This window comes from Marinomonas pontica (assembly GCF_026191375.1).
Lineage (GTDB): Bacteria > Pseudomonadota > Gammaproteobacteria > Pseudomonadales > Marinomonadaceae > Marinomonas > Marinomonas pontica.
This window is the reverse complement of the sequence record NZ_JAODTL010000033.1, coordinates 1-115,343: the sequence shown is the minus strand read 5'-3', so window position 1 is coordinate 115,343 and position 115,343 is coordinate 1. Positions and strand designations below refer to the sequence as shown.

At 44.6% G+C, this 115,343-nt stretch carries 109 protein-coding genes and 9 pseudogenes; 82 read left to right on the top strand and 36 right to left on the bottom strand.

Features of this window, described 5'->3' with window-relative positions; translation table 11 throughout:
* Nucleotides 1-92 precede the first annotated feature (92 nt).
* Entirely contained in the window at nucleotides 93-677 is a 585-nt protein-coding gene (locus N5P32_RS07915; protein WP_265728553.1) for a hypothetical protein, read from the top strand.
* A 78-nt stretch (nucleotides 678-755) separates the two neighbouring features.
* Here the strand turns inward: N5P32_RS07915 and N5P32_RS07910 are convergent, their stop codons facing one another.
* Entirely contained in the window at nucleotides 756-1,967 is a 1,212-nt protein-coding gene (locus N5P32_RS07910; protein WP_265728552.1) for a ribose-phosphate diphosphokinase, read from the bottom strand.
* A 300-nt stretch (nucleotides 1,968-2,267) separates the two neighbouring features.
* Nucleotides 2,268-3,794, bottom strand: coding sequence for a DUF3612 domain-containing protein (locus N5P32_RS07905; RefSeq protein WP_265728551.1), 1,527 nt, complete (start codon nucleotides 3,792-3,794; stop codon nucleotides 2,268-2,270).
* A 142-nt stretch (nucleotides 3,795-3,936) separates the two neighbouring features.
* On the opposite strand from N5P32_RS07905, the gene N5P32_RS07900 reads away from it, so the two are divergent.
* From N5P32_RS07900 to N5P32_RS07885, 4 genes are all read left to right on the top strand, one after another.
* Nucleotides 3,937-6,111 (top strand): malate synthase G, encoded by a 2,175-nt coding sequence (locus N5P32_RS07900; protein ID WP_265728550.1) that lies wholly within the window; start codon nucleotides 3,937-3,939, stop codon nucleotides 6,109-6,111.
* 59 nt (nucleotides 6,112-6,170) lie between these two features.
* On the top strand, nucleotides 6,171-7,772 hold the full coding sequence (locus N5P32_RS07895; protein ID WP_265728549.1) for an isocitrate lyase: 1,602 nt from the start codon (nucleotides 6,171-6,173) through the stop codon (nucleotides 7,770-7,772).
* Between the two features lie 279 nt (nucleotides 7,773-8,051).
* Entirely contained in the window at nucleotides 8,052-8,195 is a 144-nt protein-coding gene (locus tag N5P32_RS07890) for a hypothetical protein (protein WP_265728548.1), read from the top strand.
* A 101-nt stretch (nucleotides 8,196-8,296) separates the two neighbouring features.
* Complete coding sequence (locus N5P32_RS07885) at nucleotides 8,297-8,776, top strand: MgtC/SapB family protein (RefSeq protein ID WP_265728547.1); 480 nt, start codon at nucleotides 8,297-8,299, stop codon at nucleotides 8,774-8,776.
* Nucleotides 8,777-8,790: 14 nt separating this feature from the next.
* Here the strand turns inward: N5P32_RS07885 and N5P32_RS07880 are convergent, their stop codons facing one another.
* Nucleotides 8,791-9,828 (bottom strand): GGDEF domain-containing protein, encoded by a 1,038-nt coding sequence (locus tag N5P32_RS07880; protein ID WP_265728546.1) that lies wholly within the window; start codon nucleotides 9,826-9,828, stop codon nucleotides 8,791-8,793.
* A 267-nt stretch (nucleotides 9,829-10,095) separates the two neighbouring features.
* Here N5P32_RS07880 and N5P32_RS07875 point away from each other — a divergent pair, with 267 nt between their 5' ends.
* Nucleotides 10,096-10,824: a YccT family protein gene (locus N5P32_RS07875; RefSeq protein WP_265728545.1), complete on the top strand. Its 729-nt coding sequence runs from the start codon at nucleotides 10,096-10,098 to the stop codon at nucleotides 10,822-10,824.
* Nucleotides 10,825-10,914: 90 nt separating this feature from the next.
* Here N5P32_RS07875 and N5P32_RS07870 read toward each other — a convergent pair whose 3' ends face one another.
* Nucleotides 10,915-11,790, bottom strand: coding sequence for a carboxylate/amino acid/amine transporter (locus N5P32_RS07870; RefSeq protein WP_265728544.1), 876 nt, complete (start codon nucleotides 11,788-11,790; stop codon nucleotides 10,915-10,917).
* Nucleotides 11,791-12,061: 271 nt separating this feature from the next.
* Between N5P32_RS07870 and N5P32_RS07865 the strand changes: the two genes are divergently transcribed.
* A complete protein-coding gene (locus tag N5P32_RS07865) occupies nucleotides 12,062-12,697 on the top strand; it encodes an HD domain-containing protein (RefSeq protein WP_265728543.1) in 636 nt (211 codons plus the stop codon).
* A gap of 11 nt (nucleotides 12,698-12,708) precedes the next feature.
* Here N5P32_RS07865 and N5P32_RS07860 read toward each other — a convergent pair whose 3' ends face one another.
* Nucleotides 12,709-13,155, bottom strand: a complete 447-nt coding sequence (locus N5P32_RS07860; protein WP_265728542.1) for a MarR family winged helix-turn-helix transcriptional regulator — start codon at nucleotides 13,153-13,155, stop codon at nucleotides 12,709-12,711.
* A 103-nt stretch (nucleotides 13,156-13,258) separates the two neighbouring features.
* Here N5P32_RS07860 and N5P32_RS07855 point away from each other — a divergent pair, with 103 nt between their 5' ends.
* Nucleotides 13,259-13,711 carry a DUF2798 domain-containing protein gene (locus N5P32_RS07855; RefSeq protein WP_265728541.1) on the top strand — a complete coding sequence of 151 codons (453 nt, stop codon included), beginning with the start codon at nucleotides 13,259-13,261 and terminating at the stop codon, nucleotides 13,709-13,711.
* Nucleotides 13,712-13,775: 64 nt separating this feature from the next.
* Here the strand turns inward: N5P32_RS07855 and modC are convergent, their stop codons facing one another.
* Genes modC through N5P32_RS07835 form a run of 4 tightly spaced genes read right to left on the bottom strand, consistent with a single transcriptional unit; the run spans nucleotide 13,776 to nucleotide 16,691 of the window.
* Nucleotides 13,776-14,834 carry a molybdenum ABC transporter ATP-binding protein gene (gene modC / locus N5P32_RS07850; protein WP_265728540.1) on the bottom strand — a complete coding sequence of 353 codons (1,059 nt, stop codon included), beginning with the start codon at nucleotides 14,832-14,834 and terminating at the stop codon, nucleotides 13,776-13,778.
* Nucleotides 14,831-15,529, bottom strand: coding sequence for a molybdate ABC transporter permease subunit (gene modB, locus N5P32_RS07845; RefSeq protein WP_265728539.1), 699 nt, complete (start codon nucleotides 15,527-15,529; stop codon nucleotides 14,831-14,833). The genes modC and modB overlap by 4 nt, the downstream gene beginning before the upstream one ends.
* Before the next feature lie 11 nt (nucleotides 15,530-15,540).
* Entirely contained in the window at nucleotides 15,541-16,332 is a 792-nt protein-coding gene (modA, locus tag N5P32_RS07840; RefSeq protein WP_265728538.1) for a molybdate ABC transporter substrate-binding protein, read from the bottom strand.
* Nucleotides 16,333-16,334: 2 nt separating this feature from the next.
* Nucleotides 16,335-16,691 carry a Rieske (2Fe-2S) protein gene (locus N5P32_RS07835; RefSeq protein WP_265728537.1) on the bottom strand — a complete coding sequence of 119 codons (357 nt, stop codon included), beginning with the start codon at nucleotides 16,689-16,691 and terminating at the stop codon, nucleotides 16,335-16,337.
* Nucleotides 16,692-17,147: 456 nt separating this feature from the next.
* Here N5P32_RS07835 and N5P32_RS07830 point away from each other — a divergent pair, with 456 nt between their 5' ends.
* Nucleotides 17,148-19,106 carry a transglycosylase domain-containing protein gene (locus tag N5P32_RS07830; protein WP_265728536.1) on the top strand — a complete coding sequence of 653 codons (1,959 nt, stop codon included), beginning with the start codon at nucleotides 17,148-17,150 and terminating at the stop codon, nucleotides 19,104-19,106.
* 423 nt (nucleotides 19,107-19,529) lie between these two features.
* A complete protein-coding gene (locus N5P32_RS07825) occupies nucleotides 19,530-20,354 on the top strand; it encodes a substrate-binding periplasmic protein (RefSeq protein ID WP_265728535.1) in 825 nt (274 codons plus the stop codon).
* A gap of 31 nt (nucleotides 20,355-20,385) precedes the next feature.
* Here the strand turns inward: N5P32_RS07825 and N5P32_RS07820 are convergent, their stop codons facing one another.
* Complete coding sequence (locus N5P32_RS07820) at nucleotides 20,386-20,892, bottom strand: glycogen synthase (RefSeq protein ID WP_265728534.1); 507 nt, start codon at nucleotides 20,890-20,892, stop codon at nucleotides 20,386-20,388.
* Nucleotides 20,856-21,820, bottom strand: a pseudogene (locus tag N5P32_RS07815) (glycogen synthase). The gene N5P32_RS07820 and the pseudogene N5P32_RS07815 overlap by 37 nt, the downstream one beginning before the upstream one ends.
* A 93-nt stretch (nucleotides 21,821-21,913) precedes the next feature.
* On the opposite strand from N5P32_RS07815, the gene glgC reads away from it, so the two are divergent.
* The 9 genes and pseudogenes from glgC (at nucleotide 21,914) to acpS (ending at nucleotide 29,849) form a co-directional block, all read left to right on the top strand.
* The gene (gene glgC / locus N5P32_RS07810) at nucleotides 21,914-23,170 is read left to right on the top strand and encodes a glucose-1-phosphate adenylyltransferase (protein WP_265728533.1); all 1,257 of its coding nucleotides are present in this window, start codon (nucleotides 21,914-21,916) and stop codon (nucleotides 23,168-23,170) included.
* Between the two features lie 371 nt (nucleotides 23,171-23,541).
* Nucleotides 23,542-24,174, top strand: a complete 633-nt coding sequence (locus N5P32_RS07805) for a riboflavin synthase subunit alpha (RefSeq protein WP_265728532.1) — start codon at nucleotides 23,542-23,544, stop codon at nucleotides 24,172-24,174.
* Nucleotides 24,175-24,415: 241 nt separating this feature from the next.
* Entirely contained in the window at nucleotides 24,416-26,221 is a 1,806-nt protein-coding gene (lepA, locus tag N5P32_RS07800) for a translation elongation factor 4 (RefSeq protein ID WP_265728531.1), read from the top strand.
* Between the two features lie 50 nt (nucleotides 26,222-26,271).
* The gene (gene lepB / locus N5P32_RS07795) at nucleotides 26,272-27,096 is read left to right on the top strand and encodes a signal peptidase I (protein ID WP_265728530.1); all 825 of its coding nucleotides are present in this window, start codon (nucleotides 26,272-26,274) and stop codon (nucleotides 27,094-27,096) included.
* A gap of 18 nt (nucleotides 27,097-27,114) precedes the next feature.
* Nucleotides 27,115-27,798, top strand: a pseudogene (gene rnc, locus N5P32_RS07790) (ribonuclease III).
* Nucleotides 27,791-28,693, top strand: a complete 903-nt coding sequence (era, locus tag N5P32_RS07785) for a GTPase Era (protein WP_265728529.1) — start codon at nucleotides 27,791-27,793, stop codon at nucleotides 28,691-28,693. Before rnc ends, era begins: the two are co-directional and overlap by 8 nt.
* Before the next feature lie 5 nt (nucleotides 28,694-28,698).
* Complete coding sequence (gene recO / locus N5P32_RS07780) at nucleotides 28,699-29,442, top strand: DNA repair protein RecO (protein ID WP_265728528.1); 744 nt, start codon at nucleotides 28,699-28,701, stop codon at nucleotides 29,440-29,442.
* Between the two features lie 21 nt (nucleotides 29,443-29,463).
* Complete coding sequence (locus N5P32_RS07775) at nucleotides 29,464-29,652, top strand: holo-ACP synthase (protein WP_265728527.1); 189 nt, start codon at nucleotides 29,464-29,466, stop codon at nucleotides 29,650-29,652.
* A complete protein-coding gene (gene acpS, locus N5P32_RS07770; RefSeq protein ID WP_265728594.1) occupies nucleotides 29,586-29,849 on the top strand; it encodes a holo-ACP synthase in 264 nt (87 codons plus the stop codon). Before N5P32_RS07775 ends, acpS begins: the two co-directional genes overlap by 67 nt.
* On the opposite strand, the gene N5P32_RS07765 is transcribed toward acpS, so the two are convergent.
* Both N5P32_RS07765 and N5P32_RS07760 read right to left on the bottom strand, forming a co-directional pair.
* Nucleotides 29,816-32,605, bottom strand: a complete 2,790-nt coding sequence (locus N5P32_RS07765) for a response regulator (protein WP_265728526.1) — start codon at nucleotides 32,603-32,605, stop codon at nucleotides 29,816-29,818. The genes acpS and N5P32_RS07765 overlap by 34 nt on opposite strands.
* A gap of 39 nt (nucleotides 32,606-32,644) precedes the next feature.
* Nucleotides 32,645-32,869 carry a hypothetical protein gene (locus N5P32_RS07760; protein WP_265728525.1) on the bottom strand — a complete coding sequence of 75 codons (225 nt, stop codon included), beginning with the start codon at nucleotides 32,867-32,869 and terminating at the stop codon, nucleotides 32,645-32,647.
* A gap of 200 nt (nucleotides 32,870-33,069) precedes the next feature.
* On the opposite strand from N5P32_RS07760, the gene cysM reads away from it, so the two are divergent.
* The 8 genes and pseudogenes from cysM to N5P32_RS07720 all read left to right on the top strand — a co-directional run bounded on the left by cysM (nucleotide 33,070) and on the right by N5P32_RS07720 (nucleotide 44,079).
* On the top strand, nucleotides 33,070-33,963 hold the full coding sequence (cysM, locus tag N5P32_RS07755; protein WP_265728524.1) for a cysteine synthase CysM: 894 nt from the start codon (nucleotides 33,070-33,072) through the stop codon (nucleotides 33,961-33,963).
* 179 nt (nucleotides 33,964-34,142) lie between these two features.
* Nucleotides 34,143-35,459, top strand: a complete 1,317-nt coding sequence (gene rlmD / locus N5P32_RS07750; protein WP_265728523.1) for a 23S rRNA (uracil(1939)-C(5))-methyltransferase RlmD — start codon at nucleotides 34,143-34,145, stop codon at nucleotides 35,457-35,459.
* A 16-nt stretch (nucleotides 35,460-35,475) separates the two neighbouring features.
* Nucleotides 35,476-37,726 (top strand): annotated as a pseudogene (gene relA, locus N5P32_RS07745) (GTP diphosphokinase).
* Nucleotides 37,723-38,526, top strand: a complete 804-nt coding sequence (mazG, locus tag N5P32_RS07740) for a nucleoside triphosphate pyrophosphohydrolase (protein WP_265728522.1) — start codon at nucleotides 37,723-37,725, stop codon at nucleotides 38,524-38,526. Before relA ends, mazG begins: the two are co-directional and overlap by 4 nt.
* 69 nt (nucleotides 38,527-38,595) lie before the next feature.
* Nucleotides 38,596-41,226 carry a phosphoenolpyruvate carboxylase gene (gene ppc, locus N5P32_RS07735; protein ID WP_265728521.1) on the top strand — a complete coding sequence of 877 codons (2,631 nt, stop codon included), beginning with the start codon at nucleotides 38,596-38,598 and terminating at the stop codon, nucleotides 41,224-41,226.
* A 224-nt stretch (nucleotides 41,227-41,450) separates the two neighbouring features.
* Complete coding sequence (gene adk, locus N5P32_RS07730; protein ID WP_265728520.1) at nucleotides 41,451-42,107, top strand: adenylate kinase; 657 nt, start codon at nucleotides 41,451-41,453, stop codon at nucleotides 42,105-42,107.
* Between the two features lie 7 nt (nucleotides 42,108-42,114).
* Nucleotides 42,115-42,822, top strand: coding sequence for a tRNA (adenosine(37)-N6)-threonylcarbamoyltransferase complex dimerization subunit type 1 TsaB (gene tsaB / locus N5P32_RS07725; RefSeq protein WP_265728519.1), 708 nt, complete (start codon nucleotides 42,115-42,117; stop codon nucleotides 42,820-42,822).
* Between the two features lie 462 nt (nucleotides 42,823-43,284).
* Nucleotides 43,285-44,079 (top strand): class I SAM-dependent methyltransferase, encoded by a 795-nt coding sequence (locus N5P32_RS07720; RefSeq protein WP_265728518.1) that lies wholly within the window; start codon nucleotides 43,285-43,287, stop codon nucleotides 44,077-44,079.
* Between the two features lie 10 nt (nucleotides 44,080-44,089).
* On the opposite strand, the gene N5P32_RS07715 is transcribed toward N5P32_RS07720, so the two are convergent.
* Nucleotides 44,090-44,302 carry a SlyX family protein gene (locus N5P32_RS07715; protein WP_265728517.1) on the bottom strand — a complete coding sequence of 71 codons (213 nt, stop codon included), beginning with the start codon at nucleotides 44,300-44,302 and terminating at the stop codon, nucleotides 44,090-44,092.
* 288 nt (nucleotides 44,303-44,590) lie between these two features.
* Between N5P32_RS07715 and N5P32_RS17975 the strand changes: the two genes are divergently transcribed.
* Nucleotides 44,591-45,061 carry a cold-shock protein gene (locus N5P32_RS17975; RefSeq protein ID WP_322783840.1) on the top strand — a complete coding sequence of 157 codons (471 nt, stop codon included), beginning with the start codon at nucleotides 44,591-44,593 and terminating at the stop codon, nucleotides 45,059-45,061.
* A gap of 26 nt (nucleotides 45,062-45,087) precedes the next feature.
* On the top strand, nucleotides 45,088-45,585 hold the full coding sequence (gene tpx, locus N5P32_RS07705) for a thiol peroxidase (protein WP_265728516.1): 498 nt from the start codon (nucleotides 45,088-45,090) through the stop codon (nucleotides 45,583-45,585).
* Nucleotides 45,586-45,679: 94 nt separating this feature from the next.
* Here tpx and panD read toward each other — a convergent pair whose 3' ends face one another.
* The 4 genes and pseudogenes from panD to dapE form a co-directional block, all read right to left on the bottom strand.
* Entirely contained in the window at nucleotides 45,680-46,060 is a 381-nt protein-coding gene (gene panD, locus N5P32_RS07700; RefSeq protein WP_265728515.1) for an aspartate 1-decarboxylase, read from the bottom strand.
* A 52-nt stretch (nucleotides 46,061-46,112) separates the two neighbouring features.
* Entirely contained in the window at nucleotides 46,113-46,487 is a 375-nt protein-coding gene (locus N5P32_RS07695; RefSeq protein WP_265728514.1) for a hypothetical protein, read from the bottom strand.
* A 4-nt stretch (nucleotides 46,488-46,491) separates the two neighbouring features.
* Nucleotides 46,492-46,758 carry a hypothetical protein gene (locus N5P32_RS07690; protein ID WP_265728513.1) on the bottom strand — a complete coding sequence of 89 codons (267 nt, stop codon included), beginning with the start codon at nucleotides 46,756-46,758 and terminating at the stop codon, nucleotides 46,492-46,494.
* A 24-nt stretch (nucleotides 46,759-46,782) separates the two neighbouring features.
* Nucleotides 46,783-47,939, bottom strand: a pseudogene (gene dapE, locus N5P32_RS07685) (succinyl-diaminopimelate desuccinylase).
* Between the two features lie 79 nt (nucleotides 47,940-48,018).
* Between dapE and N5P32_RS07680 the strand changes: the two are divergent.
* Nucleotides 48,019-48,213, top strand: a complete 195-nt coding sequence (locus tag N5P32_RS07680; protein WP_265728512.1) for a hypothetical protein — start codon at nucleotides 48,019-48,021, stop codon at nucleotides 48,211-48,213.
* Nucleotides 48,214-48,222: 9 nt separating this feature from the next.
* On the opposite strand, the gene N5P32_RS07675 is transcribed toward N5P32_RS07680, so the two are convergent.
* The 5 genes and pseudogenes from N5P32_RS07675 to map all read right to left on the bottom strand — a co-directional run bounded on the left by N5P32_RS07675 (nucleotide 48,223) and on the right by map (nucleotide 54,542).
* Nucleotides 48,223-48,567, bottom strand: coding sequence for an ArsC family reductase (locus N5P32_RS07675; RefSeq protein WP_265728511.1), 345 nt, complete (start codon nucleotides 48,565-48,567; stop codon nucleotides 48,223-48,225).
* A gap of 67 nt (nucleotides 48,568-48,634) precedes the next feature.
* Nucleotides 48,635-49,672, bottom strand: coding sequence for a 2,3,4,5-tetrahydropyridine-2,6-dicarboxylate N-succinyltransferase (gene dapD, locus N5P32_RS07670; protein WP_265728510.1), 1,038 nt, complete (start codon nucleotides 49,670-49,672; stop codon nucleotides 48,635-48,637).
* A 40-nt stretch (nucleotides 49,673-49,712) separates the two neighbouring features.
* A pseudogene (gene dapC / locus N5P32_RS07665) lies at nucleotides 49,713-50,900 on the bottom strand (succinyldiaminopimelate transaminase).
* 6 nt (nucleotides 50,901-50,906) lie between these two features.
* Nucleotides 50,907-53,600, bottom strand: a complete 2,694-nt coding sequence (gene glnD, locus N5P32_RS07660) for a [protein-PII] uridylyltransferase (protein ID WP_265728509.1) — start codon at nucleotides 53,598-53,600, stop codon at nucleotides 50,907-50,909.
* Between the two features lie 84 nt (nucleotides 53,601-53,684).
* Nucleotides 53,685-54,542 (bottom strand): type I methionyl aminopeptidase, encoded by an 858-nt coding sequence (map, locus tag N5P32_RS07655; protein ID WP_265728508.1) that lies wholly within the window; start codon nucleotides 54,540-54,542, stop codon nucleotides 53,685-53,687.
* Nucleotides 54,543-54,873: 331 nt separating this feature from the next.
* Between map and rpsB the strand changes: the two genes are divergently transcribed.
* The 21 genes from rpsB to N5P32_RS07550 all read left to right on the top strand — a co-directional run bounded on the left by rpsB (nucleotide 54,874) and on the right by N5P32_RS07550 (nucleotide 78,233).
* Complete coding sequence (gene rpsB / locus N5P32_RS07650) at nucleotides 54,874-55,608, top strand: 30S ribosomal protein S2 (protein ID WP_012068986.1); 735 nt, start codon at nucleotides 54,874-54,876, stop codon at nucleotides 55,606-55,608.
* Between the two features lie 84 nt (nucleotides 55,609-55,692).
* Nucleotides 55,693-56,553, top strand: a complete 861-nt coding sequence (gene tsf / locus N5P32_RS07645) for a translation elongation factor Ts (protein ID WP_265728507.1) — start codon at nucleotides 55,693-55,695, stop codon at nucleotides 56,551-56,553.
* Between the two features lie 129 nt (nucleotides 56,554-56,682).
* Nucleotides 56,683-57,405, top strand: coding sequence for a UMP kinase (pyrH, locus tag N5P32_RS07640; protein ID WP_265728593.1), 723 nt, complete (start codon nucleotides 56,683-56,685; stop codon nucleotides 57,403-57,405).
* Between the two features lie 7 nt (nucleotides 57,406-57,412).
* Nucleotides 57,413-57,970 carry a ribosome recycling factor gene (gene frr, locus N5P32_RS07635; protein WP_265728506.1) on the top strand — a complete coding sequence of 186 codons (558 nt, stop codon included), beginning with the start codon at nucleotides 57,413-57,415 and terminating at the stop codon, nucleotides 57,968-57,970.
* A gap of 51 nt (nucleotides 57,971-58,021) precedes the next feature.
* Nucleotides 58,022-58,753, top strand: a complete 732-nt coding sequence (gene uppS, locus N5P32_RS07630; protein ID WP_265728505.1) for a polyprenyl diphosphate synthase — start codon at nucleotides 58,022-58,024, stop codon at nucleotides 58,751-58,753.
* 35 nt (nucleotides 58,754-58,788) lie between these two features.
* The gene (locus N5P32_RS07625; protein WP_457920481.1) at nucleotides 58,789-59,559 is read left to right on the top strand and encodes a phosphatidate cytidylyltransferase; all 771 of its coding nucleotides are present in this window, start codon (nucleotides 58,789-58,791) and stop codon (nucleotides 59,557-59,559) included.
* Nucleotides 59,559-60,734 (top strand): 1-deoxy-D-xylulose-5-phosphate reductoisomerase, encoded by a 1,176-nt coding sequence (gene ispC / locus N5P32_RS07620; RefSeq protein ID WP_265728503.1) that lies wholly within the window; start codon nucleotides 59,559-59,561, stop codon nucleotides 60,732-60,734. Before N5P32_RS07625 ends, ispC begins: the two co-directional genes overlap by 1 nt.
* On the top strand, nucleotides 60,731-62,077 hold the full coding sequence (gene rseP / locus N5P32_RS07615; RefSeq protein WP_265728502.1) for an RIP metalloprotease RseP: 1,347 nt from the start codon (nucleotides 60,731-60,733) through the stop codon (nucleotides 62,075-62,077). Before ispC ends, rseP begins: the two co-directional genes overlap by 4 nt.
* Before the next feature lie 10 nt (nucleotides 62,078-62,087).
* Nucleotides 62,088-64,403 (top strand): outer membrane protein assembly factor BamA, encoded by a 2,316-nt coding sequence (bamA, locus tag N5P32_RS07610; RefSeq protein ID WP_265728501.1) that lies wholly within the window; start codon nucleotides 62,088-62,090, stop codon nucleotides 64,401-64,403.
* Nucleotides 64,404-64,433: 30 nt separating this feature from the next.
* The gene (locus N5P32_RS07605; protein WP_265728500.1) at nucleotides 64,434-64,928 is read left to right on the top strand and encodes an OmpH/Skp family outer membrane protein; all 495 of its coding nucleotides are present in this window, start codon (nucleotides 64,434-64,436) and stop codon (nucleotides 64,926-64,928) included.
* 3 nt (nucleotides 64,929-64,931) lie between these two features.
* Nucleotides 64,932-65,972, top strand: coding sequence for a UDP-3-O-(3-hydroxymyristoyl)glucosamine N-acyltransferase (gene lpxD, locus N5P32_RS07600; RefSeq protein ID WP_265728499.1), 1,041 nt, complete (start codon nucleotides 64,932-64,934; stop codon nucleotides 65,970-65,972).
* Nucleotides 65,969-66,406: a 3-hydroxyacyl-ACP dehydratase FabZ gene (gene fabZ / locus N5P32_RS07595; protein ID WP_265728498.1), complete on the top strand. Its 438-nt coding sequence runs from the start codon at nucleotides 65,969-65,971 to the stop codon at nucleotides 66,404-66,406. Before lpxD ends, fabZ begins: the two co-directional genes overlap by 4 nt.
* Nucleotides 66,406-67,182: an acyl-ACP--UDP-N-acetylglucosamine O-acyltransferase gene (gene lpxA / locus N5P32_RS07590; RefSeq protein WP_265728497.1), complete on the top strand. Its 777-nt coding sequence runs from the start codon at nucleotides 66,406-66,408 to the stop codon at nucleotides 67,180-67,182. The genes fabZ and lpxA overlap by 1 nt, the downstream gene beginning before the upstream one ends.
* 66 nt (nucleotides 67,183-67,248) lie before the next feature.
* Nucleotides 67,249-68,406 (top strand): lipid-A-disaccharide synthase, encoded by a 1,158-nt coding sequence (gene lpxB, locus N5P32_RS07585; RefSeq protein WP_265728496.1) that lies wholly within the window; start codon nucleotides 67,249-67,251, stop codon nucleotides 68,404-68,406.
* A complete protein-coding gene (gene rnhB / locus N5P32_RS07580; protein ID WP_265728495.1) occupies nucleotides 68,406-69,047 on the top strand; it encodes a ribonuclease HII in 642 nt (213 codons plus the stop codon). Before lpxB ends, rnhB begins: the two co-directional genes overlap by 1 nt.
* Entirely contained in the window at nucleotides 69,010-72,486 is a 3,477-nt protein-coding gene (gene dnaE, locus N5P32_RS07575; RefSeq protein ID WP_265728494.1) for a DNA polymerase III subunit alpha, read from the top strand. Before rnhB ends, dnaE begins: the two co-directional genes overlap by 38 nt.
* A gap of 121 nt (nucleotides 72,487-72,607) precedes the next feature.
* Nucleotides 72,608-73,555 (top strand): acetyl-CoA carboxylase carboxyl transferase subunit alpha, encoded by a 948-nt coding sequence (gene accA / locus N5P32_RS07570; protein ID WP_265728493.1) that lies wholly within the window; start codon nucleotides 72,608-72,610, stop codon nucleotides 73,553-73,555.
* 80 nt (nucleotides 73,556-73,635) lie between these two features.
* Complete coding sequence (gene tilS / locus N5P32_RS07565) at nucleotides 73,636-74,955, top strand: tRNA lysidine(34) synthetase TilS (RefSeq protein ID WP_265728492.1); 1,320 nt, start codon at nucleotides 73,636-73,638, stop codon at nucleotides 74,953-74,955.
* Between the two features lie 150 nt (nucleotides 74,956-75,105).
* Nucleotides 75,106-75,312, top strand: a complete 207-nt coding sequence (locus tag N5P32_RS07560) for a DUF1656 domain-containing protein (protein ID WP_265728491.1) — start codon at nucleotides 75,106-75,108, stop codon at nucleotides 75,310-75,312.
* A gap of 4 nt (nucleotides 75,313-75,316) precedes the next feature.
* A complete protein-coding gene (locus N5P32_RS07555) occupies nucleotides 75,317-76,174 on the top strand; it encodes an efflux RND transporter periplasmic adaptor subunit (RefSeq protein WP_265728490.1) in 858 nt (285 codons plus the stop codon).
* 13 nt (nucleotides 76,175-76,187) lie between these two features.
* Complete coding sequence (locus N5P32_RS07550) at nucleotides 76,188-78,233, top strand: FUSC family protein (RefSeq protein ID WP_265728489.1); 2,046 nt, start codon at nucleotides 76,188-76,190, stop codon at nucleotides 78,231-78,233.
* Between the two features lie 13 nt (nucleotides 78,234-78,246).
* On the opposite strand, the gene N5P32_RS07545 is transcribed toward N5P32_RS07550, so the two are convergent.
* Complete coding sequence (locus tag N5P32_RS07545) at nucleotides 78,247-78,912, bottom strand: nucleoside/nucleotide kinase family protein (RefSeq protein WP_265728488.1); 666 nt, start codon at nucleotides 78,910-78,912, stop codon at nucleotides 78,247-78,249.
* A 138-nt stretch (nucleotides 78,913-79,050) separates the two neighbouring features.
* On the opposite strand from N5P32_RS07545, the gene N5P32_RS07540 reads away from it, so the two are divergent.
* Nucleotides 79,051-79,347 (top strand): DUF6482 family protein, encoded by a 297-nt coding sequence (locus N5P32_RS07540; protein WP_265728487.1) that lies wholly within the window; start codon nucleotides 79,051-79,053, stop codon nucleotides 79,345-79,347.
* Here the strand turns inward: N5P32_RS07540 and N5P32_RS07535 are convergent.
* Nucleotides 79,344-80,069 carry a GntR family transcriptional regulator gene (locus N5P32_RS07535; RefSeq protein ID WP_265728486.1) on the bottom strand — a complete coding sequence of 242 codons (726 nt, stop codon included), beginning with the start codon at nucleotides 80,067-80,069 and terminating at the stop codon, nucleotides 79,344-79,346. The two genes, N5P32_RS07540 and N5P32_RS07535, sit on opposite strands and share 4 nt — an antisense overlap.
* Before the next feature lie 251 nt (nucleotides 80,070-80,320).
* Between N5P32_RS07535 and N5P32_RS07530 the strand changes: the two genes are divergently transcribed.
* The 15 genes and pseudogenes from N5P32_RS07530 (at nucleotide 80,321) to rpoS (ending at nucleotide 92,550) form a co-directional block, all read left to right on the top strand.
* Nucleotides 80,321-81,412, top strand: a complete 1,092-nt coding sequence (locus N5P32_RS07530) for an aromatic ring-hydroxylating dioxygenase subunit alpha (RefSeq protein ID WP_265728485.1) — start codon at nucleotides 80,321-80,323, stop codon at nucleotides 81,410-81,412.
* A gap of 25 nt (nucleotides 81,413-81,437) precedes the next feature.
* Nucleotides 81,438-82,142: a ferredoxin reductase gene (locus N5P32_RS07525; RefSeq protein ID WP_265728484.1), complete on the top strand. Its 705-nt coding sequence runs from the start codon at nucleotides 81,438-81,440 to the stop codon at nucleotides 82,140-82,142.
* On the top strand, nucleotides 82,103-82,393 hold the full coding sequence (locus tag N5P32_RS07520; protein WP_265728483.1) for a 2Fe-2S iron-sulfur cluster-binding protein: 291 nt from the start codon (nucleotides 82,103-82,105) through the stop codon (nucleotides 82,391-82,393). The genes N5P32_RS07525 and N5P32_RS07520 overlap by 40 nt, the downstream gene beginning before the upstream one ends.
* 177 nt (nucleotides 82,394-82,570) lie before the next feature.
* Nucleotides 82,571-84,205, top strand: a complete 1,635-nt coding sequence (locus tag N5P32_RS07515) for a CTP synthase (protein WP_265728482.1) — start codon at nucleotides 82,571-82,573, stop codon at nucleotides 84,203-84,205.
* 51 nt (nucleotides 84,206-84,256) lie between these two features.
* A complete protein-coding gene (gene eno, locus N5P32_RS07510; RefSeq protein ID WP_265728481.1) occupies nucleotides 84,257-85,552 on the top strand; it encodes a phosphopyruvate hydratase in 1,296 nt (431 codons plus the stop codon).
* A gap of 134 nt (nucleotides 85,553-85,686) precedes the next feature.
* Complete coding sequence (locus N5P32_RS07505) at nucleotides 85,687-85,965, top strand: septum formation initiator family protein (protein WP_265728480.1); 279 nt, start codon at nucleotides 85,687-85,689, stop codon at nucleotides 85,963-85,965.
* Nucleotides 85,962-86,711, top strand: a complete 750-nt coding sequence (gene ispD, locus N5P32_RS07500) for a 2-C-methyl-D-erythritol 4-phosphate cytidylyltransferase (protein WP_265728479.1) — start codon at nucleotides 85,962-85,964, stop codon at nucleotides 86,709-86,711. Before N5P32_RS07505 ends, ispD begins: the two co-directional genes overlap by 4 nt.
* Before the next feature lie 16 nt (nucleotides 86,712-86,727).
* Nucleotides 86,728-87,249 carry a 2-C-methyl-D-erythritol 2,4-cyclodiphosphate synthase gene (gene ispF / locus N5P32_RS07495; protein WP_265728478.1) on the top strand — a complete coding sequence of 174 codons (522 nt, stop codon included), beginning with the start codon at nucleotides 86,728-86,730 and terminating at the stop codon, nucleotides 87,247-87,249.
* Entirely contained in the window at nucleotides 87,246-88,340 is a 1,095-nt protein-coding gene (gene truD, locus N5P32_RS07490) for a tRNA pseudouridine(13) synthase TruD (RefSeq protein ID WP_265728477.1), read from the top strand. Before ispF ends, truD begins: the two co-directional genes overlap by 4 nt.
* Nucleotides 88,318-89,064 (top strand): 5'/3'-nucleotidase SurE, encoded by a 747-nt coding sequence (surE, locus tag N5P32_RS07485; RefSeq protein ID WP_265728476.1) that lies wholly within the window; start codon nucleotides 88,318-88,320, stop codon nucleotides 89,062-89,064. Before truD ends, surE begins: the two co-directional genes overlap by 23 nt.
* A complete protein-coding gene (locus tag N5P32_RS07480) occupies nucleotides 89,061-89,726 on the top strand; it encodes a protein-L-isoaspartate(D-aspartate) O-methyltransferase (protein ID WP_265728475.1) in 666 nt (221 codons plus the stop codon). Before surE ends, N5P32_RS07480 begins: the two co-directional genes overlap by 4 nt.
* Nucleotides 89,719-90,648 carry a DUF368 domain-containing protein gene (locus N5P32_RS07475; RefSeq protein ID WP_265728474.1) on the top strand — a complete coding sequence of 310 codons (930 nt, stop codon included), beginning with the start codon at nucleotides 89,719-89,721 and terminating at the stop codon, nucleotides 90,646-90,648. Before N5P32_RS07480 ends, N5P32_RS07475 begins: the two co-directional genes overlap by 8 nt.
* Before the next feature lie 130 nt (nucleotides 90,649-90,778).
* Complete coding sequence (locus N5P32_RS07470; protein WP_265728473.1) at nucleotides 90,779-91,228, top strand: LysM peptidoglycan-binding domain-containing protein; 450 nt, start codon at nucleotides 90,779-90,781, stop codon at nucleotides 91,226-91,228.
* A 23-nt stretch (nucleotides 91,229-91,251) separates the two neighbouring features.
* Nucleotides 91,252-91,518 (top strand): murein hydrolase activator EnvC family protein, encoded by a 267-nt coding sequence (locus N5P32_RS07465; protein ID WP_265728472.1) that lies wholly within the window; start codon nucleotides 91,252-91,254, stop codon nucleotides 91,516-91,518.
* 31 nt (nucleotides 91,519-91,549) lie between these two features.
* Nucleotides 91,550-92,550 (top strand): annotated as a pseudogene (rpoS, locus tag N5P32_RS07460) (RNA polymerase sigma factor RpoS).
* 109 nt (nucleotides 92,551-92,659) lie between these two features.
* Here rpoS and N5P32_RS07455 read toward each other — a convergent pair.
* Nucleotides 92,660-93,274 carry a hypothetical protein gene (locus tag N5P32_RS07455; protein ID WP_265728471.1) on the bottom strand — a complete coding sequence of 205 codons (615 nt, stop codon included), beginning with the start codon at nucleotides 93,272-93,274 and terminating at the stop codon, nucleotides 92,660-92,662.
* 46 nt (nucleotides 93,275-93,320) lie between these two features.
* Complete coding sequence (locus N5P32_RS07450; protein ID WP_265728470.1) at nucleotides 93,321-94,100, bottom strand: YtjB family periplasmic protein; 780 nt, start codon at nucleotides 94,098-94,100, stop codon at nucleotides 93,321-93,323.
* 145 nt (nucleotides 94,101-94,245) lie between these two features.
* Between N5P32_RS07450 and serB the strand changes: the two genes are divergently transcribed.
* Both serB and N5P32_RS07440 read left to right on the top strand, forming a co-directional pair.
* On the top strand, nucleotides 94,246-95,157 hold the full coding sequence (gene serB / locus N5P32_RS07445) for a phosphoserine phosphatase SerB (protein ID WP_265728469.1): 912 nt from the start codon (nucleotides 94,246-94,248) through the stop codon (nucleotides 95,155-95,157).
* A 149-nt stretch (nucleotides 95,158-95,306) separates the two neighbouring features.
* Nucleotides 95,307-96,227, top strand: coding sequence for a LysR family transcriptional regulator (locus N5P32_RS07440; protein WP_265728468.1), 921 nt, complete (start codon nucleotides 95,307-95,309; stop codon nucleotides 96,225-96,227).
* A 20-nt stretch (nucleotides 96,228-96,247) separates the two neighbouring features.
* Here N5P32_RS07440 and N5P32_RS07435 read toward each other — a convergent pair whose 3' ends face one another.
* The 4 genes from N5P32_RS07435 to moaA form a co-directional block, all read right to left on the bottom strand.
* A complete protein-coding gene (locus N5P32_RS07435) occupies nucleotides 96,248-96,673 on the bottom strand; it encodes a HepT-like ribonuclease domain-containing protein (protein ID WP_265728467.1) in 426 nt (141 codons plus the stop codon).
* A gap of 90 nt (nucleotides 96,674-96,763) precedes the next feature.
* Nucleotides 96,764-97,957 carry a molybdopterin molybdotransferase MoeA gene (locus tag N5P32_RS07430; RefSeq protein WP_265728466.1) on the bottom strand — a complete coding sequence of 398 codons (1,194 nt, stop codon included), beginning with the start codon at nucleotides 97,955-97,957 and terminating at the stop codon, nucleotides 96,764-96,766.
* Between the two features lie 5 nt (nucleotides 97,958-97,962).
* Nucleotides 97,963-98,502, bottom strand: coding sequence for a molybdenum cofactor biosynthesis protein B (gene moaB, locus N5P32_RS07425; RefSeq protein WP_265728465.1), 540 nt, complete (start codon nucleotides 98,500-98,502; stop codon nucleotides 97,963-97,965).
* Between the two features lie 11 nt (nucleotides 98,503-98,513).
* Nucleotides 98,514-99,518, bottom strand: a complete 1,005-nt coding sequence (gene moaA / locus N5P32_RS07420; protein WP_265728464.1) for a GTP 3',8-cyclase MoaA — start codon at nucleotides 99,516-99,518, stop codon at nucleotides 98,514-98,516.
* Nucleotides 99,519-99,685: 167 nt separating this feature from the next.
* Here moaA and N5P32_RS18190 point away from each other — a divergent pair, with 167 nt between their 5' ends.
* Both N5P32_RS18190 and N5P32_RS07415 read left to right on the top strand, forming a co-directional pair.
* Complete coding sequence (locus N5P32_RS18190; protein WP_409371088.1) at nucleotides 99,686-99,907, top strand: acyl-CoA thioesterase; 222 nt, start codon at nucleotides 99,686-99,688, stop codon at nucleotides 99,905-99,907.
* A gap of 13 nt (nucleotides 99,908-99,920) precedes the next feature.
* Nucleotides 99,921-100,544, top strand: coding sequence for an acyl-CoA thioesterase II (locus N5P32_RS07415; RefSeq protein WP_409371087.1), 624 nt, complete (start codon nucleotides 99,921-99,923; stop codon nucleotides 100,542-100,544).
* 10 nt (nucleotides 100,545-100,554) lie between these two features.
* On the opposite strand, the pseudogene queG reads toward N5P32_RS07415, so the two are convergent.
* Together queG and N5P32_RS07405 are read right to left on the bottom strand one after the other, a co-directional pair.
* Nucleotides 100,555-101,639, bottom strand: a pseudogene (gene queG, locus N5P32_RS07410) (tRNA epoxyqueuosine(34) reductase QueG).
* 58 nt (nucleotides 101,640-101,697) lie between these two features.
* Nucleotides 101,698-101,958: a hypothetical protein gene (locus N5P32_RS07405; RefSeq protein WP_265728463.1), complete on the bottom strand. Its 261-nt coding sequence runs from the start codon at nucleotides 101,956-101,958 to the stop codon at nucleotides 101,698-101,700.
* Between the two features lie 448 nt (nucleotides 101,959-102,406).
* Here N5P32_RS07405 and N5P32_RS07400 point away from each other — a divergent pair.
* From N5P32_RS07400 to N5P32_RS07390, 3 genes and pseudogenes are all read left to right on the top strand, one after another.
* Nucleotides 102,407-104,118 (top strand): annotated as a pseudogene (locus N5P32_RS07400) (acetolactate synthase 3 large subunit).
* A gap of 1 nt (nucleotide 104,119) precedes the next feature.
* Nucleotides 104,120-104,611 carry an acetolactate synthase small subunit gene (gene ilvN, locus N5P32_RS07395; protein WP_012069034.1) on the top strand — a complete coding sequence of 164 codons (492 nt, stop codon included), beginning with the start codon at nucleotides 104,120-104,122 and terminating at the stop codon, nucleotides 104,609-104,611.
* A 100-nt stretch (nucleotides 104,612-104,711) separates the two neighbouring features.
* Complete coding sequence (locus tag N5P32_RS07390) at nucleotides 104,712-105,173, top strand: Lrp/AsnC family transcriptional regulator (RefSeq protein WP_265728462.1); 462 nt, start codon at nucleotides 104,712-104,714, stop codon at nucleotides 105,171-105,173.
* Here N5P32_RS07390 and N5P32_RS07385 read toward each other — a convergent pair.
* Nucleotides 105,170-106,051, bottom strand: coding sequence for a DMT family transporter (locus tag N5P32_RS07385; RefSeq protein WP_265728461.1), 882 nt, complete (start codon nucleotides 106,049-106,051; stop codon nucleotides 105,170-105,172). The two genes, N5P32_RS07390 and N5P32_RS07385, sit on opposite strands and share 4 nt — an antisense overlap.
* A 299-nt stretch (nucleotides 106,052-106,350) precedes the next feature.
* Here N5P32_RS07385 and N5P32_RS07380 point away from each other — a divergent pair, with 299 nt between their 5' ends.
* Entirely contained in the window at nucleotides 106,351-106,986 is a 636-nt protein-coding gene (locus N5P32_RS07380) for a LysE family translocator (protein ID WP_265728460.1), read from the top strand.
* A gap of 77 nt (nucleotides 106,987-107,063) precedes the next feature.
* Here the strand turns inward: N5P32_RS07380 and luxS are convergent, their stop codons facing one another.
* Together luxS and yjeH are read right to left on the bottom strand one after the other, a co-directional pair.
* The gene (gene luxS, locus N5P32_RS07375) at nucleotides 107,064-107,576 is read right to left on the bottom strand and encodes an S-ribosylhomocysteine lyase (RefSeq protein ID WP_265728459.1); all 513 of its coding nucleotides are present in this window, start codon (nucleotides 107,574-107,576) and stop codon (nucleotides 107,064-107,066) included.
* A gap of 63 nt (nucleotides 107,577-107,639) precedes the next feature.
* Nucleotides 107,640-108,917: an L-methionine/branched-chain amino acid transporter gene (gene yjeH / locus N5P32_RS07370; RefSeq protein WP_265728458.1), complete on the bottom strand. Its 1,278-nt coding sequence runs from the start codon at nucleotides 108,915-108,917 to the stop codon at nucleotides 107,640-107,642.
* A gap of 147 nt (nucleotides 108,918-109,064) precedes the next feature.
* Between yjeH and N5P32_RS07365 the strand changes: the two genes are divergently transcribed.
* The 7 genes and pseudogenes from N5P32_RS07365 to N5P32_RS07335 all read left to right on the top strand — a co-directional run bounded on the left by N5P32_RS07365 (nucleotide 109,065) and on the right by N5P32_RS07335 (nucleotide 115,229).
* Nucleotides 109,065-109,493 carry an Lrp/AsnC family transcriptional regulator gene (locus tag N5P32_RS07365; protein WP_265728457.1) on the top strand — a complete coding sequence of 143 codons (429 nt, stop codon included), beginning with the start codon at nucleotides 109,065-109,067 and terminating at the stop codon, nucleotides 109,491-109,493.
* A 95-nt stretch (nucleotides 109,494-109,588) separates the two neighbouring features.
* Entirely contained in the window at nucleotides 109,589-109,915 is a 327-nt protein-coding gene (locus tag N5P32_RS07360; RefSeq protein ID WP_265728456.1) for a hypothetical protein, read from the top strand.
* Nucleotides 109,807-111,341, top strand: a pseudogene (locus N5P32_RS07355) (chloride channel protein). Before N5P32_RS07360 ends, N5P32_RS07355 begins: the two are co-directional and overlap by 109 nt.
* A 111-nt stretch (nucleotides 111,342-111,452) precedes the next feature.
* Nucleotides 111,453-112,736, top strand: a complete 1,284-nt coding sequence (gene hemL / locus N5P32_RS07350; protein ID WP_265728455.1) for a glutamate-1-semialdehyde 2,1-aminomutase — start codon at nucleotides 111,453-111,455, stop codon at nucleotides 112,734-112,736.
* Between the two features lie 28 nt (nucleotides 112,737-112,764).
* Nucleotides 112,765-113,535 carry a CDP-diacylglycerol--serine O-phosphatidyltransferase gene (gene pssA / locus N5P32_RS07345; protein ID WP_265728454.1) on the top strand — a complete coding sequence of 257 codons (771 nt, stop codon included), beginning with the start codon at nucleotides 112,765-112,767 and terminating at the stop codon, nucleotides 113,533-113,535.
* Nucleotides 113,536-113,629: 94 nt separating this feature from the next.
* Nucleotides 113,630-114,622, top strand: coding sequence for a protein-methionine-sulfoxide reductase catalytic subunit MsrP (gene msrP, locus N5P32_RS07340; protein ID WP_265728453.1), 993 nt, complete (start codon nucleotides 113,630-113,632; stop codon nucleotides 114,620-114,622).
* 1 nt (nucleotide 114,623) lies between these two features.
* Complete coding sequence (locus N5P32_RS07335) at nucleotides 114,624-115,229, top strand: protein-methionine-sulfoxide reductase heme-binding subunit MsrQ (RefSeq protein ID WP_265728452.1); 606 nt, start codon at nucleotides 114,624-114,626, stop codon at nucleotides 115,227-115,229.
* Nucleotides 115,230-115,343: the final 114 nt, after the last annotated feature.

Here is a 115,343-nt window from a genome sequence, read left to right as displayed (position 1 = left end):
CCTGCAATATGGTAAGGTTTCGCCTATCTAAAAGGGCGTTTTGACAACGAATCTGATGCTCTGTTTCTTTCAGAATTAATAAGGATGAGGTTGTGGCCGACACTTACTCAACAGAAGTAAATAAATTAGAAAAATTACGCGCAGCTTGGCTTCCAGCAGTAGAGTTTCTTTTTGGCAAAGCGGTTGCTGACGCTAAGTTTGATGGCTTTGAGGTCAGTGATGGTATTGCCAAACCTGGTGCTGTATTTAAACACCCAGATGAGCCATATCGTTATAACATTCAAATGCCAGCCCGAGTATTCAGCAATGATGTCATGCTGTTGGCGGATGTTATTCAAGAGATGGTGCGCGGCCAATATCCAGTTGGCTTTGACGGCGCTACTACGCCAGCCTTGTGTGAAGGCGTTGCTGTTTTTGGAGCGATTACCGCCATCAAACAAGTATTCGGTGAGGAGTCTGTCGACTCGTATTTGAACGCGTTGCGTGAACAAGCTTTTCCTTATTACGACGCGTTCTCTTACGTCGCCGTATTGCTGGCGGAAGATCCTGAAGCGATCAAAAAGCTACGTGAGGTTCAGCCGTTTTTATACAACGTAGAGCGTGCCGATTTTGACACGGCTCAAATAAACATTGATCGGAAAATCAAAGACATTCTTTTATTGGCATTTCGTGCTTAACGAACGTTTTCAGCGATCAGACATAAAATGCCGCGTAATCGCGGCATTTTTGTTGGTTACTTTTTATTGAAATTGGTCTCAGCCTTTCAGCTCGGACAACTCTTCACTGAACCAAATTTTGCGTTTAAAACGTGGGTTTTTAGACGACATATCGATTTTGTAAGGGTTTGGCTCATGAGTTTGTGGCAGGTCAAGAATGTTGCAAAGCTCTTGAGCTAGCCATTTTTCTACTTTTAGCACGACCATTTTCTTACGTAAGCGACCTTGCTCATCACGGTTCAAAATCGTTGGTAAGGTGTTTAGGGTCAAAATTTCACCAATCGCTGGGTGCGCCATGCGCTCACGACCTTCATCGCTGGCATAAAAATGCGATACCGCAAACACCATACGTTCGGGATTGATTTGCTGCAAGAACTGGCAAGATTTCACCACGGTAGAGCCGGTACGAACCATATCATCGAACAACACAATGCTCGCGCCATCTAGACCGTCGAATGTGTGTTCGCTTTCTTTGTGTAGAGTGATTTCTACTTTGCGTTCAGCGGTGCGGTCTTTATCCAGCATGATGAATTTTGCTTTTTTCAGACCCAGTGTTTTGAACATTTCTTTAACGAAATCACGTGCGCCTTTGTCTGGTGCGCAAAGCACAAGCCCTTCACCGTCTTCACCGTAATTCAAAATGTTTGAATTTAGTAAATAGTGCGCGTAAATCTCATAAGGGATTAGGTTATGGAAATCACCACCAAACACTTCGGTAAACATTTTTTGAACAGAGTCTGAGTGGTTGTGAATGGTCATCACTGTATCCACACCAGACAGTTTTAATAGTTGAGCATAGAGTTTCGCCGTAAACGGCTGGCCGTCGAACTTTTTAACGTCTTGGATATCGCGTTCAAAGCTGGTTTCACCAAGGCTCTTATGAGGGCCACGATCTTGGGCGCTGTAAAATAGATCTGGCTCAACCAGAATGACGCGGTCGGCACCGTTTTCTTTTGCAGCACGAGCGATGATTAAGTTTGCCATTGCCAATTCTTGGCGACTTTTTACATGGCTTCCAGTGCTCACAATAATGACAGACTTGCCTTTTAATTTGCGGCCAATGTTATCGAAATCTGCTTCGTCAGAAATGAAACGCGGGCAAAATTCGGAGTTCATGAACTGCTTCATACTGATCAAATCAGCAATGTCTTCGTGTTGGCCCATTGCATAGGCGACATCAATAGCGAAAGGGTTATCGGAAGAGTTACTAACTACAACAACATTAGTTGACTGGCCGGTCGACAAAGTCATGGAAGATCCTTAACTAAGGGGTAGGGGAATTTGCGCTGATTTTAATACTTGTGGGCGTATTTCGATAGGGTTGATTACGGATAAATGGCATTTTTATGTCGAACTAGTAAGTTAGCGCGGTTTCTTGAATTTAAAATTGAATGACAAATTTTCTGTTTGGTGGCCGTTTGGCAGTGAGGGATTAATAGGAAAGGCCGTATTTTATTCATTGATATCAATAAGGTGTAGCCAGTTTAGGAGGAATTGATTTAGTGAGGTAAAGACGAAAAATTGCTATTTATTCGTCTTTACCGCCACTTTTCAGCGGTTACCGCATTGCTGATAACAGCTGGGTGATCTTGGGCAGACGGCGCCACGAGAGCAAATTAGTCGAGCGTCGTTGTCGATCCCCCGTTCCACCCAATTGATGTTGAGAATTTTCGCCACGCTCATGAGGTCCTTTTTAATGCTTTTGGGGATATGTGCGGAGCCTCCACCTTTGACGCACGTTTGTTTTAAATCATGGGCGATGGACAGCGCATCTTTGCCTTGGGCGTTGATCGCTGGGTTCAAATCGATGCCAGAACACAGTACGTGGCTATTCCCAGCTAGGTCTTCTACTTTGATGGACTCACAAGCGTAAATTCGCGGTTCGTCACCAACGTTAAGTATCGATATTTGCGCCGAGGTACCCGTGCTGGGTTCGCTGATTTTGCGAAACACAGACCAGTGTTGGCAAGGATCTTCCACTGTGCTCATGTTTCCCCATGGCAGTGGAATGCCATTCCCACGATACACGGCTTTAAGTTTACCCGGTGCGTAGGCATCAAAATAATGCCAATGTGGATAGGGAGACGTGGCGGTCATACGGCGCATAGCGACAGACTCTGACACGCCCGCCAATTTCGCCGTGTGAATTTCATATCCGTTGCGATCGAGCAGGTGTCGAAAAGGTACTTTGGGGCACAGTAACGCGCCAGCAAAGAAGCTGCACTCGAAGTCTCGCCATGCGTAAAGAATGTCTTGGGCGTCCATACCCGATGATTGTATTTTGGCCGTCTGCGCTTGCAGTGGTGAAATTTCGTTACGCCCAGTGACCAAGACATTTTTGAGGCCGTCTTTATCGTGTAATACGGTGTGACCTATGTGTACGGCCAGGTTGTACTTCAAGCGTTGTGGCTGTGACTTCATGATCTGATTGATGTAAATGGTGCTTGGCGGATCAAAAAAGGATGTGACCACGTGGCTTTCACTGATGCCCATTTCTTGTAATACCGCCAAAGGCGTTTTGCGGAACCACTTGATTTGCAGTCCCATTTGTTTGGTGATGTCGACAATCTCGTCAAGGCTCAATGGCAAGCGTTTGAGTCCGACTTCTTCTGCCGCGCGCTCTAAATCTGGGAAATGGTTTTGATGGTGTTCTTGGTGAGCGCGAATCAATAGATGCGCAAATTGGCGACCGCTGGTGCCCGTTTGGGAGAGCATCTCAGGAATGGCAATCTGCAAGATTTCTTTGGAGAATAAAAAGTTTGGTTCTAACGCCATGCCATCGATACCACCACCGGAGCCTTTTGATGGCGTAATGGCTTCTTCTTCGGGAATATCGTCTAAAAACCATTCAACATTTTTTTGAAAAACGCTGGCAATAACCTGTAAAACGTCTTCACTTGGAATGCGTTTCCCCCGTTCTATCATCGACAAATATGACACCGATGGCGCACATTCTGCGTCGATTTTTATACATCGTGCCGACAGGTCTTCCATCGTCAAACGGTTGCGTTTACGGAGGTTGCGGATCTTTGTGCCCAGAAAATGGGCTTTGCGGTTGAGGCTATTTTTATTTTTCATTTTTGTAAAATTTACACTGTGTAATTCTTATTGTGAAATTTTAGCTTAGTTGCGCATAGACTATAAATCAAGCAATCGTTAACGAGTTCAAACGCATTGCTAACCATACGAGCCAGATAAAAAAAGAAAAAGGAAAGTAACGATGAATATGCCTCAACCTAAAAATAACAGTGAAATTCATCCCGGGTTTTGTCGCTTCATCAATGAAGAAGTGCTGCCTCTTCACGCCATCGATCAGACAAGGTTTTGGCGAGACCTAGAACAGTTAATGATCGATTTGGCTCCCATAAATCGCCAATTGTTGGCGACTCGAGACGCGCTACAGCAACAGATTGACCAATGGCACCTTGCTCATAAAGGTCAAGCCATGGACATAAAAGCGTATGACTCTTTTTTGCGCGAGATTGGTTACATCGTCACAGAAGGTGAAGATTTCAGCATTACCACGACCAACGTGGACGCAGAAATTGCCAGTTTGGCTGGGCCTCAGCTAGTTGTACCGGTGAAGAACGCACGTTTTGCATTAAACGCTGCGAACGCTCGCTGGGGAAGCTTGTACGATGCCTTTTACGGAACGGATGTTATTCCTAAAACGGGCGAACTTGCGACGAGCAAAAGCTACAACTCAATCCGTGGCGATCAGGTTATCAGTAAAGCCAAGGCTTTCTTGGATGAAGTGTTTCCACTGGAAACGGGGTCACACAATGACGTGACGAGTTACGTTGTTTACTACCATCACTTGTTGGCCTTTTTCGATGATGGCAGTCAAAGCGGATTAAAACAGCCATGTCAGCTGGTGGCTGTGAACGGTCAACGCAGCGAACCAGAGGCCATTTTATTAAAGAACAACGGATTACACGTAGAGATTCAGTTTGATCGTAATGGCAAAAATGGGGCAAAAGACAAAGCCAATATCAATGACATCGTCATCGAATCGGCGCTGAGCACCATTATTGATTGTGAAGATTCTGTGGCTGCGGTGGACGCCGAAGACAAAATAGAAGTTTACCGCAATTGGTTAGGGCTGATGCAAGGCACGTTAGAGGCAAGCTTTGAAAAGGACGGTCAGCGCCAAACGCGTCGAATGAATCCTGACCGTATTTTCACCGATTTAGATAACCAAGAATACCGCGTACATGGTCGTTCGCTTTTATTAGTGCGCAATGTTGGGCACTTGATGGAATGCGATCTGATGCAAGACGCATTAGGTAACTTTGTTCCAGAAGGCATTATGGACGCGGTGGTCACAATATTGATTGGCGCGCTTGATCTACAGCGTACCGAAGGCATGCGCAACAGCCGAACAGGTAGCATATATGTGGTGAAACCTAAGATGCATGGCCCAGAGGAAGTGGCGTTCAGCTGTGAATTATTTCGCCGTGTGGAAGAGATGCTGGGCTTGCCAGAAAACACAGTGAAAATCGGCATCATGGATGAAGAACGTCGTACCACAGTGAATTTAAAAGAGTGTATCCGTCAGGCGAAATCTCGGGTGTTTTTTATCAATACCGGCTTTTTAGATCGTACCGGTGACGAAATTCACACCAGCATGCAGGCCGGTGCATTTTTGCCAAAAGATCAGATTAAGAACCAACCTTGGATTCAGGCGTATGAAAACCGCAATGTGGACATCGGCTTGCGCTGTGGCTTACCAGGCAAAGCGCAAATCGGCAAAGGCATGTGGGCCATGCCTGATGATATGGCGGCCATGATGACGGCTAAAATTGCGCACCCAAAAGCCGGAGCCAATACAGCGTGGGTGCCTTCGCCAACGGCGGCGACCTTACACGCACTGCACTATCACCAAGTGAATGTGTTTGAAGTGCAAGATCGGATTAAGACGCGAGAGCAAGCCAGTTTAACGGACTTGCTGACGATTCCGACGATCCCAAGCAATTTGACGTTGTCGAATCAAGTGATTGATCGAGAAATAGAGAACAACGTGCAGGGATTATTGGGTTACGTGGTGCGCTGGGTTGAGGCGGGCGTAGGTTGTTCGAAGGTGCCTGATATTAACAATATTGGATTAATGGAAGACCGTGCGACCTTGCGTATTTCCAGCCAGCATTTAGCGAATTGGTTGTTGCATGGTGTGTGCAGCAAAGAACAGATCGATGCAGTGATGCAGCGTATGGCGCACGTCGTGGATGAGCAAAATACAGCCACTGAAGGCTATCGTCCAATGGCGCCTAATACGCAAAACAGCTTTGCCTTTAAAGCGGCGCAAGATTTGATTTTTAAAGGTGTGATTCAAGCAAATGGCTACACCGAACCGTTATTGCACGCTTATCGACTACGTGTAAAAGAAGCGAATTGAGTTAAGTGATTTTTAATGTGAACAACCCCTTTATATCATCCAAATAGAGCGAGAATATTATGCAAACTTATAAAAATAAAATGCAGCAAGCGAATCAAACCATCACTCAACAAGGTGCGACTTGGGCGGCGATTAATCCAGAATCAGTAGCAAGAATGCAACTGCAAAACCGCTTTAATACCGGTTTAGACATTGCCAAATACACAGCAAAAATAATGCGTGAAGACATGGCAAGCTACGACAAAGATTCTGCGAATTACACTCAATCTTTGGGATGCTGGCATGGTTTTATTGGCCAGCAAAAAATGATTTCTATCAAGAAGCATTTTGGCACAACACGAAGCCGCTACTTGTACTTGTCTGGTTGGATGGTGGCGGCCATGCGCTCTGAGTTTGGCCCATTACCAGATCAATCTATGCATGAAAAAACGTCTGTGCCAGCGTTGATCGAAGAGCTTTATACCTTCTTGAAGCAAGCGGATGCTCGTGAGTTGCAACATTTGTTCAAAGAAGTAGACGATGCCAGAGAGGCAGGCGATCAGCTTCGTGAGCAAGCGGCGCAGCAAAAAATTGATAATTTTGAAACCCATGTAGTGCCTATTATCGCGGATATTGATGCGGGTTTTGGTAATGAAGAGGCCACGTATTTGTTGGCGAAGAAGATGATTGAAGCGGGCGCATGCTGCATTCAAATTGAGAACCAAGTGTCTGATGCGAAACAATGCGGCCATCAGGATGGCAAAGTAACTGTGCCGCACGAAGACTTTTTGGCAAAGATTAACGCGGTACGTTATGCCTTTTTAGAGTTGGGTGTGGACGATGGTGTCATTGTAGCGCGTACCGATTCTTTGGGTGCTGGTTTGACACAAAAAATTCCGGTGTCTCAAGCGGCGGGCGATTTAGCGGATCAGTATAATGCGTTTATTGACGGTGAAGAAGTGACGTCTTTAGAGCAAATGAAATCTGGTGACATGGCGATTAAGCAGGGGGATCGATTGATTAAGCCCACTCGTTTGGCCAACGGTTTGGTGCGTTTTAAAGCGAATACCGGTGAAGACCGTGTGGTACTGGATTGCATCACTTCTCTGCAAAATGGCGCGGATTTGTTGTGGATCGAGACAGAAAAACCTCATATCGGGCAAATTGCGAGCATTGTAAACCGCATTCGCGACGTGATGCCAAACGCGAAACTGGTGTACAACAACAGCCCGTCTTTCAACTGGACGTTGAACTTCCGTCAGCAAGTGTTTGATGCTTGGCAAGCAGAAGGTAAAGACGTGGCGGAGTACCGTCGTGATCAATTGATGTCTCAGGATTACGATAATACGCCATTGTCAGCCGAAGCAGACGAGCGCATTCGTGCTTTCCAAAGAGACGCGGCGGCACAAGCGGGAATCTTCCACCATTTGATTACCTTGCCGACGTACCACACAGCGGCGCTGTCTACTGACAATTTGGCGAAAGATTACTTTGGTGATCAAGGAATGCTGGGCTACGTTAAAGAAGTTCAACGCAAAGAAATTCGCCAAGGCTTGGCCTGTGTGAAGCATCAGGACATGTCAGGGTCGAACATTGGCGATGATCACAAGGAGTACTTCTCTGGTGCGCAAGCGTTAAAAGCGTCAGGGAAAGACAACACGATGAATCAATTTGCGATCTAATGTTGTTTGATCGGGTTTGTGGCAACACAAATCGCACACATTGATAGCCAAAGGCCAACAGTCTTCCCCCTGTTGGCTTTTTTTTGTCCTAAACCAAGCGAGCCAGTTTTATGTGCTGACTGAACGTGGACAAATGCCGATTACAGTGTCGAATAGGGTAAAGGAAAAGCGTTCCTATGGCCGCTTGTGCATCTTGAATCGGTCTATTTGAAGTGGCAGAAGATGGCTGGGAGGCGTTGACGGAAAAAGGCATTAAGCCAGTGAGTAAAGCATTGGTAGGTGATTGATAACACTCATCTGGGTATGTTGAACGATGACGACTTTGCTACTTGCTCAACCAAAGGGCAGTTAGAGCAAAAAAACCTTAATAGGAATGCCGTTTGGTGTTATTTTTTTATGGGCATTGTGCTTATTGGTGTCTAAACGGGTGTGAGATTAACCGCTGTACTAAGCGTAAAAATTCAGTACATTATAGTGTGATGTTACGTTTTTCTCATGATGGCGTTTGCCCTAAGACAGTGTGTATGACGATAGAATCAGTATTTTCCATTGCTCCCTATAGTTGGGGGTCGATTGTGACCGCGATTTTTTGCGGTGTTATTGTGGGATTAGAGCGGCAGTTGAGAGGCAAACCTGTCGGCATTAGAACCTCGGCACTGATTGTGTTGGGGACATATGTGTTTATTGCGTCTTCGATGTTTGTCGCGGCTGATACAACAGACCCTTCACGTATTATTGGTCAGGTGATCACGGGGATAGGTTTTCTTGGTGCCGGTGTGATGTTGTCTAAAGACGGAGCGGTGATTGGTGTGACATCGGCCGCGACGATTTGGACGTTAGCGGCCATTGGTGTGTGCATTGCCATTATTGGCTCTTATGTGGCGATTAAGCTGTCTTTCATCGTAGTCGCCATTTTGTATGGGGTGGATATATTAGAAGAATATTCGTCTGCTTTTACACGCGGAGTGCATTCTAAATACAGTCGCTGGCGCAAAAGAGATTAATTCGGGTTAACTGTTTATTCAGACACTTCGACACAATTTCGACCTTTATCTTTGCCTTTATAAAGGGCTTTGTCTGCGCGTTTTATCATTTTCAGAGCGTTGTCATTTTGCGGGTGTCGTTCGGTGATACCAATCGTTATTGTAAGGGGAAGGTTGAAGTCACTGAACTTGCCTTGAGCCACGATTCCTTTTAGGTATTCTGCCACTTTCACTGAATCCAGTTGGGTTGTGCCGGGCAGAAGAATAATAAACTCTTCTCCTCCAAATCGTGCAATGGTGTCGCTTTTTCTGATGTTGTCTGCCAGTAATTTTCCTACCTGAACTAAGCAAATGTCTCCCGTGTCATGCCCATACATATCGTTTACTTTTTTGAAGTAGTCGATGTCGATAAGCAGAACACTTAAAGGGGATGTTGATAGGCTGGCATTGTCTAATTCTCGGCTAAAGTTACGGTTTAGCCCTCGGCGATTAAGCAATCCAGTCAATGGGTCATGGATGTTTTCGTCTCTTAATTGGTCGGTAAATTCGGTGTATTTTTTCAGAAAAAAACGGCCAAAAACACCGCTAAAGATAATGGACATGGTTAACCAAAAACCGCGTACTACTGATTTTTCTCGCGAATAGTCTGCTTCCGATAAGTCCACAATATCGGTACTGAATATTGTCGCCAAAACCACACAAACCGTAAGAAATATGGTGACCAGTAAAGACTCTTTGTAGCCGCCAATTAATGCCGCGAAGACAGGGTACAGCGGTAGGATGCAAGCCACTTGACTGTTGACCCCGCCGGATAAAGCAAGCATGGGCATGATCAGTATAATCGCGATCACTAAAGATAAGATGCATTCCCATTTTGGGAAAAGATCCAAACGCACAAGGGTATAAAACACCAAAGCGAGCACCAAATTGGCCAAGTTTAATACTGTAAACAGGGTTGGCAAGGTCACAAATAATGGCCGAAGTACCAGTGTTATGGCCATTGTAATAATAGCCAGCTCAATCACTCTGAGAGTAAGGTTATGATTGAATTTTGCTTGGGTGTTGTTTGACATACCGCTGCGCAGTGATCCTGTTTAAAAATGAGAAAACGGCCTATTTAACACGATATAAACAAGCTTGAATTTACCCTATTCGTGCAACGTATCTAGGAAAAAGGATGTCATTGATACTTTACCGGTGCGAAATTGACGATTTTATCGCCTTTTTGGCAAAAAAGATAAAATCAAGTAAGTGTCTTTAAAGTACATCATATCGATCAAATAAAACAGAATGATATGTTAGATTCGTTTGAACTATTCTTATGTAAATGGGTGTTAATAATGACGTTTCCAAATCGTATGGTAGCCTATGGTCTACTGTTTTGTGGTTTTACTGCGTTGCCTGCTGTTGCCGTCACTTTCGAAGTCCCTCGCTCTTTTGAAATTATGTATGTTGACCTCGAAAGTGCTCATCAATTTGGTAATGATTTTAGGGTGGACGTTGACGAAGGCCCACATCAAATTGTTGTGCGCTTTAATAAAATGCTGCGCAGTGGTGGAGACACACAAACTTTTCAATCGGAACCCATTGTTCTGGATTTGCAGTTTGAAAAGAGCACCTATCTAACATTAAAAGCCCCTTACGTTTCTACGCTCAAACAAGCAGAAGCCAATGCGAAAGATCCACAATTTAGCATTTATGACGTTGTCAGTGGCCATACTGTGGATTATAAACAGCAAATTTTGGCAACGAAATCGGGATTGCAAAATTCGCGAGATTTTATTGATGAAATCGAGCGATTAACCGCGCCGGACTCACCCACGTATCGTTCTGATTCCGGCCCTGTCGCCGCCCCAATTCTGATGGAAGAGGATGTGGCGTTGCGAATGATGGAGTTTTGGTATAATCAATCCGATGATGCAACAAGAAAAGAAATACGAATTTGGTTGGCGGACGCGTTATACAAGCCTACGGTGTCGAATATCCAATTGGAAATGTCTCAATTTTGGTTCAATAAAGCAGATAAAGACTCACAGAAGGCGTTTCAAACATGGTTGGTCGCTGAATAAACGCACTATGTAAAAAAACACCCTGTAACATCATGCCGCTATTCATCGTGTGATGTTATAGGGCGCGATGTTACAAGGGCAGAGTATTGTCTAGTGCGCAGCGTGTGTTTTACTGATTTTTTGGTTGAATTTATCGTTTACCCAAAGTGCCAGTAAGATAATGGCGCCGCCAATACTCAAACGTAAAATGTCAGCGTCACGGTTCCAGAAAATAACGTTTACCAATATGCCTGCCGGAATCAATAAGTTATTTGCTACAGCCAGTGTTCCAATATTCACCATGGTGGCGCCTTTGTTCCAAGCAAAGTAACCAAGGCCAGAAGCAACAATCCCCAAGTAGACAAGAATAGACCACTGTAGCGTCGTTGTTGGTAACTTGTCTAAGTTGCCAAGGGCTAAGTAACAAGGGACAACAACCGCAAGTGCCCCGAGGAAGAACCAGCCAAATACGGTACGTTGTGGTAAATCTGGACGCTCTTTGGCAATCACGCGTTTGTAACCAACTTGTCCGGCCGCAAAGCAGATATTTGCGCCCTGGACGATAAGCAAACCTTTGATGAAACCTTCATCGACGCCCTGATAGCGGATTGCCACCGCGCCCAGAATGGCAAGTAAAGCACTGATTGCGAAGCCGATGTTAATTCGACGATCAAGCATGTCGTTTATCAGTGTGACATAAAGCGGTGTCATCACCGTAAAGAGCAAGACCTCAGGTACGGATAAATACAAGAAAGATTGATAGTAAAACCCGTACATGATGCCAAGTTGCAGAGCGCCACATACCATCAGTTTAAAGGCAATGCTGGCTTCGATTTGACGCAGCTTTAAGAACGGCAGGAAGACGGCGGTTGCTAGCGCAACGCGCATTAACACAGAGAACCAAGCGTCAACTTGGCCTGCTAGATAAACCCCAATCAAACTAAAGGAAAATGCCCAAAGTAGGGTGACGGCAATGAGTATTGGCATAGTGATCTAATTCCAGAAAAAATTTTGCAAAGTGTACCTATTTATTGAGGAATGGTAAAATAGTTTACCTGTTGGGTTTTTTTGGTTTACTAGTGAGTGAATAATTGACTTTTTTACCATAAAGACAGCGTGGAAAAAGCGCTTTGAAGAGGTGGCGTCAGGCAGGCTTTTTAGGTCTATTTTTAACACACTAATGATTGTAATCTTAATTTCTATGATTCAATTGTGATCATCCAGTTCGAATGATTTAGCCAACATAATGGGAGCTTTCTTGTTAAATTTCTGTCCTAATTTTGAGCGTGATTGCCGTGAGTTTTTGCTTACTCAGGGGCAATCAGACGCTGCTCACGACATTAGTCATCTTTCTCGCGTGGTCAAAACGGCTAAGCAATTAGCATTGGAGGAAGGGGCTGATCTCGCCGTTGTGGTACCCGCCGCCTGGCTTCATGACTGTGTTTCATTACCGAAAAATCACCCAGATCGATCCTCAGCTTCTACATTGGCAGCAGATAAAGCTGTTACATTCCTAACGTCGATCGGCTACCCCACTCAGTACATGAATGCGATCCACCATGCGATTTGTGCACACAGTTTTAGTGCCAATATTGAGCCAACTGCATTGGAGGCCAAAATAGTTCAAGACGCGGATCGGTTAGATGCGTTGGGCGCGGTGGGAATTGCGCGCTGCATGCAGGTAAGTGGGTCATTAAATAGAGCGTTATACAGTCTTGAAGACCCTTTCTGTTTAGAGCGGGAGCCCAATGACTCTTTGTACTCCATTGACCACTTTTACCGCAAGTTGTTTCGCATTTCTTCGCATTTACATACGCTTTCAGCCCAAAGGGAAGGCAAACGACGAGAAGACGTAATGCGTTCATTCTTGGCGCAATTGGCGTTAGAGGTGTGAAGGTTTTCTTCTTAGGGTTTGCCATTAATCTTATGTAGATTCTGTAGCATCTTGTTCCCTATTTCTAAGAATGTTGTTAACTCATCATCGCTTACGTTGGCTCGCATTTCTTTTAATACCGCTTGATCTGCAATGGCTAATTGTTCGAAGCAGCCCAGCCCAGACTCAGTTAGTTGTAAAAACTGACTGCGTTTATCGTGGGGGTTTGGCTGCTTTTGCACGAGTCCTTGCTGCATCATTTCTTTTACCAAACGGGTGATTTGCCCTTTGTCTCTTTCTGTTGCATCAGCAAGGTAATTTGCGGTGCAATTTTCCGTATCGTGGATGGTTTTTAGCAGCATAAAGTACAAAGGCGATAAGCTCAGTGCTTTGTCTTTCATGATGTTTTTCATCGATATTTTTAAGCCAGTGATGGTATGCATAAAAAGGGCTTGAAGTTCTGATTCGGGAATAGCCATTACAATTCACTCATATAGTTGACTTTATCAATTAAATTAAATATGGTTGACTAAGTCAATATTATTTTTGGTTTTAACCTTATCATTCATAGAGAGAAGACGTATGTCAAAAAAAGTTCAGAAAATCGGCATTATTGCTAGTATCGTTATCGTTTTTGGCGGTTTTTTAACCTTTTTAATGACCTGGAGGAACATCGGCTTTTCCGATGGTTTTATGGGGGCTTGGTTATCCTCTTTTGCGTTGTGTATTTTGTGTATTGCACCGATTGGTGGGGTTATTGCATTTTTGGTGCATCGTGTAGTAAAAAGTGTGCTTCCTAATGTCTCAGCCCTGCAACAGAATTTGGTTTTTGGTTTGATTATGGCGGTGATCATGGAATCCATTATGGCGTTGGTGACGACCATTAATTTACATGGGTTAGTGGTGTTAAAAGCGTTTTTTGAGCTTTGGCTGGCGACGTTTGTTTCGGCATTGCCGGCAGGTTTGGTGATTTCCATCTTGATGTCGTTGGTGATCAAACCGAAATTAGCGGCTTTTTGGGCGAAGCCTGCTTAACACTAGTAGGGAGGGATGCTTGATTAGGCTAACACTGCTGTCGATTTGATTTGAGCGATGACGGTTAGGCCTTTTTCAAGGCCAGCCGATGAGCTGATAATGCGGTCACTTTCGCTAGAATCGGTGTGTTTCCTGCTAACAGCCGAACCCGGATTGTGCTTGGGTCTTGTGGGTCTCTTTCTGTTTCATCCACAATGGCTTCAATGTGATTTAAAATACTAGAATGATTGTCTTTGCTGAGCGTTATGCTGACATCTTTCGATTGGATTCGCAGTCTGATCGTGTCATTTATGCTTTCGTTGCCTTGTTTGAAGGCGATGGTTTGGTTATCAAATTCAAGCCATGACAACCCCCATTGTTTTTCTTGTTTGGTCACCACACCGGATATGACCACACTGGCGTCCTGATATCGTGAAAACGAAGTCCCCAACTTTCCTAGAAGTGAATGGACTGCTCCTTGTTCAGTGACTTTGCCTTTCTCCAGAACCACCATGTGGTCTGCGAGCCTAATGACTTCATCCAATGAATGACTGACATACAAAATGGGGATATTCGCACGATGACAGAGGGCTTCTAAATACGGAAGAATATCTTGCTTCAAGGTTTCATCCAGTGCCGCTAGCGGTTCGTCCATAAGTAGCAGCTGAGGTTGTATTAACAGTGCTCTGGCGATGGCAACACGCTGACGCTCACCGCCAGACAGCTGGGCAGGAAATTGCGTCAGGATACCCCTAATATTCATCAGCTCAATCACTTCATCGAATGCAATGATTGATGACCCTGTGTTCGCTCGCTTCATCGCAAAGCGTAAGTTTCCTTCTGCGGTGAGGTGCTCAAAAAGGTTGCCTTCTTGAAACACAAAGCCAATGGGGCGTTTATGAGGTGGTACTGAACCCCCAGCACTTTGCCAAATATTGTTGTTTAGACTGACATGGCTGTGTTGGCTAATGTTTAGTCCGGCTATGTGGCGTAATATCGTGGTTTTACCTGAGCCCGATGCCCCAAATAGGGCGGTTACTCCAGTACTTGGTAACAATAGGTCAACATCAAGCGAGAAACTCGACTGTGATGTGGCCGGTTGTTTTATCTGCACACATAACATGTTGTCCGTTGGTAAATTCATAGTACGCCACCAGCAACGACATGGTGTTTCTGACGTTTTTGGTTGCCATATAAAAAGGCAAGCACGATAAAGGCAAAGGCCATCATTAATAAAGAGAGTGTGTGAGCTTGGCCGTATTCTAACGCTTCGACATGATCGTATATTTGTATGGAAATAACTCGGGTTTCATAGGGAATATTTCCGCCAATCATCAGCACAACGCCAAATTCTCCAACAGTATGTGCAAACCCCAAAATAGCCGCGCTTATGTAGCCTGGCTTTGCTAAGGGAAGAGCAACATATAAAAAACGATCCCACGGTGAGGAGCGAAGGGTTGCAGCGGCTTCGAGGGGCTTAGTGCCAATTGCTATAAAGGCATTTTGAATGGGTTGTACCACGAAAGGAAGAGAATACAACATGGACGCGACAACCAAACCTGCAAAGCTAAAGGGCAAAGCAGAAAAACCAATCTGACCTAAGAATGCTCCGACGCTACCTTGAGGGCCCAAAAGCAGCAATAAATAAAATCCCAGCACCGTTGGTGGCAGCACCAAAGGCATCGCTACAATGGCATTGATTGGGCCTTTTAGCCAAGATTGAGTTCTGGCTAGCCACCATGCAAGAGGGGTACATAAAACAATCAGTAAGAGTGTGACTAGGCTAGCGAGCTTTAATGTTAACCAAATGGCGCCAAGGTCTTCGGGGCTTAGAAGCATGATTCGATAACCTAGTCTGCTGCGGTGGAATAGCCAAATCGTGCGATTTTAGTCTGTATGTCTGGTCGCATTAAAAAGGCCATGAATTGCTTTGCTAGTTCTTTGTTCTTGGATTGAGATACCACAACGGCCGCTTGGTTTATTTTGCTATGACGTTGACTGGGTATCGCAATGATATCGCCCTTGATGTCGCCAGCTAAGACTTGTGAGTAGGCAACAAAACCAATGTCTGCATTTTGGGAATAAACAAATTGGTATGTTTGACCTATGTTTTCGCCTTGAACGATTTTAGTTTTGACTGTATCCCACTGGGATAAAGACATGAGACTTTCTTTTGCTGCTTTTCCGTATGGTGCTAATTTAGGGTTAGCGATGGCAATGCGATGAGCGCGTTGCAGTACATCTTCTAGGCTGCCTGTCATCGGATGTACTGACCACAATGCTAATTTGCCCTTGGCGTAAATAACCAGACTGTTAGGTTCTGCAAGACGGTTTTTTATCAAGGCTTCAGGTTTCGCCACATCGGCAGAGAGGAAAATATCAAACGGGGCGCCATGCTGGATTTGTGCAAAGAGTTTGCCGGAAGACCCAAATGATAAGGTGATGTCGTTTCCAGTTTCTTGTTGAAATTCCATTGCCAATTGCTTAATGGGGGCTATGAAATTAGAGGCGACAGCCAAATGAAGCGCTCTGGCTTGAGAAGTCACCGACAGACTTAAACAAGTCAAAGTCATGAATAACAAGACGACGGGGCGACGATAGAAAATACAATGCAATTTAGTGAGCGTCGTCTTGTTGATCATGGTTATCCAAACAGATAAAAATTTACAGCCTTAGGCAAACAGCAAGTAGCAATTACCCTGCTCAATACCAACGGTTGCTTTTTTAGGTGGCTTCCCTGACAAGGCCCTGTGATACAAGATCCATCGGCTGGAGAGAAAAGCGCGCCGTGATGGTGGCATTTTAAATAGTCCCCGTCGTCATCCAGTGCAGGATTCGAAGACCACGTTAACGGCTTTTTCTGGTGAGGACACAGGTTTTCATAGGCAATAATTTGGCCTTTTTGTTTGGTCACCAAAAAGCTGCATTTTTCAATGTTGATGTTAAGAGCTTGCCCTTCAGGAAGGTTTTGCGCATTAGGTATAAGATGCTTATTAAACACGTGATTACCGCACTTTTTTATAATGAATATTGCTTATTTTAAGAGAATCAATGCTTCTTCAATGAAGCTCGCCTAACTGTCAATTAGGGAATCCTAGTGACGTTTTATTTCAATTCTACGGTCGACTAAGTGAATAAAGTTCAGAAAAATGTCAGTTAATTCAATTTTTCGTGAGCAAAGACTCTAAAACTCTATGGCATACGAGTCAATATGTAAGAATTGAGTTAGTTGGTTTTGGGTCGTTGATTGCGTTCAGTAAGCTCCTTATACTTGCGCGCTATGGCCAAAAAAACTCCCGTAAAATCTAGGCGCAAATCGCCGACATCATCTAAAAAAGCCCCTAAATCTTCATTCTTGAAGAGGTCCTTTCGTTTCTGTTTCAAATGGGGGTTGATCCTTTCCTTGTTGGGCAGCATTCCGTTTTCTATTTGGGTTTGGTGGTTGAATGGACAAGTTGTGTCTCGTTTTGAGGGACAAAAATGGCAAGTACCTTCTGAAGTCTACAGTGCGCCGATTGTTTTAGTGAATGGCGCCCCTTGGAAAAAGCAAGATCTTGAGAACTTATTGGAAGAAACCGGTTATCGATTTGGCCGCAACAGTCAAAAAGTTGGGTGGGCGGCACGAAGCCAGACCAAGGTGAGTGCGCATTTGCGTTCCTATGTCGATCATTTAGGGTTTCATGAAAGCGAAAGGCGTATTTTTTCCTTTGAACAAGGACGTTTGGTGATTCAGGCACTAAACGGGGATGAGGTCAGCGAGGCTAGAATCGAACCGCAGCGTATCGGTTACTTATACGGCGGTAACACTGAAAGTCGTGAAATCCTAAGCTATAACGAGATACCCAAGCCGCTGCTTGATATTTTGGTGGCGGTGGAAGATCAGGATTTTTACCAGCATTGGGGGATCTCTCTTACTGGAATCGCGCGAGCGATTGTGGTGAATTTGACTCAAGGGGCGAGGCGCCAAGGTGGTTCTACCTTGACTCAACAGTTGGTGAAAAACATGTATTTGAGTTCGGAGCGAACCTATACGCGTAAACTGACGGAAGTCGTGATGAGTGTCTTGCTTGAATACCATTATTCAAAACAAGCCATTATCACAGCGTACATGAACGAGGTGTACCTTGCTCAGTTAGGCAGCAGTGCATTGCATGGTTTTGCTGCCGCGAGCCAGCACTTTTTTGGTCGGCCTTTAAATGAATTAAACATCGATGAGTTCGCCTTGTTGGTGGGAATGGTCAAAGGGCCTTCTTTGTACAATCCAGAGCGCTCTCCAAACCGAGCGAAAGCACGTCGCAATACGGTATTGGCGGTATTAAAAGAGCAGGGCCGATTATCCGATAAAGATTACAACTATTTGATAAAACAACCTATTCGCTTGGCCAGTAAACAAAAAGAGCGCTCAGTGTATGGCGATTATCTGGACTTGGTGGCCATGCAACTGTCCCGAGACTTCGATGAGACGACATTAGCGACAAAAAATTTACGCATTTATACGGGTGTTGATATACGAGCACAACGAGCGGCGAGTGTGGCCATGCAGCGTCAGGTGGCGAGTCTAGAAAAACGAGATGCTCGACTGAAGGGCCTACAGGGTGCGATGGTTGTGACTGATCGCGTTACTGGCCAAGTGCGTGCGATTGTTGGTTCCAGTGGCGCGTATTACACTGGTTTTAACCGAGCGTTAGGTGCTGTTAGACCGATAGGTTCATTAGTAAAACCGCCATTGTATTTATCTGCATTGGCAACGGGGCGTTATACTTGGTGGTCCAACATTGAAGATAAACGCATGCGTTTTAATGTTGGCGGGCAAATTTGGGAGCCTGAAAATTACGACCGAGAAACACATGGTGTTGTTCATCTTTTTGAAGCCATGGCGAAATCCTACAATTTGGCGACTGTGTCATTAGCGCAACAAATTGGTTTTGATCGCGTTGGCGATACATTAAGACAGTTGGGCGTAAAGCGGCCATTTACTATGCATCCTGCGATGGCATTGGGGGCGTTAGAATTGTCGCCGTTTGAAGTCTCTCGCCTGTATCAGCCTATTGCTTCTCAAGGGAAAAGCAGTGAGTTGGGGGTGGTACTTGCTGTGATGGATCAAGAAGATCGTTTAATGAAGCGGTTTGATCAGCAAAATGATGTTCCTTTCACAGACGCGTTGCTTGCGGTCACGTTGGACGGCATGACAAAGACACCACAAATAGGCACCGCTCGTGCGGCTCAAGCTGCGTTTCCAAACCTGCGTTTTGCCGCCAAGACGGGCACAACCAATCAACAAAAAGACAGCTGGTTTGTTGGGATAACGGGCGATTATTCTTCAACGGTGTGGTTGGGTGACGACGACAATGTGCCTTTAAGCATCACGGGGAGCAGTGGTGCTCAAAAAGTTTGGATTGATTTTACACAAATGTGAACCCTACTTCGCTACCAGAAAGCTTGCCCAAGGGGCGGCTAGGTTCGACGTACTGAATGATGCCTTTGAAATTGCGTCATCACGCTGCGCAGAGAAGACGTCTTTGGCGTTTATTTTGGGTACGGAACCGAAGGACAGCAGTTCATGTTTTTGGCCTTTTTAATGTGTCCTTTTGGTTAATAAAAGTTTATTGATTATTGTTTCTTTCTTCTATAGCCTCATAGGTGATTGAAAATAAACACATTATGATGTTTTTATTGACGTTATCCTTGATCAACTTGATGAGTACTGAAAAGGTGAGTTGGTTTAAAAAGTCTGTCTAAATGGTTAGTGTACTTACGTATTTTTTCATTGTAACGTAATCATCTTATAGGCATGGCGTCACTTGTAGTTTGAAAGTATTTATAAGGGGAGTGGCGCGGTATGCGGCTACACACACACATCGTTTACTGCTTGTTGGCGGTGGCCTTTTTTAACAGTAACTTATCTCTAGCGGCTGACAATGCAGTTTGTTCTGAACTTACTGCGTCAGGCAATTCTGAATACCCTCCTTTTCTGTGGCGTGAAGAATCATCTTCTACCCTGTTAAATGGCGTCAATCGCATTATTATCGATGAGTTAAGTCGTCGTATACATATTCCCATTGAGTTGATGCATGTAGGTCCATGGTCTAGAGCGCAAAGTGAAGTTAAAAATGGCCGTGTGGACTTAATGGCGGGGGCGTTTTATACCACCGAACGTGCGGATTATATGGATTACTTTACGCCAGTGATGTTGCACACAACGAGCGTTGTTTGGCAGCGTAAAGACAAGCGTTTTCCATTTAATAAAAAAGAAGATTTAGCCGGTAAGTGGGGCGTAACGGTCATTAATAATAGTTTCGGCCAGGAATTTGATCAGTACGCTCAACGTAATTTGAATATATTGTCAGTAGCCAGCTTATCCCAAGCATTACGGATGTTGGCCGCGGATCGTGTTGATTATGTATTGTATGAAAAAAGTCCTGCCTATGCGTACTCAGTTATATTGGGTTTGTCCGACATTATTGTTGCGCAACAACCTTTTGTAAGCAGTGAAGGCTTGTATTTGACCATGTCTAAAAAATCCCCTTGTAACAATGAGGATCTGAAATACCGGATTGCGGTGGCGTTACAAGAAATGAAGCAAGACGGTTTCATGGAGCAGGCTCTCATTGATGGTGAGAGGTTGTGGGAAATCAGCCGCCACGATGGTTTATCCCTTCAGTAAGGAACAAACCATCTAGCGCATGCGTTACTTGTTAGGCGTTTTCGATTAAGGATTGATAAAGCGCGGTCCATTGGTCAGTAACGGCTTCCCAGCTATGATCGCAGCGCATGGCATTTATTTGTCGTGCTTGCCAGTGCTCTTTATCGTCAAAACAGGTCATACAGCGTTCTATCGCTGCTTCCAGTTCTTCGCTGGTGGCTTTTGAAAATACAAATCCATTTGCGTTATCTGTGCCTTCAAATACCGTGTCTGCTAATCCGCCCGTTTGTCTCACGATGGGCAAGGTGCCGTATTTTAATGCGTATAGTTGAGTTAAGCCGCAAGGCTCGAATCGTGATGGGATGAGCAAAGCATCAATGCCAGCTTGGATTCGGTGTGAATAATCTTCAAAATAGCCAATCCGAACAGAGACTTGATCTGGATAATTTTCTTGAAGTGCTAAATAGGCTGACTCTAAATGTTTGTCACCGGACCCCAATACCACTAACCGAGCGCCTTTTTCTAGCATAGCGGGCATGGCTTGCAGAACAAGATCCAACCCTTTTGTTCTGTCAGTCGACTGACTACGCCAAACACTGGTTTGCTTAGGTCTTCTGATAACCCATTTTCTCGCAACAGGGCCAGTTTGTTCGTTTGTTTCAGCGCTAGGCTTTCGATGCTGTAGTTTTGTGGAATGAGTGAATCGACTTCTGGAGCCCATTGATCGTAATCAACGCCATTTAAAATGCCAGTGAGCTTGTGTTGGATCGCTTTTAGCGTTCCATCTAAGCCGTCACCGTATTCCGGGGTTAGTATTTCTTTTGCGTAGGTTGGGCTGACTGTGGTGATGGCGTCGGCATACACCAATCCTGCTTTAAGACCAGAGAAGCGACCATAGAATTCCATGCCATGCATGCTGAGCAATTCAGTAGACAGATGCGTGCTAGAAAATTGATTCATGTCAAAACTGCCGTTATATCGTAAATTATGCACAGTCGTGACAACGGGCAGATGTTTTACTTTCCAGCTTTCTAGATAAGCGGCAGCGAAGCCTGTTTGCCAATCGTTTAAATGCAGCACATCGGCTTGCCATTCAATGAGACTTCCGTGCAGAGCTAATGTGGCTGTCGCCCATGATAGCGCCGCGAAACGAATGTGGTTGTCTTCAAAATCTAGCCCGTTTTTATCAACGTAAGGCCCATCTTCTCGCTCGTAAAGTGCTTGGCACTGAAGCAAATAAATCGGGGTGTCGTTTTCAGGTATATGAGTTTCAAGAAGTAACAAATCTCCGACGCCAAATGGGTTTCCGAGGTTGATACTCTTTTGAATTGGCGCTACCTTTTCAAGTATGCCTTGGTAAGCAGGCATAATAAGTTTGACATCGTGACCTTTTTTCTCAAAGCAACGGGGAGTGCGCCTGCCACATCGGCTAACCCACCAGTTTTAATTAAGGGGTAAATTTCAGAGGCAGCAAATAGTATTTTCATTATTAGGCATCTTGTTGATTTGGAATAATGATAAGAGTATACCTAAATGGAACTTCAAGTAGAGTGTGTTGATAAAAATTTTAAGGGCATCACATGGATTTAAATACGGCGCGTATGAAAACTTTGTCCATTATTCTAGCCGGTGGACGTGGCTCAAGATTAAAGCAATTAACAGACAATCGTTCTAAACCTGCAGTGCCTATTGCCGGTAAATATAAAATCATTGATTTCCCGCTTTCTAATTGTATCAACTCAGGTATGCGACGCATTGCTGTTTTGACTCAATACCGTTCTCATACCCTGAATCAACACGTGCAAAGAGGTTGGAACTTTCTTCGTTCTGACTTCAATGAGTTCATTGAGCTTTGGCCAGCTCAACAACAAACGGGTGGTGACTGGTATCGTGGAACGGCCGATGCTGTATTTCAGAATTTGAGTATGATTGATGGTCTAGAAAGTGAGTATATTTTGATTCTCGCTGGTGACCATGTTTACAAGCAAGACTACAGCGTCATGCTGCAAGAACACATCGAAAGTGGCGCGGATGTCACGGTGGCATGCATTGAAGTACCTCTTAAAGAAGCCGATCAATTCGGTATCATGCACGTAGATGAAAACGACAATATTATTGCTTTCGAAGAAAAGCCATCCAACCCTCCGACTATGCCTGGTAAGCCAGATGTATCGCTTGCAAGCATGGGGATTTATATCTTTAACACGAAATTTTTGTCGGACAATTTACGCTCTGATGCCAGTGATGACGATTCGAGTCACGATTTTGGGAAAGACTTGATTCCATTGTTTGTTGGAAGAAGTAACATTAAAGCGCACCATTTTGCGAACAGCGTAATCGACAACAAAAGCTATCCGGACGAGCCTTATTGGCGTGATGTAGGAACGTTGACGGCCTATTGGGAAGCCAATATGGATTTGACGCGTTTGGTGCCTGAGTTGGATTTGTATGACGAGGATTGGCCTATTCGTACGACTCAATATCAGCGTCCAGCGGCTAAATTTAATTACAATTATGAAGAGCGTATTGGTACGGCTTTGAATTCCGTTGTTTCTGCTGGTTGTATTGTATCTGGCTCAACGGTTGAACAGTCTATTCTCTTTAACAATGTTCGAGTTAACTCCTACTCCCATGTCAATAAGTCAGTGATATTGCCTCGTTGTGATATTGGTCGTCATTGCCGGCTGAATAAAGTTGTGGTTGATTCGGATTGCTCTATTCCTGAAGGAACGGTAATCGGAGAGGATCCGGTGGCTGATGCGGCTCGTTTTTACCGCAATTCAGACGGAATCACATTGGTTACGCAGGGCATGATAGAGGCCTTGTCTGAATCATAGCCTAGGTTTGATAGTGTGATGCATGGTGTTTTTGAAAGCCGCTTCAATGGAAGCGGCTTTCTTGTTTTTGGGTAAAATAAAATGGCCATGGGCTTTTTTAAAGGGGACATTCTTCACTAATTGTCATTGTTTTGCTTGAAAAGTCGTAAAATGGTCGCATTAGTAGGGTTTGGTTTTTTAGTTCTTTTGATTGAATTTTGGTTATCCCCGTAACCTGTGGATAACCCTATTGGTGACATTGTGATAACTTGCGCAAAACCAGTTGTGATGCCGCTTTGAATACAGGTGTTCATTTCTTCTTCAGTCACGGGTTAAGAACAAGTTAACGATAAAATATGGTTCATTTTTTCACCTATATATGAGGAATCTTTATGTTTACGGGTATCGTACAAGGTACAGCGACCGTTCAGCTTGCTGAGCAAATGGGGCGTAATAAGCGTCTCGAAGTGTCTTTTCCAGCGGGGGTTATGTTGGGACAGCAGTTAGGCGCGAGTGTCGCGATAAATGGTGTTTGTCTAACCGTGGCTGAAATTGGCCATGATGTACTGACATTTGATGTCATCGATACCACCTTGGCGTTGACCAATATTGGTTTATTACACGCAGGCGATACGGTGAATTTTGAGCGCGCCGCTAAAATGGGCGATGAAATTGGCGGGCATGTTATGTCGGGTCATATCATGACATCGGTCAGTGTTAGCCGGATCGAAAAAATCGAAGAAAGCGTCCACCTACGATTTACGACAGATCGACAGCATGACGTTGATGCCAGACGTTACTTATTTAACAAGGGGTATGTAGGTTTAAACGGTGCCAGTTTGACGATCAGTGACATTGGTGATGATTGGTTGGAAGTCTCATTGATTCCAGAAACGTTGCGATTGACGACATTTGGTGAGTTGTCGGTGGGGGATCGAGTCAATCTTGAGATCGATGCGCATACTCAAGCGACCGTTGATACGGTTGAGCGGATCCTAAAAGAGAAAGGCATTGCGCTGCCTTAATTCGACTTTGCTTGCTGGGTTTGATCTTGTTTGATCTCTGAAATAAATGGAGTCCCTGCTCGATTTTCGGTAGAATGCTCGCCAATTTCTAACCTAAAAATGTGTTGATGATATTTTTACATAGGCCAGACACGGTATTGGTGCTTACTTTATTCAGCCAAATCGTGTGATAAGTGTGCATATGTCTCTTTTTTATCAACAGATAATCATTCAAAAATCGCTTTTAAAGTGTGAGTAAATAGTGTCTTCCAATAATCTTAAGCACATACGCAATTTCAGTATTATAGCTCATATCGACCACGGGAAATCGACGTTAGCCGATCGCTTCATCCAGACTTGTGAAGGTCTAAGTGAACGCGAAATGTCCGCTCAAGTTCTTGACTCCATGGACATCGAGCGTGAGCGTGGCATTACCATCAAAGCACAAAGTGTGACGTTGGACTACTATGCGAAAGACGGACAAACCTATCAGTTGAACTTCATTGATACCCCTGGACACGTCGATTTTTCGTACGAAGTGTCTCGCTCACTTGCCGCATGTGAAGGTGCCTTGTTGGTAGTGGATGCGGCTCAAGGAGTTGAAGCTCAGTCTGTTGCTAACTGTTATACCGCGATTGAGCAAGGTCTCGAAGTGATGCCGGTATTAAACAAAATTGACTTGCCGCAAGCCGAGCCTGAGCGTGTTAGTGCCGAGATTGAAGAGATTATTGGCATCGATGCTATGAATGCTGTGACCTGTTCTGCGAAAACTGGCATGGGGGTTGATGATGTACTTGAGCGTCTAGTCGCAACGATTCCACCACCAGAAGGGGACATCGATGCACCGCTTCAAGCGTTGATTATTGATTCGTGGTTTGACAACTATTTGGGTGTTGTCTCGCTGGTTCGAATTAAGCAGGGCACATTGCGTAAAAAAGACAAGATTTTCATCAAGTCTACTAAACAAACTCATCCTGTTGATATGGCTGGTATTTTTACCCCAAAACGTAAAGAGACTGGCATCCTAAAAGCGGGTGAAGTGGGCTACGTTGTCGCTGGTATTAAAGACATTCATGGTGCGCCAGTCGGTGATACCATCACGCATGCGACAACGCCAGATGTTCCTCAATTATCAGGCTTCCAAAAAGTTAAGCCTCAGGTTTATGCGGGCGTATTTCCGGTCAGTTCTGATGACTATGAAGATTTCCGTGTTGCGTTAGACAAACTGACATTAAACGATGCGTCACTGTTTTTTGAGCCTGAGAGCTCAGATGCATTGGGCTTTGGTTTCCGTTGTGGCTTCTTAGGAATGTTGCACATGGAAATTATTCAAGAACGTTTAGAGCGCGAATACGATTTGGACTTAATTACTACAGCACCAACCGTGGTGTTTGAAGTTGAGTTGAATAATGGTGAAGTGATCTATGTAGACAGCCCGTCCAAAATGCCAGACCCAGGCACCATCAAAGAAATGCGCGAGCCTATTGTGGAAGCCAATATTTTGGTGCCACAAGAATACTTGGGTAACGTGATTACTTTGTGTGTAGAAAAGCGCGGCATCCAAAAAGACATGTTGTATGTTGGTCGTCAGGTGCAATTGCGCTATGAGTTACCGATGAACGAAGTAGTTATGGATTTCTTTGATAAACTGAAATCTTGCAGCCGTGGTTTTGCGTCTTTGGATTACAGCTTTTCACACTTTAGTCCTGCACCGCTATGCCGTTTGGATATCCTAATCAACGGTGAGAGAGTGGATGCGCTGGCGTTAATTATGCACAAAGATAATGTGCAGTATAAAGGCCGTGCTCTGTGTGAAAAAATGAAAGATTTGATCCCACGTCAGATGTTTGATGTGGCTATTCAGGGGGCTGTGGGAGCAAAAATCATTTCTCGTACCACGGTGAAAGCTTTGCGTAAAAACGTTATTGCTAAGTGTTACGGTGGCGACGTGAGTCGTAAGAAGAAGCTGTTGCAGAAACAGAAAGAAGGTAAAAAGCGCATGAAGCAAGTGGGTAACGTTGAAGTGCCACAATCTGCTTTCCTTGCGGTTTTGCAATTGGATAGCTAGCCAGATAATCAATCAACCGGTGTGTTTGCACCTTGATGGAGAAATGAAGTATGGGTTTTGATTTCGAATTGATACTGGCCATTGCATTTTTGGTAACCGGTGTCTTCTGGGTCTACGATCGTATTATGTATTTGCCTAAGCGAAAAGCCGCCTTGGCGAACATGACAGAAGAAGCTCGTAAAGTGCTGGATAAGGACGCTCAACAGCGTTTGGCACAAACGCCGAAATTGGTGGTGGAGGTGAAGTCCTACTTCTTCATTATTGCGATTATTTTTGGACTGCGCTCGTTTGTGGTCGAACCGTTTCAGATCCCTTCGGGTTCTATGCTGCCAACGTTAAAAATTGGCGATTTTATTCTTGTGAATAAATTCGATTATGGTTTGCGTTTACCGGTTTTGAATACCACTATTATTCCCACGACAGAACCAAAACGTGGTGATGTTGTGGTGTTTAAATACCCTCGTGATCCTAGTTTAAACTACATTAAACGTTTGGTTGGTTTGCCAGGTGATCAGATTAGTTACCATAATAAAGTGTTAACCGTAAATGGGCAGCCAGTGAGCAAAGAGTTTTTGGCAAAGCTGCCCATTTCGTTGAACCCAAATCAAGAGCCTGTTGACCTGTTTAGTGAAAACTTGGGGGGTGTTCAGCACGATATCTATAACAGTTATCGTTTTACACCGCATGAAGGTGAATGGACGGTTCCTGCGGGGCATTATTTTGTGATGGGTGACAACCGAGATAATAGCGCAGACAGTCGATTCTGGGGCTTTGTTCCCGATGAAAATATGAAAGGCCGTGCATTTTATGTATGGCTGCATTGGGATCAGTTTTTCAGCATTCCAAGCTTTAAAAACAACGGTTTGATTGAATAAGTATTTTTTGGAGAAATTTTGAGTTCATTGTATCAGAAGCTGAGTCGGCGAATCGGTTACTTTTTGCTGACCTTGGACTGCTTGAGCTGGCGCTAACGCACCGTAGTTTTGGTGGAAAAAATAATGAACGCCTAGAATTTTTGGGCGATTCGATCCTTAACTATGTGATCGCGGAAGATTTATTTCATCGTTTTCCAAAAGCTAAGGAAGGCGAGTTGAGTCGTTTGCGTGCCTCATTGGTAAAAGGGGACACGCTGGCTGAACTTGCTCGTGAGTTCCAGTTAGGGGATTACTTGAAGCTTGGCGCTGGAGAGCTAAAGAGTGGTGGGTTTAGACGAGACTCTATTTTGGCCGATACGGTAGAAGGTATCATTGGTGCCATGTATTTAGATGCTGGGATGGACATTTGCCGTCAACATATTTTGTCTTGGTACAAGGAGCGTTTGGATGCCACATCTCTAAAGATAGTGACAAAAGACGCGAAAACCCGCTTGCAAGAATATTTACAAGCTCGTAAGCACGCTTTGCCTCAATATGACGTAGTGGATATTGTGGGTGAAACCTCATGATCAGACGTTTTATGTACACTGTCACATTGAACTTTGTGAAAACGCGATCGAAGGGAAGGGCAACAGCCGTCGAATTGCGGAACAGAATGCGGCTTCGAAAGCCTTGAAACAATTGGAAAAGAAAGATGTCTGACGTTGAAGTTACGCACTGTGGATACATTGCCATTGTTGGTCGCCCTAATGTGGGTAAATCGACATTGCTTAACCACATATTAGGTCAAAAGTTATCCATTACTTCACGTAAGCCTCAGACGACTCGTGATCAAATTTTAGGTGTAAAAACAGAGGGCCATGTTCAGGCTATTTATGTTGATACACCTGGGCTGCACATAGGTGAAGCCAAAGCCATTAACCGCATCATGAACAAAACGGCCGCGGCGGCGTTGAAGGACGTTGATGTGGTGTTGTTCGTAATTGATGCCGATCGCTGGACGGAAGAAGATGAGTCGGTTTTGCAAAAAGTAAAACACGCTCGTTGTCCTGTGATTTTGGTGGTAAACAAAGTCGATCAACTCGATCAAAAAGAGAGTCTTTTACCGCGTTTGGCGAATTTGTCAGAGCGTATGAATTTCGCGCAAATCGTGCCAATTTCTGCTCTACGAAACAACAATTTGGATCGTCTAGAGCGTTTGGTGGAAAGCTATATTCCTGAAGGCACTCAGTTTTATCCAGAAGATCAGATTACTAACCGTAGCTCTCGCTTTTTGGCGGCAGAAATCGTTCGTGAAAAAATCACCCGTCAGTTGGGGCAAGAAGTGCCTTATGAAGTGGCGGTTCAAATAGAAGAGTTTGTTTTTGAAGAATCGGCTATTCATATCAGTGCGTTGATTTTGGTCGAAAGAAATGGACAAAAGCGCATTATTATCGGTGAACGTGGCGATAAAATTAAGCTCATTGGCAAAGAAGCTCGTATTGATATGGAAAACCTGTTCCAGCATAAAGTCATGTTGAACCTTTGGATTAAGGTGCGTTCAGGTTGGTCTGATGACGAGCGTGCGTTAGCCAGCTTGGGTTATCAAGAAGAGTAATTCTAATGCGCGCATCGGCGTATGTTGTTCATACTCGGCCTTTTCAGGACGGCAAGATCCTTCTCGATGTGCTAACACGAGAGCATGGGTTGGTCAGAGGAGTGTGGCGATTACCTAAAAAAGAGGCTCGGGTCATACCTGGGCCTTTTTTATGTTATGAGGTGGAGTTCGTCGGACGCAGCGACTTAAAAACGATAAAAAGTCTAGAGTCGGTTAAGTCTGCGTCTTCTTTGGAGGGGTTGCCTCTGTACGCCGCGCTGTATGTTCACGAGTTGTTAGAAAAGCTGCTGCCTCTTAACCTTCCTTTGCCTGATGTTTTTGAACTGTATAAATGGCTGATTGAAAGTTTGCATTCGGGAGCCCCCATTGCGCCTATATTGCGACGCTTTGAGGTGGGGTTGTTCTCCGAATTGGGGGTAGGCATTAATATGCTTTCTACCGGACGAGGAGAGCCTGTTGAGGCTCGCCAACTTTATCAGTTTCATTACAAGTTTGGTTTGCGTCCTTACTATGGTGAAACGCCGAAACAACTGCCTATGTTGTTTGTTGAGGGGCAGATCGCGCTGGATTATCATGCTGGCAAATGGATGGATAAGCAGGTTTTGAGTCTTGCAAAAGAATTGCATCGTAATTGGCTAGACGGTTTGCTGAACGGAAAATCCATAGTGTCTAGGCGATTATTGCCATCACAGCCCTTTCAGGGGGAGCGTCACTTGGGCGTTCCAATTTTTCGTTCGTTGACAGCGTAAATACATTATAAGAGGTATATTTTGATTATTGGTGTGGGAACGGACTTGGTTGAAATTGCCCGTATTGCGCAGTCCATTTCTCGTTTGGGGGAGCGATTCATTGACCGAATTTTAACGGCAGATGAAAAAAACGCTGGGCTGAAATCAGCAATGAAGGCAAGGCGAATGCCTTTGTCGCAAAACGTTTTGCTGCTAAAGAAGCCGCCGTAAAAGCCCTAGGTACAGGCATTGGCTCGGGGGTCAGTTTTCAGCACTTTTCGGTTGTAAACTTACCATCGGGTCAGCCGGTGCTTGTTGTGGATGATGTTATTTCAGAGCGCTATGATATGCCGCTGTCTTGGCATTTAAGTTTGACGGATGAAAAAGCCTACGCTCAGGCGTTTGTTGTGCTTGAATCTAAGGCTTGAGTCCAAGGGATAAGCTGGCGGTGACTCAACAGTTCGTCAATGGCTTCAATGAAATCGTCGGCGACGCCTTCTACTTCTTCCATTCCTAATTCTTTTAGATGGGTTTCTAAAAAATTGGCGTGGCGGGCAATATTAATGGTGCCGGTGTATTTCGAGGCACCGTGTATTCTGTGCACCACTTCAATCAGTTTTTGCGTGTCTTGATTCTCTAAATGGTGTTGGATAAGTTTCTTTTCCGCGCTCAACGAGTCTGCGAGCATATCGAACATTTCTTTGGCAATTTCCTCTTTGCCGTCAACAATTGACAGCGCTTTATCTAAGTCAAAGATGCCAACCAGTTTGGCGTCGACTTGATCTTGGAAGGAGTCGGTATTCGAACACCATTTTTCGATGGTGCTGATGAGCAGTTCTTCATCAATAGGCTTGGTTAAATAAGCGTTCATACCGCTGCTGAGCATCTGTTGTTGTTCAGAACCGAGCGCATGAGCAGTCAGGGCGATAATTGGAATGTTTTTGTAGGTGTCTAATTGGCGAAGGTGTTGCGTGGTTTCCATGCCATCCATTTCCGGCATTTGTATGTCCATGAAAATGAGGTCGAAATGCTTGCTCATTGCCATATCGATGGCTTGTTGTCCGCTGTACGCTAAAGAAACATCCAAACCTATTGGTAAAAGCCAATGATTTAGAAGCTGTAGATTGATCGGAGAGTCGTCCACGGCCAGTATGCTAAGTCCCTTGATTTTCTCATGTTGTGCGTTGAGTTTAGGAATCGAAGGTACGCTTGAAGGCGCAGCATTGAGGTTTTGTAAGGCATGGTAAAGGCGATCATGGCTGATGGGTTTCAGAAGTATGTCGCTGCAAATGTTTTTTAGGTCTGGGTAATGCGTAATTTGCCCCGGTGGCTGGATCATCAGAATACAAGGGATGGAGAACTGTTGAGCGGAATAAAGTACCAGCTCTCTGGCTTCTGCAACACTTTGGTCATTTGGCGCCACACTCAGTAAAACGACATCAATGTCACGATGATTTTTGTTTAACATCATGACCATCTGTTCTAAGTCCGAACATGTGCTGCAGCTCACTCCGATGCTGTTTAAATACCCATCCAAATAACTTTTATAGGTTTGGCTAGGTTCCAGTAGTACGGTATGAAAATTGAGTGGAAGGTGATTGGCTCTGCCTTTGGAAGAGGCTTTTAAATTTATGGTAAAGCGAAAGGTTGATCCAATGCTGGGGTCGCTACTGACTTCAATTTTACCGTTCATCTGCTCGACCAGTTTTTTGGTAATGACAAGCCCAAGACCTGTACCGCCAAATTGTCTGGTGGTGCTGGTGTCCACTTGTGAAAAAGGTTTGAATAGGCGGTTTATTTTATGTTCTGCAATGCCGATCCCCGTGTCTATGATCTGAAAGGATAATGTGATGTCTGGGGCGCTTTGTGTTGCAATGGTAACTCTGGTTCTGACGGAGCCTTGGTGGGTGAATTTGATGGCATTGCCTATCAAGTTGGTCAAAATTTGACGAACCCGCGTGCTGTCTCCAATAAACCACTCAGGCACGTCCTGTCCGAATTCCGGTACCAAATCAATTTGTTTGTCTTTGCTGAGTAGGTTAATGCTGAGCGTTTGGTAAACCTCATCGATGAGCGTTTTAAGATTGAAATGGTTGTTTTCTAAACTGAGCTTTCCGGCTTCAATTTTTGAGAAATCTAAAATGTCGCCAATAATGGCCAACAAGCTGTTGGTGGACTGTTCAATTGTGTCGACATAAATGCGGTGTTGTGGATCAGCGATGTCTTTTTGCAGTGTTTTTGTGTAGCCCAAAATAGCATTAAGAGGCGTTCGGACTTCATGGCTTATGTTGGCAAGGAATTGAGACTTTAGACGATTTGATTCCATTGCTTCACGGTTTGCTATGTGCAGCTGGGCACTTTTTTCTTCCATGCTGTCCATGCTGCGACGTATGTCCTCGGTGGATTGCTCAATGCCGGCAATCAATTCTTCGTTGTGGTGTTCTAGTCTTTCCGTTAAATCGAGTAAGTCTTTTTGTATGGCTGTGTACTCTGGTGGTAATTTCATTAGCTTGGCGGTGGAAAATTGACCTTTCACTAATTTATTGAGTGCGGACGCCAGTTTATTAATGGGTTGGGTCAGCGTTTTTGACGCATGAAACGCGCCCAAAATGATCAGTATATTAAACAGCACCAAAATAAAAACAATGAGACCGGTATATTGGTATTTTTCAATTTGAATGCTGGCTTTGTTGGCTTCTATTTTCACCCAACCAATGAGTGTTCGTTGGTCTTGGGTGTTAAATAAATCGGTTTGCCCGTTAAAAACGTCGTCGAGTGCGTTGCTTGTATAATGAATGGCACTAATGGATTCGAGACGGCCATTTTGTTCTGTGATGCCGCTGTTTTCGGTTAGGAGGATTTTATCTGATGAGGAGGTTTTTCCCAGCTCAGCAATCATTTTTTGCTCACTGTTGAAGAGCTGCACACTGCTAATGTCTGGGTTGTTGAGCGCGTTCTGTAAAATTCGATACATCATATTTTGATCTGAAAATACAATGGCATACGCACTGGTGTTGGCGACTTGATCTGTGATGTGTTGAGTTCGTTCGACTAAATTACGGTTCAGATCGTTAAAGCGGGTGGAGAGCAGAAAGACGCCAACTAAAATGGACACAAGGAAGGCGGGTGCGAACAAAACCCAAAATAACTTGCTGTTCAGGCTGAGCGTAGGAAGCTTAATCACAGGTAATGCCATTCTGTTGTGCAGAATCAAAAGAATCCGTTAATAACATGCCAAGCGTCCTTGTTCTTTGCGTGAGCTGCACTCATTTTCATAAAGGGTACAGGTCTTTTGTTCATTGCGTGATGGGTCGGTGAGGTAAGCGCAGGCTCGCCATTGTTTTCTGAGCTCGGCATTGTTCATCTCAGAAAGGTCTTCTGTCGACGTATCGCAGCCACTTAGGATTAGTGTAAAAAATAGCAGTGCGACAATGCGAACTATGAGCATAAAATTTGTCCAATATGGGGCCACAGAGTAGGACGGTACGACAATACAAAGGTAAGATATCCTGTTATATCTTTGAAAACGTGAAACCGACACTAAGTTTATAACGCTTTCTTATTGTACTGTTTAGTCTAAGTGGTCTTAAATAGGCTTAATACGTTAAGTTTCTTTCCCTAAGTCATCAATGTCAATGAAGTTTTTTTATGATCGAATACCCAACAATAGAGTCCTTGATCGGACAAACACCTTTGGTTCGCTTGCAGCGCATCAATCCTAATCCGAGTAATACTATTTTATTAAAGCTTGAGGGTCAGAATCCTGCTGGGTCTGTTAAAGATCGTCCTGCATTGAACATGATTGTTCAAGCGGAACTTCGCGGCGACATAAAGCCAGGTGATAGCCTGATTGAAGCAACCAGTGGAAATACTGGGATAGCCTTAGCCATGGCAGCGGCAATCAAAGGGTATAAAATGCACCTTATTATGCCCGACAATATGAGCCAAGAGCGCAAGTCTGCGATGACGGCGTATGGTGCTATCTTGCATTTGGTTACAAAAGAAGAAGGCATGGAGCGTGCTCGAGATCTCGCCCAAGAAATGCAAGACCAAGGTGTGGGGGTGGTGTTAAATCAATTTGCTAACCAAGATAACCCTAATGCGCATTACTTAACGACCGGCCCTGAAATTTGGCAACAGACACAAGGGACAATCACGCATTTTGTAAGCTCAATGGGAACAACTGGAACTATCATGGGGGTGTCCACCTATTTGAAAGAGCAAAATAATGCGATTCAAATTGTTGGTTTACAGCCGCAAGACGGTGCCAGTATTCCGGGGATTCGTCGCTGGCCAAAAGAGTATTTACCGACGATTTTTGACGAAACACGAGTGGACACTGTGATGGATGTTTCTCAGCATGACGCAGAAGTCACGATGCGTCGTTTAGCCAAAGAAGAAGGTATTTTTTGTGGTGTTTCTTCTGGTGGGTCGGTTGCGATGGCTATGGCGTTATCTGAACAGTTACAAAATGCAGTCATTGTTGCCATTGTTTGTGATCGTGGGGATCGTTATTTATCAACGGGCGTTTTTGACAGCTGATTTACTTTTGCACGATGTGAGTGTCTGATCCTGCTCGAGAGAGTATGGTGAGCTCGGACATCGTGCAGAGGTCTTGGTATCTTTCACGTATTAAGGAGCGCTTTCGCGTACAGTTCTATCAACAGATGCGATAGAATGGCTGAGCGTATACCTAATACTCAGGAAGAAGAGAGCCTCCTTTGAGAAGAAGAACATCCCCTCGTCGAACACCCAAACCACAACCTATTGGTCCAGTTCAGACCTTTCATGTGGACGGTTTAACCCATGAAGCAAAAGGCGTAGCGCGTCTACAAGGTAAAGTTACGTTTATCGATGGCGCTTTGCCTGGCGAAACCGTGACGGCGCAAGTTACCAAAACCGGTCGCCGTTTCGATGAGGCGATTTTAACGTCTATTATTGACCCCAGTCCCCACCGTGTTGAACCTGCTTGTCCGCATTTTACGGTGTGTGGCGGTTGCAGTTTCCAACATCTATCCGATGAAAAACAGCTTGCCGCCAAACAAGATTGGTTGAAGGGGCAGTTGCGTAATCTGATAATCACCCAAGAACTTGAACCCTTGTCTGATGCTCCTTTTGGTTATCGTCGTCGTGCTCGTATTGCGATCGATCGCATTAAAGGGGATATTGTATTGGGCTTTCGAGGTAAAGCGTCCAGTGATATTGTTTCCATCAGTCAATGTGTTGTATTGACGGATGGGTTGCAAAAGGTTTTTTTAGCGTTGAAAAATACCTTAGTAAACGATGAATTGGCGGGCGCGTTGGGGCACATTGAGTTGCTTGAAGACACGAAGGGCGTGTCTGTTTTATTTCGACTAACAGTGTCGATATCAGAAACACTTGAAGCCGCTTGGGATGCATGGGCCGAAAAAGAACGCATTGCCTTGTATTGGCAAGCACCAAAAGCGAGCAAAGCTGAAGTCGCAATAGCAAAAATGCGTCATTATGATCTTGGTGATTTGACGTTGAGTTATCATCCTCAAGATTTTATTCAAATCAATGCCAGTATGAATCAAAAAATGGTCGCTCAGGCCATGGATTGGCTACGTCCAAATAAGCAAGACACCGTGTTGGATTTGTTTTGTGGAGTGGGGAACTTTTCTTTGCCGTTAGCGCAACAGGCAGAGTCTGTTATTGGTGTTGAAGTTCAAGACAGTATGGTGGTTGCCGCGCGGGAAAATGCACGTTTAAATGGTTTGGATAATGCGCAGTTTATTGCAGCGGATTTAACCAAGCCGGTTAACCAGGAACTTTTTAAGACCAAGATAACCAAAGTGTTGTTGGATCCACCTCGTGCTGGGGCGTTTGAGTTTTTAGATAGTGTAATAAAAATAGGACCAACACAAATATTGTATGTTTCTTGCAATGCTTCTACTTTAGCAAGGGATGCCGAGTATTTAGTTGCAAAAGGATATCGTGTTGAGCGAGTCAGTTTGATGGATATGTTTCCTCAAACGTCTCATGTAGAAACCATGATGTTGCTGCACAAAAAGAAGTAAATTGAAGGGCGGATAAATGGTAACGGTAAGAAAAGATCACCCTGTTTTAGAGGATGGTAGTGTCGATATTGACGCATGGATGGGGCATTTTGCGCACTTGATTGACGACAGTACGCGGGTTCCATTGCGTATGGCCTGTGAGTTGGCTCGTCAAGCTGAATTGCAATGTGCTAGACCTTCCTATTGGGGAGCGCAAGCAAGTACTTTTCGTGCTGGACTGGAAATGGTCGAGATTTTATCCGGTTTTCGTGCTGACCAAGATTCCTTGGTGGCCGCAGCGCTTTATCGTGCCGTCCGAGAAGATCAGCTGCCTATTTCTCGTGTAACCGATATGTTTGGCCGCAAGGTGGCTTTGATTATCGAAGGCGTAATTAAAATGGGCGAAGTGTCCAAGAACCTGACCGCCGATACCGCGGCCGAGGTGCTTGGTAGCAGCGAAAATCAATTAGAGTCACTGCGAAAAATGCTGGTCTCTATCATCGATGATGTTCGTGTTGTGTTGATAAAGCTAGCCGAACGCGCGTGTGCGATTAAAGAGGCTAAACACCAAAGTGAAGAGCGACGCGTTGCTGTCGCATTAGAAGTTCAAAGTGTCTACGCTCCTTTGGCTCATCGACTTGGTATTGGTCATATCAAATGGGAATTGGAAGATTTATCTTTTCGTTACCTTTATCCTTCAGACTATAAACGCATTGCAACATGGTTGGATGAAAAGCGTTTAGATCGTCAGCAATACATTGATGATGTGATTAAGCTTCTAGACGAGCGGCTTAAAGCCATTAACATTCATGCAGACTTAATGGGACGAGCAAAGCACATCTACAGTATCTGGCGCAAAATGAAGCGCAAGAACATTGGCTTTGATGAGGTGTATGACGTACGTGCGGTACGTATTTTGGTGGACGAACCCATGGAATGCTATGGCGTACTTGGCGTGGTTCATAATTTATGGCGGCCCATTCCTCAAGAGTTTGATGACTACATCAGTAACCCCAAATCAAACGGTTATCAGTCTTTGCATACGGCTGTCATTGGTCCTCAAGGGCGGGCTCTTGAGATACAAATTCGTACTCATAAAATGCATGAAGATGCCGAGCTTGGTGTTTGCGCGCATTGGAAATACAAAGGAACCGATTTAAGTTCCAACAGCACCAGCTATGAAGAAAAGCTGCAATGGCTAAGAACCATTTTAGACTTTCATGAAGTCCAAGGGGATTTGGAGTCGCTGTCGGAGCAAGTTCGTAGCGATATCGAACAAGACCGCATTTATGTCTTCACGCCAGATGGGCATGTAGTGGATTTGCCCATTAATGCAACGCCTGTGGACTTCGCATATCGAGTTCATACTGAGATTGGGCATCGCTGTCGTGGCGCGAAAGTGAATGGCAAAATTATTTCTTTGGTCACGCATTTAAAAACGGGTGACAAGGTTGAAATCTTAACCACGAAAAGAAGGTGGGCCTAGCCGAGATTGGCTGCATCCGACACTGGGTTACGTTCAGACTAACCGTGCACGCGCCAAAATCCAAAACTGGTTTAGAAAAGAAGACCGTGAGAAAAACTTAGAAGCCGGTAAACAGCTTTTGGACAAACAGCTGAAACGGCTTGGCCTTGAAGATAATCGTATTGATCTTCAAGCCATTTCATCCCGTTTTAACTTTTCTTACGCTGACGAAGTGTATGTGGCGTTGGGGGCTGGTGACATTCAGTTAGCGCGTGTACTGCGAGTGATTGATGATTTTTATAATCTCAATGGCGAAACGACACCGACGCGACCTATCCGTTTGAAAAAGAGCCGCCATAAATCATCAGATAATGACATTCATATTCTGGGGGTGGGTAAATTATTAACGCAAATGGCGAAGTGTTGCACCCCCATTCCTGGTGATGACATCGTTGGTTTTATTACTCAAGGGCGCGGCGTTTCTGTCCATAGACAGGACTGTATCAACATCGTTCAGCTAGGGTTGGATGAACCTGAAAGGATCATTGACGTAAGCTGGGGTGAAGAGCTCGATAATCAGTACCCTGTCAATATCCAAGTTGAAGCCTACGATCGAACGGGCTTGCTGAATGACATTACAAGCTTGCTGGCGAATGAGAAAGTCAATTTGTTGTCGATGAATACCTTGTCCGCAAAGGAAAATCATACGGCGAGCATACGCTTCACCATAGAAGTGGGCGAGTTAAGTGTATTGAGCAAATTATTGCACCGTATTAACCAGCTGCCGAATGTCTTAAATGTGTTTAGAGAGAGAGACTTTTGAGTAACGCGATTAGCCAATTGCAATATTTAATGGCGTGTTTGAGAGATGAGCAATTTGGTTGCGCATGGGACAAAAAACAGACGTACAAAAGTATCGCGCCTTATACGCTTGAAGAGGCCTATGAAGTGCTGGATGCTATTGAGCGTGAAGATTTTGAACATTTAAAAGAAGAGCTTGGGGATTTGTTATTCCAAGTGATCTTCTATGCGCAAATGGCCCAAGAAGAGCGGCGTTTTGACTTTAATGATGTGGCTGCAGGGATCGTTGAAAAAATGCTAAGGCGTCACCCTCATGTCTTTCCTGAGGGGGAAATTGCGCGCTTTGGTGAACCCACATCGCTCACCGACGAACAAATTTCAGCGCAATGGCAGCAAATCAAAGCGCAAGAGAAGGGCGATACGCCTAGACAATTATTGGACGATATTCCCGCGTCAATGCCTGCCTTAATGCAAGCGGTTAAGATTCAGAAAAAAGTATCAAAGGTCGGATTTGATTGGGATAACATAGGCCCCGTTTTTAGCAAGATCAGAGAAGAACTTGATGAGCTTGAAGACGCGATAAAAGAACAAGATCGTCCGCATATCGAAGAGGAAATGGGCGATATTTTGTTTGCGATGACCAATTTAGCAAGACACCTGGATGTGTCGCCGGACATCGCGCTGAATAAAACAAATGTAAAGTTCCGTCGACGCTTTGGCCGAATTGAAACGCTTGTGGCGGAACAAAAAAAGTCATTAAACGAGTGTACTTTGGAGGAGCTAGATCGCTATTGGGATCAAGCGAAGCTAGAAGGTCTGTAAATACGGTGTTGTTGTAAAGAATAATAAATGCTTAGTTATGGGCGTGAATGGCAATATTAGGAGGATGAAGTGAGTGATCGACAGGCGTCATTACGTGAAAATGTTAGGTTGCTAGGCGATTGTCTTGGCGAAAGCATGAGTAACCATTTAGGGGATGATTTTCTTGAGAAAGTAGAAAACATTCGATTGCTATCAAAAGATGGGCGTCAATCCGGAGACTCTGCTGCTCTTATTCAGGCCTTGGAAGCATTGGACGATAAAGAAATCGTTCCCGTTGCTCGAGCGTTTAATCAGTTTTTGAATTTATCCAACATTGCAGAACAATATCATCGAGTCCATCGCCGTAGAACCAATGAAAGTTTAGGGGTGTACCATAACCCTGTTGGTGATTTGCTGTCCCGCCTCGATAAACAAAACTTCACCGCCGAGCAAATGCTTGCGTCCTTGCAGTCTCAGTCGATTGAACTGGTTCTTACGGCTCATCCAACCGAAGTAGTGCGTCGCTCTTTGATTCGCAAATACGACAATATTTCCAGCGAATTAGAAGCGCTAGACAAAGACAACATTCTGCCTCTGGAAGAAACCAAACACGTTCGACGCCTAAAAGAAATCATCACTCAAGCTTGGCATACGGATGAGATTCGGGAAGAGCGTCCAACGCCTGTCGATGAAGCGAAGTGGGGTTTTGCCGTTATTGAGCAATCATTGTGGCAAGCCGTGCCCCGTTTTTTTCGTCAGTTAGATGAGCAATTCAGTGTGTTTTCTAAGGACGAAAGATTGCCTTTAGATTTAGCTCCTATCCGTTTCGCGACTTGGATGGGCGGTGACCGAGATGGCAATCCGAATGTGACTCATAAAGTGACCAAAGAGGTGACTTTGTTGGCACGTTGGATGGCCGCAGATTTATATATAAAAGATTTAAACGTGTTGCGCTCCGAATTTTCGATGACGCAATGCAACGCTGCTTTACGTGAGCGTGTTGGTGACAGTGCTCAGCCTTATCGTGAAGTGTTGCGATACCTAGAAAACAAAATGCTGGCGACCAAAAATTGGGCAAAAGCGTGTCTAGACGGAAAACCTATTCCGGAAGACGATATCTTTCTGGATGCGCAAGAGCTCACTGACGATCTGATTTTGTGTTATCAGTCGTTATTAGATTGCGGTATGAAAGTCATAGCAAATGGGTCGTTATTGGATTTGATTCGTTGTGCTGCGACGTTTGGAGCTACCTTGGTGCGTCTGGACGTACGACAAGATGCGTCTCGTCACATTGATGCCTTATCAGCGATTACTCGCTTTTATGGATTGGGTGATTATGCCGAGTGGGATGAAGCATCTCGTCAGGCTTTCTTGTTGACGGAGCTGAACTCAAAGCGACCACTTTTGCCGATGGAATGGACACCAACCGCTGAAGTAAAAGAGGTGTTGGACACCTTTAGTATGATTTCTAAGGGGCAGCAAAACTCTTTTGGCTCTTATGTTATCTCCATGGCCAGTGCGCCTTCTGATGTATTGGCTGTTGCGTTGATGTTAAAAGAGTCAGGCGTCAGCTTCCCTATGCGTATTGTGCCTCTGTTCGAGACATTGGCTGATTTGGACAACGCAGAACCTATCATTGAGCAATTATTCTCTTTGCCTTGGTATAAAGCCTACATCAATGGTCGCCAAGAGGTGATGATTGGCTATTCTGATTCCGCCAAAGACGCAGGGCAAATCGCCGCAACATGGGGTCAATATCGCGCTCAAGAAGCCTTAACGCGGCTATGTAAGAAACACGGTATTCATCTGACCTTGTTCCATGGTCGTGGTGGTACTGTGGGTCGTGGCGGCGGTCCAGCACATGTGGCTATTTTGTCTCAGCCGCCAGGTTCGGTGAATGGGGCGATTCGAGTGACCGAACAGGGTGAAATGATTCGCTTTAAATTCGGTATTCCTGATATTGCGGTACGTTCTTTGGAGTTGTATTGCTCTGCGGTTATGGAGGCGTCTTTGATTCCGGCTGAACCGCCGAAAGAAGAGTGGCGTGCCATTATGGATGAAATGGCCGAAGTGGGGATGAATCAATATCGATCTATTGTCCGCGGTCATGATGATTTTGTACCTTATTTCAGGGCGACGACACCAGAACAAGAATTAGCAAAATTGCCATTGGGGTCGCGCCCTGCGCGCAGACGCTCTGATGGCGGGGTGGAAAGCTTACGAGCTATACCTTGGATTTTTGCATGGATGCAGATTCGCCTTATGCTACCGGCATGGTTGGGTGCTGAAAGTGCACTCCAGCAAGGTGTAGAGTCTGGGAATTTAGAAAAGCTCAGAGAAATGCACAAAAAATGGCCATTCTTTGGGGCGTATTTGGATATGCTCGACATGGTCTTGGCCAAGGCTGAGCCGGAAATTGCTGAGTACTATGAAAAGCGCCTAGTAGGAGAAGAGCTTCAAGGGTTAGGGCGTTTGTTGCGAGCCAAGTTGAAACAGGTGAGTGATTTGGTCAAAATGCTTAAGAAACAAGAGCGACTGATTGAAGACAATAAAACCATTCGCCAATCGATAGATGTGCGTAACCCTTACATTGATCCTCTGCATTATTTGCAAGCTGAACTTTTATACCGCAGTCGCAAAGATGAGGAAAATGCCGAGGTGAATAAGGCATTAATGATCACGATGGCGGGCATTGCAAGTGGTATGCAAAATACAGGCTAATTGCAAATATGGTTGATAAATGCCCAGTATGGGTAAGAAAATGATAAAAAAAGGCACGTAAATTTGCATAAAGGATGGCTGCTTGGGTATGCTTGGCGGCCATTCAATTTTTTAGTATGCAAATGGTTTGACCTTTCATTGTGCTGCCGTGCAAATTGCACGTCGATGGTGCGCTGTGTCGGTCATCCTTGCTTATCAGTTAACGCTGTCTTTTGGAGACGTTTATGCGAGTAATATTATTAGGTGCACCAGGCGCTGGCAAAGGCACTCAAGCTCAATTTATTACAGAAGAGTTTGGTATCCCTCAGATTTCCACTGGCGATATGTTGCGTGCTGCTGTGAAGGCAGGAAGCGAAATGGGCTTGAAAGCAAAAGCGGTAATGGATGCCGGTCAGCTTGTTTCTGATGACATTATTATCGGTTTGGTTAAAGAGCGTTTAACGCAAGAAGATTGTGTTAATGGTGCGCTATTTGATGGCTTCCCTCGTACCATTCCTCAAGCAGATGCGTTAAAAGACGCGGGCGTTAAAATTGATTACGTTGTTGAAATTGATGTTGCTGATGAAGAAATTGTAAAACGCATGAGTGGTCGTCGAGTGCATGAAGCCTCTGGCCGTACTTACCACGTGGTTTACAACCCACCAAAAGTAGAAGGCAAAGATGACGTAACTGGTGAGGATCTTGTTCAGCGTGCTGATGACACAGAAGAAACGGTGCGTTTACGCTTGGGCGTATATCATGATCAAACGGCGCCTTTGATTGGGTATTACCAAGATTGGCTAAAAGCGGACAGCGCTTCTGCGCCTAAGTTTGTGAAAGTGAACGGTATTGGCGATTTGAATGAAATCAAACAAAGCCTGCTAGCGTCACTAAAGGCGTAATTTTTTCATGGCGGTTATTTTAGCTCTTGATACATCAACGCCAGCTTGTTCTGTGGCGTTGAATCTTAATGGCGTCGTGCTGGAAGATTTCCGCATGGCTCCACGTCTACATAATGATTTGATTTTGCCAATGGTGGATCAAATTTTGGCACAGGCTGAAATTACACTGGCTGATGTCGATGCTATCGCATTTGGGCGTGGCCCTGGATCCTTCACGGGATTACGGATCAGTGCAGGTGTGGTGCAGGGGCTTGCTTTTGGCTCTGATCTTCCTGTTATTCCTGTTTCTACCTTGGCTGCTTTATCATTAGAAGGTTTTCAGAAAACGGGTAAAAACAACTGGCTGGCTGCATTGGATGCTCGAATGGGCGAAATTTATTTGGGTGGCTATCACGTCAATAAAGTGGCTGGAAACTATGAAATTCGACCACTGATTGATGAATGTGTGGTGAAACCCGAATCGCTGGTTGCTTTTAACGAGCAGTTTGATGGGATAGGATCTGGCTGGTGTTATGAATCCGTTCTGTCTTCTTTGCTTCCTGACACTCCTGAACATGTCTTGGTTGATTTAGCACCACGTGCCGCGTGTATTGCAGAGCTTGCTTTGTTGAAGTGGCAGCAAGGTGAAGTGGTATCTTCTTATGATGCTATTCCAACGTATTTGCGAGACGAAATTAGTTGGGAGAAACAGGCGCCTCGGATAGGAAAACGTTAGTGTGATTCGCTGGTTCCTAAACCATTTTAGCGGATATTCAAGACGTTATTGAATTCTGATCACTGTCTTGCTCACCTCATTCTTCCCACTCTGTTACTTAGAAGAATGGGTGGTCATTGTCTGGTTTTCCGGTCGTGGCTGTTGGTGCTTTAAAGCCGTTTGAGCACTGTCTATCATATAGCGTGTATGAGCGATGGCGAGAGTTGATGTTGTCGTTAGTCTTAACTGACTATTGCCGTTATCTTTTATTAAACTAGACAAATACCATCAACTTTTTCATTTCTATATCACATGGAATGAGACTGAGTATGGTTGTTTACAATTCATGGTTAGTCATTATTTTTAAATGCTTATTTTTGTATTCCATTTTTAGTTTACGCTTTTAAATTGAATGGCTGATCTACTCTACGATACCCAGTTATTCACATCGTTTTTCTGTATTGATTTTATGAGAGGGCGTCATTGCTTAATTCGATTGCTGTTGCGACAAATGATAAAGCGCTAGTGGCAGAATGCCGCGTGTTGGCAACGTCGCTGAACCTCGATTTTATACTGTTGAAGGAACCCATTAAGTTTGTTTCTCAATATGATTATTTGCTTCTGAAAACATGGGATGGTGTGGCGATTGCAAAGACAGGAAAAGGAGCACCTAAGCCAGTATATGTCGACTTTACATCAGGGGCAGTTGATCATCGCCGTAAATTTGGCGGCGGCAAAGGGCAAGACATAGCGAAAGCGGTTGGTCTAAATAAACGCGCGAATTTATCGGTTTTAGACGCTACGGCTGGATTGGGTCGCGATGCTTTTGTGTTGGCGTGTTTGGGGTGCTCTCTTTCTCTTTGTGAGCGAGTGGGCTTTGTTAGAGCGATGCTAGAGGATGGCTTGTATCGTGCCTCACTTCATGAGGAAGTGGCTGAAATTGTTAACGATATGACGCTGTTAAGCGGTGACATCACTACGATTCCTCCAGGCACTCGGTTTGATGTCGTGTATTTAGACCCAATGTACCCTCACACCGATAAGTCTTCTGCCGCGGCTAAGAAAGAAATGGCTTTTTTTAGAGATCTGATCGGGAAAGACTCAGACGCAGACCAATTACTGCCGTTTGCTTTGTCTATTGCAGAGTATCGAGTGGTAGTGAAGCGCCCTAAAGGCGCTCCTTTTTTGAATGGTTCTGAACCAACGTATCAACTGGAAGGTAAATCAGGGCGATTTGATATTTATGTTTCTAAATCTCTGGACTCTTCCACATCATAAACTTTGTGCATTAATAATGTGGTGGTCGATCGCCATCGTGAATAGGTTGCTGCTGTCGATATGATTCTAGCTGATTACCCAATAACACAAGCTTTTCTTGCATTAGTAACATGTCTTTCTGTTGACTGATAAGCGCTTGATTTAAACTGTCAATTGTATCTTCTTGAAATTGCAGTTTGAATTCCAATTCGTCAATGCGTTGATTGATTTGTGAGGTGTTCATAGATACCTTCTGTGTGTTAACCTTACGAAACTAAATTCGTGCTTTATAAGCGATTCTATACAAATATATGATGCAATTCTTGGTCATGTTCAGTGTAAGAGTGGCGTGAAAATTGCTCTAAAATGAAGATAAGTATTTTACTACTATCTTCTTTAGCTTCACATGGTGATTTCGAAAAGAGTTTAGTAATAATATTTATTTATTCATTTTATGCACTAATACGGAGTCTATTTTTTAGGATAGTCTCTGCTTCACAATAATATTCAATTTAATAAGAGATATATTTTTATGAATGATCATCAGGATAATGTTTCACGTAGTAAAGGGTCTTCTGTTGGTTCCGGTTTATTTTCATTGCGCACGTTTATCGTTAGCCTTGTAATTGCTTTGATTGTGCCTTTACTAATTGCGGGCGTATTGAAAGAAGAGATGGGCGCAAATTTCCTTGTATATTTTGCTTTTATTTTAGTGTCTGTTTATGTTGGTGCTATGGTAAGCCAAGCCAGCTCAACGGGATTTGATTCAGAGTCTGAAGAAGACGAAGATGATGATCGTGAGCAAGGAACGGTTAAATGGTTCAACTCTTCAAAAGGCTTTGGTTTCTTGACGATGGAAAATGGTGATGATGTTTTCGTTCATTACCGTGCGATTCGTGGCCGTGGTCGTCGTTTTCTAGTAGAAGGTCAGCTGGTGCGTTTTTACGTGACAGAGGGCGAGAAAGGTAAGCAAGCAGAAAACGTTTCTATTATTCGCGGTTAATTCTTTACTATATTTATGAGGTGTTTATGGCAACTGTTACGCTAAAAGGAAACCCTTTTGAGACTGTTGGCTCTCTTCCTGCGGTAGGTTCTGCAGCACCAGCGTTTGAGCTGGTAAAAACAGATTTGTCAGTAGCGACGTTGGCAGATTATGCTGGTGCTAAGTTGGTACTGAATATTTTTCCTTCTGTAGACACGCCAACTTGCGCTATGTCTGTTCGTAAATTCAACGAATCTGCGGCGGCATTAAAAGGCGTTAATGTTGTGTGCGTTTCGGCTGACTTGCCTTTTGCAGCAGCGCGCTTTTGTGGTGCAGAAGGTATTGATAATGTTGATACTGGTTCAACATTTCGCTCAACGTTTGGTAAGGATTACGGGCTTGCTTTTGCAAACGGTCCTCTTGCTGGGCTTTTGTCACGTTCAGTTGTTATCTTGGATGAGACGGGTTCTGTAATCTACACGGAACAAGTTGCAGAGACGGCTGATGAGCCAGATTACGAAGCCGCTTTGGCTGCTTTAGCGTAATTTCTGAATATAAAAAAGGCCGCTTCTAATAAAATGTAGAAGCGGCCTTTTTTTGTTCTTGAAATCGCTTTTTGCAGTGCGAGGCTGGACGTGTTTAGTCTTTTTGTACAGGAATCGTGTTGGTTGTTCTTTCTACCGTGTTATCTTTGTTTAAATAAACTAACTTTGGCTTGAACTCGTCGGCTTCTGCTTCGTTCATTTGTCCATAAGCGGCAATAATGACACGGTCACCCACTTGCACTTTTCTTGCTGCCGCACCGTTCATTGAAATGGTGCCTGAGCCAGCTTCTGCAAGAATTACGTAGGTGTGAAAGCGCTCTCCGTTATCCACGTTGTAAATGTCTATCTGTTCAAATTCTCTAAAGCCAGCAAGCTCTACAAGGTCTTTATCAATGGCGCAAGAACCGTCATACCAAAGCTCTGCTTGGGTGACGCTGGCCATGTGAAGCTTGCCTTTGAGAAGTGTAATTTGCATGTAAATGTCTCTCTTAATCTTTCTGTTTTGCTATTTTTATCAATGTGGAAGGTTAGTTCCAAATAAAAGGGCCTTCTTCGTGGCTATTGATTCGCCACCATTGGTCTGGGTCCTGTTCGCCTTCTTCTTCCCATCCTTGAAAGTTACACCGCACCTCGCAATTTAGTGCGTTAAACGCTTGTTTTGCGCAGGCAATGTCATTTTCCCAAGGGGTTTGGTCGGAGTTAAACCAAATAGAGGTGAATCGCTTTCCTGCAGCTTGTTCTAAAATTGTGACTTCGACATCATGGTCATTCATTATTACTGTTACTTTAGAACACAGAGAAGAAGGCGCGCTTTTTTTAACAAGAGTAAAGGTGCTTTCTAGCCAATTGATGATCTTCTCTGTCGGGCAAGACAATACATATATTTCGATATCCGTTTGCATCGTTCTAATCCTTCTTTTTAATCATGTGATAAATTCGCAGAACACTCATGGATAGGTAACCTATTAATGTCCATAACACGCCACAACCTGCAAGGATGAGCCCAAACAATGCGATGATTTCTTGGGCCAACGATTCTGCGATAACGCGGTCAGCCACCATAAGCATTAGCACGCCAAAGACAAACACCAATCCACCTTGGATCATTTTTATTAAGGCCTGTCTTGGGTTATTTCCCAGTTTCATGGCCGCTTTGTGTATGATGTTTCTCATTTTGCGTGGCTTTTTCGTATCGGTTTATGGGGTGTTTTGCTCTACATTCGTAAAAAGGTTTTCTAGTATTCGAGTGTAGATTGTTGAAAGGTGATTTAAGCTCTCTGCGTCCACACATTCATTAATTTGGTGAATCGTAGCGTTAATTGGACCAAGCTCTACCACTTGGGTTCCCATTTTTGCAATGAATCGACCATCTGACGTTCCGCCAGAAGTGGACAGCTCTGGGGTAATGTTTACTGTGGATTGAACGGCGTCAACAATGGCATCGACTAGTTCACCGGGTCGAGTCAAGAATGGTAGGCCATTGTAGGTCCATTCGATGTCATAGCGTAAATTGTGTTTATCTAGGATGTCCATGACACGAACTTTAAGCGCATCAAAGTCTAATTCAGACGAAAAACGGAAGTTAAACTGCGCATTCAGTTTACCTGGGACAACATTGGTTGCCCCTGTTCCTGATTGAATGTTGGACACTTGGAAGCTGGTAGGGGGAAAAAGTCATTTCCGTTATCCCAGTGAGCATTGGCCATCTCAGCAAGCGCTGGCGCTGCTAGGTGAATGGGGTTTTCCGCCAAGTGAGGGTAAGCAACATGCCCCTGTTTGCCGTAGACTGTCAAGTCGCCACTGAATGAGCCGCGGCGGCCATTTTTTATGATATCGCCTAATGTTTTTGTACTGGATGGTTCGCCGACAATGCACCAGTCAATTTTTTCGTTTCGTTCCATAAGGGCATCCACAACACGAGTGGTGCCATCAACAAATGGGCCTTCTTCATCGCTTGTGATTAGAAAGGATATCTGGCCTTGGTGATCGGGGTGTTTCGCAACAAAATTTTCAGCGGCTGTCACCATGGCTGCTAAACTGCCTTTCATGTCTGCTGCTCCGCGTCCATATAATATGCCATCTACGATGGCGGGTGAGAACGGCGGTATTTTCCATTCGGATTCAGGCCCTGTTGGAACAACATCTGTGTGGCCAGCAAAGCAGAGGTTTGGCCCTGATGTGCCGCGTTTTGCATAGAAGTTTTTAACCTCGCCAAAAGGCATGAGTTCGATCTCAAAACCAATGTTTTTTAATCGTTCTATCATGAAGTCTTGGCAGCCAGCGTCTTCTGGTGTGACAGAGGGACGAGAAATAAGATCTAGGGCAAGTTTTAGGGTGGGGGACAAGTCAGACATTCTTTACCTTTGTATTGGATTTCGCTACCTTATGGAAGATTCTGTTACTATAACAGGAGATTCAAATTAAGGTGGGGTTATGAAGTTAGGTGTCATTGTTTTTTTAGGGTTGATTTCCACTGGTTGTAGCCTTTTTCAGCAACCTGTTATTCAAGAATCTTATTTTGTCCCTGTTATTCGCTCGGATGTTTCTTCTTCTGGCTATACACCAACTGTGGCACCGATGACTCAGAGAAAAGAAACCCCTCGCATTTACACACCTGTACTGCGTTAGTGGATCAACCTAAAGCAATTTTTGGCTATATTCCTCTGCATTAAAGCCCAGTAAAATGGACTCTTTAAACGTGATGAGAGGTCGCTTAATAATCGAGGGTTGAGCCAACATAATTTGGATGGCGCTGTTGTTATCCATTGTATTTTTGACGTCTTCTTCTAATTTACGCCATGTTGTTCCGCGTTTATTGATGACATTTTCCCAGCCAAGTTGTTCAAGCCATGCTTTTGCTTGCGCTTCGTTAACGCCTTCTTTTTTATAGTCGTGAAACGAATAGTCAAGGTTGTTGTCATCTAGCCAACGAAAGGCTTTTTTCATGGTATCGCAGTTTTTAATGCCATATATTTCAATCATTTTATTTCCCCGCAATGCGCCACTTTGAAAAGGTTCAAAATGGCGCTTGTTGGTTCTTGGTACTGAATTAGTTGTGAGCGTGCAACGCCTCGTTTAATTCGATGGCGGTTTTGTTTGTTTTGCACTCAATCGCGCCCGTTGAAGAGTTGCGACGGAATAGAAGGTCTGATTGACCAGACAAGTCACGCGCTTTCACTGTAGAAACAACTTGGTTGTTTTCATCAAGAACGGCCACTTTAGAACCCGCTGTAATATACAGACCAGATTCAATAATACAACGATCACCAAGACCGATTCCGATACCCGCATTGGCGCCAATTAGGCATTTTTCACCAACTGCAATGACAATGTTGCCACCACCAGATAAAGTTCCCATTGTCGAGCAACCGCCGCCAAGGTCAGAGCCATTTCCTACAACAACACCCGCAGAAATACGGCCTTCAACCATGCTGTTACCTAGTGTGCCAGCATTAAAGTTGACAAAACCTTCGTGCATCACGGTTGTGCCTTCGGCTAAATGTGCGCCTAAGCGTACTCGTGCTGCGTCGCCTACACGAATGCCAGTAGGAACGATGAAATTAAGCATTTTAGGGAATTTATCAACGCTAAAGACCTCGATTGTGCGGCCTTCCATGCGTGCGCTTAACTGACGATCTGCCAATTCACGAACATCAATAGGACCTTCGCTTGTCCAAGCGGTATTGATCAACAAGCCGAACATGCCATCCAACACGGTGTTGTGTGGTTGAACAAGGCGGTGAGAGATTAGCTGAAGCTTTAGATAGACTTCAGCTGGGTTGCTTGGCACTTCGTCGGTCGCAAGCACACATAGAATCACAGGTTTTGTCGAGGCTTTTAGGCGCGAGGCAAGCTCTGCTTGCTCAATGTTGCCTGCTTTTAAAAGGCTCATGTGAAGACGGTTCAAGTCACCTTCGTCTAATACGATGGTGCTGTTTCCACCTTCATAATTGGTGCTTTCCAGAAGTGCATCTTGTGTGCTTTTTTCAACATTAAGGCTCGGTGTCGGGTAGAAAACCTCTAGCCAGTTGCCTTCTTTGTTTTGTGCTCCGATGCCTAGACCGAATGCGAAAATGGTATTGCTCATGTGTGCTCTCCAACTGAGTTGTCTAACTAAAATTTGGTAATTATCTGCGGCTTAAGAAATTCCGGATTCTTTTGGCGGCCTCAACACATTCAGACTCTTCTGCAACGAGCGCCATTCTTACGTGGTGGCTGCCAGGGTTGTTGCCGTTGTCTTCTCTGCCTAAATAGCTGCCTGGTAGAACTAAAACCGATTCTTCTTGATACAGCAAAGTGCAAAAGTCTTCGTCTGTCATAGTAAGTTCAGGCCACAGGTAAAACCCGGCTTCGGGTTTTGAAATGGGCATGACGGGGGACAGTATTTCTAATACAGAGTCAAATTTGCGAGTGTAAATTTCACGATTTTTAATGACAGTGTTCTTCATCATTCCAAGCGGCAATGGATGCGTCTTGGTGGTGTATTGGCATTGCGCAGCCTTGGTATGTTCTATACAGCAAAAACGGCTTAAGAATAGTCGCATCACCAGCGACAAAGCCGGATCTTAAGCCTGGCAGGTTAGAGCGTTTGGACAGCGACTGGAAGATAAGGCAATGCTTGTACGTGGTGTGACCAAGTTGCTGGCATGCTTCTAATAAGCCCAGAGGTGCTTGTTCCCCAAAATAAATTTCTGAATAGCACTCATCAGCAACAATGGTAAAGTTAAACGCTTGTGCTTTTTCGATAAGGTAGGCGTATTCCTCTAGGGTGGTAATACTGCCACTTGGGTTATTAGGAGAGCACACAAACAGTACTTCGCAGCGCTGCCATGTCTCATCGCTTACTTGTTGGTAGTCGACTTTATAGTTCGTTTCTGAGCCGCAAGGCAAAAAGTGTAGGTCAGCACCCGCAAGAATGCCGGCTCCTTCATAAATTTGGTAAAACGGATTTGGGCTGACGACAAGAGGTTGTTCTTTTTCACCGACTAAGGTCTGCGTGATGGCAAACAATGCTTCACGAGTGCCTGTCACCGGTAATACTTCTGTGTCTGGATTGAGTGCATCCAAATTGAAGCGCTTCATAGCCCATTTGCTAATGGCTTCCCGAAGAGGAAGCTCCCCTTTAGTGCTTGGGTATTTGCTCACGCCACCCAAACTATTGGCGAGTGTTTCAAGCACAATCGCGGGTGCTTCATGCTGAGGTTCGCCAATGGTCAGTTTAATCAGAGGCTTTCTGGATTGGGCGTTAACCCTTCGATCAGCTCAGCAAGCTTCTGGAATGGGTATGGGTGCAAAGAATGTATAAGAGGGTTCATTGGTCTTTAGTCCATTGCTTGAGAAAAACGGTCTATTTTCTCTTTTAAAAGGGTGCAGATGTTGTTCATGGTGTCAGGATCCGTGATGAGGTCGCCATTTTCCTCTGTGATGTAGAAAGTGTCTTCCACTCGCTCACCTAGGGTAGCGATTTTGGCCTTGTGCAGCATGATATTGTGGTTCATGAAAAATTGTCCGACGAGAGCCAGCAGGCCAGGTCGATCGGGTGCGGTTATTTCGAGCGCAGACCACACTTCTTCCGGTTGGCTAACAAAATGAGCCGTTGACGGGGAGTTGAATATTTTGAGTATTCTGGGTGTGTGGCGCTGTACGACACTCTCGAAAAGAGACGGTGTTTCAAGTTGCTCCATCAAGGTTTTACGAATCAAGGTAATGCGTTCTTTGTCTAAATGAAGATTGGTGTCGTTGTCGTTGCTGTCCATAACGACAAAACTATCTAGACTGTAGTTGTTGGTGGTGTGGCTGATTTTGGCGTCCAAAATAGTCAGCCCAAGCTGCTCGAATGTGGCGGCCGTAACGGCAAACAGGTGTTTGCTAATGGGCGTGTAAATAAAAATTTTGCTGGCACCAGAAAAATTTCGACCGCCAAGTGGGGTGATCGCAATCAGTGGTTTATCGCTTGGTCTATGACGCAAAATGGCTTCGGTATTCCAGGCAATTTCATCGCCATTTGAGCGTATGAAATACTCTTCTTCTATGGTTTCCCAAATGGTTTCGGCTTCCATGATATCGACATTTCGCTCGATAATAATTTCCAGTGCGCGTTGCTTGTGTTCGTCACTGATCATGTCGGCATCAATTGGATAGTCTAGACCACGGCGCAAGGCTCGCTTGGTTTCCAAATAAAGTTGACGCATAAGAGACGCGCGCCAACTGTTCCACATTGTCGGGTTGGTGGCGTTGATGTCCGCTACGGTTAGAATGAAAAGGTAATCCAGATGTTCTTGGTCTTTCACATAGCTGGCAAATTCCCAGATGACTTCTGGATCTGAAATGTCTTTGCGTTGGGCTGTCACAGACATGAAGAGGTGGTTTCGAACCAGCCAGACGACAAGGTCGGTGTCTCGCTTTGGCAGACCGTGTCGATCACAAAAGGCTTGAGCGTCAACGCAACCCAGTTCCGAATGGTCCCCGCCACGTCCTTTCGCGATGTCGTGGTACAAACCAGCGATATAGAGCAACTCGACTTTTGCTACATGGCGAATGGCCTGAGCAGAAATCGGGAATTTTTGTTTGAATTCGGGTAACCATAGGCGTCGCAAATTCTCGACCAGCTGGAGGGTATGAGCATCTACCGTATAAATATGGAATAGGTCGTGCTGCATTTGCCCAATAATGGCACCAAACTCTGGTAAGTATCGACCAAGTAGCCCAAGGTGTTTCATTGATCTTAATATGCTGGTAAGGCGATATCGGCTGGCAATGATATCAAGAAAGAGATCTGTATTGACTTTATTGTTTCTAAAGTCGTCGTCAATTAGGTCTAAGTTGTCGCGTAGCTGTCGCATGGTGTTGGCACGAATACCTTTGATGTGTTCGTGGGCACCAAGTAAGACGTATATTTCAAGCATGCTTGAAGGATTGTCTTGAAAGAGCGTATTAGAGCGTGCTTCAAGCTGACCATTGGCAATTTGAAAATGGTCGTTTAGGACTTCGACAACATTGATTTCGTCTTTGGCTAAAAAGGATTCTTCAAAATGCTGAAGGAGCAAGTCGTTGAGTTGTTGGATTGCGGCAACGCTTTGGTAATAGCCTTGCATAAAACGCTCAACATTGCGCTTTAAGTCATTGTCATCAAAGCCGAACAGTTTGGCTAAGGTGCGTTGGTGGTCAAAAAGAAGTCGATCTTCTTTTCGTCCCGCCACCATATGCAAAGCCCAGCGTATGCGCCATAAGTTGCTTACTGCGCCTTTGAGCTGAATGTATTCATCTTCTGATAAGAATTGCTTCTCTATTAGTGCGCTAAGTCGATGGGTGTGAAGGTGGCGTTTTGCTACCCAGTCAATCACCTGCATGTCTCTTAGGCCGCCTGGACACTCTTTTAGGTTGGGTTCTAGGTTGTAGGCGGTGTTTTGATATTTTGCGTGACGTTGTTTTTGTTCAGTCAGTTTTGCCTGATAAAAGGAGTGTCCATCCCACATTTGAGAGATGTCAACGTGCAGTTTTAATGTTGCGAGCAAGTCAACGGGGCCGATTAAGGTGCGAGACTCAATTAAGTTAGTAATAACTGTGATGTCTTTTGCGGCCATCTCGGTACATTGATCTATAGTGCGCACGCTGTGCCCAACGTCTAAATTAATGTCCCATAAAAACGTAATGAAGGACTCTATTTTGTCTTTAGGAGCCGATGTTTCATTCTCGATCAAGATGAGTAGGTCAATGTCTGATTTTGGGTGCAGCTCTCCACGCCCGTATCCGCCAACCGCCACGAGACTAACATGCACTTCGCTGTCGAGCGCTTTTGATGTCCATGCGGCTTGCATGACTTCGTCGAAAAAAGAGGATAAACCTTTTACGAGTTTCTCGATTGGATAAAGCGAGTGAAAAAGGTCGTTATAAATGTTGGTTTTTTCTTCAATAATGGCTTTGTAGCGCGGAATAGAGCAGCCCGGCTGGGACAGTTCGTGTTTTTCTTCCGTTGATAGCAGTGGCGGAGCGTCTGGAAAAGCAGGGAAGTCCATACAAGAGCCTCGAAGAATGAATAATGATTTTTAAAATAGTGCCGCAAATTAGTGGCGTGTCAGTCGAATAAAAAACTCGCTTCGTTATGAGAAGCGAGTTTCTTCTGGGCGACGAGTGAGAACCTCAACACCTGAAGCGGTTACCAATAAGGTATGTTCATATTGTGCTGACAGTCGGCCGTCTTTGGTTTTGGCAATCCAGTTATCTGGGCCTGTGTGTTTGACTTGTTTTTTGCCTGCGTTGATCATGGGCTCAATCGTCAGTGTCATGCCTTCTTCAAGCATGACACCCGTGCCGGCTTTTCCGTAATGCGCAACTTGTGGTTCACCATGAAAAGTGGTGCCGACACCATGCCCACAATATTCTTCTACCACTGAATAGTGGTGTTTGTGTGCGTGTGCTGAAATGGCCGCGCCAATGTCACCTAGTCGTGTGCCTGGCTTAACCATGTCAATGGCAAGGTAAAGACACTCTTGGGTCACTTTCGCAAGTCGCTCTGCATGTGGCAATGCTGGGCCGGCAAAAAACATCTTGCTGGTATCGCCATAATAGCCATCTTTAATGATGGTGATATCAATATTAACGGCGTCGCCTTTCTTCAATGCTTTGTCATTTGGAATGCCATGACAAATGACGTCATTTACAGACGTACAGCAGGATTTCGGAAAGCCATGATAATTCAGTGGCGCAGGAATCGCGCCTTGAATATCAACAATGTAGTTATGCGCAATAATGTCGAGTTGTTCCGTGGTCACGCCAGGGACAACAAATTCTTCTAGCATAACCAGCACTTCGGCAGCCAGTTTGCCTGCGGTTCGCATGCCTTCAATGTCGCTGATGTCAGTGAATCGGGTAGACGCTGTGCGAGGGGTCCAGTTAGGAACGTTGCTGCGTCCATTTTTGGTCAGCTCTTCGACTTTTTGTAAGGTTTCGTTGCTCATAATTTGCGTATCTTAAATCGGTGTGTGTCTATATAAAAAGTAGGTTGCGGGATATTCTACATGACTTGGGCACTAGAATCGCCTCTCTGCTTGAAAAAAACACGACTCAAAAAGCCAGTAAAAAAAGCACTCAAGCCTTTTGGTTTTTTGTAAAATATGGTATAAAACGCCGGCTTATTGGGCTTGTGTCCAAAATAAGCGAATTAACTTAAATCAACGATCTTGCCGCAATAAATAAAAATGTCTTGGGTGTCTTAGGTTGCTTTAAACCTTGTTTGACTGACGTTTTTAGCTGGTAAGCATAAATAACCCAAATTTAAAGGATAGTAAAATGCCTACAGTTTCTATGCGCGACCTATTATTGGTTGGTTCACACTTCGGTCACCAAACTCGTTACTGGAACCCAAAAATGAAGCCTTTCATTTTCGGTGCTCGTAACAAGATTCACATCATTAACCTTGAGCACACTGTTCCAGCTCTTAACAACGCTCTTGAGCTTGTTAAAAAAATGGCTGAAAACAAAAACAAGGTGTTGTTTGTTGGTACTAAGCGTGCTGCATCTAAAACAATCAAAGAGCAAGCTGCTCGCTCTGGTATGCCATACGTTAACCACCGTTGGTTAGGTGGTATGTTGACTAACTACAAAACTATTCGTGCATCTATCAAGCGTCTACGTGAGCTTGAAACACAAATGTCCGATGGTACATTCGATAAGCTGACTAAAAAAGAAGCTTTGATGCGTACTCGTGAGCTTGAAAAACTAGAGCTTTCTATGGGTGGTATCAAGGACATGGGCGGCCTTCCAGATGTATTGTTCGTAGTTGACGTTGATCACGAACGTATCGCTATTAAAGAAGCAAACAAATTAGGTATTCCTGTTATTGGTATCGTTGATACTAACAGCAATCCAGATGGTGTTGATTACATCATCCCAGCTAACGATGATGCGATTCGCGCGGTTCAGTTGTACGTTGGTGCTTTTGCTGATGCAGTTCTTGAAGGTCGCAATGCGACTGCTGGTACTGCTGACGAGTTCGTTGAAGTAAGCGAAGCTACTGAAGCGTAAGCAAACTTTCTAGTTTGTTCTGGTTTCTAAAGGGAGGTTTCTACCTCCTTTTTTAAATTTGAATTGGTATAAAGAGGATTTAACATGGCCGCAGTATCTGCAGCATTGGTAAAAGAGCTACGTGAGCGTACTGGTCTAGGTATGATGGAGTGCAAAAAAGCACTTTCTGCCGCTGACGGTGACATCGAACTGGCTATCGAAGAGCTACGCAAATCAAGTGGCATGAAAGCAGCTAAAAAAGCAGGTCGTACTGCTGCTGAAGGTACAATCATTATGCGTGTAGCTGATGATTCATCTTACGGCGTTTTGGTTGAAGTAAACTCTGAAACTGACTTCGCTTCTCGTGATGAAGGTTTCCTTGCCTTTGCAAACAAAGTAGCTGATGTTGTTTTTGCAACAAAAGAAACTGACATGGCTAAAGTGATTTCAGGTGACATGCTTGAAGCACGCGAAGCTTTGGTTCAAAAAATCGGTGAAAACATCACGCCTCGTCGTGCTGTAATCATTGAAGGTGGTTTGGTTGGTGGTTACCTTCACGGTAATGGTCAAATCGCTGTTTTGACTCAGCTAGAAGGCGGCGACGCAGAGCTAGCTAAAGATGTTTCTATGCACGTTGCTGCTGTGTCTCCTCGCGTAGTACGTGGTGAAGACATGCCTGCAGAAGTTCTTGCAAAAGAAGAAGAAATTGTTCGTGCGCAGCCAGACATGGCTGGTAAGCCAGCTGAGATCGTTGATAAAATGATCGTTGGTCGTATGAAGAAATTCTTGGCTGAAAACAGCTTGACTGAGCAGCCTTTTGTTAAGAACCCAGAAATCAAAGTTGGTCAGCTTGTTAAAGACGCTGGCGCAACAGTGACTTCTTTCATTCGTCTAGAAGTAGGTGAAGGCATTGAAGTTGCTGAAGTCGACTTTGCAGCAGAAGTAGCAGCACAACTTAGAGGTTAATTCTTTGTTGTGATGTCTTGCAAAAAAAGGGGCAGCTTGACTGCCCCTTTTTATGAAAGACAAGTGCGATGAGTGTCGGCTACATTGACCTCAGTTATTCAAGAAATGAAATCATTGCCGGAGGTTGATATGCCAAAAGAAAAGAGTCCAAAATACAAAAGAATTTTGCTTAAGCTGAGCGGCGAAGCCTTGATGGGTGATGAGTCCTTTGGTATCGACCCGAAAGTGCTAAATCGTATCGCATTGGAAATTGGTCAATTGCGCGGCATTGGTGTGGAAGTGGGTATTGTTATTGGTGGCGGTAATTTGTTCCGTGGTCAGGCGTTGAGCCAGGCTGGTATGGATCGAGTAACCGGTGACCACATGGGGATGCTAGCGACCGTTATGAATGCGTTAGCGATGCGCGATGCTTTAGAGCGTGCCAATATTGCGACTCGGGTTATGTCAGCGATTACAATGACCGGTATTGTTGAGCCTTATGATCGACGTCGAGCAATGCGTCTGATGAAAGAAGGTGATGTGCTTATATTTTCAGCTGGCACGGGTAATCCATTCTTTACAACTGACTCTGCCGCTTGTTTGCGTGGTATTGAGATTGATGCTGACGTTGTATTGAAAGCAACAAAAGTGGATGGCGTCTATTCGGCTGATCCAATGAAAGATCCGACAGCCGTGAAGTATGATACATTGGGTTACGATGAAGTCCTTGAAAAACAGTTGGGGGTTATGGATTTAACCGCGATCTGTTTGACTCGTGACCATGCGATGCCGATTCGCGTATTTAATATGAATAAGCCTGGAGCCTTGGTGAATATCATGGTTGGCGGCAGTGAAGGTACACTGATTAAGTGAGGAAATTATGATCAACGAAATTCTTAAAGATGCAGAAGACCGTATGGGTAAAGCCGTGGCTTCTGTAGAGTCTGCGTTTAAAAAAATCCGTACAGGTCGTGCACATCCTAGTATTCTAGATTCGGTAAAAGTGAACTACTACGGTTCTGAAACGCCGCTTAGCCAAGTTGCCAACATCACTGTTGAAGACGCGCGAACGCTTGGTATTTCTCCTTGGGAGAATAATCTTGTGCCAGAAATTGAAAAAGCCATTATGAAATCCGATTTGGGCTTGAACCCGGCTACCAATGGTAATTTGATTCGAATTCCTATGCCGGCTCTGACAGAAGAAACGCGTAAAAACTATTTCAAGCAAGCCAAGAACGAAGCGGAAAATGGCCGTATTGCCATCCGTAATATTCGTCGCGATGCTAACGGTAGCTTGAAAGACCTAGTGAAAGAAAAAGAAATTTCTGAAGACGACGATCGTCGTGGACAGGATCAAGTTCAAAAAATCACAGATAAGTATGTTGCTCTAGTGGAAGAACGTCTTGCTGCAAAAGAAAAAGACTTGATGGAAATCTAATAAAAAAAGCGAGCCTTTGGGCTCGCTTTTTTTATTGACTAGGATAACGCTATGTCTGAATTAGATGGCGCTGGAATTGAACCAGTAGTCGCGCCTGATCATATTGCCATTATTATGGATGGCAATAATCGATGGGCAAAGAAAAAGCACCTTCCCAGTATTGCAGGTCATACTGCAGGCGCTTCGGCGGTTCGACGTGTGGTGGAAGCGTCGGCAAAAGCAGGCGTTAAAGTGTTAACCTTGTTTGCCTTTTCAAGCGAAAATTGGAAACGCCCTAAACTGGAAGTGGATGGGTTGATGGCGCTGTTTATGCGTTCTTTGAAAAAAGAGCTGAAGCGCTTAAACCAGCATAAGATTAGGCTTCGCGTCGTGGGAGACTTGTCGGGTTTTAGTCAAGGGCTTCAGAAGCAAATTCGAAGCGTGGAAGACGCAACGAAAGAAAACGATCAGATGACACTGGTTATCGCGGCTAACTATGGTGGGCGTTGGGATATTGCGCAGGCTGCGAAAAAAATTGCTGAGCGCGTGGCAACGGGTGAATTGTCTGCTGACGATGTGGATGAGACGTTGCTGGGTGAGTATGTTCAATTGTCCGATTTACCTCCTCCTGATTTGCTAATTCGTACTTCTGGTGAAGAACGTATAAGCAATTTTTTGCTATGGCAAACTGCGTATTCTGAGTTTGTTTTTTTGCCGGTATTATGGCCGGATTTTGATCAACAACATTTTGATGAGGCTATCCAAACTTATCAAAATCGTCAACGTCGTTACGGTGGTCGATAAACATGTTACTTCCTCGAATTCTTAGTGCCATTATAATGGCTGTTTTATTTGTTTGTGCTGTGTTTGTGCTTGAGGCGACGAGCTTTATTTTTGCGATGGCGGCCGTGGTGGTCTTGGCTGGTTGGGAGTGGGCGCGTTTATCCGGTGTTAACAACCAAGTCGGTCGAGTGGTGTTTGCGCTTTGTATCGGCGCAGTGTGCTTTTTGGTTTTGAATAATCATCTTCAGGAAATGTCGCTTTATATGAGCCCCATTCTATGGGGGCTGGCGCTGTATTGGGTCACTCGTTATCCAACATTGTTGGTGTGGAAGTTTGTTTTTAGTCGCTTGCTGTTTGGTGTGTTGGTCTTGATTTCCACATGGTCGGCTTTGGTTGTCCTTAAACAGTCAAATGACTTTGTTGTTTGGGTGTTGTTGCTGATGGGGTTGATCTGGGGGGCGGATTCTGGCGCTTATTTTGCGGGGCGTGCTTTCGGCAAAAGAAAGCTAGCGCGCTTTGTTAGCCCTGGAAAGTCTTGGGAAGGCGTAGCTGGTGGTTTGGTGTTGACCCAAATTGGCGTAATTATCTTTGCCTTTTTGAGTGACTTCTCACTTTCTAATTGGTGTTTGTTGGCGGTTATTGCACTAGTAACGTCTTCTGTCTCTGTTTTAGGTGATTTGACTGAAAGTTTATTTAAACGACACGAGGGTATAAAAGATTCGAGCCATTTGATCCCGGGCCATGGTGGTGTGATGGATCGTGTTGATAGCTTGACCGCAGCGGCTCCGATTTATGTGTTGCTGCTTAGTTTGGTGGGATGGCTTTAATGCAAGGTATTTGTTTGTTAGGGGCGACGGGGTCAATTGGTCAAAGCACTCTGGATATCATTGCTCAGCACCCTGAAAAATTTGTTTTAGTCAGTGCTTCAGCCAATAAAAGTGTGGCGAAAATGGCGGATATCTGTCGTCGCTTTTCACCGCAGCGAGTCGTTATGGGGACGCAGGCAGCTCGAGATGAATTGGCTCAACAGTGCCATGGAATGGATATTTCATTTGAGTGGGGAGCGGAAGCATTAGAGAGTATTGCGGCTGACTCTGCTGTTGATCAGGTGATGGCTGCAATCATGGGGTTTGCTGGTTTAAAACCAACATTGGCTGGTATTCGAGCAGGTAAGCGGACGTTGTTGGCGAACAAAGAGTCCTTGGTTACGGCTGGCAAGCTTTTTATGGATGAGGTTGCTCGGAACGATGTCATGTTGTTGCCAATAGACAGCGAGCATAATGCGATTTATCAAAGCTTGCCGCAAACGTCACATGGCGCTCATAAACGGGATGTGTCAAAAATACTCCTTACGGCATCTGGTGGTCCATTTAGAACTTGGACACTAGAGGAAATGAAGTCGGTTACACCTGAACAAGCTTGTAAGCACCCAAATTGGTCTATGGGGCAAAAGATTTCGATTGATTCTGCTTCTTTGATGAACAAAGGCCTTGAATTGATTGAGGCGTGTTGGTTGTTTGATGTGACGCCTTATGACGTGGATGTGGTGGTTCATCCAGAAAGCATTATTCATTCAATGGTGTCTTACTTGGATGGGTCTGTGATTGCCCAAATGGGTAACCCTGATATGAAAATTCCAATCGCTTACGGTATGAGTTGGCCTCAGCGAATTGGAACGAATGTGGCTCCTTTAAATTTGGTTGATGTTGCTCGATTGAATTTTGAAGCGCCTGACTTGGCCCGTTTTCCTAATTTGAAATTGGCAGCGGATGCTTGGTTTATGGGCGGAACGGCGATGGCCGTCTTAAATGCGGCTAATGAGATCGCGGTTGAGGCTTTTTTGCATCGCCAAATTGGCTTTTTGGATATTGCTCGATTGAATGAGCGAGTATTGATGTCTGCTGATACTGTTGGGGTGAGCTCTCTTGACGATGTGTTTGACGCTGACCGCGCTGCACGTCAGCTGGCTCTGGATATGATTTCTCGTGGTAGCTTTTCATGATACAGAATGTTCTTTCTATTGTTGTTGCTCTTGGTCTTCTTATTACGTTTCATGAATTTGGCCATTTCTTTGTGGCGCGGCGCTGTGGGGTTAAAGTGTTGCGCTTTTCGGTTGGCTTCGGCAAGCCGATTTATCGTTATGTTGGAAAAACTGGCACGGAATATACCTTGGCGATGATCCCTCTTGGTGGTTACGTTCGAATGCTCGATGAGCGTGAAGGGAATGTGCCTGAAACTCTAAGAGATCAGACATTTAACTCGAAAACCGTGTGGCAGCGTATTGCTATTGTTGCAGCCGGTCCAGTTGCCAATTTTATTTTGGCAATTGTCATTTATGGGCTAGTCGCACTACTTGGTGTGCAGTCGATTGCTCCTAAAGTCGGTAATATCTCGACAAATTCGCCTGTCTCGCAAACTCAGCTTCAAATTGGCGATGAGTTTGTGGCCATCGCAGGGGAGTCAGTTACCTCTTGGGAAGATGTAAATTTAGTGTTAGCAAGCTTGATAGGTAAAACGGGAACCATTATGGTTCGTTATCAATCAGAAGGCGGTGGATCTTTACATGAAGATGCCATTCACTTTGATCGATGGTTGGTAGGAGAGGAGCCAGACAATTTAATTCGTGCGTTTGGTGTGTCTCCATGGCAACCTGAAGTGCTCCCTATTGTTGCTCAGGTTGTTGCTGGCGGGGCTGCGGAGTCAGCGGGTTTCTTGGCGGATGACCAGATTTTAGCCATCAATAGTGTGGTGATTAAAAATTGGCAGCAAGTTGTGTCGCTGGTGCAGAAAAGCCCAAATAAGGCGTTGCGTATTGAAGTGCAACGTCAGCAAAATGTCACGGTCTTGACGTTAACTCCGAATTCTATGGAGCAGAATGGTCGTGTAATAGGGTATGCCGGTCTGGCTGTTGTACCTCCGAAATGGGATGGCAGTCTTATTCGTGAACGTCAATATGGTGTGTTTGAGTCGCTGAATTATGGTGTCGAGCAAACTTATAAGATGGTCTCGTTAACCGTATCTTCTATTGGTAAAATGTTGCAAGGTCTGATTTCGGTAGATAATTTATCTGGCCCCATTACCATTGCTAAAGTGGCCAGTGCGTCAGCAGACTCTGGACTTCAGTCCTTTTTGAAATTCATGGCTTACCTCAGTGTTAGTTTGGGGGTGCTTAATTTATTGCCCATTCCTATGTTGGATGGTGGGCATTTGTTATTTTTTGGCATAGAGGCCATCCGACGTAAGCCAGTGTCTGAAAAAATTCAGGGATTGGCGTACCGTCTAGGGGCTTCTCTTTTATTTGCTTTAATGGCCGTCGCCATTTTTAACGATATTGCCCGCTTGTAGAGAGGTATTTGTGAAAGTCGTTTCAGCTGTATTGTTGGCTTTATTAAGCGTGCAGAGTTTTGCAAAAACGGTAGAAGATGTTCGTATTGATGGGCTCGTGCAGATGCCATCAGCCAGAGCTTTTGATGTGATTGGTTTTGATAAGACCGAGTCGTATGACTCTGGTAAAGTGTATCAAGCCATTACGGCTCTTTTTGACACGGGTTACTTTAGTGATATTGATGTCTATGAAGAAAATAACGTGCTGGTTTTTGATGTTGATGAGCGACCTTCTATTGGTAATTTGACCATTGAAGGCAATGAGCTAATCAAAACCGAAGATTTAGAGCGCGGATTAAAGTTATCTGGGTTAGAAATAGGTGAGATTTATAAGCCAGAAACACTCAATCAAATTGCCCAAGAACTTCAGCGTCAATACTATGCGCTTGGTCGCTACAGTGCCAAAGTCGATATCTCTGTTGAAGATATGCCTCGTAATCGCACGGGGATCGTGATCAATATTGATGAGGGGGACACCGCTAAAATCGTACACATCAATATCGTCGGCAATCACGATTTTGATGAAGAGACATTAACGAAAGACTTTGAATCGGCTGAAACGGGTTCTTGGAATCCCTTTAGTTCTGCGGACGAATATGCAAAAGCAAAAATAGAAGGCGACATCAACACGCTTAAAAGCTTCTATTTAGACAAAGGGTATTTGGATTTTAGTGTTGTTTCTAGTCAGGTAAGTTTGTCTGCGGACAAGCGTGATGTGTATATCGTCATTAATGTGGACGAAGGTAAGCCCTACAAAATTAACAATGTCTCATTGAGTGGTAGCCTGCCGATTTCGGAGGATCGCGTGTGGTCAAAGATCACACAGAAAAGCGGTGACGTCTTCTCTAGAAGTGAAGTGACATCGATTATTGAGGGAATCTCAACAGAACTTGGGGATAATGGTTATTTATTTACCAATGTAAATGTGATTCCGGAGAAGTTCGATAATCACACCGTGGATCTAAGCTATCAGATAACACCTGGCCCTAAAGTGTATGTTCGCCGCATTACGTTCAGCGGCAACAGTGAAACTCAGGATGAAGTGTTGCGTCGTGAGATGACACAGTTTGAAGGGGCATTGGCGACACATTCAAAAATTCAGTCGTCCAAACGCCGAATTGAACGACTGGGTTTCTTTGGTAGCGTTGATTTGCGTACGCGGCCAGTTGCGGGTACTTCAGATCAAGTGGACCTAGATGTTGTGGTTCAAGAGCAAGCTTCTGGCAGTATTCAGGCTAGTATTGGTTACTCGCAAGAAGATGGGACGGTCCTTGGTTTTGGTATTTCAAAGCGTAATTTTTTGGGGACAGGTAATAAGTTGTCTTTCAATGCGTCTCGCACAAACCAAACCCAAGATTACTCGATCAGTTATGATAACCCTTACTTTACTGTTGATGGTGTAAGTCGAGGCTTTCAAATATTTTATCAGACAAGTGATCATGCTGATGATGATGTGGAAGATTACGACTTAGATGAAATTGGTGTGGGAGTTAACTATGGCTACCCAATTTCTGACACTCAGCGTCTTGCGTTTGGGATGACAATAAAAGAAACAACCGTCAAATTAGGTTACGATCCATCTAACGAAACGGACGATTACGTTCAGACTCACGGCGACAATTATGATGATGTGATTGCCAGTTTGACGTGGAGTGACAGTGACCTGATTGGTGGTGTGTTACCAACAGAAGGTTACTCGACCAAAGCCTCTTTAGAAGTTGCGCTTCCTGTTGGCGATCAGCAATATGCTAAGTTAGGACTGACCTCGCAGGGGTATTGGAACTTAAATGGCTCAGACCTCTGGCTGTTCCGTCTTAAAGGGCGCTTAGGTTATGGTATGGGGTACGGTGACACAGATACACTGCCTTTCTTTGAAAACTATTTTGCGGGTGGTTCTTATTCTGTAAGAGGCTATGGCGCTTCGTCATTAGGGCCTAAGAACTCTTATGATTCAACTTCATCGAATACACCTTCCGCTTTGGGCGGTAATATCTTGATGACAGGTACAGCAGAGTTGATTTTCCCTTTGCCTATGGTTGAGGATCATAAATCCGTCCGTACCGCTCTATTTTTAGACGCAGGTAACGTGTTTACCGATTCTTGCCTCAGTAGTAATACAGACTGTAATGAAGGTGTTGACCTGGCTGAAATTCGATACAGCATTGGCTTAAGCTGGACTTGGATTACACCGATTGCGCCTTTATCGTTTAATTTTGCTAAACCTTTAAATGCAAAAGACGGGGATAAAACTGATTTATTCCAGTTCCAGTTAGGAACGACTTTTTAATTAAGACCGCTTTATTTAATAGGATGAACAATGAAAATATTCATAACCGCCATTTTTGCTCTATGCTTTATAAGCAGTGTGCAAGCGACCGAAGTTGCCGTAGTGGATTTTAGATCGGCTCTCTTACAGAGTAATATTGGTCAAGAGGCGGCGAAGGAACCAAAGCAGAAAGTGGCTGAAATGGACGCTCGTTTGAAAAAAGAGCAAGAAGACCTTGAAGCGTCCGCGAACAATTTGAAACGCGATGAACTGACCTTGTCTCAGGATGAATTTAAAAAGCGCCGTGCAGAATTGGCTGAAACCCAAAATAAGATTCGAGCTATGGCTGCTAACATGCAGCGCCAAGCAAAAGAGCTGGAGCAACAGTTAATCCAGTCTTTAACACCTAAAGGTGAGGCGGCTCTTAAGTCCCTTATCGAAGAGCGTAAATTAGACTTGGTGCTGAATAGACAGCTTAGCTTATATGCAACAGGTGCATCAGATATTACAGATGAGCTGGTTAAAAGAATTAATAAGGACAATTAAAATATGAGCCATACGCTAGGGCAATTGGCCGCCAAAGTCCAAGGGGTTGTAAAAGGCGATCCTAACTTGGTTATTGAAAAGCTGGGAACCTTGCACAATGCAACGTCCAAAGAGCTAAGTTTTTTGGCGAACCCTAAATACGCAAGTCAACTTGAATCAACATCAGCAGGCGCTGTGCTTGTGAAAAGTGAAGCGCTTGCGCAACTGGTTAGCAATGCCATTGTTGTGTCCAATCCTTACCTAGCGTTCGCTCAATTGTCTAATTTGTTTGTGCCAGAGACTCACTCGTGGACTGGCATTCATCCCAGTGCAGTAATCGCTCCAACAGCAAGTGTTGCCAGTGATGTCGTTATCGGGCCGAATGCGGTCATCGATGCGGAGTCAGTGATATCCGAAGGGTGTACTATTGGTGCCGGTTGCGTGGTTGGGAGAGGTGTTAAAATAGGCCAAGGCTCTATACTTTATCCTAATGTCACCTTGTACCATGATGTGGTGCTGGGTGCCAATTGCATCATACATAGTAGCACCGTGATCGGCGCTGATGGTTTCGGTTTTGCTCCGAATGAGGGGCGCTGGGAAAAGATTAACCAGTTAGGTTCTGTTGTACTGGGCGATTCGGTTGAAATCGGTGCAAGTACAACAATTGATCGTGGTGCCATAGAAAATACTCAGATTGGCAATGGCGTTAAAATTGATAATCAAGTTCAAATTGCTCATAACGTCGTAATTGGCGATAATACCGCGATCGCAGCGAGTACGGCGATTGCTGGAAGTACAAAAATTGGTGCTTTTTGCACTATTTCAGGCGGGGTTTGTATTGCCGGCCATTTGGATATTACCGATCATGTTCATGTTACAGGCATGAGTATGATCAGCCATTCCATTCCTGAAAGTGGGTCTTTCTCCTCAGGAATGGGAATGGAGCCAACCAATAAATGGCGCCGAACCGTTGCTAGAGTCAGAAGAATTGATGAAATGGCAAAGCAGTTTTCACAGTTGAAACAACAGGTTAATAAGTTTTTAGAGAAGGTTGATAATAAATGATGGACGTAAATGAAATCCGCCAATACTTACCTCATAGGTATCCGTTTTTATTGGTAGATCGTGTTGTTGAACTGAACTTGAATGAGTCCATTGTAGCGTATAAAAATGTCACTATTAATGAACCGTTCTTTAATGGCCATTTCCCAAATCACCCTGTAATGCCAGGTGTTTTGATTATTGAGGCCATGGCGCAGGCCGCGGGAATCCTTGGCTTTAAAACCATGGACAAAAAGCCAGAAGATGGCTCTATTTATTACTTTGTTGGTTCCGATAAAGCGCGCTTTAAACGTCCTGTTGTGCCGGGTGACCGTTTACAGCTAGAAGCAAAAATAGTTACGGAAAAACGCGGTATATGGAAATTTGAGTGTAAGGCAACGGTAGACGGCGAGCTTGCTTGTTCTGCCTCCATTCTGTGTGCAGACAGGAAGATATAGTGGCAATACATCCAACGACTTTAATCGATTCGAAAGCAGAGATTGACTCCAGTGTGGAGATTGGTCCGTTTTGTGTCATCGGACCGAATGTTAAAATTGGAGCTGGTAGTGTTATCAAATCGCATGTTGTTGTTAATGGTCATACCACCATTGGTGCCAATAATGAGATTTATCAGTTCGCTTCGGTTGGAGAAGCAAACCAAGATAAAAAGTATAAAGGTGAACCAACTCGTCTGGTGATTGGTGACAGCAATGTCATTCGTGAAAACGCAACCATTCACCGTGGTACTATTCAGGATAATGGTATTACTACGATAGGCAGCCATAATTTATTTATGGCCAGTACGCATGTTGGCCATGACTGTACAGTGGGCGACCATAATATTATGGCTAACTTTGCCGCCTTAGCTGGCCACGTTACCGTGGGCGACAATGTTATTTTGGGTGGTTACACGGGTATTCATCAGTTTTGCCAAGTCAATTCATTCAGCATGTGCGGCATGGGATCCATGGTGTCCAAAGATGTACCTCGTTACGTCATGGTGTCAGGAAGCCCTGCCAAAGCACATGGAATGAATTTCGAAGGAATGCGCCGTCGTGGTACGGCCCCTGATATTATTCGTGCTCTGCGAACTGCGTATAAGATGGTTTATCTGAAAGGCTTGACCCTAGAGGCGGCATTGGCTGATCTCGAACAAGGAGATCTGGTTCGGATCCCAGAGGTGGCCGAGTTTATTTTGTCCATTCGACATTCTAGACGCGGAATAGTCCGATAGGCATTGAGGATTAAAAGAAAACCCCGGACCGCTTCGGGGTTTTTTTATTATTAGAGGTTGTAAAAAATGCAAGTAACGTCTGCAGCGCGTTATGTGTTGGTTGCTGGTGAGGCTTCGGGAGATATTCTTGGGGCAAATTTAATTGCGCATTTAAAATTGTTACAGCCAGATGCGATTTTTGAAGGCATTGGCGGTCCATTGATGGAAGCACAGGGCTTCAAGAGTATTGTGCCGATGGACCGTTTGTCTGTGATGGGCTTGGTTGAGGTGCTGGGACGCCTAAAAGAGCTTTTGGGAATTCGTAAACGGTTATTTAAGGCTTGTATCAATAACCCACCTACGGCATTCATCGGTATTGATTCGCCCGACTTTAATATGCCTCTGGCCCGAAAACTGAAGCAGGCTGGCATTCCAACTGTACACTATGTCAGTCCGTCTGTTTGGGCGTGGCGACAAAAACGCATTTTTAACATTAAAAAATCCGTTGACCTTATGTTAGCGCTTTTTCCGTTTGAACTGCCTATTTATCATGAGCACAATATTCCAGTTGTGTGTGTTGGTCATACATTGGCCGATGATATTCCGTTAGAAAGTAAGGTGACGGAAGCTCGAGAAGATTTAGGACTTATGGACATTTCTGGTCCAGTATTTGGCATTTTACCTGGCTCTCGTGAGGGCGAGGTGTCTCGTTTAGCGCCGCTTTTTATAGAAACAATGAAACGCATTAAACAGCATCAACCAAACGCGACATTTTTGATCCCCGCGGCAAATAAAGAGCGACGGGTTCAAATTGAAACGATATTGCATGAGGCGAATGCAGAAGCTGTTTTGATTGATGGTCGGTCCCGAACGGTTATGGCAGCCTCCGACGCGATTTTGTTGGCCTCCGGAACAGCGGCATTAGAAGCCATGCTGGTGAAGCGACCAATGGTGGTGTCTTACCGAGTCAATAAGCTGACCTATGCCATCATGTCGAGAATGATTAAGGTGCCGTATGTGTCTTTGCCTAATTTGCTGGCAAACGAGACATTGGTGCCAGAGTTATTGCAAGACGAAGCCACTCCTGACAATTTGGCTGTTCGTTTGGTGCAAACATGGCAGTCTTTTACGAACGACAAGTCCATTCAGGACAAATACCTCAATTTGCACAAAATGTTACGAAAAAATGCCGGAGAGAAAGCCGCAAAGGCAATTGTTTCTATGTTAGAAGGGAAAAAGACGTAATGGAGCCTTTTGTTAGTCAGGTATATTTCGGCGATTTACTCGCAGGTACCGATGAAGCGGGAAGAGGCCCTTTGGCGGGCGAGGTGGTGGCCGCCGCGGTTATTTTGGACCCTAAGCGACCAATTCTAGGGTTGGCAGACTCTAAAAAATTGACCGAAAAAAAGCGCGAAGCGTTATTTCTAGAAATTCAAGAAAAAGCATTATCGTACGGCATTGCCAGTGCCACGATAGAAGAAATTGATGACATCAATATTCTTCATGCCAGTATGTTAGCCATGTCGCGAGCAGTTGCATTACTTGCCATTCAACCTGAGCATGTATTAGTGGACGGGAACCGTATCCCGCCTAATTTGCCTTGTAGTGCTGAAGCGGTGGTTAAAGGGGATGCCAGACAGGCCGCCATTTCTGCTGCTTCTATCTTGGCCAAAGTAACCCGAGATAGAGACATTGTTAAAGCTGCGCAACAGTACCCAGAATATGGTTTTGAAAAACACAAAGGTTACCCAACCGCACAGCATCTTGAGGCCATTCGTTTACATGGTGTTACGCCAATACATCGGCGTAGTTTTGGACCTGTTAAAAAAGATTTTAGAGGGATAAGCATTGTCCACGTCATTTATACATCTACGAGTACATACTGAGTTTTCATTGGTAGATGGCCTAGTCAAAATCAAAGGCCTGCTCGGTACAACCGAATTTATGTCCATGCCAGCGGTAGCGATCACCGATGAGAATAACTTGTGTGGCTTTGTGCGCTTTTACAAAGGGGCGATGGAAAAAGGCATTAAGCCCATTTGCGGTGCTGATGTTGTGGTAGATGAAGATGAGAATGTGGACTCTCGTTATCGATTTACCTTATTGGCTACGTCGAATAAGGGCTATAAAAACATCATCGCCATTATTTCAAAAGGTTACCAGTTAGGTCAGGTGGAAGGGCGTCCTATTGTCCAACGCAAATGGATAGAAGAATACAGCGAAGATGTTATCGCGTTGTCGGGAGCGGGCTTTGGCGATATCGGTTATTTGCTGCAAAAAGGTCGAAATGAAGACGCTAGAAAACGCTTGGCTCATTGGATGTCTGTGTTTCCTGACCGTTTTTATGTGGAGTTGCAGCGAACGAGCCGTTCTGGCGAAGAAAGTTATATTCATGCGGTTGTGCCGTTAGCGGCGGAGCTGGATTGCCCCGTGGTTGCAACCAATGACGTACGCTTTTTAAAGCGTGAAAATTTTGAAGCCCATGAAGCGCGCGTTTGTATACACGATGGCGTTACCTTGGATGATCCGCGCCGTAAGCGTCGTTACTCTGAAGAGCAGTATTTTAAAACGCCTGAAGAAATGGCTGAGCTGTTCCAAGACATTCCAGAAGCGCTCGAAAATACCGTAGAAATAGCTAAGCGTTGCAGTGTTGATGTGTTGCTGGGGGAATATTTCTTGCCGGATTATCCAGTGCCAGAAGGCATGACGATGGAAGAGTTCTTTAGCAAGCTCTCCTATGATGGCTTGATTGAGCGCTTTAATTTTCTGACCAAAAAATACGGCGAGCGTATTGAAAAACGTCGCCAAGAATATTGGGATCGTTTGGATTTTGAATTAACCATTATCAATCAAATGGGGTTCCCTGGGTATTTCTTGATCGTAATGGACTTTATTCAGTGGGCCAAAGACAACGATATTCCCGTAGGGCCGGGGCGTGGTTCTGGTGCGGGCTCCTTGGTGGCTTATGCCCTAAAAATCACCGATCTTGATCCACTGGAATACGATCTACTTTTCGAACGATTCTTGAACCCAGAGCGGGTATCCATGCCTGACTTCGATATCGATTTCTGTATGGATAACCGAGATCGCGTTATCGATTATGTGTCACGTACCTATGGTCGTGATGCGGTGTCTCAGATCATCACCTTTGGTGCGATGGCGGCAAAAGCCGTGGTGCGAGATGTCGCGAGGGTACAAGGAAAACCCTACAGTTTGGGTGATAAGCTCTCGAAGCTGATTCCTTTTGAAATCGGCATGACGCTTAAAAAAGCCTTGGAAGAAGAGCCTGCATTGCCAGAATTTTTGGCGGGGGATGAAGACGCCGCCGAAGTCATGGAGATGGCGATTTCCCTAGAAGGGGTGGTTCGTAACTTTGGTAAGCACGCCGGTGGTGTGGTTATCGCTCCGACTAAGTTGATTGATTTTGCCCCGCTTTATTGTGAGGAAGACGGTTCTGGTCTGGTTACCCAATACGACAAAAATGACGTAGAAGAAGCGGGCTTAGTAAAGTTCGACTTCTTGGGTCTGAAAACACTGACGGTTGTCGATTGGGCGGTAAAAAACATCGATGCTATTAACGAGCTGGAAGGTAAGCCACCGCTCGATATTTCCTTGATCGACCTTGAGGACAAATCCACTTACGAGCTACTAAAGCGAGCAGAAACCACCGCGGTATTCCAGCTGGAATCCCGTGGTATGAAAGAGTTGATTAAAAAGCTTTTACCGTCGCGCTTTGAAGATATTATAGCCTTGGTGGCTTTGTATCGTCCGGGGCCTTTGGGTTCTGGCATGGTGGACGACTTTATCAACCGTAAGCACGGTCGTGCCGAGCTGGCTTTCCCTCATCCAGATTATCAACATCAAGACTTGATTCCCGTTTTGGAACCGACTTACGGCATTATCTTGTATCAAGAGCAGGTAATGCAGATTGCTCAGGTACTGGCTAAGTTCTCGCTTGGTGGTGCCGATTTGCTGCGTCGTGCTATGGGTAAGAAAAAAGCCGAAGTTATGGCCGAGCAGCGCTTAATCTTTATGGAAGGCGCGCTTAAAAACAACGTTGATAAAGACTTGTCGGGTAACATCTTTGACCTGATGGAAAAATTCGCTGGGTATGGTTTTAACAAATCTCACTCAGCAGCCTATGCTTTGGTTTCTTATCAAACTGCTTGGTTGAAAAATCATTATCCAGCACCATTTATGGCGGCAGTGTTGTCTGCGGATATGCAGAACACTGATAAGATCGTTATCTTCATTGAAGAATGCCGTTCAATGGCGCTGGCCCTAGAGCTGCCAAATGTGAATGAGTCGGTCTATAAGTTTACCGTCAATCCGAAAGGCGCCATTGTATATGGTCTTGGTGCGATTAAAGGCGTAGGCGAAGGCCCAATCGAAGCGATTGTTGAGGCCAGAAAAGAAGGACCTTTTGAGCATATATTCGATTTTTGCCAACGCGTTGGTAAAAAGGTTAATAAGCGAGTCATGGAAGCCTTAGTCCGCTCCGGCGCGTTTGACACTATAGGTCCGAATCGGGCAACCTTGTTCGCTTGTATTGATGAAGCGCTCAAACGCGCGGTACAAGATGCTAAGAACCAAGACGCTGGGATGATGGATTTATTTGGTATCGCGGTCGATGAGAGTACTGAAGATGCCTATAAAGAAATTGGTATTCAGCATGAATGGCCGCCTCGTCAGCGTCTGGATGGGGAAAAAGACACTCTTGGTTTGTATGTGACAGGTCACCCAATCGATGAATATGAGAAAGAGATTCGTCGCTTTGTTCGTTCAAAGATTGTTGATCTGCAGCCTAAGCGTGGTGACACCCAAATCATGGCTGGTTTGATTGTAGACTTGCGCATTACCAAGAGTAAAAAAGGTGGTAACATCGCCTTCGTCACGCTGGATGATCGCTCCGCTCGTATTGAAGTGACGGTATTTCCAGATAACTACGACACTTTTAAGGACGTTATTGTCAAAGATGAAGTGGTGGTTGTGGAAGGTGAAATCAGTGTTGATGAATTCAGGGGAGGGCAAAAAGTCATTGCCCGCAATATCCTTGATATTGCTCAGGCGCGAGTTCGTTATGTTGAGGCATTGCGCATTACTTGGACGTCTGAAACAGTCACACCAACAGAAATACAAGCATTAGCAAACTATATGGAATCTTATCGCGGTGACGGTTGTGATGTCGTTATTGGTTTTGATACACCTCAAGCGTGTGGTGATATTCGTTTAGGATCTGGGTGGAAAGTTCGTCCTGATGATGAATTAATTCACCAACTTCAGAAACAATACGGTAAACAAAATGTTCAGTTAGTGTATACTTAGATTCATTTAATAGTTTTGTAATGGAACGAAGCGTCGCGACACGCTAATAGAGCTATAGGACAAAGGATTTTTCCTTTTTGTCTTTGAATTTGATGGCAACCAAACAGTAGTGTAATTAAACATGAATTTAAATTATCTCCCTTTTGAGCAGCCGATTGCTGAGCTCGAACAAAAAATTGAAGAGTTGCGTTTAGTCGGAAACGATAATGAACTCAACATCAGCGATGAAATTAGTCGCTTAGAAGACAAAAAAGTAGCGTTAACCAAGAGCCTATTTAGTAATTTAGGGGCATGGGAAGTATCTCAATTAGCGCGTCACCCAAAGCGCCCATATACTCTTGATTATATTAAGCACGCTTTTACCGATTTTGAAGAAATGCACGGTGATCGTCACTATGCCGATGATCGTGCCATTGTTGGTGGTATTGCTCGTTTAGACGGTCGTCCAGTGATGGTTATTGGCCATCAGAAAGGCCGTGAAGTAAAAGAAAAAGTACTTCGCAACTTTGGCATGCCTCGTCCAGAAGGTTATCGTAAAGCGTTGCGTTTAATGGAGACGGCTGAACGTTTTCAAATGCCGATCGTCACTCTTATTGACACACCTGGGGCATACCCTGGTATCGGCGCGGAAGAGCGTGGTCAAAGTGAAGCGATTGCTTTTAACTTGGCTGTCATGTCTCGCCTTAAAACGCCTATCATTTCTACCGTGATTGGTGAAGGTGGTTCGGGTGGTGCGCTGGCGATTGGTGTGTGTGACGAGTTAATGATGCTGCAATACGGCACATACTCTGTTATCTCTCCTGAAGGTTGTGCGTCTATTCTTTGGAAAAGCGCTGACCGTGCGTCAGATGCCGCTAAAGCAATGGGAATCACAGCTCAACGTTTACAGGAGTTGGGTTTCGTTGACACGATTATTCAAGAACCTCTTGGTGGTGCGCATATCTCTCATGAGCAAATTGCACACAGTTTGAAGCAAAACGTGCTAGCGGCCTTGGATCGAATGGAAGCATTGACGACTGAAGAGCTTTTGGCGCGTCGTTACAATCGATTGATGTCTTACGGTCTATAAGTTTTCGTTTCTAAAAAGAGCCTCCTTATTTAGGGGGCTTTTTTGTTTGTTTGGTTTGAGATTTTTTCGTTGCAGACTTTATGGTGAAGCTTTCCGTGCCTACATGCCCTACTTTTCTCTCACCACTGAGATTTAATCCTGAGTGGCTTGATGCTGTATTTTCTGCCGCAAGCAAGGTGTGGGTTGGTTTTAGTGGTGGTGTGGACTCGCATGTGTTGCTCCATGCTCTGGTAGATCAAGCTTCAGACCAGCAGAAGCTGAAATTGGCAGCGCTTCATGTTCATCACGGCCTCAGCGCTAATGCGGATGATTGGTTGCTTCATTGTGAGTCTGTTTGCATGGCATTAGAGGTTACATATGTTGCAAAACGTGTGACATTAGAAGCTCAAGCATCTATAGAAGATGCGGCTCGTAATGCGCGTTATCAGGCTTTTCAAAACGTGGTTGGTGAGGACGATGTGGTGTTGTTGGCACATCACGCCGGTGACCAGATGGAAACCGTGTTGTTTCGTTTGTTACGTGGAACAGGTGGAAAAGGCTTGTCTGGTATTCCTATTGAAAGACGGCTTGGTGTTAGCAACACTCGTATAATTCGACCATTATTGTCCGTACCAAAAAACGCGATTGAAGACTACGCTCAACGTCATCAGTTGGTGTGGATTCAGGACGAATCGAATTTGGATGAGCGCTTTACTCGAAACTTTCTTCGCCAACGGGTTATTCCCATTCTGCAAGAACGTTTTCCCAAAATGGAACAAAGTATTGTTTCCAGTTCACAGCGAATTGCTACCGACTATGCCATGCTTTCCCAATTTGCTGAGCAGCAATTAGTGGCATGGTGTAATGCGTTCGGCGGTTTAGATTTATCGTATCTCATAAGCAAATCAACGGATGAGCGCCTATTTTGGTGGCGATATTTTCTACTTGGCAAAGGCGTTTCGTTGCCACAAGCACAATTAGACAATGTGGATGCGATGTTTTTTAGTCATGAGGACAAGCAGCCAGCGTTCATTTTTCCATTTGGCCGTCTTATGCGTCATCAAAATGTCGTGTATTTGTTGCCAGAAGAAGAAGAGGTGACAGTGTCACCGCTACTCTCAGGTGTGCCACTATTGCGACCATTTGATGAAGTTTGCGTGATTGGAAGTGATGATTGTGTTTTGAAAGCGCGTCCTAATGGCGAGAGTTTAAGGATGCCAAGTGGCAACACACGTAAGCTGAAAAAATGGCTTAACGATCATTCTATTCCAAGCTGGTGGCGAGATCACCTTCCGTACTTATACCATGGTGACAGGCTTGTGGCTGTTGGGGATCTGTGGCGTCATCCTGATTATGTGCATTTGACTGTTCGCTGGAAAAGAAACCCTCGCTTACCATTTCCTATGGTTGAGCATGATTAACTCTTGTCGTCATATTGTGTTTTTATTTGGCTGTTAGCTGCATATTTTTTGGGTTTTCTCTCGATATAATTCTACGCTTAATCCTGTCAGTTCTTTTGAGCTGCTCTAATTGGGGGCTCGAAGCCTTTCATTCTTTTCAATCGGATGTTCATGATGCTGCAAACCGTGGTTTTTAGTGGGCTGGAATTTAGCCCTTTGGTTGTTTATTTTCCGATAGCTTTCGCTTTGTCTGCTTTGACTCGTTATGTGCTTCATCGTTTGGATTGGCATGATCGAATTTGGAAAGTGGCCTGGTTTGAAGTGTCTTTGTTTGTTTGTTATCTGGCATTAACTGTTTTTTTACTGAGTGGACGATAAATCAATGGCGAAATCTCTACGTATAACGGTGACCGTATTGGTTGTCTTGGCGGCGATATGGGCTGGAAGGTGGGTATGGAATGATTACATGCATTCACCTTGGACAAGAGACGGCCGAATCCGTGCAGACATTGTAACGGTTGCACCGGATGTGTCTGGTTGGGTTACGACATTAAACATAGCTAATGATCAGCCTGTTAAAAAAGGCGATCTACTGTTTAGTGTCGACCAACAACGTTACCAGGCGGCGCTCAATCAAAGTAAGGCGAACACAGAGAATGCCTTGTATTCGTGGCAGTTGGCAAAACATAAGTATGAACGACGTACGGCTTTGCTCAGTCAAAAAGCCATCAGCGATGAAGACTTAGAAGAATCGCGAATCAGCACCGAAATAGCGAAAGCCAATTACGATTTAGCGGTCGCGCAGCAAGCGGCCGCGCAGCTTAATTTGGATCGTACACACGTTTTTGCGCCGGTATCGGGTCATATTATTAATTTAAATCTGCGTCAGGGAAATTATGTAGGGCAAGGCGCTTCTGTTTTTGCCATTGTTCAATCGGGTTCGTTTTATGTGACGGGGTACTTTGAGGAAACCAAAATTCCGCTTGTGCGCCTCGGTCAGCAAGCGAAGGTGACATTGCTCAGTGGTGGTAAACCGTTATCTGGACGAGTCGTGAGCGTTGGTAAAGCCATTGCAAACTCCAATACTCAAAGTGATGGTCAGCTCTTACCACAAATTCAGCAAACATTTAATTGGGTGCGTTTATCGCAACGTATTCCGGTCGATATCAAGTTAGACCCAATACGCGATGATGTGCAACTGAGTGCTGGCATGACCGCCACGATTCACCTTACTCAATAATAGGGAGACGGTTGTGGGGATTGTGTTCCGTAATCTGTTTTTACCAGAAAAACAGGCGATTATTTTTGCCTTAAAAGGCGTGATTGCGATGGCAATGGCGTTAACGATTGCGCTTTCCTTAAATCTTGATCGACCATATTGGGCATTGGTGTCGGCGGTTTTTTTGCAAATGCGACCGGAAAGCGGATTGGTAGTCGAAAAAGCCCTTTGCCAAATTATTGGCACCGTTGTTGGTGGCATATTTGGGATTGTTCTATTGACCCAGTTCGTTGCATACCCTTATGTGGCTTTGGGTATTTTAGCGCTCTGGCTGGGCTTGAATGCAGCGTTGTCGGCGATGGTGCGTCAGGCGAATTTTATTTATGCGTTCGCCATGGCAGCGGTCACTTCTGAGATCGTGGTGTTAATGGTGATGGCCAGTCCATCAACCGCAGACAGTCAGGCGGTATTCAGTATTGCGCAAGCCCGTGTCAGTGAAATCGTTATTGGTTCGATTTGCGCCGCTGTGGTAAGTCATGCCTTCTGGTCAGTCAAAGTGAAAGACAGTTTGCAGCGACAAGCGCGTTCCGTTATCAATCAAACTCTTCAGTATTTAGCGACCGAATTGGACAAATCAGGTACGCATGAAGCTCGTCATAAGCAAATTGATCAGATCATGGCGACATTGGGGATGGTTAGTGAAGATTCCAGCGCAGTAAGTTACGAAGGACCAAAAGGTCCAGGCCGAACCAAAGCAGCCAATCAATTGGCGCAGAAAGTGCTGTCTTTACTGGCGTTGGTACAAATATTTGGACGTTTACAGCGTCGGCATGCAGAGCTAATGACGCCAGCTTTAACTGAGCTTCTCGATCGATTAAGGCTGGCATTTGATGGTATCGCAGAGTCCAATGATTTGGCTTATTGCCAAGAGCAAGTGAAGGTGTTGCGCAGTGACCTGGCTGAGTATAAGGCAGCGCAGGCTGCTGATATGCCTTTTGAATCGCATATGGTGAACGTGGCTGCTGAAATCGCTTCAGAATTGACGGTGTTGTTGCGGGCTTATCGGGCATTGGAGGAACGTGATAGCACGTTGCTCAATGCGCCAAGTATATTGAGCTACCGTGATCCGTTGGCAGGCATGATTATTGGCGTTCGTACGGCGGCAGTATTTCTGATCGGAGCATGTATTTGGGTCAGTACGGGTTCTACGGCTGCGTTGATGATCATGATATTGCCGGTCATCTTCTCCATCATGTTGGCCCGATTGCCCTTAATGATTCTTAGGGTGGTTTTAAAAAGATTATTAATTGGCGTGGTCTTTGCCGTACTTGTGGCGGTGTTTTATGCGCTTAATTTGCTGTCGCAAAGTTCTGGGCAATTGGAGATTTTATTGTTGGTTTTGGTCGCGCCTTACTTTATCGGTTTGCTGCTTTTGGCGGATCGGCAAACGTTGCCATATGGTTTGGGTTTTTGTATTCCTTTTTCCATTTTGGTGAGTCCTAGTAGGGACATGAGTCGCGCATTTTCGATTGATTATACGTTAAGTTCTGCTTTGGCTATCGTTGCTGGTGTGAGTATTTTATTTTGGTTTTTTCATCTTATTACTGGTCCAAGTGTTCAACTGCTGGTGCATCGAATTTTTAAAACTACACATCAAGATTTACTGGAAATTAGTCAGCATTCCAGCCCAGCGGCTTGGTATAACCGACGTATGGCGGACAGGTTGTTGCGTTTAACAAACTACGATCAAGCTTCTAAGACGCGAGTGGTCACGGATTTAGCGCTGACCGCTTTAAATTTAGGGCATGTGTCTATCCGACTGCGTTCGATTTGTGAGAATCTGGCTGGTAAATCGTTGCCCTCTTTACAGCATTGGCAGACGGCGTTGGCGAATGCTTTTTTATTGGCAAGCAAAGGGCAAGTTGATGCAGGTTTTGAGTCAGCAAGCCGTGCTTTGTATGATGAGCTTGTGGGGTTGGTTGGTGAGTCGAATCAAGTGGAAACGATTCAAGGGATGTTTATGCGTATTAATTTAACGTTTGAACGAAGTGCGCAAGCCATTGCTGAACAGAAAAAATAACAGAGCCTAGAACCTAGACTCTTAATAACCAATTTGCTTGATTTTTGTAGCTGGCGACCAACTCAGCATTCAATCCATCACTTTGCTGGATCCTTTCCATCGCTTGTTCATGGCTGAAGCCCCATGCTTGCATATGACGTTTTGCTAAACGTTCGATCGCATCGTCAACAGGAACATCTAAAAACCAATGCTCATCAAATAGGGCTTTTGACGCTTGCCAGCCATCTTGCTGATGAAGTAAGTACAAGCCTTCAATTAAGACCACTTTGGTGTCTTGTTTGATGATTAGGTCGTCTTCGATGGGGTCGCCAACAGTATGATCAAAGCTCGGCCATAAAATATCGCTGTGTTGATAGCTTTGCTGTATCTGTTTGACACGCTTTACAAAGGCTTCGCTATCAAATGTCCAGGGCGCTCCGCGTCTTGCAAAGGCGTCTGCAGCGTTTGGTAGAGCATTAAGTTGAGCTTTAGAAAGGTGGAAACCGTCCATAGAAAGGCAAATCAAGGACGCGCTTTCTTGCTGCGAAAAATGCTCGGCTAAATAATTTGCCAGTGTGCTTTTACCAGAGCCTGGGCCGCCGGTTAGACCGATTAAGGTGCGGTGTGAAGCGTTCATTCGTGTTTGAATGTTATCGATGGCGGCTTTGACATCCGCCGATTCTCTGTAGCTGCTGAGCATAGTAAAGGCCTTAGTTGTTCCTATTGTTTTTAGGTGTTTTTGCACTTTAGCACGAACGGTCGAGGAGGATTCGCTATTTTATGTGAACTGAGTGGGGAACGGCTGCGTATCTAAAGAAACACTCATAAGGATCGCATCATGCTAGTCAACGAGCTTAAAAAAATCACACATTTTGATAAAGTGAATTTGCACTCTTTGGAGTCTAATTTGTACCAGCTGTCTGTGATTATCGATGGAAAAGAAGATTACATCGAAACGGACAATGGGCGCTTTTTGACCAGCCATAATAAGTTGGCACTACAGGCCTTGTTTAAGGGTAAAACAGTTGGTGCTATGGTGCTTTGTCATCAAAGTGCGTATGACGAAATGGTTGGACAGCCGATTGGCACAAGCAATGTTTTAGAGGTGCCACTTGGCAATACCGATCTGTCTTAAGTGCTGGAACTGACATTGTTTAAAATGTGTATTTTTTCGCCACTTTCTTCCATTTGAGAAAATGTTTTAGCGTAGCCGTGGGTGGCATTGGCATGTTCTCGCATGATGGCTTCTGCTCGGCTGCCTTGCCCATTTTGAATGGCGTCAAACACCGCATGATGTTGCATGTGTGCAAAATTAAAGCGTCGATATTCTTTGGCTAGGTTGTTTTGGTCGAACGCTAAGGCACTCACCGAAGCAAAGGGCAGATGTTCGTTGCGACTTAGCGCCTCCGCAATCGCTGAGTTTAAACTGGCTTCTATAATAATCTGATGAAATCGCTGATTCATGTCGTGGTAAATTGCGAGGTCTTGCTCATTAATGTGGCCTTTTTCAAACAGGCTGTCGCCTTGTTTTAGCAGCCGTAGTAACTCATCGGTTTGTTCTGCCGATAATGTATTTTCAGCGGCTTGTCTTGCCGCTAATCCTTCCAGAACACCGCGTACCTCAATGGAGCCACTTATTTCTGCCTGTGTCACTTGGCGTACGATGTAGCCTCGACCTGTCAATTTGGTCAGCAGTCCTTCTTGTTCCAATGTGCGAAAAGCAATTCGTACCGGAGTGCGTGAAACACCTAATTGTTCTGCCGTGGGGATTTCTGCGAGTCGCTGTCCAGAAGCCAATTCCCCCGACAAAATCATTTGCCTTAGCCGGCTGATTACTTGTTGTCCCGGTTTACTCATTGGATCGTGTCCATTGGAAGGTGATCATGGTTTTGCCTCTACTTTGTGCGTGAAAAAGATCATAACGTAAACCCCGCTGAAAAAGTATGCATTGGATCCAATGGGGAATATTTTATTTTTCAAACAGTTAGCGTTTTTGTGGTTATTCATTCTGTCTTTATTGGATCCAATTAATGCATAAATATATTGTTTTAGGAATTATTTTGTCTATATTGGATCCAATAAATAAAAATAAAAGTAGGAGAATTCTAATGAGTCAACCAACCTTCCCAAAAAATACGTGGTATGTCGCTGCGATGTCTGACGAGGTTGCGGGCAGCAAACCTCTTGGTCGTAAAATCTGTGGTGAGAGCATTGCCTTTTACCGTTCCCATGAAAATGAGATTGCCGCGGTATTGGATTTTTGTCCACATCGAGGGGCTGCTTTGTCTTTGGGTTATGTGGAAGACGGGTTGCTTGTGTGCGGATACCATGGTTTAAAAATGGGGGCAGACGGCAAAACCAAAGAAATGCCATTGCAACGTGTGAAGGGGTTTCCTTGCATGAAATCCTATGCGGTAGAAGAACGCTATGGCTTTATTTGGGTATGGCCCGGCGATCAAGCGCAAGCCGATAAGAGTCTGATTCCACATTTAGAGTGGGCAGTGAATCCAGAGTGGGCTTATGGCGGCGGTTTGTATCACATCAACTGCGATTATCGTTTGATGGTTGATAATCTGATGGATTTGACTCATGAAACTTATGTGCATGCCAGCAGCATAGGCCAAAAAGAAATTGATGAATCCCCTGTGTCTACTCAGGTAGAAGGCGATAAAGTCATTACCAGTCGTTTTATGGAAAACATCATGGCGCCGCCATTTTGGCAAGCGGCTTTGCGCGGTAATGGCTTAGCCGATGATGTGCTGGTGGATCGTTGGCAGATTTGCCGATTCTCTCCGCCTTCTCATGTGATGATCGACGTGGGTGTGGCCCATGCTGGGCATGGAGGATTTGACGCTCCAGCAGACAAAAAAGCCAGCAGTACGGTAGTGGACTTTATTACACCGGAAACGGAAACGTCGATTTGGTATTTTTGGGGAATGGCGCGTAATTTCAAACCAGAAGATCAAGCATTAACCGATACGATTCGTGATGGGCAAGGTAAGATCTTTGCTGAAGATTTAGAGGTGCTGGAACGCCAGCAGGAAAATTTATTGGCGTTTCCTGACTATAATTTATTGAAATTAGACATTGATGCGGGTGGTGTGCAATCCCGACGAGTGATCGACAGGATTATTGCGAAAGAGCAGGTCAAGTCATCAACTATTCAGACCGACGCACCGCTGCAAACGGTTTCATTTTAAATAAATAATACGTTAGGAGTGCCTGATGATTCCTGTAGTGGTTAGAAATGTCGTCACCGAAGCGCTGGGTGTGGTTCGAATTGTATTGGGTTCTGAAGATGGCTCCGCGTTACCTGATTTTGACGCAGGTGCGCATATTGACCTTCATTTACCCAGTGGCTTGATTCGCCAATATTCATTGTGTCGTTTGCAAGCAGAGTCGCAATATTATGAAATTGCCGTTTTGAAAGATCCGCAATCAAGAGGCGGATCTGCCGAGGTACACCGATTGTCTGTCGGAGATTCGTTGACAATAAGCGAGCCTAAAAACCATTTTCCTTTGATGCGGGGAGATCGTCATAGTGTCTTGATTGCTGGCGGCATCGGCGTTACGCCTTTACTGCCCATGGCGCAAACGTTGCAAAAGACAGAAAGGTCTTTTGAATTTCACTATTGCGCTAAATCCCCAGAAACGGCCGCTTTCTCGTCCGCATTAGAGAAGGCATCTTTTGCCGATAAAATGCATTTTCACTTTAGCCAAGTGACAGGGGCTGGGCGAATGGATGTGGTTCATGTGTTGTCCTGCCATTCGAATGATTCTGAATTATACGTGTGTGGACCAGCAAATTTCATTAATGATATTTTGATGCAAGCTAAGATGTTGGGTTGGCCTGAAGAGCGAGTGCACAGGGAGTTTTTGCGGCGCCAGATTTGGCGGTTGCTGCCATTGAAAACTCTGCTTTTAAAGTGAAAATCCACAGTACCGGTGAGGTTTTTGAGGTTGGCTCTGATCAAAGTATATTCGAAGTCTTAGAGGACAATGGTGTGTTTCTTGCCGTGTCTTGTGAGTCGGGTGTGTGCGGTACCTGTCAAACAGGCGTCATATCAGGGGTTCCTGATCATCGTGACGTCTTTTTGACAGACAAAGAGCACGCCCAAGGCAAGTTTGTGATGCCGTGTTGTTCTCGCTCCAAATCGGCGATTTTGGAGCTGGATTTGTAGTTTCGTCTTTTTCGGTGGATCTTGCTCTTTTCCGAATCTTTCACTCATTGCAAAACAACTGTGTTTTACATTGAGTGAAAGTCCTTGCGATGCTATTATTTCCCCCCGTCCTGAAGGTACATTGTCATGTGCTTTCAAATCTCATTTTTTCATATTTGTAAGGCGGGTTAAACACTCATGGCGACACGATATATTTTCGTTACAGGCGGTGTAGTTTCATCTCTTGGTAAAGGTTTGGCAGCAGCATCCTTGGCCGCTATCCTTGAATCTCGTGGTCTAAAAGTCACCATGCTAAAGCTAGATCCATACATCAACGTGGATCCGGGCACCATGAGTCCTTTCCAGCACGGTGAAGTGTACGTTACAGAAGACGGCGCTGAAACCGATCTAGATCTTGGTCATTACGAGCGTTTTATTTCCACTAAAATGGGCAAACGCAACAACTTCACCAGTGGTCGTGTTTATCAACATGTTCTTAAAAAAGAGCGTCGTGGTGAATACCTTGGTGGAACGGTTCAGGTTATCCCTCACATCACAGACGAAATCAAACGCCGTGTTATTTCTGGTGCTGAAGGCGCGGATGTTGCCTTGGTAGAAATCGGTGGTACGGTTGGTGATATCGAATCTCAACCTTTCTTAGAAGCCGTTCGTCAGCTGAAAGTCGAACTAGGCTCTCGTCGTGCCTTGTTTATGCATTTGACTCTGGTTCCTTACATTCGCACGGCGGGTGAAACCAAAACTAAGCCGACTCAGCATTCTGTGAAAGAGCTCCGTTCTATTGGTATTCAGCCAGACATTCTAGTATGCCGTTCTGAGGTGACGATTGAAGCGCCAGAGCGTAAGAAAATTGCGTTGTTCACCAGTGTTGAAGAACGTGCGGTTATTTCTCTTCCAGATGCCGATACCATTTATCGCATCCCTCAGATGTTGAACGATCAAGGCTTGGACAGCTTAATTGTCGAGCACTTCAATTTAGATTGTAATATGCCAGATCTTGAGATTTGGAATAAAGTGACTCAGGCGAAATTGAACCCTGAGAAGCAAATCAATATCGCCATGGTTGGTAAATACATGGAGCTATTGGATGCTTACAAGTCTTTGATCGAAGCGATGGATCACGCAGGCATTCATGCACGCACAAAAGTAAAGCTTCATTATATCGACTCTGAAAGTATTGAAGAAAAAGGCACTGAAGTGCTGAAAGGAATGGACGCGATTCTTGTTCCTGGTGGCTTTGGTGAGCGTGGTGTGGAAGGAAAAATTTTAACGGCTCAGTATGCTCGTGAAAACAAAGTGCCTTACTTAGGTATTTGTTTGGGCATGCAAGTAGCGGTAATCGAATTTGCTCGTAATGTGGCAAATTTAGCCGGTGCGCACAGTACCGAGTTTAATTTAAAAGCAGAGAACCCAGTTGTTGGTCTGATTACTGAATGGACTAATGCAGAGGGTTCCAAAGAAATCCGGTCAGAGGAATCCGATCTTGGTGGCACAATGCGTCTTGGCGCGCAGAACTGTAATCTTACGGAAGGCACTAAAGCTTTCGAAGCCTACGGCGAAGCGGTAATCAAAGAGCGTCATCGTCATCGTTATGAAGTGAACAACTTTTATGTTGAAGCGTTGGAGAAAGCAGGTCTGACGATATCGGGTCGTTCAGAAGACAACTCCTTGGTTGAGATGGTAGAAATTGCCGATCACCCTTGGTTTGTTGCTTGTCAGTTCCACCCAGAATTCACTTCTACTCCAAGATATGGACACGGCCTGTTCAGTGCCTTTGTACATGCGGCATTGAAATATGCAGGAAAAGAAAAATAAGTAGAGCAAACAGGCAGTTTGTGATTTTTCATTTATTTTAAGAGGTTTGTTATGAGTCAAATCGTTGATATCAAAGCCAGAGAAGTTCTAGATTCTCGTGGTAACCCTACCGTTGAAGCCGATGTTATTTTGGCGGATGGTTCTGTAGGTTCAGCGTGCGCACCTTCTGGTGCCTCTACCGGTTCTCGTGAAGCTTTGGAATTGCGCGATGGCGACAAAAGTCGCTATTTAGGCAAAGGTGTTTTGAAAGCCGTTGCGGCGGTTAACGGTCCTATCCGTGATGCACTGATCGGCAAAGATGCTCTTGCGCAAGCTGAATTAGATCACATTATGATCGATCTTGATGGCACTGAAAACAAATCTACTTTTGGTGCGAACGCTATTTTGGCGGTTTCTTTGGCGGCAGCGAAAGCAGCAGCGATTTCTAAGAAAGTGCCACTGTACGCTCACATTGCGGATGTAAACGGCACGCCAGGTGTTTATTCAATGCCTGTGCCTATGATGAACATCATCAATGGTGGTGAGCACGCTGACAACAACGTTGATATCCAAGAGTTTATGATTCAGCCTGTTGGCGCGCCAAACTTCCGCGAAGCGTTGCGTTACGGTGCAGAAATTTTTCATGCGTTGAAGAAGGTTCTGAGCGATCGTGGACTGAACACTGCGGTGGGTGATGAAGGTGGTTTCGCGCCAAACCTTGCTTCTAACGCTGAAGCGCTCGCGGTTATTAAAGAAGCTGTTGCGGCGGCTGGCTATGAGCTAGGCAAAGACATTACTTTGGCAATGGACTGTGCAGCGTCTGAATTCTACGAAGAGGGTAACTACAACCTGAAAGGCGAAGGCAAAGTCTTCACTTCAGAAGGTTTCTCTGATTACCTTGCTGAACTTTGCGATCAGTACCCAATCGTTTCGATTGAAGATGGCTTGAATGAGTCTGATTGGGAAGGTTTTGCTTACCAAACTAAGATTCTTGGCGACAAAATTCAGTTAGTGGGTGACGATCTTTTCGTAACCAATACGAAAATTTTGAAACGCGGCATCGACGAAGGCATTGCTAACTCTATCTTAATCAAATTTAACCAAATTGGTTCTTTGACAGAGACACTAGAAGCCATCAAGATGGCAAAAGCGGCCGGTTACACAGCGGTTATTTCTCATCGTTCTGGTGAAACGGAAGATGCGACGATTGCTGATCTTGCTGTGGGTACAGCGGCTGGCCAGATCAAAACTGGCTCTCTATGTCGTTCTGACCGTGTTGCTAAGTACAACCAATTGCTACGTATTGAAGAGCAATTAGGTGGTAAAGCACCTTACAAAGGTCGTTCTGAGATCAAAGGTCAGGCGTAATATTGTTTTGATTTAAAAAGCGCCTTGATCTAAAAAGGGAGAACCAAGTTCTCCCTTTTTTTATTTTTTGCTTTAATTCCTTTGCCTTTAATTTTATGGTGGTGGGAATATTTTTTTAGCGTTCTGAGGGTGTTATGGCTCGTCTGTTTATTGTCTTTTTTGTTTGCGCCATTGGCTATCAATCTTACCATTTGTATTTTGGTGAACAGGGTGTGAAAAGACAGGAGGAGTTAGCAAAACAGATTGCTTATCAAGAGCGTATCAATTTGCGTTTAAAACATCGTAATCAAGCACTGAGGGCGCAAGTTCATGACTTACGCCTTGGTGAAGAAGCGGTGGAAGAACATGTCCGCAGTGAACTTCAGTACATAAAAGACGGTGAAGTGTTTTATCGTATGGTGAATAAAAAATGACATCCTCATTGTGGGTTATCATTCCCGCGGCTGGCGTAGGTCAGCGCATGCAATCTCATTGTCCAAAGCAGTATTTATCACTTGCTGGACAAACTATTTTAGACCGTACCATCGACATTTTTATTTCACATGTTTCCGTTGCGGGTGTATTAGTGGGCGTGGGTGAACACGATGCGTATTGGCCAGATTCTAAGTGGTATCAGCATGATAGAGTCCATCGTTTTACTGGTGGAAAAGAACGCTGTGATACCGTTCAGAAGGGGCTAGAGTATTTATTAAGTGGTTTCGGTGTCACTCAGCAAGATGTGTTGGTGCACGATGCGGCTCGGCCGTTGTTAAGTCCAGCGGCGTTAAAGCGAATAATAGATCACCGTTCTGATCAGGGAGCCATTTTAGCCATGCCTGTAAAAGAGACAGTGAAGCGTCAAGTGGCAGAGCAAAATGCCGTGGATATCACACTTGATCGGAGCACGATTTGGCTGGCTCAGACGCCACAAAAGTTCCCTGCACAGGCTCTACTGACGGCGTTGCAAACAGCACAAATGCAAGGCATTACAGTGACGGATGAATGTTCCGCTATGGAGTTTGTGGGTTGGCATCCGGATCTTGTTATCGGTGAAAGCAGTAATATTAAGATTACGTTGCCCGAAGATTTGCTGATCGCCGAAGCGCTTTTTTCTTTTCTTTCCTCATCGGGCGTCCTGAGTCCATCGTCGTTTAATTTAAATAATGAGTGCGTTTCATAGCACAGGAGTATTTATCATGATGCCGTTTCGTATTGGCCATGGTTTTGATGTTCATAAGTTTGGTGAAGGTAATCATGTGGTTTTAGGCGGAGTCTCTATCCCGTATTCACATGGTTTGGTTGCACATTCCGATGGTGATGTGGCTTTGCATGCCTTGACTGATGCTTTGTTGGGTGCGGCTGCGCTTGGGGATATAGGGAAACACTTTCCGGATACGGATGCCGCGTTCGAGGGTGCGGATAGCCGCACTTTGTTGAAGCGAGCGTATCAAGAAATTCAGGCGCTTGGTTTTAGTGTGGGAAATGTGGATGTCACCATTATTGCCGAAGCGCCAAAAATGCGTCCTTACATTGATACGATGCGAGCCAATATTGCTGAAGATTTAACGATCGATATTAGCGCGGTCAATGTAAAAGCGACGACCACGGAGAAGCTTGGTTTCACTGGGCGCAAAGAAGGTATCGCAGTCGAAGCGGTTGCCCTTATTTTTAAACAGGCCCAATTACAGCAAGCTTCACTTGATAAAGGTAATGTATGAATACCGAATGGCGATACGCTTGGTCTAAGCCAGCAGTGACAGGAAACCTGAAAACTTACGCTCAGGATTTTTATGTGGAAGAGCAGTTGGGTTTTGAACCTGATGGTAAGGGCGAGTTTTGCTTTGTTTTTGTTGAGAAGGAAGGGGTAAACACGGATTTTTTGGCGAAGCGCTTGGCCCAGATTGCTGGTATTGCTCCGAATAAAGTGACTTACAGTGGTGTTAAAGACCGCCATGCTTGTACGCGCCAGTGGTTTTGTTTGCATGTTTTGAATCAAGAACCGGATTTATCTACGATTCAGGAGGCATTCCGAGAGCCAGAAAGTGTGCGAGTGATTGCGCAGCTACGTCATTCCAAAAAGCTTCGAACTGGGACGCATTTAGCCAATCGTTTTGTGATTCGTCTTCGCGATATTCAAGGGGATCTTGATGATTTAGAAGGTCGTTTAAACCTCATAAAACAAGCCGGTGTGCCTAATTATTATGGACCACAGCGTTTCGGTATAAACGGTAATAATTTGCATCATGGCAAAGACTTTGTTTTAAAAGGGCGGCAAAGTCGCCGCAAATTGACTAAAACGGAATCTTTTTGGTTGTCGGCCATTCGTTCTTGGTGTTTCAACGAAGCGTTAAGTGATCAAGTGGAAAATGGTATGTGGATGCGCTTATGCGATGGTGATATCGCGCAGTTTCAGCATAAAGATGAGCAGTTTCGGGTGAAGGAAGTGGGCGCTTTAATGCACTTGAGCGTCCTGCGTGGTGGTATTAGCCCCGTTTTACCTATGATCAGCGAAGGCTGGGAAGCGGGGACGGGGGCTCAGCGCGAGCAGGTGATGAAAGCGTCCTTGTCTGACAGTACCGATTTGGTGGATGCTTTGATTGCATTTGACCTTTCGAGAGACAGTCGCTTAGCGCGACTTGTTCCTATGAATATGGCGTGGGAATTGCTTAATGATAGCGAAGGGAATACACAGCTGATTGTTGAATTTTCTTTAACAAAAGGGTGTTTTGCGACCAGTATATTGCGCGAAATGATTGATTTTACGGATAAGTCGGCTGAGAAGTTCCATGAGAATATTGATCGCGAATGATGACGGTATTGATGCGGTTGGAATTCAAACACTGGCGCAGCAGTTAGAGCAATATTATGACGTATTGGTTGTCGCCCCTGACCGTAATCGCAGTGGTGCGAGCAACTCGTTGACCTTGTCACGACCTTTGCAGCCTATCAAGGTGAAGGAAAGCCAGTATCGTGTCGATGGCACGCCGACGGATTGCGTCAACCTTGCATTGTCTGGTGTGATTGATGGTGACGTTGATGTGGTGGTGTCTGGAATTAATCACGGTGCCAATTTGGGCGATGATGTGATTTATTCTGGTACTGTTGCCGCCGCGATGGAGGCGCGACATTTAGGGCGTCCAGCCTTAGCGGTTTCGCTAGTTGGTAGTGTGCATTTTGAGACCGCGGCCAATGTCATCATGCAACTTTTAAAAGACGCACACACGCTGACTTTGCCCATTGGAATATTGTTGAATATCAATGTGCCTGATATTCCTTATTCTGAGCTAAAGGGAATCAAAGTAACGCGCTTAGGATACCGTCACAAAGCTCAAGCACCGGTTTCAGCTCAACACCCAAGAGGTTTACCAAGTTTTTGGATTGGCGCCTTGTCAGAGCCGCATGACATGTCAAAGGGAACCGACTTTCATGCTGTTGAACATGGTTATGTTTCTATCACTCCCATCCATACAGATATGACCTGTTATGAAGCAAAGTCTCCCCTTGAAACATGGACTGATACTATTACGTTATGAGCCTGAGAGATCTCAATTGGTTGGTGTCACACACTGAGCCCAAAGCCTCTAAAATGATTGATCAACTTAGAGGTCATGGCATTGCGCACGAAGAATTATTGGCTTTAATGGGCACCATCCCCCGTCATGAGTTTGTGGAACCTGCGTTTTCTCACTTGGCTTATTCTGCTACCCCACTTCCTATCGGTCGTAATCAAACCATTAGTCAGCCTTTGACTGTTGCAAGAATGACGGAGTGGCTGCTGAGCTATTCTCGGCTTGGTCGAGTGTTAGAAATCGGGACGGGATCAGGGTATCAGACTCGAATTTTGGCGCATTTTTACAACAAGGTTCACACGGTTGAGCGTCAGGAGCCCCTTTATCATCAAGCTAAGCGTCGTTTGTCATCAATGGGGGTGAATAATGTGGAGTATCTGTTTGGTGACGGTCAGGCCGGTTGGCCTAACCAAGTTGAAATGGATGCGGTGATTATTACCGCAATGGCGAGTAAAATCCCGCTGGCGCTGACTCATTGTTTGAAGCAGCAAGGTATTTTAATTATGCCAATTGATCATCCTAACCCGCAAATTGGATGCTGGAGAAAAGAAGGGGATCGTTGGAAATGTTTAGAAACAGAGTCCGCGCACTTTGTGCCTTTATTGGAAGGAATGGAATATGCCTAAATGGCTGAAACTGTATTTGAGTGGTGTACTAATGGGGGCGGCGGATGTCGTTCCTGGTGTTTCTGGCGGGACCATTGCCTTTATATTGGGGGTTTATGATCGACTGATAAATGCCTTGAGTGGTGTCAATAAAAGCAGTTTAACCATGCTGTTAAAAGGCGATATTAAAGCGCTTTGGGGGCATTTTGATGGTGCATTTTTGTTGCCGTTAGGGGCCGGGATTTTAACCAGTATTTTTTTGATCGCCGGATTGATTACGCATCTTTTGGCTGTTTATCCGAGTTATTTATGGAGTTTTTTCTTTGGGCTAATTTTGGCGTCTGCCTATTTTCTGATTAGACAAATATGTGGTTTTTCTTGGCAGCACTTTAGTGTTCTTAGTCTTGGTATTTTGCTGGGTGCCAGTTTGTCTTTGCTAGTTCCAACACAACTAGACACTTCGCTTATTATGGTTTTTGTATCTGGTATGGTGGCCATTTGTGCCATGATTTTGCCTGGCATATCAGGCAGTTTTTTGCTGCTGATGATGGGGATGTATGGCTTTATACTGTCCGCGGTGAAGAGCCTAGATGTTGACATTATTATGGTATTTGCGGCCGGTGCATTAATTGGCTTGCTGAGTTTTTCTAAAATTCTGCGTTATTTGCTTAATCATGTGAGAGCCATGACTCTGTCATTTCTGACGGGTGTTATGCTAGGCGCTTTAGTAAAAGTTTGGCCTTGGAAAGTAACGGATCAATGGAGTGTGATCGGTGATAAGAGGTATCCAGTACAAGAACACTTGGTTTTACCATGGAAATTACTCGATTTTAGTTTGACGGCGGATCTATTGATCCCTGTTATGTTTATTTTTATGGGGTTTTTGAGTGTAATTCTCATTTCTTACATATTTTTACAAAAAAATGCAGTTGATAATAATTAATCTAAATCGTTCATTAAGGTGACGCGTTATTTTTGGCAGTGCAGTGATTAGACAGACAATTTTTTTATCGACTCGGTGGTTGGCTTGGTCGGCTTTTTGCTGTCTTTTTTTGTCAGGATGTTCTTATGAATTGTTGCATTATTCGGCCAAAAGTAACCGCACTTATGCGTCTAATAATGCCAGTGTTTCGTCTATACCGGCCTCTGGAATTCATCGTGTTCAAAGTGGTGAAACCTTGTTTTCTATTGCTTTTCGCTACGGTTTAGATTACCGCGAACTGGCCAAGTCAAATCGCATTGATGCGCCTTATATTATTTATCCGAAGCAAAAGATTCGTCTGAATAATGTGGTAAAAGCGACGTCTAATGTGGCTGAAAATAGTTCGCCTTCTACGCCTTTAATTGTGAAAAATACCAAAGCGACCACGACAAAAACAGTTGCCCCGACAGTGAAAAAAACCACGTCAGTGTTACCTAAGAGTGACGTAAAGGACGAAAAAATGTCGAGTGAATGGCATTGGCCTGTTGATGGAGAAGTCAAAAGGGGTTTTCAAATGCTGGCGTTAGTAGTAAAGGTATAGATATTAAAGCTGGACAAGGAGCATTGGTAAAAGCGGCCGCTGATGGAACGGTCGTGTATGCAGGCAGCGGTCTCATTGGATACGGAAATCTTGTAATTGTTAAACACAACGATGTGTATCTTAGTGCCTACGCCTACAACGAAAGGATTCTAGTAAAAGAAAAGCAAAATGTTCGTGCTGGTGACTCTCTTGCTGTCATTGGAGGTAAGGGAGACGACAGACCGCTTCTTCACTTTGAAGTGCGTCGAGATGGTCAGCCGATCGATCCGCTAGATGTTTTACCCAAATAAATTAAGCGAATTACCGTTTTAAGGAGGGGGCATGAAGTTGGCAAATATGGATAAAGAAGCAGTTAAGGTATCGGATACAGGGGATTTTGATTTTGAGGCAGTGGATGACTTCGCTGAAAATGAAGACCTTGTTGATGAAGAATTTGAATCGGCAGTTAATGCTCGATATGCGGACGCTGATTCGAGTCGTAACCTAGATGTTACGCAGTTGTATTTGAGTGAGATCGGTTTTCTCCCCTGCTGACAGCAGAGGAAGAAGTGTACTTCGCTCGCCTATCTCTTAAAGGTGACGAAAAAGCCCGCAAGCGCATGATAGAAAGCAATTTACGTTTAGTGGTGAAAATTTCACGACGTTATCTAAATCGAGGTTTGTCTTTATTGGATTTGATTGAAGAAGGCAACCTTGGATTAATTCGAGCGGTTGAAAAATTTGATCCTGAGCGCGGCTTTCGCTTTTCTACCTACGCCACTTGGTGGATAAGACAAACTATTGAACGTGCGATAATGAACCAAACGAGAACCATACGTTTGCCAATCCACGTTGTGAAAGAGCTGAATGTATACCTACGAGCGGCTCGTGAGTTAACGCAAAAGTTGGATCATGAGCCCAGCGCAGAAGAAATTGCTGACATGTTGGACTGTCCCGTTGAAGACGTGCAGAAAATGCTCGGTTTAAATGAAAAGGTCAGCTCCATTGATGCCACGTTTGGTGGCGATAATAACGATAAGAGTTTGGTTGAGATACTGGCGGATACGCTGCATCAAGGTCCAGAGGCTGATCGTCAAGATGGCGACGTACTTCACAGTATTGAGCTGTGGCTTAATGAGTTAAGCGAGAAGCAATGTGAAGTGATTACTCGTCGTTTTGGTCTACGTGGCCATGAGGCAAGTACATTAGAGCACGTTGGTGCTGAAATCGGTTTAACGCGTGAGCGTGTTCGCCAAATTCAAGTGGAAGCATTGCGCAAATTGCGCATGATTATGGATAAAGAAGGGCTTGCCTTGGACGATGTTATTCGTATGGAGGATTAGGCTGATTATCTGTAAAGAGCAGATTGTCTGCACACTTGTACTTGTTTGCATCGGTAAGAAGGCCCGCTTTGTGCGGGTTTTCTTGTCTCTAGATACGGTATTTTCTCGTTTAGGGTATGTCTTTTTGTTGTTCTGGATCCGCGATGTGCTTAATGTACTGCTGGATCTGTTGTTTGTATTTATCAGACAGCCCTTTTACTTCGTACGCTAAAATTTCGTTTCCATCATCCTCGATAATCTCAGGCAGACCTGTGAATACTCGGTTTTGAATCTGCGATAAGGTGAAAATATCGTCGCTGATGACCAGTTTGTTTCTACTTTCAGATTGACTCAATTGAAAGATGTGGTGCAGTAGGTCTGGTATTTTTTCTGGTTCAAAGAGGTTCTCGTTCACCATATTGGTGATGTGTTGATTGCCTTGATGTAGCCCCAAGTGGACATTGAGTTTAGGGATATTGGCATAAAGTTCATTCTCAAAGAGCTTATCAATTAAGCCCAGAAAGAGTTGTGCTGTGCTGGCAGCATTAATATAGAGATTATCTTCACAATGTTGAGCGCTAAATAAAACAATGGCTGAGTCATTTTTGTATTGGTGAACTTGCCCAAGATACACTTCGCTGGCTTGAAACATCGCTCTGTATATGGGAGTAAGTAAGTTAGCGACTTGCAGCGGTGTCATTTCTTCGCGCCATTCTTCTAAGTTCAAAATATCAAAATACAGCACGCAGCTGCGCTGTCTTGATTCTTCAAAGATGGCGTCGAAATTGATCTCAAATTGAGGTTTGGCAACGACTTCTGGGTGATCGTCTTTGGTGTCTACCTCTGTCTCGGTTAAGGTTTGTGGTGGTTCTATCGTTTGAATGGTCTCGACCGCGTTGATGAGATCTCTTGCTTCTTTGTAAAAAGGAGACAGAAAGAGGCATATGCTTTTTTCTTTTGCTGTAAGCAATTAAGGCGGATTTTGCTTCATTGATTGGCGCATAAAGCCATTTTGTGACCAATAAGATAAGCAGCAAAGAAATGGTGCAAGTGAAAATGGCGACGCCAATTAAAAGATTGTTTAAATGTTGGAGTGTTGCTTGTGCTGGTGTTTTGTCCAGAGTGATTAGAACATGTCCAACAATCTCATCCCGAAATTTGATACTGGAGCTATACACTCTGCGTTTTTCATTTGGACGAAAGTCTTGTTCGGAAGACGCCCCTGAATTTCCACTGTCGGCTTCGGCAAGCAGTTCATCTTTTTTGTTATAAACTCGCGCGCTCAGTATGTTGTCATCAACCACTAAACGATTTAATAAAACATTTAGACTGAGTAGATCGTTAGTTAAAATAGACTGCGTCGCATTAAACGCCGCCTGTGTTGCCAGGCTGCTGCCTAATACTTCGGTTTGTTGCGATAAATAGTTACCCAGCGCATGGGTCATCGCATACCAAAAAATACAGACGGTAAGAACCATTAATGAAATAAAGGTGGCAATGGTGACGACAGATGCGCTGAGTTTTTTGCGTATAAAAGCACGAATCGCATTGGTTTTTGATTGGGTGTCCATTCACTTCCTTTGGGTAACTCGTAGAACAATGGGTAAAGTATACACATCATAACGGCCGTTTTCTGAATTCTTTAAAGTAGAACAGGTGCTTAGCGAAAAGAAAACGATTTGCTATAGTAGGCGTCTTATTGAATTAGGAGCGTTTATGTCTGCCAGTATCACTCTCATCGGTTCTTTTAGTTCGGAATATCTAAATCAATTCACCGCCTGGTTAGAAAAACGTGGCCTAGAAGGGTCGCTTCGTATGCTAACAAACGACGGAGAAAAAACGTCCGTTGCAGAGTTTCTGTTAACTGAGCACCGGGTAGATAGTGCTGAGTTGCGTGCTGAACTGTTAATTTTAGCCAATCAAACGGGCATCGATCATATTTATCAGTCAAGTAGGATTGATATTCGCGCACCTGGGGTGGCGGTGTTTGATATGGACTCCACCTTGATCAAAGCGGAAGTCATGGACGAGTTGGCGGTTGAAGCTGGTATAGGCGAGCAAATCTCTGCGGTAACGGCAAGCGCAATGCGTGGCGAGATAGATTTTGTTGAAAGCTTTGTTCAGCGTTTGGCCTTATTGAAGGGCTTGAGTAGCGACGTTATGGACAGTGTCTACCAGCGTATTCAGCCTATGGACGGTATTTCAACTTTGATGACCGTTTTGCATCATTATGGTTGGCATACTGCAATACTGTCCGGCGGTTTTACGTATTTCGCTGACCGTGTAAAAGCCGATTACGGTATGTCTGAAGTTCATGCCAATGTTCTAGAAATCCAAGACAACGCCCTTACCGGTAAACACCTTGGTGAGATTGTGGATGGCGAGCGTAAAAAACACTTATTGACGAATATCGTTAACACTCAAAGCGTGCCTTGGGAACAAACCATTGCCTGTGGTGATGGCGCCAATGATTTATTGATGCTAAATCATGCTGCGCTTGGTGTCGCCTTACATGCTAAGCCATTAGTAAGAGAAAAAGCGCCGTGTCCGATGAATAATCATGGTCTGGATGGCATATTGTATTTGCTGGGCATGACCTCGTCTGAAATTAGACAGTTAGTTGCTTAGTTAATACCTTTGTTTGGCTTGCAATGTGGTTTATGGGTCAATGGTTTTTTGCTGATTTATTGGGCATTTCGTAAAGAAGGCTATTGACCTGTTTAAAAGCTTGTTATGATTCTGAGTTATAATGATAACGAGCTTAATGAGGTGTGGTTTTGTCAGAAGTAAAATTGTCTGATGTGGATTTGAATTTGCTGTACGTGTTGCAAGTTTTGATCGAAGAACTAAATGTCACAAAAGCCGCTACACGATTAAATGTTTCTCAGCCCGCTGTGAGTCGTTCATTGTCCCGTTTACGAGACATGTTTGATGACCCTTTGTTTATTCGTACTTCCCATGGGCTTTCCGCCACGTCAAAAACAGAAAATTTAGCACCGTTGTTAGCTGACATGTTGAAAGGGCTCGAGCATCTGATTCAGCCCAGTGAATTTGATCCCATAACCAGTAAACGTCGTTTTGTTTTGTCCACTACCGATTTTGGTACCCTTACTGTGCTGCCTAAAATTCTGGACTTGTTTCGTCAACAAGCCCCGAACGCAATATTAGACGTCAAGTCTTGGAACGAAGATAGTGTGTCAGAGCTTGACCAAACGAACATCGATATTGCCGTGGCAGTTTTGTCGAAAGAACCGCCTTCAAGTATTCGAGCGATGCGCTTAAAAAGCGATCGTTTGGTGTGTTTGGCTCGAAAAAACCACCCTAATATCGTGCAAGAGCTGACATTAGATGGCTACTTAAAAGCCAGTCATATTCAAGTCGTTTTGGGACGCCGAGAATACTTTGCGGTGGACCGAGAACTAGACAAGATGGGCTATAAACGACATGTCGCTGTGCATCTGCCGAACTTTGTGCCTGCCGCGAGAGTGGTTATGGACAGTGACTTGTTATTAACGGTTCCAAGGTTATTTGCAGAAGACATGATAGAAACGGTCACTGGGATGGAGCTGTATGAATTGCCATTTACGACACGTGAGTTTGATTATTCTATGATGTGGCATGAACGCTTTCAACGCGACGCAGCCCATGTTTGGTTTCGAGGCTTATTAAGACAAGCCTTTCTTGAAGCAACCGTATAGTGCTTTTAGATTTGCGCTTATCAAGCAAGGCTTGATAAGCGGGTAATCCATTCTTTCGTTAGTATTTCGACTAGCCCATATCGTCTTAAGGTCATGGCCTCTTCTAGGTAGCCAAAGTTTTCGTCTAGGTAGTCGTGCAGTATTTTATCTCTTAAGATAATAAGTGCTCGTATTTGCTCCGCCTGTTCGTAAGTAACGTCTTTATTTGCAACCAGCGCATTGAGTACTTCTTTGCGTGACGGGACTTCTGTTTTGTAATGATGTTCTAAAACGTATCGAGCTAAATCCAACATAGAAGCCACCAACAGCTGAAAAGAGTGCTCGATTACCATGATTTCGTCTTTGGAGTATTCTGTTGCTGCCGGTCTTTTCCTAAAGGTATCAAGGCGCTTTATCATCGCGTGTTGATGGTCATATAGGGAGTTTTCCCATTCTGAGTCTCTCATTGTGTTTTCGCCTTTGTGATCAAAAAGTAGCGTACTGGTTATGTCGTTCGCTACTTCTTAGTTTAGGTGAGATATTTAAAAAGGGAAAAGTTAGAAGGCAGAGAAGGGATAAAAAGCATATGAGCAACCGTATTCCACTTGGGTATTGGCTTTGATGTGCAAATAGCCTTGGCTTTCACAGGCGGCTAATAAGGCGCCAGAGCTTTGTTGAGAGTGAGCGTAGGCCAATCCATCGTCGCCGATTGAAACGCGGATAAATTCATCACGCTGGATTACTTTATGGCGATTAAATCCCGCATCGACAAGATAAGATGCTGGTCTATTGACTTTCTTTCCTGCACAAACGGAGAGTAATAAACGAGCAAACCAATGGTAAGTCACTAAAGTGGAACTTGGATTACCGGGCAAGCCTAGAAAAGGTACCCCATCCAGCGTGGCGTGGACTAATGGTTTTCCGGGCTTTATGGCAATTTTCCACAAGTGCACAGATCCCATTTTTTCTAGAACACCCTTTACATGATCTTTTTCACCTACTGAGACGCCGCCAGACGATAAGATAACATCTGAGCAAGCGATTAGATCTTTGAGTGCTGCTTCTGTTGCTTCTGGGGTGTCTAATGCGTGAATGCATCGGCTGACTTGATGGCCAGATTGAGCGACAAGTGCGCTTAACATTGGGCCGTTCGAGTTATAAATTTGTCCGACTTTCAGCGGTTGTCCGGCAGGAATCAGTTCATCACCGGTTGTCAGAAGTCCAACTCGCAATGGCAAGTAAACACAAACTTCAGTCAAGCCAAGACTCGATAAAAGACCAATGTGCATGGGCGTGAATGTGTCGCCAGCGAACATGACAGCCTGACCTTGGTGCATATCTTGTCCGCTTGGACGGACGTTATCACCTAAGGTTGGGGCGCATTTAAAGACAACCTGTTCACCGACTTGTTCTACCTCTTCCTGCATTACCACTGTGTCAGCGCCATCGGGCATGTTTGCACCGGTAAAAATACGAGCGCAGGTACCTGTCAGTAATGGCTGTGGAGGCTGTCCTGCCGCAATGCGTTGGCTGACCGTAAAGGCTTTGCCGGCTTGCCAATCCGCATAAGCAAAGGCATAACCGTCCATCGCACTGTTGTGGTGTGGTGGAACGTTCATCGGGGCATGAATGTCTTCCGCCAAAATGTGACCAACAGCGTCTGGTAGTGAAATAGTGTGGCGTGTCACACGACGATTGGCGCTTCGTTCGATTTCCTTCAAAGCGCTGTCAAAGGCAAGCAGGGTGGACATGAGGTTTAGCTCTCTTGCTGAGGAGTGATATACGGACCAATCAACATGCTGACAAAATTGCAGGGTGTGTGAGACGCATTCAACTGTTCTGCCAAAATGCCATTCCATGCGGTTTTACAGGCGCCGGTGGAACCCGGTAAACAAAAAATAAGGGTTTGGTTTGCTAGGCCAGCAATCGCACGTGATTGGATGGTTGAAGTGCCTATTTCGGTGTAAGAGATTTGTCTAAAGAGTTCACCAAAGCCTTCAATGGTTTTATCGAACAGTGGTGTCATGGCTTCCGGTGTGCTGTCTCGAGAATAAAAACCGGTTCCCCCTGTGATTAACACAACGTGGGTTTCTTCACTTGCAATCCAATGAGAGACCACCGCTCGCATTTGATACACATCGTCTTTCACTAAGCGCCTTTCTGTTAAGGTATGCCCAGCTTGGGTTAATAGTTCGATCAGCGCATCGCCAGAAGTGTCTTCGGCTAGAGTGCGAGTGTCTGAAACAGTCAGGACGCTGATGTTGAGTGGACGAAAAGGGGTGGGTGTTTTAGCCATGGTGCTTTTTATTATCCTCCTGTTGCGCTCATGAAGCGTAAGATTTGTGGCGCTTCATCAAGGTTGAAATGGTGTTGCTGAGGTTTTAGGGCAAGCGCATCAATAATGGCGCTTTCTAATGTTGCTGAGTGCGGATTAGTGTTTCGAATAATGCTTTTTAAGTCTTTTGAATGTTCGTTTCCGAGGCAAAGTAATAAGCGGCCTTCGGCGGTCAATCTGACGCGATTACAGGTGTCGCAAAAATTATGACTGTGAGGAGAGATAACCCCAATTCTATTCTCGTAGCCTGCCACGTGATAATACCGAGTCGGGCCGCTGGTGATCATTTGACTGGTGGAAAGCTGATAATGTTGGCTAAGCGTTTCGATCACCTCATCACTGGATAAATAGGTTGCAGCGCGATTATGATCAGAGATGATGCCAAGAGGCATTTCCTCTATAAAGCTAATGTCCATTTTGCGGTCTAAGGCAAATTGCGCAAGATCAAAAAGCTCATCGTCATTATGGTTTTTCAGCATGACACTGTTTAATTTAATGCGCTTGAAAGGACGTTGTGTCACGGCGTCAATGCCGTCGATTACTTGTTGGAATTTGTCTCTGCGAGTAAGCGCATAAAAGCGATCTGGTCTCAGGGTATCCAGACTGATGTTGATACGTGACACGCCGACATCAAGTAAGTTTTGCGCCATTTTATAGAGCTGAGAACCGTTCGTTGTGATGGTCAGTTCTTCTAGACCTTCTGTATTGGCGATTTGCTCCATAGCCCATAGAATATTTTTACGCACTAAAGGCTCGCCACCGGTGATTCGAATCCGTTTGGTGCCCAAAGCAATAAAGGTTTTCGCAACGCGAACAATTTCTTCCAAAGATAAAATATGATCTCTTGGTAAAAATGTGACTTCTTCGTCCATACAATAGGTGCAGCGAAAATCACATCGATCCGTGACGGAAATGCGTAAGTAATCTATCTTTCGACCAAATGGATCAATTAATGCTGACGTTGCCAAGAAACACATCCTATAAGTTAGACCTCCATCAAAGCAAAAAAATGCCACTTTGGCAAAGCTCGAGGACGGTTTCAGACGGAATCTTGGGGTTATTTCCAGTATATCGGCATTTGTGGTTCAGGCAGAGATGAAAAAAGCGGCATAATATTGTTAACACACAATGTAGGAGCATGACGGTGAATCAAGTTGTTAACCATCTAATTGGTTTATTGAAGTTAGAGCGGGTGTCGGCGACTCAATTTATTGGTCGTAGTCAGGACATAGGTTTCCCCAAGTTATTTGGTGGACAGGTAATTGGTCAAGGGTTGAGTGCCGCGACGCAAACCGTTGAAGGGCGTTTTCCACACTCTCTGCATTGTTATTTCTATAAGGCCCGGCGACTCGGCGCATCCGATTGACTATGATGTGGAGGTGGTTCGTGATGGGGGCAGCTTCAGTGTACGGCGTGTGATTGCTTCGCAATTTGGTAAGAGTATTCTGGCGATGACGGTCTCCTTTCATATTACAGAAGAAGGCTTGGATCATCAGGATGCCATGCCAAATGTTCCAGGGCCGGAATCCTTTAAGTCCGAATTGTCGCTGTATCGAGCGCATGCGGATGAAATTCCGAGCAAAGTGCGGGATTTATTTACTGCGGATCGGCCGATCGAATATCGTATTGTGGAAAACCAGAATCCATTTCGCCCGCGACCAGGTATTGCCAAGCGTCACATGTGGATTCGCAGTGTTGCGGCGCTACCCGATGACCCTTTGGTTCATCAGTCGATGTTGGCTTACACAACGGATTACGGTTTTATTGAAACGGCTCTGATGCCCCATGGGATTTCAATTGGTAACCCATACCTAAACCTTGCTAGTTTGGATCACGCTATTTGGTTTCACCGACCTTTTCGTTTGGATGAGTGGCTACTTTATGTGGCAGACTCGCCTTCTTCAAGCGCGTCAAGAGGGTTTGTCCGAGGACAAATTTTCAATCAAAAAGGCGAGTTAGTGGCTTCGACTGCCCAAGAAGGTTTGCTGCGTTATTCCCGTTAGTGCTGGCCGGTTATTCTTCTGACTGGGGGTTATGTTGTTGTAATGCCCAGACAATGTGTTCTTTGACTAGCTCAGAAGAATGAGGAAGTGCATCTTCTAGGGTCTTAATCGTCTCTGAGTTGGTGGGAGCATTGCCTAAAGCGACGGCAATGTTTCGGCGCCAGTTTTCAAATCCGGTACGTCGAATAGGCGAGCCTTCGGTGTTTTTCAAAAAGTTTCTTCGTTCCATTCGAATAATTCAACCAGATCAGCGGAATCCAGATTATGCTCGGGTTGAAAGTCATCTTCTTTGGTGTGTTTGGCGAACTTTGTCCAAGGGCAAACGAGTTGACAGTCGTCGCACCCAAAAATTCTATTGCCCATTTTGCTGCGCAACGCTTCCGGAATTGGACCTTTGTGTTCAATGGTTAAATAAGAAATGCACTTTCCGGCATCCAAAACCCATGGTTCAACAAAGGCATCGGTAGGGCATTGTGTTAGACAAGCTGTGCAGCTGCCACAATGTCGTGTTGCGGTTGGTTTGTCGACGGGAAGAGGTAGGTTAGTAAATATTTCACCCAGTAAAAACCAGCTGCCTGCTTTTGGTGTGAGGAGCAATGTGTTTTTACCAATCCACCCCATTCCTGCTTGCTCAGCAATTTGCCTTTCCAGAATAGGCGCGCTGTCGACGAATGCGCGATAGCCATGGTCGCCAACTTTTTGCTCTACTTTTTTTGCGAGTTGCGTTAGCCGTTTACGGATTAATTTATGGTAATCACGCCCTAGAGCATAGCGTGCGATATACGCTTTATCTTTGGTTTTTAGCCTTTCGACGGTTTCGACGGATTGCGGGAGATAATGCATACGAAGGGAAATGACACGGCGCGTTCCCGGGTGAAGTTGTTCGGGGTAAAAGCGCATGTCGCCATGGTTGGCGAGGTAGTCCATGCCAGCGTGGTATTGATTCGCCAGCCATTCGCTAAACTCGTCTTTGTATTGCGCTAAATCAGGCTCAACGATGCGTGCATCGGCGAACCCCAATTCAGTTGCCCATGATTTGATGTCATCAGCAAGTTGGCGTAATTCTTCTGGGCTGGCTAAAAACGAAGGAAGCAAGTAAACACCGATATATTGAACGCTAGGCCAGAGATAAGCCTAGCGAGAAGAACAAAAATTAGTATAGCTGAGAGTCGCCTTTTACAACGTCCATCAATAATTTGATGAATCGACGATCGGCTTCGGTGTGCTCTTCTTGAATCTTAATGGTGGTTTGGTTAGATACTTCTTCTGCAATGCGTTGGTAAGCATTTGGCTCATTGATGTTTTCTTTGGCGATGCGGACTAACTCTCCAGCCAATTCTGGGTCCATCAACATTTTACGAAAACAGCGTAAAAATTCGTCAATAATACGTTGTTGGTTGAGCTCATTTGCCATGGTAAAACTCCTAATCAAATTATGTCGCTATGACACCATGAAGCTGCTATTAGAGCAAGTTTTTATGCGCATATCACGTGCTTTAGTGTTGACAAAATAAGGCCGTGCCGACAAAATGAAGCGCTATATAATTCGACGACACCCTGTCGATGACTCCTTTTTATGGGCCACTAGCTCATCTCAATCAGATTCGTTCTGATAAGCACAAGCATAACGTGACGCAATATTGTCATTTTATGCTTCTCCTCGCGAAAAGACGCGGGCAGTGTAAAAACTGCGATTTCTTGCGTTTGAGTGTTTCTGACTTTTATCGAAATGTTTTATTTTTAAAAGTTACCTCAGTTAGTTTAGCAAACTTCGTTCTATCAACTTTAATCTGTTTGTCTTATGCGGTTACAATAGCCGCACTAATATTAAAAGAAAGATGAATACTATAGAGGGTAACAAGGTGGAGTTATTATCTGGTGGTGAAATGATCGCCCGCTTCCTCAAAGATGAGGGAGTTGAGTATATCTATGGTTATCCAGGCGGTGCCGCACTTCATATTTACGATGCATTGCATCGTCAGTCTGACGTAAAGCACATACTGGTTAGGCATGAACAAGCGGCAACGCACATGGCTGATGGCTACGCTCGTGCAACGGGCAAAGCAGGTACGGTTCTTGTAACATCAGGCCCAGGTGCCACCAATACTGTTACAGGTATTGCGACTGCGTATATGGACTCCATTCCGATGGTCATTATTTGCGGACAGGTAATGAGTTACCTGATCGGCGAAGATGCTTTTCAAGAAACGGATATGATTGGTGTATCACGCCCAATCGTAAAACATAGCTTTACTGTAAAGCACCCTTCTGAAATTCCAATGATCATGAAGAAGGCATACCACATCGCAAGCTCTGGTCGTCCGGGCCCAGTTGTGATTGATGTACCAAAAGACATGACCATGCCGGGGGACAAGTACGAATACAAATACCCAGAATCTGTCTCTATTCGTTCATACACACCGCCAACAAAAGGGCACAGTGGGCAGATCAAAAAAGCCGTTGAGCTTTTGCTTGCCGCTAAGCGTCCAATCATTTATTCCGGTGGTGGCGTTATCATGGGGGGGCGTCCGATTTGCTGGTTAAACTGGCGAAGTCTTTGAACGTTCCTGTTACCAATACCTTGATGGGGTTGGGTGGTTATCCAGGTACGGATAAGCAGTTTGTTGGTATGTTGGGTATGCATGGCGCATACGAAGCGAACATGACGATGCATCACAGTGATGTGATTCTTGCCGTAGGTGCTCGCTTTGATGACCGCGTTACGAACGATCCTGATAAATTCTGTCCTGGTGCGAAAATTATTCATATTGATATCGATCCGGCGGCTATTTCTAAAACCATTCGTTCTGATGTGCCAATTGTTGGTCCTGTTAGTCAGGTTTTGGACGAAATGTTGTCTTTGATTGAAGGTCAAAGCTCAAACACCGAAGCGCTTGTTGGTTGGTGGAAACAAATCAATGAATGGCGTTTGGTGCACGGTGGCCGATACGATACTAGTAGCGAGAAAATCAAGCCTCAGGCTGCGATTGAAGCGTGCTGGCGCGCCACTAAAGGTGATGCGTTTGTTGCGTCTGACGTAGGTCAGCATCAAATGTTTGCCGCTCAGTATTATAAGTTTGATAAACCAAATCGTTGGGTTAACTCTGGCGGTTTAGGCACAATGGGTTTTGGTCTTCCAGCTGCGATGGGCGTGAAGATGAATTTCCCTAACGAAACCGTTGTGTGCGTAACGGGTGAAGGCAGTATTCAAATGAATATTCAGGAGCTTTCTACCTGCTTGCAATACGGTTTGCCAGTTAAAATCTTGTGTTTGAATAATGGCTATTTGGGCATGGTTCGCCAGTGGCAAGATATGAACTATGAAGGTCGCTATTCAAATTCCTACATGGATTCATTACCTGATTTCAAGGTCTTGATGGATGCTTACCGTCATAAATACGTTGAGATTCGAACCAAAGACGAACTCGATGCCAAGATGGAAGAAGCGTTTGCAATGACAGATCAGTTGGTCTTCATTAACTGTTACGTGGACCCAGAAGAGCATGTGTATCCAATGCAAGTGCCACGTGGTGCGATGCGAGATATGTTCTTGAGCAAGACGGAGCGAACCTAATATGCGACACATTATTTCTGTATTGATGGAAAACGAGCCGGGTGCTTTGTCGCGAGTAGTTGGTTTGTTCTCTCAACGTAACTTTAACATCGAATCATTGAACGTAGCGGCGACAGACGATCCGACTTTGTCTCGTCTTACGTTGACGACATTTGGCTCTGATCAAGTGGTAGAGCAAATCACTAAGCAGCTTAATAAGCTGATTGATGTGGTGAAGCTGGTGGACTTGACCGAAGGTCAGCACATTGAGCGTGAATTGATGTTGGTGAAAGTTCGAGCCACTGGTGCTCAGCGCGCTGAAGTGAAACGCACTGTTGATATCTTCCGTGGCAACATTGTGGATATGACACCGTCTATTTACACGATTCAAATCGTTGGCGAATCTGATAAGCTGGATGGCTTCTTACAGGCACTGGGCGGTGCTCATTTGCTTGAAGTAGTTCGAACTGGTGTTTCTGGTATTGCTCGTGGTGAAAAGACTCTGTCTTTATAATCGTGCGCTATGTTTGACACTGTCATATGAGTAGTTTGAAAAAGCCGCGTTTGTTCGCGGCTTTTTTATGCCTGCATGAAGAACGTGAGGTGAGAGTTAAATGGACAAAACGAATTGGAAATTGATCAAATTATTAGAGCAAAATGGACGCTTAACCTATGCCGAACTGGGTAAGCTGGTTCACCTTACGGCACCAGCCGTCGCTGAGCGTGTAAAAAAATTAGAAGAGTCTGGGGTGATCACGGGCTACGGTGCAAAAATCAACCTTGAAAAGGTAGGGATCCCAATCACGGCGTTGGTGGAGTGCCAAGTTTACCGAACCAAAGAGCGTGAGTTTAAGGCGTTGGTGCTTAGCCTAGATGAAGTGATCTCATGTCACAATGTCACCGGCCCTTATGCTTTTGTATTGCGTGTGGCGGTTCGTTCAATGTCCTTGTTGGATGAGTTGTTAGAGCGCTTAATTGACCTTAGTGATACTAATACCATGATGGTACTCTCAACCCCAGTTTCTCGCGAAATGCCCACGAATATTGAAAAAGGGATTGAGTCAGAAATGAGTTAAGGTTGTTGAGCAAGCTCTATTGCGGGCTTAGTCTGGCGTGGCCATTGACTAATAATCATCCCTGTCATGATGAAGCCGCAGCCAACTAAAGCACGAGTGGACAGCGTTTCCTCCATAAATAACCAGCCGCCTAATACGGCAAACACCGCTTCAGAAGAAAGAATAAGAGCGCTGACACTTGGTGACACGTTTTTTTGTCCAAGCGTTTGCAATGTGAAAGCAATGCCTGACGACGCAACCCCTGCGTAGACCAATGGCCACCATGCCATTTTTATGTCTTCTATCGTGGGCGATTCTAATGCGAAAGCCGTCACTGTCGCCAATAGGGTCGCTACGAAAAACTGCACAATTGAAAGCGGTAAAGCGGATACATATCGGGACAAATAACCAATAAGCAATACGTGCCCAGTCCAAAATAAAGTGCCAAGTAATTCAATCGCATCGCCTTTATTGATGGCTAAGTTTGGTCCAACAGTCAGGCTGTACAGTCCGACCAATGCAAGAGCAACACCAACCCATGTGTGCTTTTCTGTTTTATGTCCCAGCAAAAGTCCTAGTATGGGAACAAAAACGATGTACATGCTGGTGATAAAACCCGCATTTCCTGCGGTTGTGTATTGCAACCCTATTTGCTGACAAGTAAATCCAAGAAATAAACAGCTACCAGCAGCCATACCTCCAACCCAAAGCTTTTTCTTCTCCTGCGCTTTGTTGGATTTGAATAAATACAAAAGGGGCAACAATGATAGTGTCGCGAGTAAAAACCGAACGGCATTAAAACTGTGAGGCCCCAAACTTTCCATGCCAACACTTTGGGCGACAAATGCGAATCCCCAAATAGCAGCGGTTGTCCATAATAAAAGGTGAGCGATTGACATAGTTACCCTCTGGGCTGTGTTGTTGAAGCCGTTATTTTAAAGGGTAGTGTCGAGAGCCCACAGCGTGAATAAAAGGGCTTTTTATGCCTTTGCTTTGTTTAAAAAGGCAAATCTATGAATTTTCTTCTGTATCAAAGGTCAGTAAATGATGGATTTTTATACACCTTATTTTATTCACTTGTTGAACAATAAAAAGCCCAAGCAATGGGCTGACATTTTGTAAATTTGTCGGTAAAGTGGCGCTCCATTTTTGACCAAATCGAGTCAAAATTAACAAACCTAAAACGGTATAGACAAAAATGACATTCAGTGTGTGGTTAGCAACAGCCCCTTTATTAATGTTGCTTTCATTAGGGCCTGGCCCCAATAATTTTACCGCGATGCACAACGGTATTCAGGTAGGCGCTACAAAAGCTGTGATTGCCGTCGTTGGTCGAAACCTTGCATTTAGTATCTTGATGCTGGTTTCTGCTTTAGGTTTGGGCGCTATTATTGTGTCTTCTACCTTTTGGTTTAGCGTGATCAAGTGGTTTGGTGTCGCTTACTTGTTTTATGTTGGCATTAAAACGTGGCGCAGTGCGGCCGTTGTGCTTGAAGAACACGAAAGTGAAGTAGGAACTAAGGCAAAGCGTGGAAATTTGGCCAGAATGCGCCAAGAATTTTTGGTTGCCATTGGCAATCCTAAGGCCGTTTTGTTGTTTACGGCTATTTTTCCGCAGCTGCTGGATCTTAGCCAACCCGTACCAATGCAGTTTTTCTGGATGGGACTGACTTTTTGTTTGACTGAGTTTATTGCTGCTTACGTGTATGCCATGAGTGGTAAGCAAATTCGTCGCTTAATTCGCAGCCCTAAAGGCATGAAAAACTTAAATCGCGGTATGGGCAGTGTGTTTGTTTTGGCGAGCGCATTTTTAGCAACGGCTACCCGAGCTTAAGACGTACATTATTTTAAGCAGAAATAAAAAAGGTGGCGTATTGGCCACCTTTTTTTGTTCAAACTCAGTACAAATGCTTAGCTGTGTTCTTTTAGGAACTCTTCGCTAAGGTACAGTTCTTCATTGCTGTTTACTTTTACATCACGATCTAGAATCATTTTTGCGATTTCTTGCGCTTCTTCTAGGGAATGCATCTCGTAAGTGCCACATTGGTATTCGTTTAGTTCTGGAATGTCAGATTTGGCTTTAACTTTTAATACGTCTTCCATAGCGGCTTTCCAAGATGCCGCCACGGTGTCTTCCGAAGGTGTGCCAATTAGGCTCATGTAAAAACCAGTACGGCAACCCATTGGTGAAATATCGATAATTTCAACGCTGTCACTGTTTAGGTGCTCACGCATGAAGCCCGCAAATAAATGTTCTAGGGTGTGAATGCCTTTCTCTGAAAGGATTTCTTCGTTTGGAACGCAGAAGCGTAAATCAAATACAGTAATGTCATCGCCTTTGGGCGTAGACATGGATTTGGCTACACGTACTGCAGGTGCGTCCATGCGCGTGTGGTCGACACGAAAGCTGTCTAATAATGGCATAAAATCTCTCCTATTGAACTCAACGAACTTATCGTTGTTTATAAATGGTGATATTAATTGCTGTTATTGTACATGAAGTTTCGAGCCTTTGATCGGGCTTTTTGGTGATCTCAAGTGTTCATAGCTGAGTGCCAAACAAAAAGCGACAACGGCGAACAACATGCTCTTACCAATAAACAGAACCATGACGCCACAGCTTATTAGTGCGACAGCAGCCAACCATTGAGCCATGCGATTCACCAGCTTAAATGCCGCAATGCAGGTGAGCGTGTAAATAAGTAAAAAGCTGCCATTTGTCATTTCAATAAACCACGACATTTTCCAGCCCGATAGTTCTGAGAACACGATGGAAAGTAAGGTCACAACACCCACTAATAATACCGCTTTTGCTGGAGAGCCATTTTTATTGAGTTCGATAAACGTTCTCGGTAGCGCCCCTTGTTGTGCCATGGATTGAATCATGCGTGAAAAGCCTAAAATGTAGATGGCAACATTCGCGAACGCGATGATGTAAGCGCCTAATGCGAAGAGTCTGCTGCTTGTTTCACCCACTAGCTTACTTACAAGCAATGCCAATGACTGGCTGTTAGTGATTTCGTCGCCATAGGTCTGGTGCCAAGCGATGAGCAGCACTAAACTCAAATAAGCAAGAATGACGATGATAATGCCGCCTAGCAAGGCAATAGGGAAGTCTCTGGTTGGGTTTTTAAATTCGGCCCCCATGTGGGCCATGACTTCAATCCCCAAAAAGCACCAAAATATTACGCCTGTGGCATACAGGGTTTGTTGCCATTCTGGTGCAGTGGTAGGCGCCGCTATCACTTGACGGCTATCAATGACATTGCCAATGGTGCAAAGCCATAAAATGGTTCCAATCATAATGATGACAATGCAGGTTTGAAAGCGAGCTGATGTTTGCATGCCGACAATAGCAAACAAAAGCATCCCCGCTAGAGTGAGCAGGCTAAACGCTAAAATCCACTGGTCTGAGGTTTTAAATATGATGGTCAGATAGGCTGCCGCGACTTTGATGGCCACAGCAGGCCCCACTAAGAGGATACTTAAAAACAACCAGCCTACGGCTTTTTCATAGCGGCCACCAAATGCTCGCCCGATGTAATGAGAGGCACCGCCAGCGGAAGGGTATTTCGAGCCCAACAGAGCAAAGATAAAGGCAATAGGGATGACCAATGCTGCGGTGATTAACCAGGCATAAAAGGCAAAAGATCCAGCCTGTGAAACGGACATTGCTGGTAATATCATCAGGCCTGTGCCGATGAAGGTGGTTACTGTCATTGCGATGCCCTGTAATGGGCCCAGCGTTTTTTTGTATTGGGTCATGAGTTTGCCTTTATTAAGCTGTTTTTTATCGTCGCTAAGGATAAAATACGCGCGGTAGAAATACGCTATACAAGTTGACCTTTTTAGGGCGCACTTTGTCGGAATAACCGTCAAGTTGAATGACAAATAATAAAAGAGGATTTTGAAGTGGCGGATCATTACGATCAAAAGATATTGGCGTTATTGGTGAGTGATGCCCGGCTTTCAGTATCTGATATTAGCCGTCAGGTAAATTTATCCCGTTCTGCCGTCACTGAGCGTATTAAGCGAATGGAAGATAACTGCACTATTACGGGATACCATGCTCATACCTCCGTATCAAAAGAGGAAGGGGTTACTGCGTATTTGGCTCTAACATTCCGTCCTTTGTCTTGTGATCTTGTGCAGCCTTACATCGAAAGTATTCCAGAAATAAAAATGGCGCATTCAATCAGTGGTGATTTGGACTTAATGTTATTGGTTCAAACACATTCTATGTCTCGGTTAAATGCCATTCGCAGTGAAATGGACAGCTGGCCAAATCTTGATAAAGTTGTGACTCACATGTGTTTGGCAAATCGCGTGGATCGCTGGTAAGTAGCGAACGGTAAGCAAAGAAGTAAAAGTATTTTTGTTCTGTGCATTGTGGCTTTGTTTTATAACTGATTGAATGGTTAATCAATGTTATAGACATGACTAAGTGGGGTTGCGATCTGAAAGGGTTCAAGTTCAAAGAGCGCTGGTCTAACAACGCAAAATCATACGATGATCTGCTGATTTTGGCTGTGCTTGGCACGGTATGTGGTTTGTTTAGCGGGTTGTTGATGGCGTTTTTTTACGCGGTTATCTATGTGCCTGTGCGCTATATTATGGCGTCTGACTTTGATGCTTTCGAATCACTTCCTGTTGAATGGCGTGTGGGCCTGTCCGTTTTTCTTGTGCTGTTCTTGCTATTGTCTTTTTGCTTTTGCCATCTCGACTCCATAAAGTCGGCGTGCCTTATGTGGTGGAGCGACTGAATTACCATCATGGGAACCTGCCAATTGGCAATGCTGTGGTGCAATTTTTTTCAGCGGCGATAGGGTTGGCGGGTGGACTTTCGATCGGTAAAGAAGGGCCAGCGGTTCATATTGGCGCTACTTTAGGCAGCTATTTGGCTGAAAAGGCTAAGTTGCCACAATACGGTGTTGAAACACTTTTGGCCTGTGGTGTTGCTGGGGCAATTTCGGCTATATTTCAAACGCCATTAGCGGGTGTGCTGTTTGCCTTTGAAGTGATTTTTTTCGAATATCGCCAACGTTATGTTCTCCCCGTTTTGTTGTCCTCGGTTATTGCCACTTTGGTCAGTCACAATATTATTGGTCCTCTGCATATTTTTAGCATTGACGCCATTACGTCTCTGTCGCTTTCTTTAGATTTGTTTTTTGCGTGTTTTGTCTTGGTTGTATTTATTGTGTTTTTATCTGCGGTTTTTTTGCAGACACAGAAAAATTTATGGCGTTTAAGTTCGCTACCTGTGTGGTTGCGGTTTGCATTGGTGGCGCTGGCTACGTCACTGGCGGCGGTCTATTTGCCTGAAGCCTTAGGGAGTGGCTACTTGTCGCTTAGTCGCTTATTAACAGGGGAGTTGGTGGTATATTCTCTGCTTTTATTGATTTTTGTGAAAACAGTATTAACGGCTTTAACAATCGGTTTGGGTATTCCTGGTGGCATGATCGGACCTACTTTTATCATTGGTGGTTTGACGGGGGTTATGTTGCCCTCATGTTCGACAGCACTGTGATAGATATTGCGTGGTTTGCCTTGATCGGGATGGCGGCCATGATGGCGGCGTGTTTTCAGGCGCCATTAACGGCGTTGGTCGCGATTATTGAAATGACGCATTCTTCGCAAGTGATTGTGCCGGCTTTGTTTGTGATTGTATTGGCTTGTTTATTCATGCGAGTTTTCTTTCATCAGGAGTCTGTTTTTGTCGAGCGTTTGCGCTTTATGGGAGTGTCTTCGAATATTAGCGCCTTTCAACGCTATCTTAGACATCATACGATCAAGCCTGTGGCGGAAGAGGTGGTGTTGCTTCCCATGATTGTGCCCATTGAGAGAGTAAAAGATTTAGCGTCAAGTATGGTAGACTATGTCGTTTTTAAAAACGAAGATGAATGGCGTTTAGTGCGTCGAATTGCCGTTCTTGATGTCGTACAAACATTAGATATAGGGCCGCAAAAATGGCTTGTTGTGTCGAACGATAAGGTGTCGATGAGTTTGGATAAGGCGCTAATATCCTCTGATATTACTGTTATCGAGGAACCGTCGTCTTTGGAAACCGTGTTAAGTTGGTTTCAAAAAACAGGTCAATCCGATGTATTGGTGTCTTTACCTGGCTCTTCTTTTTGTTTGGTTTCTCGACATCGTCTTGATCAGTTTTTATTGGAAAATGACGAAGAATAATGCTTTTACACTGACGTAGTTCGTTGAGTATTGACGTTTTTATGAGAGTGGACCTTTTGATTATTAAAGGTCACTTGCTTTTTACATGATTAGTTACGGGATTTGAAAAATATGAGTCGTTCTGAAGATCTATACACACGCGCCCAACACCGAATTCCTGGAGGAGTAAACTCCCCAGTGCGAGCTTTTAATGGTGTTGGTGGAACGCCTATTTTCTTCCAGCGTGGGGAAGGGGCTTATGTATACGATGAAGATAAGAAACGTTATATCGACTACGTTGGCTCATGGGGGCCGATGATTCTAGGTCATTCTCACCCAGATGTTTTGGATGCGGTAAGGCAGCAGCTTGACTTTGGTTTGAGTTTTGGGGCTCCAACAGAGGTTGAGATCACCATGGCTGAAAAAGTATGCGAACTGGTTCCCTCTATGGATATGGTGCGTATGGTGAACTCTGGAACAGAGGCGACGATGAGCGCCATTCGTTTGGCTCGAGGTTATACCGGACGCGATAAAATCGTAAAATTTGAAGGTTGTTATCATGGACATTCTGATTCATTGCTCGTAAAAGCAGGCTCTGGTGCATTGACGCTTGGCGTGCCTAATTCTCCAGGTGTTCCTGCTGATTTGGCTAAACATACAATTACATTGCAATACAATGATATTGACGAAGTGACTCGCTGTTTTGCCGAAATTGGGGATCAGATTGCTTGTATTATTGTTGAGCCAGTTGCTGGGAATATGAATTGTATTTTGCCGGTAGAGGGTTTCTTGGAAACGTTACGCAAAGTCTGTGACGAGTCTGGCGCGGTGTTGATTTTTGATGAGGTTATGACTGGCTTTCGTGTGGCACTCGGTGGGGCGCAAGAGCATTTTGGTATCGTTCCTGATCTTACAACACTTGGTAAAGTTATTGGTGCAGGTATGCCGGTTGGTGCTTTTGGTGGTAAACGCGCCATCATGGAGTGTATTTCTCCATTAGGTCCGGTATATCAAGCAGGTACATTGTCAGGAAATCCTGTGGCTATGGTGGCGGGTCTGGCGGTTTTGAACAAAATTACGGAAGAAGGCTTTCATCAAACCTTGGGAGCTAAAGCCAGTCGACTGGTCTCGGGTCTTAAAAAAGCCGCGGATGAGGCTGGTGTCCCTTTTTGTGTTGTTAGTGTTGGGGGGATGTTTGGCTTTTTCTTTACTGAGGCGGAAGCGGTTAAAGGCTTTGCTGATGTACAGAAGTGTGATCTAGAGAAGTTCAAAGCCTTCTTTCACTTCATGCTTGAGGAAGGTGTGTACTTTGCTCCAGCGGCGTTTGAAGCCGGGTTTATTTCTCAGGCTCATACTGAGGAAGATATCGATTACACAATAGAAGCCGCTAAGCGTTCTTTTGCTAAGCTGGTATAAATGATTTGTGAATGGGAAGGTTAATGGTATGTCGACAGACGATATGAAAAAGTCACCGGTTGATGAGATAGAAGATATTGACGTGGGCGATGATAAAAAACAACCTCATAAAGGTGTATATCTACTGCCTAATTTATTTACAACGGCAGCACTTTTTTCAGGTTTTTATTCCATTATTGCAGCTATGAATGAAAACTATGCGAATGCCGCTGTGGCGATTTTTATATCCATGTTGTTTGATGCGTTAGATGGGCGAGTTGCTCGTCTAACACATACACAAAGTGCGTTCGGAGCAGAATACGACTCGCTAGCCGATATGGTTTCCTTTGGTATTGCACCGGCGTTAGTGGTATTTACTTGGTCATTGGCGCCGTTGGGTAAAGTGGGTTGGATCGCTGCGTTTATTTATGCTGTTGGTGCGGCGCTTCGTTTGGCTCGATTTAATACGATGCTTGGTGTTGAAGAGAAGCGTTACTTTACTGGCCTACCCAGTCCGGCCGCGGCGGCGATTGTGGCTGGGATTATTTGGGCCGCGAATGATAAAGGTGTATCTGGCGAGACTCTGGCAACGATGATGGCGTTGATTGTGCCATTGACCGGTTTGTTGATGGTGAGTAACGTAAAATATCGCAGTTTTAAGGACTTAAACTTGAAAGGTAGAGTGCCATTTGTTGTTCTGTTGATTGCTGTTTTAGTTCTTGTGTTGATTGCGCTTGAGCCGGCATTGTCCTTAATGTGTGTTTTTTGTTTGTATGGTTTGTGGGGACCACTTGGGATTGTTTTCAAACGATTGCGTTAATGCTTAGGTGTTGCCGTTGCAATTTTAGGAAATGATTTTGAACTAGCAGCGTGTGTCCTTGTCAATATTTCTTCTATTAGAAAGGGGACACGCTATGCTAATTTTCACTCGAAAAGCCTCTGATTGCTCCGAATCAGAGGTCACAGATAAATCTGTGTATTTGAATCGTCGTCAATTCATGAAGACCACTGGTGGTATTGCATTAAGTGTTGGGGGAATTGGCCACGTTAGTGCCGCGCTTCAAGACAGTAGTCCCCTTTCTCCACCTTCATCTCTGCAGTCTTCTTTCAATAATATTGCCGAAACTTCATTCGGGAAGGAAGATAAATTATCTCCTTATGACGTTGCCACTTCATACAATAATTTTTATGAATTCGGGTATGGAAAAAGTGATCCTAAAGATAGAGCCAGTCAGTTCAAAACGACACCCTGGACGATCACGGTCGAAGGTGAGGCGGGGAAGACGGGTACTTTCGATATTGAGGACATTATTAAAGAGTCCATGTTAGAAGAGCGAATTTATCGCCTTCGTTGTGTGGAGGCGTGGTCAATGGTGATTCCTTGGGTTGGTATTCCTCTTGCAACCGTTCTAAAAAAATTTGAACCGACCTCAAAAGCAAAATATGTTTATTTCGAGACTTTGTATGACCCTAAGCAAATGCCAGGTCAGCGAGGTGGTGGCCTAGATTGGCCGTATCGAGAAGGGTTGCGCATTGATGAGGCGATGAATCCTTTGGCTTTGCTTGCTGTTGGTATGTATGGAAGTATATTGCCAAATCAAAATGGTGCGCCAGTGAGACTGGTTTTACCATGGAAGTATGGGTTTAAAAGCATTAAATCTATTGTGAAGATTCGCTTTGTTGAAACCATGCCTGAAACGACATGGAGTATGTTGGCTCCTAATGAATATGGCTTTTATGCGAATGTGAATCCGAATGTCGATCATCCTCGCTGGTCTCAGAAACAAGAACGTCGTTTGCCCGGTGGCGTTCTTTTTCCTAATGTCATTGAAACAAAAATGTTTAATGGTTACGAAGAGGAGGTTGCTTCTATGTATGCCGGTATGGATTTGAAAAGGTTATATTGATATGGCTGGATTTTGGGATCGGAAAGAAAAACCATATGTTTTAGTGGTCTTTGCTTTGCCGTTTTTATGGATGTTAGTGTCTTTGCTGTTGGGGCAGTACTTTCCAGATCCTGGAAAGCTATTGATGAGATTGAGCGGTATATGGGCTTCCGTTTTTATTGTTGCTGTTATGGCAATGACGTTGGTTGGAAAAATAAAAGCGCTAAAAGTGGTTAATCGTTACCGCCGTTTCATCGGGTTAACGGCTTTCTTTTATGGTTTGCTTCACTTTTTGATTTATTTGGTTTTATTTGCTGGGTTGAGTTGGACTTGGATTAGCTCGGATTTGGTTGAAAAGCCTTATATCTATGTAGGTGTAATGGCGTTGTTTGTTATGGCTGTTCTTGCTATTACCAGTACCAAAGGAATGGTGCGTGCATTAGGTAAAAAGTGGAAGCCTTTGCATCGCTTGATGTATATTGCGGCTATTGGAGTGGTTGCTCACTTGTGGTGGCAGGTAAAGGATGACATTTCTCTGGCTGTTTATTTTTCTGCATTTTTAATTCCTTTGTTAATCGTAAAAATTCCTTCCTTGCCAAGCTACAAAAAACTTTTTTATAAAAAATGAAAAAGAGCTTGCGCTGAAAATTTTGGAATGTATTATACGCACCCACTGACACGGACAACAACGCGAGCCTAGGTTTGCGGATCACTAAGGTGAATGAGTTGAACGACACGTCAA

Bases quoted from the DNA above. Each gene is read 5' to 3' on its own strand.
- N5P32_RS07760 (WP_265728525.1), bottom strand. From the start codon at position 32,869: ATGCTCATAGTTCGCATTGTCGCACTGCTATTTTTTACACTAATCCTA.
- yjeH (WP_265728458.1), bottom strand. From the start codon at position 108,917: ATGACCCAATACAAAAAAACGCTGGGCCCATTACAGGGCATCGCAATG.
- glnD (WP_265728509.1), bottom strand. From the start codon at position 53,600: ATGGACTTCCCTGCTTTTCCAGACGCTCCGCCACTGCTATCAACGGAA.
- N5P32_RS07535 (WP_265728486.1), bottom strand. From the start codon at position 80,069: ATGAGTAAACCGGGACAACAAGTAATCAGCCGGCTAAGGCAAATGATT.
- cysM (WP_265728524.1), top strand. From the start codon at position 33,070: ATGATCGAATACCCAACAATAGAGTCCTTGATCGGACAAACACCTTTG.
- N5P32_RS07430 (WP_265728466.1), bottom strand. From the start codon at position 97,957: ATGTCCACCCTGCTTGCCTTTGACAGCGCTTTGAAGGAAATCGAACGA.
- era (WP_265728529.1), top strand. From the start codon at position 27,791: ATGTCTGACGTTGAAGTTACGCACTGTGGATACATTGCCATTGTTGGT.
- N5P32_RS07385 (WP_265728461.1), bottom strand. From the start codon at position 106,051: ATGTCAATCGCTCACCTTTTATTATGGACAACCGCTGCTATTTGGGGA.
- N5P32_RS07905 (WP_265728551.1), bottom strand. From the start codon at position 3,794: ATGAAAAATAAAAATAGCCTCAACCGCAAAGCCCATTTTCTGGGCACA.
- tsaB (WP_265728519.1), top strand. From the start codon at position 42,115: ATGGCGGTTATTTTAGCTCTTGATACATCAACGCCAGCTTGTTCTGTG.
- N5P32_RS07540 (WP_265728487.1), top strand. From the start codon at position 79,051: ATGCTAGTCAACGAGCTTAAAAAAATCACACATTTTGATAAAGTGAAT.
- N5P32_RS07380 (WP_265728460.1), top strand. From the start codon at position 106,351: ATGACATTCAGTGTGTGGTTAGCAACAGCCCCTTTATTAATGTTGCTT.
- N5P32_RS07360 (WP_265728456.1), top strand. From the start codon at position 109,589: ATGACTAAGTGGGGTTGCGATCTGAAAGGGTTCAAGTTCAAAGAGCGC.
- N5P32_RS07545 (WP_265728488.1), bottom strand. From the start codon at position 78,912: ATGCTCAGCAGCTACAGAGAATCGGCGGATGTCAAAGCCGCCATCGAT.
- N5P32_RS07895 (WP_265728549.1), top strand. From the start codon at position 6,171: ATGCAAACTTATAAAAATAAAATGCAGCAAGCGAATCAAACCATCACT.
- N5P32_RS07715 (WP_265728517.1), bottom strand. From the start codon at position 44,302: ATGAACACCTCACAAATCAATCAACGCATTGACGAATTGGAATTCAAA.
- N5P32_RS07525 (WP_265728484.1), top strand. From the start codon at position 81,438: ATGATTCCTGTAGTGGTTAGAAATGTCGTCACCGAAGCGCTGGGTGTG.
- N5P32_RS07555 (WP_265728490.1), top strand. From the start codon at position 75,317: ATGGCGAAATCTCTACGTATAACGGTGACCGTATTGGTTGTCTTGGCG.
- adk (WP_265728520.1), top strand. From the start codon at position 41,451: ATGCGAGTAATATTATTAGGTGCACCAGGCGCTGGCAAAGGCACTCAA.
- N5P32_RS07530 (WP_265728485.1), top strand. From the start codon at position 80,321: ATGAGTCAACCAACCTTCCCAAAAAATACGTGGTATGTCGCTGCGATG.
- N5P32_RS07505 (WP_265728480.1), top strand. From the start codon at position 85,687: ATGGCTCGTCTGTTTATTGTCTTTTTTGTTTGCGCCATTGGCTATCAA.
- hemL (WP_265728455.1), top strand. From the start codon at position 111,453: ATGAGTCGTTCTGAAGATCTATACACACGCGCCCAACACCGAATTCCT.
- N5P32_RS07825 (WP_265728535.1), top strand. From the start codon at position 19,530: ATGCGGCTACACACACACATCGTTTACTGCTTGTTGGCGGTGGCCTTT.
- N5P32_RS07560 (WP_265728491.1), top strand. From the start codon at position 75,106: ATGATGCTGCAAACCGTGGTTTTTAGTGGGCTGGAATTTAGCCCTTTG.
- recO (WP_265728528.1), top strand. From the start codon at position 28,699: ATGCGCGCATCGGCGTATGTTGTTCATACTCGGCCTTTTCAGGACGGC.
- ispC (WP_265728503.1), top strand. From the start codon at position 59,559: ATGCAAGGTATTTGTTTGTTAGGGGCGACGGGGTCAATTGGTCAAAGC.
- N5P32_RS07515 (WP_265728482.1), top strand. From the start codon at position 82,571: ATGGCGACACGATATATTTTCGTTACAGGCGGTGTAGTTTCATCTCTT.
- N5P32_RS07860 (WP_265728542.1), bottom strand. From the start codon at position 13,155: ATGGCTATTCCCGAATCAGAACTTCAAGCCCTTTTTATGCATACCATC.
- lepB (WP_265728530.1), top strand. From the start codon at position 26,272: ATGGGTTTTGATTTCGAATTGATACTGGCCATTGCATTTTTGGTAACC.
- rpsB (WP_012068986.1), top strand. From the start codon at position 54,874: ATGCCTACAGTTTCTATGCGCGACCTATTATTGGTTGGTTCACACTTC.
- N5P32_RS07435 (WP_265728467.1), bottom strand. From the start codon at position 96,673: ATGAGAGACTCAGAATGGGAAAACTCCCTATATGACCATCAACACGCG.
- rseP (WP_265728502.1), top strand. From the start codon at position 60,731: ATGATACAGAATGTTCTTTCTATTGTTGTTGCTCTTGGTCTTCTTATT.
- N5P32_RS07870 (WP_265728544.1), bottom strand. From the start codon at position 11,790: ATGCCAATACTCATTGCCGTCACCCTACTTTGGGCATTTTCCTTTAGT.
- surE (WP_265728476.1), top strand. From the start codon at position 88,318: ATGAGAATATTGATCGCGAATGATGACGGTATTGATGCGGTTGGAATT.
- modB (WP_265728539.1), bottom strand. From the start codon at position 15,529: ATGCTTCTAAGCCCCGAAGACCTTGGCGCCATTTGGTTAACATTAAAG.
- truD (WP_265728477.1), top strand. From the start codon at position 87,246: ATGAATACCGAATGGCGATACGCTTGGTCTAAGCCAGCAGTGACAGGA.
- eno (WP_265728481.1), top strand. From the start codon at position 84,257: ATGAGTCAAATCGTTGATATCAAAGCCAGAGAAGTTCTAGATTCTCGT.
- N5P32_RS07855 (WP_265728541.1), top strand. From the start codon at position 13,259: ATGTCAAAAAAAGTTCAGAAAATCGGCATTATTGCTAGTATCGTTATC.
- modA (WP_265728538.1), bottom strand. From the start codon at position 16,332: ATGATCAACAAGACGACGCTCACTAAATTGCATTGTATTTTCTATCGT.
- N5P32_RS07885 (WP_265728547.1), top strand. From the start codon at position 8,297: ATGACGATAGAATCAGTATTTTCCATTGCTCCCTATAGTTGGGGGTCG.
- lpxB (WP_265728496.1), top strand. From the start codon at position 67,249: ATGCAAGTAACGTCTGCAGCGCGTTATGTGTTGGTTGCTGGTGAGGCT.
- pssA (WP_265728454.1), top strand. From the start codon at position 112,765: ATGTCGACAGACGATATGAAAAAGTCACCGGTTGATGAGATAGAAGAT.
- moaA (WP_265728464.1), bottom strand. From the start codon at position 99,518: ATGTGTTTCTTGGCAACGTCAGCATTAATTGATCCATTTGGTCGAAAG.
- N5P32_RS07605 (WP_265728500.1), top strand. From the start codon at position 64,434: ATGAAAATATTCATAACCGCCATTTTTGCTCTATGCTTTATAAGCAGT.
- N5P32_RS07695 (WP_265728514.1), bottom strand. From the start codon at position 46,487: ATGCAAACGGATATCGAAATATATGTATTGTCTTGCCCGACAGAGAAG.
- N5P32_RS07675 (WP_265728511.1), bottom strand. From the start codon at position 48,567: ATGATTGAAATATATGGCATTAAAAACTGCGATACCATGAAAAAAGCC.
- N5P32_RS07405 (WP_265728463.1), bottom strand. From the start codon at position 101,958: ATGGCAAATGAGCTCAACCAACAACGTATTATTGACGAATTTTTACGC.
- lpxD (WP_265728499.1), top strand. From the start codon at position 64,932: ATGAGCCATACGCTAGGGCAATTGGCCGCCAAAGTCCAAGGGGTTGTA.
- uppS (WP_265728505.1), top strand. From the start codon at position 58,022: ATGTCTGAATTAGATGGCGCTGGAATTGAACCAGTAGTCGCGCCTGAT.
- tpx (WP_265728516.1), top strand. From the start codon at position 45,088: ATGGCAACTGTTACGCTAAAAGGAAACCCTTTTGAGACTGTTGGCTCT.
- modC (WP_265728540.1), bottom strand. From the start codon at position 14,834: ATGAATTTACCAACGGACAACATGTTATGTGTGCAGATAAAACAACCG.
- N5P32_RS07880 (WP_265728546.1), bottom strand. From the start codon at position 9,828: ATGTCAAACAACACCCAAGCAAAATTCAATCATAACCTTACTCTCAGA.
- N5P32_RS07390 (WP_265728462.1), top strand. From the start codon at position 104,712: ATGGACAAAACGAATTGGAAATTGATCAAATTATTAGAGCAAAATGGA.
- ilvN (WP_012069034.1), top strand. From the start codon at position 104,120: ATGCGACACATTATTTCTGTATTGATGGAAAACGAGCCGGGTGCTTTG.
- luxS (WP_265728459.1), bottom strand. From the start codon at position 107,576: ATGCCATTATTAGACAGCTTTCGTGTCGACCACACGCGCATGGACGCA.
- ispF (WP_265728478.1), top strand. From the start codon at position 86,728: ATGATGCCGTTTCGTATTGGCCATGGTTTTGATGTTCATAAGTTTGGT.
- map (WP_265728508.1), bottom strand. From the start codon at position 54,542: ATGAGCAACGAAACCTTACAAAAAGTCGAAGAGCTGACCAAAAATGGA.
- N5P32_RS07475 (WP_265728474.1), top strand. From the start codon at position 89,719: ATGCCTAAATGGCTGAAACTGTATTTGAGTGGTGTACTAATGGGGGCG.
- pyrH (WP_265728593.1), top strand. From the start codon at position 56,683: ATGCCAAAAGAAAAGAGTCCAAAATACAAAAGAATTTTGCTTAAGCTG.
- N5P32_RS07680 (WP_265728512.1), top strand. From the start codon at position 48,019: ATGAAGTTAGGTGTCATTGTTTTTTTAGGGTTGATTTCCACTGGTTGT.
- dapD (WP_265728510.1), bottom strand. From the start codon at position 49,672: ATGAGCAATACCATTTTCGCATTCGGTCTAGGCATCGGAGCACAAAAC.
- N5P32_RS07900 (WP_265728550.1), top strand. From the start codon at position 3,937: ATGAATATGCCTCAACCTAAAAATAACAGTGAAATTCATCCCGGGTTT.
- msrP (WP_265728453.1), top strand. From the start codon at position 113,630: ATGCTAATTTTCACTCGAAAAGCCTCTGATTGCTCCGAATCAGAGGTC.
- N5P32_RS17975 (WP_322783840.1), top strand. From the start codon at position 44,591: ATGAATGATCATCAGGATAATGTTTCACGTAGTAAAGGGTCTTCTGTT.
- N5P32_RS07480 (WP_265728475.1), top strand. From the start codon at position 89,061: ATGAGCCTGAGAGATCTCAATTGGTTGGTGTCACACACTGAGCCCAAA.
- ispD (WP_265728479.1), top strand. From the start codon at position 85,962: ATGACATCCTCATTGTGGGTTATCATTCCCGCGGCTGGCGTAGGTCAG.
- tsf (WP_265728507.1), top strand. From the start codon at position 55,693: ATGGCCGCAGTATCTGCAGCATTGGTAAAAGAGCTACGTGAGCGTACT.
- frr (WP_265728506.1), top strand. From the start codon at position 57,413: ATGATCAACGAAATTCTTAAAGATGCAGAAGACCGTATGGGTAAAGCC.
- fabZ (WP_265728498.1), top strand. From the start codon at position 65,969: ATGATGGACGTAAATGAAATCCGCCAATACTTACCTCATAGGTATCCG.
- moaB (WP_265728465.1), bottom strand. From the start codon at position 98,502: ATGGCTAAAACACCCACCCCTTTTCGTCCACTCAACATCAGCGTCCTG.
- N5P32_RS07450 (WP_265728470.1), bottom strand. From the start codon at position 94,100: ATGGACACCCAATCAAAAACCAATGCGATTCGTGCTTTTATACGCAAA.
- rnhB (WP_265728495.1), top strand. From the start codon at position 68,406: ATGGAGCCTTTTGTTAGTCAGGTATATTTCGGCGATTTACTCGCAGGT.
- N5P32_RS07875 (WP_265728545.1), top strand. From the start codon at position 10,096: ATGACGTTTCCAAATCGTATGGTAGCCTATGGTCTACTGTTTTGTGGT.
- accA (WP_265728493.1), top strand. From the start codon at position 72,608: ATGAATTTAAATTATCTCCCTTTTGAGCAGCCGATTGCTGAGCTCGAA.
- N5P32_RS07335 (WP_265728452.1), top strand. From the start codon at position 114,624: ATGGCTGGATTTTGGGATCGGAAAGAAAAACCATATGTTTTAGTGGTC.
- tilS (WP_265728492.1), top strand. From the start codon at position 73,636: ATGGTGAAGCTTTCCGTGCCTACATGCCCTACTTTTCTCTCACCACTG.
- N5P32_RS07805 (WP_265728532.1), top strand. From the start codon at position 23,542: ATGTTTACGGGTATCGTACAAGGTACAGCGACCGTTCAGCTTGCTGAG.
- N5P32_RS07910 (WP_265728552.1), bottom strand. From the start codon at position 1,967: ATGACTTTGTCGACCGGCCAGTCAACTAATGTTGTTGTAGTTAGTAAC.
- N5P32_RS07625 (WP_457920481.1), top strand. From the start codon at position 58,789: ATGGCTGTTTTATTTGTTTGTGCTGTGTTTGTGCTTGAGGCGACGAGC.
- serB (WP_265728469.1), top strand. From the start codon at position 94,246: ATGTCTGCCAGTATCACTCTCATCGGTTCTTTTAGTTCGGAATATCTA.
- panD (WP_265728515.1), bottom strand. From the start codon at position 46,060: ATGCAAATTACACTTCTCAAAGGCAAGCTTCACATGGCCAGCGTCACC.
- N5P32_RS07690 (WP_265728513.1), bottom strand. From the start codon at position 46,758: ATGAGAAACATCATACACAAAGCGGCCATGAAACTGGGAAATAACCCA.
- glgC (WP_265728533.1), top strand. From the start codon at position 21,914: ATGGATTTAAATACGGCGCGTATGAAAACTTTGTCCATTATTCTAGCC.